We start from the raw sequence: 115,343 nt of genomic DNA on the forward strand, positions 1-115,343 counted from the left end.
CAGACATGGCGCATGTCGCCCGGCGCGTTGCGCTGCATGAACACCGATGGCGTGATCAGCGCGCCCTCCATACTCAGCGGGACCGGCGCGTAGTCGTAGACCAGCGACTGGAAACCGAACGCACAGACGTCGCGAAACACCCGATCCAGGCAGGCATTGAGCGTATGCAGCGCCTGCAAATCTCGGCCCAGGCTGGCCAGCGTGTCGAACATGGTGGGTCCTTCGATGACAGCAGGTGCCGCTGGACGACATCCAGCATGGAAAACCTAGCACTTTTACCAATGGATGGGCTTGTCGGCCACATTATCGTCACAATGCCGGTCAGCTAGCTGCAACGCAGCATTCACGGACAAGCGCCCAACCGCGCATGTCGTGCGACCCGGCATTCCTTTCAGCGGATACCTGCATGACCGACACACCACGCCGCGACGACGCGGCCACGCTGGAACGCTTTGGCTACACCCAGGAGCTCAAGCGACAGCTCACGCTCAAGGATCTGCTGATCTACGGGCTGGTGTTCATGGTGCCGACCGCGCCGTTTTCCATCTTCGGTGGCGTATTCGATATCAGCGCGGGAATGGTGCCGCTGACCTATCTGGTCGGCTTCGTGGCGATGCTGTTCACCGCCTTGAGCTACCAGCAGATGTCGCAGGCGTTTCCGGTGGCCGGTTCGGTGTATGCGTACGTGGGGCGCGGATTGAGCAGCGGCATGGGGTTTCTCGCCGGCTGGGCGATCCTGCTCGACTATCTGTTGGTGCCCACCCTGCTGTACGTGGTGGGCGCCAATGCGATGCACAACGTGTTGCCGGCAGTGCCGCAGCCGGCGTGGATCGCGTTCTTCGTGGTGCTCAATACCGTGGTCAATCTGCGCGGCATCGAAACCACTGCGCGGGCCAATCGTTTTTTTCTGTATGCGCAGTTGCTGGTGCTGGCGGTATTCGTGGTGCTGGCGAGCCTGGCGATCCAGCGCGGCGTCAACGGTGCGCGCTGGAACCTGCGTCCGTTCTACAACCCGCAAGCATTTTCGCCGCAACTGATCTTCAGTGCGTTGTCGGTGGCGGTGGTGTCGTTTCTGGGCTTCGATGCGATCTCCACGCTGTCGGAAGAAACCCGTGGCGGCAACCGTGTGGTCGGACGCGCCACCTTGATGGCGCTGCTGATGGTGGCCGGCCTGTTCGTGCTGCAAACCTGGCTGGCCGCATTGCTGCAGCCGAACCTGCAGCGCTACCCCAGCGCACAGGCCTCCAACGATGCGTTCTTCGAGATCGGCCGGCTCATTGCCGGGCCGTGGCTGCAGATCGTCATCGCGCTCACGGTGGCGATCAGCGCCGCGATTGCCAATTCGCTGGTTGCGCAGGCGGCCACCTCGCGCTTGTTGTTCGCCATGGCGCGCGACCGTCAGTTGCCGGGGTTCTTGCGCTACATCCATCCGCGTACCGGCGTGCCGCAGCGCGCCATCCTGCTGGTTGCGGGTTTGAGCATGGTATTGGGCGAAGTGTTCGTCGGCCAGATCGCGTTGCTGTCCTCGTTGTGCAACGTCGGCGCGCTCACCGCTTTCATCCTGTTGCACGTTGCGGTGCTGTGGCACTTCCGTGGGCGAGGCCGTAGCCTGCCATTGCATGTTGCGACGCCGTTGATCGGCATCGTGATCCTGGCCTACGTGTTGATCAATGCCGACCGGCACGCGCAATTGGGCGGCACCGCGTGGATGGCGGTGGGGTTAATGGTGTTGGCGTTCCTGAAAGTCAGCGGCCGCTCCACCGAGTTCCGCGCCAGCGACGCGTTGGAATAGCGGCAGCTGCCGGTGTCGCTGTGTAGCACTGCGCTGCTATGCAGTGATCGTCGGCAATGGACCTTGAGTATCAGGCCGTGCAGCGCGCACGGTGTGCAAGCGTTATCAGGCGTTCGCCGGGACTACGCCATCGCACGCTTTCCATGATCGTTTGCGCGGCCGCGCGCATGCGTCTGCCCGCGATTTCCCCCGCGCTGCCGCACTACGCTGGACGCTTGCGCATGCGCCGTTTACCCAACCATCCCGATGACGCCTTCCATACGCGTCGGGTCGCACCGTGCGTGCGTGACAAATCCAGATTTATGCTTCCGAACGCGATCATCTTTTTCTTGACTGCCGACCTCTGAACGAGATTTTCAGCACATATTCAGCTTTAAACATTCGCTAGTCTCGTTCGGCGCCACTGATGGCGCCCGCACGCTGCGGCCCCCGCCGCAGCCTGTCGTTCCCTGACGAGTAAGGACTACCCATGAATCGCAAGAATGCGTTGTACCTGGCGCTGTTTTCCGCCCTTTCCGGCTCCGCACTGGCAGCCCCGCCGACCGAGATGGACGCAGCGCCGGTGAGCACTGCGCCGCAAGCGGCCAAACTTGGCGCGGCAACATTGCAATCGGCAAGTCTGCGTGGCGGGATCCTGCCCACGCGCGTGGTGCAACTCACTGCGCCCACCAGCACCGAGATCGGTCGCGTGCGTGAGCGCCGCATTGCACAGGTCAAACATGGGCAGCCCTTGCAGATCGGTTTTTCGCGCGCGGTCGCCAAACCTTTGGTGAATCTGGGCACGCTAGATTGGCAGATGGCCAATGATGGCTCGCGCGTTGCGACCTTGAAGGTCAGCTCTGCACAGGCGGCCTCCTTGCGTGCCTCGTTAACTTTGCGTGGTGCCGGCGCGACGCCGGGCGATCCGTCCAAGGTGACGCTACGCTTTGCCGGCGACGACGGCCGCGTGTTCGAGCAATCCGGTGCAAGCTTCGCTACCGGCGGCAACGACATCGGTTGGTCGCCGACCGTGAGCGGCGAGAATCTGTTGGTCGAACTCTCGCTGCCGGCTGGCCAGTATCCGGAGAACTTCAGCCTGAGCATTCCGCAGCTGTCGCATCTGGACATCAGCCCCACCGCCAGCGCGCGCGACATGATGACCATTGCCATTGGCGAAAGCGATTCCTGCCAGAACGATATCGTCTGCCGCGCCAATCCCACCGCCGGCTTCACCAGTGCGGCAAAAGCGGTGGCACGCATGGTGTTCACCACCAGCCAGGGCTCGTTCCTTTGCACCGGCACCTTGCTCAACAACACCAACTCGCCCAAGCGCAATCTGTTCTGGACCGCCGCGCACTGCATCAGCACGCAGACCGTCGCCAACTCGCTGCAGACCTACTGGTTCTACGATGCGGCCAGCTGCAACGGCAACACTGCAAGTTCGCAGGCAACCACGCTGAGCGGTGGTGCGTTCCTGCGCCACGCCAATACCACGCGTGACACCGCATTGCTGGAACTGAAGACCGCACCGCCAAGCGGCGCGTTCTACGCGGCATGGAACAGCGCGGCGATCGGCGCCACCGGTACCGCGATTGTCGGCATCCATCACCCGTCCGGCGACGTCAAGAAGTACTCGCTGGGCAGCGTGAATGGGCTGAGCACCTCCATCGACGGCAAGAGCCCGCTGTACCGCGTGGTCTGGAACGATGGCGTGACCGAAGGCGGCTCGTCCGGCTCGGGCCTGTTCACCGTCGCCAGCGGTGGCGCGTATCAGCTGCGCGGCGGCCTGTATGGCGGCTACTCGTTCTGCAGCGCGCAGACCGATCCGGACTACTACTCGCGCTTCTCGGACGTGTATTCCAGCATCTCCACCTACTTCGGCCCGTAAGCGGTTGCTGCACGTGGCAGGCGGTGTCTCGTCTGCCACGTGCAGCTGCACTTGGCGGACGTACAGCACTTCATCTGCATCGGCTTGATGATGCAGACTTGGCAGCTCGTCCTTCACCTGGATCTGCATGCCCGTTCAACGCAATCGCCCTCTCATCGCCGCACTTGCACTGGCGACCTTGTCGCTGCAGGTCGCCGCCGGCGCAGCCGGCAAGCCCGCCAATCGCGACGAGGTCAAGGCATACGCGCTGCAGCTATGCCTGGACAACAACTATGCGCGCAGCGGCAAATACACCTCCGATCAGCTGCGCGATCGCTCGTATCTGCTGACGACCTATGCGCTGGACAATGCCAAGGCCGGCGCCACCGACCGCCTGCATCGCTATGTCGCCGAGCAGACGGCGGACTTTTATCGTGCCGAAGTGCCGATGAAGGACGAAGCGCGGCGAGGCCCGTTCAACAGGATCTTTGCGCAATGCATGGGCTTCTATCGTTCGCCTGCACTGAGCGAGTTCATTGCGCAAGAACTTTGACTTGGAGCGGCCAACAAACCTACTTGACGCAAATCTACTGCAGGCCAGCTGATCTGCTGCAGGGCTGCAGGGCCCTTGCCCGCCCACCGTCGCAGGACACGCTGCAAGTACGTCCCTGTAAGCTGTTACGCGGCATCCATGCCGCGTAAGGTCCCGCGACGGTGGGCGGGCAAGGACCAGTCGAGGTGATCGGTGCGCATGGCTTTCAATAAAACAGCCGGCAAGCTGTCTGGCGTGGTGTCCTCGTCACTTGCGGGACCGTGTGGCGACATGGATGCCGGCACCGAGCCCCCCAGAGACGGGTTTACGGCGTGTCCCGCGAGCGGTGAGGGCATCGTGCCCTCGACCCACGCAGCGTTTGATCTGGACCTCTGACTGCATCCACCATGATGCGGCCGACAAAACCACTGCACTCACTGACAGGCAAGCGCTTGCCAGGTTTTGTTAGCTGCTCTTATAGTGCGTCGTCGCACGCCTGAGGGGCTCGCGCTAGCCTGATACAGCGCCAGCACGCGTACTCAATACTTCGACAGGAGCCGCAATGCCCGCACCTTCTACACGCCGTTCCCGTCGCGAGGTGCTGCGCATCGCGCTGGCTGCGGGCACGCTGAGCATGGCAAGCCAGCTTGGCGCTGCACTACGCGGCGAGCAGAAGGATGCAGATTCGTCATCGGATTCACTCTCGCCAGCACCCTTCCCGGCCAACGGCAGCGTGCTGGTCCTGCTCGGCACCAAGGGCGGCCCGACGCCGTCCCCGCTGCGCGCGGCAGCCGCCAATGCGTTGGTCATCGACGGGCAGCCCTACCTGATCGATTGCGGCAATGGGGTTGCGCAGCAACTGGCCAAAGCCGGCATCCGCCTGCCTACGCTGCGCGACATCTTCCTGACCCATCACCACTCCGATCACAACGCCGACCTGCTCAACGTGGTGTGGCTGGCGTGGGCAAGCGGGCTGCAGACGCCGGTGCACCTGTACGGCCCACCCGGTATCGCAAGGATGGTGGATGCGTTTGTCGAGATGAATGCCATCGACATCGATGCGCGCATTCGTGAGGAAGGCCGCCCGCCGTTCAAGCAGCTGATTCAAGTGCACGAGTTCGACCAGCCCGGCACGGTGCTGCAGAACGAGCAGGTCACCGTCACCGCCACGCTGGTGGATCACTACACGCTCAAACCTGCATTTGCGTACCGCTTCGCCGCGCGCGACCGCACGGTGGTGTTCTCCGGCGATACGCGCTACCTGCCCGCGTTGGCCGAGTTCGCTAAAGACACCGACATCCTGGTGCACGAGGTGATGTACTTGCCCGCGCTGGAAAAGATGCTCAAGACCAACGACAACGCGCCGACCTTGCTCGACCATCTGCTCAAGAGCCATTCCACCAGCGAGGAAACGGGCAAGATCGCTTCAGCGGCCGGCGCAAAAATGCTCGTGCTCAATCACTTCGTACCCGGCGGCGACCCGACGATCACCGATGCGATGTGGAGCGAGGGCGCGCGCAAGCACTATGCCGGGCCGATCGTGGTCAGCAAGGATTTGATGCGGTTGTAGCGGACCAGATGGGCACTACGCCACCACCGGGCTGCGCAGGCCCCACGCGCTTGCGTCAGCTTTGCAGTACGCATCGATAAACGCCTGCTGCGATGGCATCTGTTGCACCGCGCGTTGGATCGGCTGCGCGATGCCGTCCAGCAGGCGATGCAGATCGCGATCGGACACTGCGCGCGCCAGCGGGTGATGCTGTGCAGGAATGATGCCCTGCCCCATCAGCACATGGGTCCAGGAGTCGACGCGAAACAATTCATCGGCGCCTTGCCAGGCATGCGCACGTTCGCGCCAGGCGCGTAGGCGCAAGGCGAGCGACTCGGGCAGTTCCATCTCACGGCATTGGCGCCATAGCGGTTCGTCGCGCTGGGTGGCGTGGTAATGCAGGATGATGAAGTCGCGCACGTGTTCCATTTCGGCGCGGCTGATGTCGTTGAACAGTTGCACCTGCGAGGGTGCGATGCCGTCTGCGGGGAACAAGCTGATCAGGCGCACCACTGCGGCGATGGTGAGATGGATGCTGGTGGATTCCAGCGGTTCGATAAAGCCGCTGGCCAGGCCCAGCGACACCACGTTCTTGTTCCAGGCCTTGCGCCGGCGGCCGGTGCGGAACGGCACCAGCCAGGGATCCTTGAGCGCAGGCGCAGCCGCGTCGCGCAGCAGCTTGGCGTGGGCTTCGTCATTGGAGAGATGGCGACTTGAAAACACCAGGCCGTTGCCGACACGATGCTGCAGCGGGATATGCCAGCGCCAGCCGGCCTCGTGCGCGATGGCGCGGGTGTATGGCACCGGCGGACCGACGGCTTCTGTCTGCACTGCCACCGCGCGGTCGCACGGCAACCAGTGGCTCCAGTCTTCGTAGCCGGTGTGCAACGCCTGCTCGATCAGCAGGCCGCGAAAGCCGCTGCAATCGATAAACAGATCGCCATCGATGACCTGCCCGTCTTCCAGCACCAGCGTGGCGACGTCTCCACTGTCCGGTTGCAGGGTCACTTGCTGGATCTTGCCTTCGATGCGCTTGGCGCCAAACGCTTCGCTGCGTGCGCGCAGAAACTTGGCATACAACGCCGCGTCGAGATGGTAGGCGTAATTGACCGCAGGCTCGCGCAACAGTGCGAAGCGATCCACGCGCGAGGCCACGGTTTCCAGACAGTAGTCGCCGAACGTGCCAGGCATGCCACGCCGCTGACTTTCCAGCCAGAGGTGATGAAACGCGCACACCAGCGTGCTTTGCCCGGTGATGCCGAACGGATGGAGATAGCGCTCGCCCTGACGACGCCAATGCTCGAAGGAGATGGACAATTTGAAGGTGCCGGCCACTGCGCGCAGAAACTCCTGCTCGTCGATCTGCAGGAAGCGATGAAAGGTGCGGATCGGCGGCACCGTGGACTCGCCCACGCCCACGGTGCCGATCTGCTCGGACTCGACCAGGGTGATCTCGAGCAGCTCGCGGAACTGGTGCGACAGCGCGCAGGCAGCGATCCAGCCGGCAGTGCCGCCACCGACGATAACGACCTTGCGAATCGGGGCCTGGGTCACTGCGCACTCCTGTGGGATGCATGTAGGGCGATATGGACCATCAGCGATTGAGCTTGCCGATCAGCATGGCGCGCAGTTGTCGCGCGAGGATCGGGTCGATCGGGCCCAACGCATGTCGCGCCTGCTGGGGTAGATGTTCACCAGCACGCTCTGCGGGACCGAAGACGTAGTAATCGAACAATGCGCGCCAGGCGTCTTTTTCGGACGCCGGCCGGTCGCGAATCGCCCATAGCGCGTGATACAGCGCAGGCATCGGCGCCGGCAACTGCGCGGGTGCGCTGCTCCACCAGTAGTTGACCAGCACATTGAACGGCTGCAGCGATTGCACGTGATGCCACCACATGCTGGGAATGAACAACGCATCGCCCGGTTCCAGTACGGTGGTGCGCGCATGCGCCAGCGCAGCGGCAAATCGCGGATATCGCTGCAGATCCGGGTTGGCGATATCCACCATGCTCACTACCTGCCCACCCGGCGTGGGATCCAGCGGACCGGGGTACAGGTTGGCCACCTGCTCTGGCGGAAACAGCGTGAACCGACGTTGCCCCACTGCGCAGCACGCCAGGTTGTTGGGCGCGTCGTAATGACACGAGGCAATGACGCGATTGCCGATCCAGATGCTCGGCTGCACGGCGATGCCGCTGGCGGCGAAATCCAGATCGTTGCTTGCACGCAGGCCGGGCAGGTGGTTGTCGACCGGCAACGACGCCAGATAATACGTAGGCGGCTGTGGGTCATCGCGATGCGCGGCGATAGCCTCCAGCAAGGTGCTCAGCGTGCCACGCTGCACGTCGAAATTCAGCGCACTGCAGTCGTTGGTGTAAAACGGCCGGCTGGCGATTTCCGGGCCGCCATGGGAATACTGCAAGGCATGTCCGCTGTCGTGCGCGCGCAGCAGCGTCATCGCCTCGTGGGGGCTGCGCAGCCCGGCCTGCACCAACGACCAGTCGCGTGCGATGCCACGCACTACCACTGGTTCGGCGGCGGCGCAGAGCGCAGTAAGCGGCAAGGCGTCAGGCCGGCAGTCTGTACGCTCTGCGATGGGCGCGATTGCGGCAATTGAAGACATGATGGAGGCGCTCACAGCCATGCGCTCAGGCATACGCTTCAGCAGCGGGCGCGGCCTGCGCGTGTTGCAGGCGACGTTGTTTCTCTGCCATCAGCCGACGCACGTTATGTAGCGATGCCAGCATCAAGAATGCGCCTTCCAGATAACCGGTCTGATGCAGTTGGTGCAGCGCTTGCGCATCGAGCGCGGCAAGGCGCTCGCGGTCGATGGCGAACAGACCTTGCAGATGGGTGGCGTGGTTGGCATCCAGCGTCACGTCCAGCTGCACCGGTTGGATCAGACCCAGCGCATCGAAGGTGGCCGCCATCGCCTGGCCCGCATCCACGCCGTCGCGAATGCCACGCAGCACACTGATGATGTGCTCCAGATACGGGCTATGACCGCCCTGCGGCAGAAACACCGTCTCGCCTTCGTCGCGGCTGACGCGCGGGTGCTCCAGGTCGATATGGATCACCGGCTCCTGCACCAGGGCGCCGTCGATGCGCTGCTCCTGGAAACCGATCAGAAACGGCCCCTTGGCGACGATGCCCGGCAGGTAACCGGCAGTCCAGCGCCCGTCCTGCAGAAACAGATTCTCGTCCTGTGCAAAGCCCAGCAGCGCCACCGCCTGGTAGGCGCCGGTGACAGGATCCTTGCGAAAAAACAGCGGGTATTCGCGTTGCAGCTCGGCGAATTCGGTGACGAAGGCCGGCACCAGGCCGAGCGCATCGCCGAACTCGGCGCCAAAGCGCAGGATGACGCGGATGTCGTGATGCGCCACGTTGTTGAGCACTGCGTATCGCGTCATCTGAAGCTCCAGCAGTGATCCGCGATGGACGACCGCATTACGGGGGTATGAGTCGATCATGCGGCACCATGCCGTGCCTGCTGGAGTCGAGCATTGCCAAAAAGCAGGAAGCCGGCAAGCGGCACAGCAGCATTGGTGGCAGGCCCGCACAACCAGCGTCGCGGCGATGCCCCAGCCACCATCGTGCTGGCGGCAGTTTGCGTGTCGGCGATCGCAGCGGATGCGTCCGGGCATCCAGCCTGGCAGTGCGGTCGCGGCCGCCAGCCGGATCGGTGGCTGCGCAGACATCACGACTTAACTCATCTGCGCGGAGCGGCCAACCAACTCTTATGCGCTGCCGTCGGAGCGCACGAACCGTGCGCTCTGAGCAGCATGCGCGCGGTGATTTCCACCCCGCCGCACACCGCACAACGCGCACCTGAGATGCGCGCAGCGGCTTGTCAGTCGCTCTCAAAACGCATAACGCACACCCAACGTATAACGCGGTTGCTGGTCGATCAGGCGGATCATCTGCTTGTCAGAACGCCCATGCCAACGCACGTCTTCGCCAGTCAGGTTGATCGCCTCAAAGCCCACCGACAGCTGCTTGCTGAAGCTGTAACTCAGGCTCAGGTCCCATTGCTGGTAGGCCTCGACGTAGTAAGGATTGCGGTTGGCGCCATCCTGGTTTGCCGCGATCAGATACTCGTCGCGCCAGTTCCAGGCCAGACGTGCGCTCCAGCCGTACTTTTCGTACATCAGCATGACGTTGGCGGTGTCGCTCAAACCGAGCAGTGCGAACTGGTCGCGATCGATCACGGTGTTGTCGAAGCCTACATCGCCTTCGACGATGGTGTAGTTGGCGTAGATACCGAAGCCAGTGGTGTCGAAGAAGTACTGCCCGCCCAGTTCCCAACCATGGATGTTGGCCTTGTTCTGGTTGACCGGCCGCGACACATCGAACTGATACAGCGGATCGGAGGCATTGCCAACGATGTCGTAGGCATTCTCCAGGGCCAGACTCTGCGCGGAACTGCCGTTATAGGCGGCCAATCCACCGGTGGCCGCGGCGTTGCGCAACAACGCCATCGCCGCGAACAGCGAGGTGTCGTTGGCCGAACAGGCAGCGGCAACGTCATTGCCCGAAGCGCCCACTTGCGCGGCGCAGGCACCGCTTTGCAGGAAGGCCAGCGCCGATTGCGCGTCCGGCCCCGAGGTGGGATCCCGCAACCCGTACAGCGATTCGCGCGACACCGTATTGCCGATGAAGTTGCTGACGCGCTTGTTCCAGAACGTGGCCGATAGATAGCTGGCGTCGGCGAAATACCATTCCAGCGCCAGATCGAGGTTGTCCGATTCCAGCGGATCCAGCGTGGGACTCTGCGAACTGCCGGAGGCGCGGGTGGAGGGGTTGATCAGGATCGAACCGCTCGGTGTATTGGGCGTCGGCCCGGCGATCAGATTGTTGTAAGGCGCACGCGCAATGGTCTGGCCGAACGAGGCGCGTCCTTTCAGCTGGTCGGTGATGTCGATGCTGAAATCGAGATTGGGCAGGATGTAGTTGTAGCTGGTCTTTTCGCTGAAGGGCTGCAGGTCGGTGGAACGCAACAACTGGAAGTCGTTGTTGGCCTGCCAGAGCAAGGCGGTGGGCGTGGCCACCTGCGAGGTGGATTCCACATCGGTACGCTCATAGCGCAAGCCCAGCCGCGTATTGGTGGTCATGCCGGAGATATCGCCCTTCAATTCCAGCTGTACGTAAGCGGCGCGGGTCTTCTCTTCGACCTGATTGTCGGCGCTGTAGTTCGGGTTGTAGCGCGTCGTGGCGCCGTACTGGCTGCCACCCCACAGGGCCAGCTGATCGGCATCACCGCGCCATGCGTTGGGCGCCGCACCGTTGGCGTTGAAGTCCTTGAACATGCCGGTGATGCTCACCGGGCGCAGCAACGCCTGCATGCCCGGCTCGTTGCCGGCATTGGCCACGCCCCAATCGCCGAGTGTGGAATAGTTGTCGCTGGTGAGCCGGTTCATGGTGGTGTTGGCGCTGCTCACGCCGAACTGAAAGCGGCCGTCGTCGAAGTCGAAGGTGCCATCCATGCGCCCTTCCTTGATCTCGGTCACCTGCGATTGATAGTAGATGCGCAGCACCTGCGAGCCGAGCTCGGCCGGGGTGAAGTCCGGATTGACCACACCGTTGGTGCCGGCCAACGAATCGGCAGCGGTGGGATACCAGGTGCGCGCACCGATCGGCAGCCCGTTATTGAAGCGCAGCTCCTGCCCCCATTGACCGCCGCAGGACGGGCCGTTGACGCAGTTGTTGGTGCCGGCGAAGCTGAAATAGGTGGCACTGCCGCCGGTGATCGGATCGTTGGGCAGGCTCTTGGTTTTCGAGTTGTGCGCATCGAACGACAACTGGAAGCGGTCGCTTACCTGCCAATCCGCATTGAAGCCCAGCGAGCCGAGCGTGTACTTCTGCTCGTTGCGCTGCTGCTCCATGCCGAAGTCCTTGGCACCGTTGGGGACATCGCGCAGATAGATCGGCGTTGCCACCGCCTGGCCGGTATCGAAGGTCAGATCGGTGAAGCTGTTGGCGCGCTGCAACCAGATGCCCTGCTCGCCTCGTTCTTCGCGGATTTCATTGGAGGAATAGGTGTAATCCAGGGTCAAGGTCAGGCTGTCGCTGGGTGCGAACTGCACCACCGCCTGGCCGTTGGTGCGCTCGCGGTGGAAGTCGGCGAATGCGTAACGCAGGTCGTTGGGCATGCCGTACAGCTGGCCGATCGCCGGCGCGTTGGTCACCACCGCGCCCGGGCGCAAGGCTGGATCGGTACCGGTCCAGGGCTGGATGTTCCAGGTGTTTTCGGTGGCCTGCACCGAGCCGCCATGACGCTTCTGGTAGCTGCCGCTCAAGCCGATGCCGAAGGTCTTGTCGGGATTGGTGTAGCTGAAAATGCCCGACACTTCCGGGGTGAGCGAATCGCCGAACGGCTGCGAACGGTCGGACACCATCTTGGCGCCGGCATTGGCCACCACACCGGAATGATTGAACGGCTTGTCGGTCTGGATGTTGATGGTGGCGCCGATCCCGCCGCTGGGCGCGGTGGCGCGGCTGGTCTTGTAGACCTCGATCCCGGTGATGGCCTCGGAGGCGAGCTGGGCGAAGTTGAAGGCGCGCGTGCCCACGTCCACGCCGCCGATCGGCGTCTGTCCTGGCGCGCCGAAGGCGTCGGCACCGGGAATCAGCCGGCCGTTGAGCGTGACCGTATTGAACTGCGGGCCGAAGCCGCGGGCGGTGACCTGCGCGCCTTCGCCGTCGCGGCGTTCGATCGAGATGCCGGTGATGCGTTGCAGCGACTCGGCAAGATTGGTATCGGGAAATTTGCCGATGTCTTCGGCGCTGATCGCATCCACCACGCCGGCAGCGTCGCGCTTGATGCCCATCGATTGATCCAGGCTGCTGCGAATGCCGGTCACGTTGACGGCGTCGAGCGTGGTGGCGGTTTGCGCGCTGGATTGCGGCGGCGGCACTGGCGGCGCGGGAACGTCCTGCGCGAAGGCCGGATTGATGACCAACAGGCCACCGACGAAGGTGAACATGGCCTTGGACTTGAAATTGCTCAACGTACGACGCATCGATCTATCCTCGGGTCTGGAGTCCAACACCCACGGCCGTCGTCGCGGAATGCGACGCGGCGATTGTCTGGCCACGCGCCTTGCACGGCACGCGACATACCTTCCGTTGCAGAACGTCATCTGATCCCCCGCATCGAACCAACGGCGGATCCCCCTGATGCCAACCGTGCACGCGCCACGTCCATGACGGACGCTGCCTGCAACGATCTGTACAGCACGTGCGACTGCCTTCCCTACCCTGGAATCTGTGGTTGACGCAGGCTTGTGCGCCACCTTGTTGAACGACTGCGATCGCTACATCAAGCGTGATAGCGCTACCACGCGGCGCAGACTAGTCACGCGTGTCGGTGCTTGTCACCCTGCGTTGCAACAAACACGCGGTGACACATCCAGGCACTCAACAACACGCGCGCTTGAGCCCGCACGGCATACGCAGACCTGCCGTGGCTGTAAGCGTTATCAGCAGCCACTGCAGTGATTGCGCTTTGGTATTGGCGCTTCAGGCCAGGGCGATGATTGCCACAACGCCGCTTTCAAAAGTTGCGCAAAGTGTCACTGCGATCGCACTACGCAAGTGCGGCACAACGGCACTGTTGACGCTGCAAGGCAACACCATCGCGAACCATGCGAGCACATCCGCTACAGCAACGCGCAGCGTAGATGGCCATGCAAGCAGATACAAAAAACGGCGCAATCGCTGAAATCGATTGCGCCGTTTTTGGCATGCCTCCGTCGTGTCTGCGTCCCGCGCATCCGCGCCATTGCAGCGCGGACGATTGCATCGGCGCCGCTAGCCGATCACATCCACCTGGTTGTCGCCACGCTGTGCATCGGGCAGCGCGTGATCCGGATCCAGTCGCACGTGCAGCACCTTCTGCGTGGTCGGCAGCGTCAGCTTGGGCGCGGTGTTCTGCAGCCAGGTTTCCACCGGCACGCGGCGGTCCAGGTGGCTGCCGTCGGCCAGATCCACGCGCACCGTCACCGGCATCACCAGTTTCTGACTGCTGCGCAGCGTCAGTTGCACGCCCCTGGCAGGATCGTGATCCACGTAATGCGCCTCGCTGATGCCCATATCCAGCTGCCAGTTGTTGAGATACCAGCCGCGCCACCACCAGGCCAGATCTTCGCCGCTCTCGCTTTCCATCAGCCGGAAGAAATCCGACGGCGTGGGATGTTTGTAGGCCCAGGTGGCGATCTACTTGCGAAAGGCCGGATCGAAGCGGTCCGGCCCCAGGATCTGCTCGCGCAACAGCACCAACCCCAACGCGCCCTTGAAGTAGGTCAAGGAATGGCGGTAGGTCTCGCTGGTGGAATCGGCGTTGTCCATCAGCGTCGGCGCGCTGGTGTCGGCCAGCAACGGCAGGATTTCGTCGACCGGGTTGCCCCCCTTGGGCGCATATTCCGAATCGCGCTTGGGCGCGTATTCGCCCTTGTTGAAGGCATCCGATGCGTACACGTCGATAAAGGTATTGAAGCCTTCATCCATGAACGCATGCCGCCGCTCATTGGAGCCGACGATCATCGGGAACCAGGTGTGGCCGATCTCGTGCGCGGTGATCCAGAACAACTCCTTGCCGCTGTCTTCGAAACCATCGAAAACGATGCCCGGATACTCCATGCCCGCGCCATAACCGCCCAGATTGAGCGCGGCCGGCCACGGATACGGGTACCACTGCGAGAAATGTTCGATCGCGCCTTTGACGTATTCGGTGGAGCGGTTCCACTTGTCCGCGCCCACGCCTTCCAGCGGATACACCGACATTGCCAGCGACTGCTTGCCACCCGGCAGCTTGATGCGCGCGGCATCCCAGACGAACGCAGGCGATGCAGCAAACGCCACGTCACGGGTGTTGTCCATATGGAAGCGCCAGGTCTGCGTGCCCTTGCCCGTCGGCTTGGCCGCACGTGCAGTCACTTCGGCAGGCGTGCGGATCAGCACCGTGCGATCGCTGCCGCGTGCCTGTTCCAGGCGTTGCTGCTCGGTGCGGCTGAGCACCTCGGCCGGATTGGTCAGCGCGCCGGAGCCGGCGACCAGAAAGCCCTCCGGCACGGTCACCGCGTAATCGAAGTCGCCGTATTCCAGATAGAACTCCGAGCCCAGATACGGCTGCGTGTCCCAGCCGCGCAGGTCGTCGTACACCGCCATGCGCGGATACCACTGCGCAATCTCGTAGATCTCGCCCTGCTTGCGGGCACTGAACGCGGTGCGCCCGCCCCAGGTACCGGGAATCGTGTAGCGGTAGCGGATATGCACGGTCAGCGCCTTGCCCTGCCCGGCCAGCGGCTGCGGCAGGTCCACGCGCAGGCGGGTGTCGTCGACGACGAAGTGGGCCGGCTGGCGGCGCCCGCCATCGTCGATCTCGATGCTGGCGATCTGCATGCCGTCGGTGAACTGGGTACGGCGCGATGGCCGGCTGGCGGCAGCGCGCGCATCGGCGCGGTAGATGTTCTGGTCCAGCTGCAGCCACAGCACGTCCAGCGTGTCGGGGCTGCGGTTGGTGTAGCGGATCGCCGCCTCGCCGGTGAGCGTGTGGGTCGCCGGGTCGATGCTGGCCTTCAGGTCGTAATCCGCACGGTTCTGCCAGAACAGCGGGCCGGGCACGCCACTGCCGCTGCGGTAGGCGTTGGGTGCATCGGGCAGTTGCAGTGGCGCGAACAAGGCCAGCGGATCGAAATGGCTGGCCGGAGCGGGTGCTGCGGTTGCGGAACTGGCTGGTGCGGGAGCGGCAAGTGCGGGCGCAACGCACGCCAGTGACAGTGCAACGGTAAGCGATCGGCGCACGGTGGGGGTCATGCGAAGTCCTGCGGCGTGGGGGACTCCCATCCTACGGCGCGCCTCGCCGCGCGCGGGAATGCCATTGGTCCCGGATGGCGGTACACGATTCGGCGGCAGCAGCGCTCCGTTCGACGATCTGCGCGACGGCATGCCGGTGATGCTGAGAGCGGCTACCAAAACTGACCCACGCCTGACTACTGCAGAGCGGCTGGTCTGTTGATTGGCTGCGGGGCCCTTGCCCGCCCACCATCGCGGGACACGCCGCAAGTACGTCCCTGTAGGCTCTTACGCGGCATCCATGCCGCGTAAGGTCCCGCGACGGTGGGCAGGCAAGGACCAGTCGGGATGGTCGGTGTGCATGTTTTCAACAAAGCAGCCGACTCACTCTCTGGTGCGGTGTCCTCGCCGCTTGCGGGACCGTGTGGCGGCATGGATGCCGCCACCAAGCCTCCATGGACGGATTTACGGCGTGTCCCGCGAGCGGCGAGGGCGCCGCGCCCTCGATCCACTCAGCGTTTGACCTGGACTTCTGACGGCATCCACCAAGACGCGGCCGACAAAACCAGACTCACCGCCAGGCCCGCTCGCTACGTTTTGTTAGCCGCTCTTATTCCGCAATCAAGCTGCCCAGTCGCAAAGCCCCCTCACCGTCGTGGCCCAGGCTGTCGCCCGGATTGCTCAACCGGCAGCGGCGCAGCGACAGACACCCGCAGCCGATGCAGTCGGTGAGCTGGTCGCGCAGCGCCTGTAGTTCGCTAATGCGCGCATCCAGTTGTCCGCGCCAGCGCGCCGACATGCGCGCCCACTCCGCACGTGTGGGGGTGCGCTGCTCCGGCAACACCGAGAACGCCTCCAGCACCTGCTGCAAGGGCACGCCAAGCCGCTGCGCCACGCGGATCACCGCAATCCGCCGCAACACATCGCGCGCATAACGGCGTTGGTTGCCTGCGGTGCGCAGGCTGCGGATCAAGCCCTTGCGCTCGTAGAAATGCAATGCCGACACCGCCACGCCACTGCGCTTGGCCACTTCGCCCACGGACAACTCACGCTGCATTGCTTTGACCTCAACCTCGGTTGAGGCAGGATGCTGCGCGGCCATGACCGGTGCAAGCACCGATGTCATGGCTGTGCTCACGTTCGTTCCTGGATCTTCGATGCCCACCGACATGCCCGCCGCAATCACCACGCCCGCCACGCCACTCGGCGCCACGCAACCCACTTCCATTCTCGCCGCGCCGTATCGCGCCGCAACGCTGGGCATGGTCGCGCTGGTATCGCTCAATGCCTTCGAGTCGCTGGCGGTTGCCGCCGCCATGCCGACCGTGGCGCGCGAATTGAACGGGCTGCCGCTGTACGCGCTGGCCTTCGGCGGCACCTTGGCGACCAGCGTGGTCGGCATGACTGCCGCCGGGCGCTGGAGCGACCGGCGCGGCCCGGGCGGAGCGCTGGGTGCGGGACTGCTGTGCTTTGTGATCGGGCTGTTGATCGCCGGGTTGGCGCCAAGCATGCCGCTACTGATCGCAGGGCGCTTGCTGCAAGGCCTGGGCGCCGGCGCGTATTCGGTGGCGCTGTACGTCATCGTCGGGCGGCTGTATCCGGAAGCGTTGCGGCCGCGCGTGTTTGCCGCGTTTTCGGCCGGCTGGGTGGTGCCGTCGTTGATCGGGCCGGGCATCAGCGGGCTGATCGTGCAGCATGTGGGATGGCGCTGGGTATTTCTGTCGGTGCCGCTGCTGGCGATTCCGGCCGGGCTGATGTTGTGGCCGGCCATCCGCGGGCGCGCGTGGTCGGGCGAACCGTCCGCCGACTCCAACGCCGCGCTCGGCTGGGCGATCGGTGCAGCATTGGGCGTGCTCGGCGTGTATCTGGGCGGGCAGCTGCACGGCGTGCTGGCGTTGCTGGCGATGACGCCAGCGCTATTGCTCACACTGTTCTGCGCCTGGCACCTGTTGCCGGGCGGCACGCTGCGGCTTGCACGTGGCCTGCCCAGCGTGATCGCGCTGCGCGGCATTGCGGCGGCGGCCTTCTTCGGGTTCGAGGCATTCCTGCCGTTGCTGCTGTCGCGCGAACGCGGCCTCTCGCCGCTGCTGGCCGGCGTGGCGCTCAGCGTGGGTGCATTGGGGTGGTTCAGCGGCTCGTGGTATCAGGGCCATAGCCGCGCCGGTTGGTCGCGCCCACGCCTGCTCAAGACCGGTGCGCTATTGATGTCGCTGGGCATCGTGATCAGCGCGGGCGCGGTGTGGCCGCTCATTCCGGTGCCAGTGGCGATCACCGGCTGGGCGCTGGCAGGCCTGGGCATGGGCCTGCTGTATCCGAGTCTGTCGGTGTTGACGTTGTCGTTGTCGCCACCGGCGCAACAAGGCGCGCACAGTTCGGCGCTACAGTTGAGCGAAGCGATTGCGGTGGCCGGCATGCTGGCGCTGGCCGGCGCGTTGTTCGCCGCGCTGCTGGATTCAGCGACGTTGGCCGCATACCTGAGCGTGTTCGCATTGGCGTGGCTGCTGGCGGTGGCGAGCTTTTTCGTGGCGCGGCGGGTGTGATGGCTGTGCAGCCGGCTTTGCCGATCCTGTCGGGATCGTTCAAATCTCGACTGGAAAACCATCGCCGCGAGCGGTTGGTCATTTTTTCGCCACCCATCTTGACAGCGTTGCAGGCCGCGGCCTGAGCTGACTTGTCCACAGCCTTGTGCAACTTCCATCCACAGGGGGTGTGGAAAACCTGCACTGCTCGGCTTGCAGTAAAGGGCTTGCGCGCAACCAAGGCGTGTGCAAGGCGATGAAGAGCGTTGTCTGCGCTGTGCGGGGCGGGACCATTGCGCAGAGCGCAGCCACGTAACCGGCGAACCTCACCAACGGCCACAGCGGCGGCAATCGCAACACGCAACACCGCCACCTTGCGGTGGCGATGCGCACTCACTACTGCATCAATCCACGATCACGTGCGGCACGAAGCGCGAGGTGTCGCGGGTGATCGGGCCATCGTCGTCGCGCATGCCCAGCCCGGCGGGGCGATCGGCCACGACCCAACTGCCCACCAGCGCATGCCGCCCATCGAACACCGGTAACGGATGGTGCGCCTGCAGGATCGCCGGCCCATCCACATACGGCCCGTCGGTCTGTGCGGCGTCGCCCTGTGCGGTGACCAGAGAGATGTTGGCGCCCTCGCGCGAGAGCAGCGGCTTGCGCACCCAGCCTGCCGTCGGCGCTTCGCCGGCTTGCGCAAAGCGTGCAGGCAGCAGATTGGGATGGCCTTGATGGCGCTCCCACAGCAGCGGCAGGATGCCCTTGTTGCTCAGCACCGATTTCCATGCCGGCTCGATCAGGCGCACACGGTTGGCAATCAATGCCGGGCCGAAGCGCTCTTCCATCATGAATTCCAGCGGGTAGAGCTTGAACAGCGTCTGGATCACCCGGTCCTGCTCATCGGTGAACCAGCCATCGGCGCTCAGGCCGATATCTTCGATGGCCACTTCCTCGGTGCTGATGCCCACCTGGTGCGCGCAATCGCGCAGATACCGCACCGTGGCGCGATCCTCCAGCGAATCGCGCACCGCTGAAAAATGCATCTGCGGCCCGATCGCACCTTCCACCGCCAGCGCGCCCAGGGTTTCGCACAGCAGGTCCTGGATCAGGTTGTACTGGTCGGTGCCCTTGGGCAACGCACCGGCAGCGATCTGCTGTTCCAGCCACAGCCACTGAAAATACGCCGATTCGTACAGCGAGGTGGGCGTGTCGTAATTGAGTTCGTACAGCTTGGCCGGGCCGTCGCCGGCATAGGCCAGATCCATGCGGCCATACAGATGCGGGTCGCGGTCTTTCCACGAGTTGGCGATCCAGTCCCAGTAGAACGGCGGGATCGCCAGTTGCGTCATCAGCTGTTCCGAGCCCACCACCTCGTCCACCAGCTGCATCGCCATGTCGTGCAGTTCCTGCGTGGGCGCTTCGATGTCGTTCTCGATCTGGCGCAGCGAGAACGCGTAATACGCGCTTTCGTCCCAATAGCGCTCGCCGTCGATGGTGTGGAAATGGAAGCCGAGCGATTCGGCCTGCTCGCGCCAGTCCGGGCGCTCGGCGATTGCGATCCGTTGCATGTCAGCCGCCGTATCCGGAGCTGCGCCCGCCACTGCCGAACGAACTGCGCGCCGCCGCACTGGAGCCGAAACCCGAGCGCGAGACGGTGATCGCACGCGAAGGCATGTCGATGGCGCCATTGCGCCCGCGCACGGTGCCGACGCGGTTGCTGGCCAGATCGCCATTGGGCTTGTAGTACCCGCCGCTGCGGTAATCGCGGTACAGCGGAATCGAGCCGCCATAGCGATAGCCGCCACCGCCGGTCATGTTGCCCAACGCATAGCCCAGCAGGAACCCGCCCATCGGCGGGATCCAGCTCTGCTGGCCCTGCGCCGTCTGTACCGCCGTACAGCTGCCGAACTGCTCGTCGCACTCGTAGCGCGTATTGAAGCGCGGCGCGGCCTGCTGGTGCTTGGTCACCACCTCGTCGTAGGCCTTGAGGCACTGCTGGATGTCGGTCTGTTCCTGCTTGATCTGGTAGCAGTCGGAGGCCGACTGCAGCACCACACCTGTCTCTGGTTCGGAACCACAACCGGTGACGAGGGCGGCCGGCAGTGCGGCCATCAAGGTGAGTTTGAGATTGCGTGATCGCTTCATGCCTGCGCTCCGTTACGGCGTGATCGCCGCGGCATTGATCAGCCCGACCGCGATCGACACGCCAGCCGAGAAGATGCCGGCGGCGGTGACGTTGTCGGTGATCTGCCGCGAGATGCGCCCGGCGACCAGGTTGGCCAGCAGATACGCCACGATCTGGATGCCGCAGGCGACTGCGCCCCAGATCAGCGCATCGACCAGGCTCACCGAATGGGTGATGGCCGAATGCAGCGGCAATGCCACGCCGATCAGGTTGCCGGCCAGGGCGGTGGCCGCCGCCACGTTCCCCTGACGCAGCAGGGTGAAGTCCTTATGCGGGGTGACCAGGGTCACCAGCACCACCGCGACGATCAGCACGCCCAGACCGGTGCCGAAGTAGGAAAGAAAGGCGAGAAAACTCTGCAGGTTGATCGGGTTCATGACAGGACCAAGGTAAGTGGAAGACGGGCGCGCACGCTCAGGTGATATCCAGATCGGCGACGGTGACATCGATGCCGACCGCATAGGTGACGCAGAACTCGTTGGGGCCGGAATCCTCGCCGGTGACCAGCAGGAATTCCTCGCGCTGCAGCTCCGGCACATCGCGGCTGTAGAGCATGGCGTAGTGGGTCAGATCGCCATCGCGGCGCGGCGGCTGATAGCGGTACAGCACTTCGTCGTAGGCGATCGGCGGAATCCGCGCCGCATCGTCGGTGGACTGGGTGGCGCGCTGCCAGCGCTTGCCGGCGTACTCGATCTGCGCCGCACCCAGATGCGGATGCTGCATCACGAACTCCTGAAACGCCTGCTTGCTGGGCGGATTGACCGTCTCGCAATACACGAACGCCTTCATCGCTTCCAGATCGCCGCCCACCGTAGTGACCTGCAGGAACGCATCGTCGTCCAGATAGAAACGGTGCAGGGAATAGCCATCGCCCAGATTGACGTGGCCGTAGCACGGAATGCCTTGATGCCCGCCCGGCAACTCGGCGGTCATCGCCTCCGGTGCCATGCGATACAACGTGGTGTCGATCTCCACCTGGCCACCCACACGCAGCCCCAGCGGCAGTGCGTGACCGATGGCGCCAGTGCCGGAGCCGGGCAACGGCGGCGGTTGTGGTTGACCGAACAACTTGCTGAAAAAACTCATCGTCCTGCACCTTGTGGCGATGGGGAATGGGGAACGGCGGCGGCGCGCAGGGCCTGCCATGCGATGGCATGCACGGGCACGCGCTGCTCGGCCAGGTAATACAGCATGGCACCGGCCGGCACGGCGGTGTGTGCTGGCGGGTTCAAGCGCAGCGCGCCATCGGGCGCGCGCAGGCCCAGCAACAAGGCGCCGCGCTGGCTGAAATCGGCCGCCACGACGCGGTAATCCAGCGTTGGCACATCGCCCGGAACCAGCAGGCCGAACTGGGTCGGGCCATCGTCCACCGACAGCAGCTCGGCGGTGATCGCGGCGCTACCCGGGTCCTGTGCGGCACGCGCCAGGATCTCGGCGGTCATCGGCCGCGTGCATTCGATCGCCGGATAGTGGCAGTTGACCAGCCGCGCCGCACTGCCCGAATCGAAGTGCGCCACGATGTGCGCACGCGGCGCATGCGCCATCAACGCGAACACCGCCGCCAGGGTCTGGTCGTCGGACGGCGGGTTGACGATCACCCGCGCCGCGCCCGCAATGCCCGCGCGCAGATACACGTCCGTGTGCGTATACGACTCGGCGGCGATGAAGCGCATGTGGTCGGGTATCGGGTTCTCGGCCACGCCCTCGGCGATCAGCACCACGCCTTCGTCATCGGTGGCGGTGTCGGAGAGCAACAGCTCCAGCAAGCGCGTGGAGGCGGCGCCCTGCCAGCCGATCAGGATGGTGTGCCCGCGCAGATCGGCGTAAGCCATCTTGCCCATGTAGTGGCGCCTCCAGAAAGTGATGAGCACGCCGCTGGTCTTGGCCAGCACCGTGGCAAACAGCGCCACCGCACCCGGCATCAACACGAACGCGGCGATATAGCGCCCGGCCACCGAGCCCGGCGACAGGTCGCCATAGCCGATGGTGGTGGCGGTGGTCATGTAGTAATACGGAAACGCGTCAAGGCCAACGAGCTTGTGCTCGCCAGCCATCATCAACAACGCCCAACTCACGCCCATATGGGCCAGCAGGGCCAGCGCCACCATGCCCCAGCTGACGCGGCGCACGTGGCGCCGCAGTACCCGGATCAAGCGTCCGACGATGATCATGGCGCGTCCTGTGCCGTGGGGTGGATCAGCTGTCGCTGCGCGGAACCTGCTGCACGTCGCGCACCTGGCCGATCAGCGGCGCGCTGCCGCTGGCGCTGTCGTGGCCGAGCTGGGCCGGCTTCTTGAAGCGTGCCAGCACGGCGGCAGCGTTGGATTCACCTTCCATCAGGCCGGCTGCGGCCAGACGCCGGTTCAGATCGCCATCGCCGCTGGACGATTCGAGTTCTTCGGCCGATTCGATCCGTGCGGAGGTTTCGGCCTGACGCGCCTTGATCCGCTCCAGCGATTCCAGTGCCGAGCCCATCTTGCTGCTGGCGCCGGAATGGCGCGCGGCAATCGCCGCCTGCGCCTTCTGCACCGCGTCGGTGGCCTTGACCGTGTCGATCTGCTGGCGCATGCCGCGCAGCTGGTTCTCGGTCTTCTGGATGGTGGCCTTGAGCGTCACCACCGACTGGTCCAGCGAGGTCTTGGAGGCCTTGTCGCCGGCGTCCTCGCTTTCCAGCGCAGCCAGTTTGGTCGCCACATCGTGGGCCAGCGATTCGTCGCCCTTGGCCAGCGCACCTTCGATATAGCGCGTGTACTCGGCCATCTTGCCGGCGCGCGCGTCGATCTTCTGCTGGGCGAGCTTGCTTTGCGCCATCAGCTTGGTCAGCTCTTCGCGCGAGCGCGTGAGCTGGGCGCCGGCATCGCGCATTTCCTGGTCCAGGATGCGCAGCGCATTGGCGTCGACCGCCTTCTGGCCGGTTTCGTGTGCAGTGCCACGCAGCAGCGTGATCAGCTTTGAAAAGATACTCATGACAACACGCCTTTAGGAAAAGTACGGCTTGAGAGATTCGGCGGCATCCAGCGTATTGGCCGCCAGGGTCTGGATTTCCTCGTCGATCTGGTCGAGCGTGGACGACGCCGACAGCTCGCCGAAGACCACATAGCTATCCTTGCCGTCGACCTGCACCAGCCCCAGGTTGGATAACGGATTGAGCGGATTGAGCCGCAGGCAGGCGTCGTTGAACGCCGCGCGATCGCTGACCTGGTCGGCGTTGGCCAGCAGCGTGGAAACGAACACCTGCGAGCCGGAGGCAGCGACCTGGATCTGCATGTCGCCGTGGTCGGCCAGGGTGAGGTTGATGGCCGGCTCCAGCCCATCGATCAGTTCGACCTCGATCGGCTGGTCGCGGTAGCGCTCGGCCAGCAGGCCGTGCAATTCGACAGTGGTGTACTGCGTCATACGATGTCCTGTCCTTTGGTCATGCAGCGGTGGTGATGCAGCTGCGCTCATGCAGCAACAGTCGTGCAATGGCCGGACATACTACAGACTGTTTGCGACCGGCAGAAAGGGCCGGAAGTCAGCCGATCAGGCCAACGGCGGGCGGCCCCCCCCCCCCCCGTTCAGTTGGCTCGCAGCCACACGCCGTCTGGACGGGCTGCAGGTCGGCGATGCTGTGGTCGGCATGCGGCCCACGGCCAGGCGCAAGGCCTGCGCAGCTGCGCCAGCCAAGGTACGCACACGCCAGCGGGCCGGCGCGCTTACGGATACAGCATCCGCTTGCTCCAGCGGCTGGCCGCATCGGCCTCGTAGCGCCAGCGCTCGTGCAGGCGGAACCTGGCGCCGTACCAGAACTCGAACGCCTGCGGCACCACCCGGAACCCGCCCCAGCCATCCGGGCGCGGCACCGCGCGGCCCTCGAAGGTGGCCTCGACCTTGGCGATGGCCGCGTCGAACTCCTCGCGCGAGCCCAGCGTCTGCGACTGCAGCGAGGCCCAGGCGCCGATCTGGCTCATGCGCGGACGCGAGGCGAAATAGGCATCGGATTCGTCGGCGCCGACCAGTTGCACGCCCCCTTCGATGCGCACCTGGACGCCGGCCTCGCGCAGGCTGCGCCACAGAAACAGCAAGGCGGCCTGCGGATGGGTCTGCAGGTCGCGGCCCTTGGCGCTGTCCAGATGGGTGTAGAACACGAACCCGCGCGGATCGAAGGCCTTGAGCAACACGGTCCGCGCGCTCGGCCGGCCGTCCACGTTGGCGGTGGCCACGGTCATCGCGCTGGCTTCGAGTTCGGCGCTGGCGTGCGCCTCGGCGTACAGCGCGGTGAAGGTGGCAAGGGCTTCTGCGTACAGATCGGTCATGACGGTGCGTGGGCAGCAAGATTGGCGCCTATTGTGGGCGCATCGCGTGTGCTTCGCCTATGTGCGCGCTGTTGCAGCCGTCGATTTCCACGCGGTGGCGGCAGGTGCCGATGCCGATGCGTGCAGTCGACTGTCATCCCGCAGGATGGTTTCAAACCGCGACGATCGGCCCGGCGCAAGGGCGTGAATGCTACGATCCCTGCGCATGAACCCCGCTCCCAATCTCGTGATGGTCGGCCCGATGGGCGCCGGAAAAAGCTGCATCGGCCGTCGCCTGGCCGAGCGCTTCGGGCTGGACTTTGTCGATGTGGATCAGGCCATCGTCGAGCAGGCGGGCAAGAGCATTCCGGCCATTTTCGAACAGCACGGCGAAGCGCGGTTTCGGCAGCACGAAGTCGAGACCTTGCAGGCGCTGCTGCAGCAGGACAACAAATTGATTTCCACCGGCGGCGGCGCGGTGCTGGATCCGCTCAACCGCCAGCGCATCCGCGAGCGCGGCTTTGTGGTCTATCTACACGTGAGCGTGCCGGCGCAGTTGACGCGGCTGGCGCGCGATCGCAATCGCCCGCTGTTGCAGCGCGCCGACCGCGAGCAGGTGCTGCACGCGATGGCCGCGCAGCGCACCCCGCTGTACCAGGAGGTCGCCGACCTCAGCCTGGAAACCGACCATTTTTCCCCCGCCGAGGCCACCGCGCAGCTGGTGCTGCGCCTGGCCGCGCAATGGCGCATGTCGAGTACCCCTGCATGACACTTCCCCGTTCCTCGCGCAACGTCGATGTCGACGGCGCGCAGCCCTACACCATCACCATTGCACCCGGCCTGCTGGCCGACGGCGCGCGTCTGGCCAGCCATGTACGCGGCCGCCACGCGCTGCTGCTCAGCGACGCGCAGGTGGCCCCGCATTACGCAGCCGGAGTACGCACCGCACTGTTGCAGGCGCGCCCGGACCTGCAGCTCGGCGAGCTGGTGATCGCGGCCGGCGAAGCTTCCAAGACGCTGGATAACTTCGGCGCTGCGATCGCCGCGCTGGCCGAGTTGGGCGCCACCCGCGACGCCTGCGTGTTCGCACTCGGCGGCGGCGTGGTCGGCGACCTGGCAGGCTTCGCAGCGGCCTGCTGGATGCGTGGAGTGGATTGCGTGCAACTGCCCACCAGCCTGCTGGCGATGGTGGATTCCTCGGTCGGCGGCAAGACTGCGGTGGATATCCCGCAGGGCAAGAATCTGGTCGGCGCGTTTCATCCGCCACGCGCGGTGATTGCCGACACCGACACCCTGCGCACCCTGCCCCCGCGCGAGCTGCGCGCCGGTCTGGCCGAAGTGATCAAGTACGGCGCCATCCGCGACCCGTTGTTCTTCCAGTGGCTGCATGCCGAGCGCCGCGCGCTGCTGGACAGCGACGCCGCCGCGCTGGCCCAGGCCATCGCACGCAGCTGCGAGCACAAGGCCGAGATCGTGGCGCGCGATCCGCTGGAAAAAGGCGAGCGCGCCCTGCTCAACCTGGGCCACACCTTCGGTCACGCGATCGAGACCGAACAAGGCTACGGCGCGCCCGGCAACGACAACCTCAACCATGGCGAAGCCGTGGCGGTGGGCATGGTGCTGGCCGCACGGCTCTCGGCCGCGCTGGGCATGAGCGCTGCGCAGGACACCGAGGCGCTGCGCGCCCTACTGCACGACTTCGACCTGCCCACCGAGATCCCGGCCGGTCTGTCGCCGGAAGCGCTGCTGGGGCGCATGCGGCTGGACAAGAAGAACATCGCCGGCCGCCTGCGCCTGGTGCTGTGGCGCGGCATCGGCAAGGCCGAGGTGGTGCCCGATGTGGACGAGGCCGCGGTGCTGGAGATTCTGGCGGGCTGAGGCCTGCCAGCCAGCCGAACACGGATCGCTGGACCGCACAGGTAGGAGCGCCCCCGGGCGCGATGGGCTTTCCCGATCAATCCCCATCGCGCCCAGGTGCGCTCCTACGCAACGCCTGCTGCCGAACATCGTTCACGCAGGAGCGCGCCGGCCTCCGGGCATCTAAACCACCGATTGCCAACCACTGCCGATGGATCTTCGCAACCGGAGCAACCCGGCGCGCCCATCGCCCCCAGCCTTCAGCACCGCCCGGCTACAATCGGCGCCATGCGTATCCACTTGCAACACGATCCCGGCGGCAATGCGCCGCTCCGCTACGTCCAGCTGACCCTGCAACCGGATCTGTTCGGCGGTTGGGAACTGCTGCGCGAGAGCGGCGAGATCGGTGGACGCTCGCAGTTGCGACGCGACCAATACCTGCTGCAGGACGAAGCGGACCGGGCCTTCGACAAGGCGCGCGACACCCACCTCAAACGCGGCTTCCAACTCATCACCGGCGGCGCCGACGCGCCGCTTTGAGGACATCTCTCCCCATGCTCAAGAACGATCGCCTGCTGCGCGCCCTCAACCGCCAGCCCGTGGACCGCACCCCCGTTTGGCTGATGCGCCAGGCCGGCCGCTACCTGCCGGAATACCGCGCCACCCGCGCGCGTGCCGGCAGTTTCCTGGGCATGGCCAAGAACCCCGAGATCGCCTGCGAAGTGACGCTGCAACCGCTGCAACGCTTTCCGCTGGACGCGGCGATCCTGTTCTCCGACATCCTGACCATCCCCGATGCGATGGGCCTGGAGCTGTATTTCGTCGAAGGCGAAGGCCCCAAGTTCCGCCACCCGGTGCGCGATGCCGCCGCGATCCATCGGCTGGGCGTGCCGGACATGGAAACCGAGCTGCGTTACGTGATGGATGCGGTGCGCCTGATCCGCCGTGAGCTCGATGGCGCGGTGCCGCTGATCGGTTTCTCCGGCAGCCCGTGGACGCTGGCCTGCTACATGATCGAAGGCGGCGGCAGCAAGGAATACGCGCGCATCAAGGCCATGGCCTTCAACGCGCCAGAGGTGCTGCATCACCTGCTCGGCACCGTCACCGATGCCGTGATCGCCTACCTGTCCGCGCAACGCGCGGCCGGTGCGCAGGCGCTGCAGGTGTTCGACACCTGGGGCGGCGTGCTGTCGCCGGCGATGTACCGCGAATTCTCGCTGCCCTACCTCACCCGCATCGCGCGCGAGCTGGAACGCGGCGACGGCGCCGAGCGCACGCCGTTGGTGTTGTTCGGCAAGGGCAACGGCGCCTACGTGAGCGAGCTTGCCGCCAGCGGCGCCGAAGCGGTGGGCGTGGATTGGACCATCGCGCTGGCCGACGCCGCACAGCGCGCCGGTGGCCGCGTTGCCCTGCAGGGCAACCTGGACCCGGCCACCCTGTACGGCTCGCCCGAGGCGATCCGCGCCGAGGTCGGCAAGACCCTGAACAGCTACGCACAAGGCAACGGCGGCTCGCGCGAAGGCCACGTCTTCAACCTCGGCCACGGCATGTCACCGGACATGAATCCGGATCATGTCGGGGCGCTGGTGGAAGCGGTGCAGACGCTGAGCAAGCGGTAATGCCAAGGCACGGGTCGACAGCGCACCTGTGCTGTCGACCGTCGCTCAACGCGCGCACCCGGGTAGCGCGCGCTGAGCTTGATGACGGGTGGTGGCTGCATCGGCAATAGGTCGGCAGCACCGCCGGTACGTATCTGATGCTGCCAGGCCGCCCCAGGCATGGGGCACAGTGATGAAGGCATTCTTCGGCGAGAGCAAGCCCAGCCTCCATGCCCTTATCAGCATCGCGCTTGCATCCGCTCCAACGCGGCCTTCCTGCATCGTTCCGTGAGCGTTATGCCGCCACACCAATGATGTGTGGCAGTGCGCACGTCCATTGCCGACGTCAATCCCGCCTGATGCGCACCGAGCTCAACAGCAACGCTGCCAATCATCGGAGCGCGTGGACTGGGGTTTCGTGGGGCACCGATAGCGCGGCGGCTGGCCATTAACTAGCTGCAAAAAAATCGCCAAGCGGACGCGAGCTTTCCCGGCTTGCGTCAATAGCATCCTGTGCTCGTCTGTTCTGCATGGCCTTTCTGTAATCCGCTTTGCGATTCCCCGCGACATTCCCCGCACGCCGTTTCAAAACGCCTCTTTACATCGCATACCGCTCTAAAGCGGATCGGGCTTCACGTCGATAAGTCCGGCATTGCCGTCGTTTAAACCAATTTTTCCAAACAAAGGAGATTTACTGTTTCTCCACGGTGATGCGGTGCCACTGCAACACATCTCCGGACAGGCAGGCCGCCTGCCGAACCTCGACATCGTCACGTTTGTTCAAGCGCTTCACTCATTCGAGCAACAGGGAGAAAAGCATGGCATTTCCAACCGCCGTCAACGACCAGATCACCGACTCCGTCACACAAGCCAATACCAAGGTGCTGGGCGATGCCCCGGCCATCGCCATGGGCAATCTGTACCAGGCCACCGCACAGGCGCTGGCCAATGCCGCCCATAACGCGACCAACGCACAACAGCAGAGTTATGTCACTGCGCAGTCTTCAACCACGATGGGGGTCGCCACCCTGTACTCCATCGATACCGCCACCACCGGGGTAGCGACCAAGCAGATTCTGAGCACTGGCGTGAAGGGCCTGGGCTAAGTCAATCGTGATTTCTGGCACACAAGGAGCAAGCAATGGCATTTCCGACCGCAGTCAATAATCAAATCACCGATTCCGTTACCCAAGTAAATACGAAGGTTCTGGGCGACGCACCGGCGATCGCGATGGGCAATCTATATCAGGCAACTGCGCAAGCGTTGGCAAATGCTGCCCACAACGCAACCAACGCGCAGCAGCAGAGCTATGTCACTGCGCAATCGGCCACCACGATGGGCGTGGCGACGCTGTACTCCATCGACACCGCCACCACCGGCGTCGTCACCAAACAGATCCTGGGCGTCTGACGGCCCGGCTAACGCCAAGGACATTCGCCAATGGCATTTCCCACCGCCGTCAACGACCAGATCACCGACTCGGTCACCCAGGCCAACCTGCAGGTACTGGGAAGCTCCCCTGCAGCAGCCATGGGCAATCTGTACCAGGCCACCGCGCAGGCGCTGGCGAACGCGGCCCACAACGCAACACTCGCGCAACAACAGATGTATGTCACCGCACAGGCAGCAACCACCATGGGCGTTTCGCTGCTGTACTCGCTCGATACCGGCGCCACGGGTGCCGCCACCAAGAAGATTCTCGGCTAACCGCTAACGCCGCAGGCTCTTCGTTCTTTCCCTACCTCAAGGAGTTTTCACCATGGCCTTTCCGACTGCCGTCAACAGCCAGATCACCGATTCCGTTTCTCAGGTCAACACCAAGGTCCTCGGCGATGCGCCGGCGATTGCAATGGGCAATCTGTTCGTTGCCACCAGCCAGGCGCTGTCCAACGCCGCGCATAACGCCACCAACAACCAGCAGCAGTCCTACGTGACGATGCAGGCATCGACGACGCAGGGCGTGTCCACCCTGTATTCGATCGACACCGCGTCCGATGGCGTCGCCACCCGGGAAATCCTGAGCGCCGGGCTCCGGTAATCGGCAGCCAGGCGCCGCTGCCACAGCGCGGGCGGCGCCTGGTTCGATACGCGATGCCCTTGTTACTACCACGCATCTTGCTGGTCGAATCGAGAAAGGACGCCTCATGCTGCAACTACGCCATATTCCCACGTCCAACACCCTGGACGTCGTAGTGAGACTGATCAGGGGCCGCACCATTGTGGCGACGTTCGCACCTCACCAAAAGGCGGTGATCAACGTCGAGTTCGACGGCATCCTGCCTGTGATTCCCGGAGCGCAGCCGTTGGTCTATCGCCAGAAGCTGGACCGCGTGATCGACGTGCCGCACGGCAATTTTGCATTCCTCGAACGCGTGCCCGATGGCGTGGCCTTGCAGTACGCGTGCAAACACGCGCCACAAAACACCGTCATGTTCTCGGCGTCGGCTGGCGTTGAACAGCGCAGGCCCTCGTTGGCCTAGAACGCCGACGCCAGTGCCCCGTCATGGAGCCAAGCGCGCAGGCTGCAAGCGTCGTCAGCCTGATCGGCACTGCCGCTACAGGTGCGGCGATGGCCATCGGGCAAGCGCCGGCCTTCGCGATGGGGGCGACCTACCTGGCGCTGTCGGATTCCATCGCGCTGGCAATGGAAAACGCCGTCGCCAACCAGCAGCGCGGACAGGTGCTCGCCGATGCAGCTCTCACTCAAATCCTTGCCTTAATCATCCAGAAGGGAGCGACTTCGTCATGATCGACGACAGTAGCGTGAACAGCCAGGTCGTCGATGCGGTGAGCAGCATCGTGACGCTGACCACCGGTCAGGCACCCGCACAGGCGCTCGGCATGCTCGATGCCGTGATGCTGGAGACGCTGGGCATGGCGATGCACAACGCCGTCAATCGGCAGCAAGGCGCCGGCATGATCAATGCAGCAGCGATCACCGCCGCCTGCGCCAAGATGATCTCCGCACCGTTCCCGGTTCCGCCGCCACCACCGCCTGCACCACCCGGACCACCACCGACGGTCGCGCCGTTGCCCGGCCCGCCCCCCGTACCGCCCCCGCCTGCAGCACTCATCGCCGCTGCAGCGGCGGAAGCCAAGGTGGCCGTCGACGTGCTGAAGACGCAAGCACAAGGCGCCTCGGCAGATGCCGCGACCGCCACCGCCGACCTCATGGAAGTGCATGCGCTGAGCGTCCCGCCGCCCCTGCCCGCCGCTCCCCCCGCCTCCGGCGCCGGTCCCAATGATGCTGCCACTCCTGATGCTCCTGCTGCTGCACCCGCAGTTCCACCCGCAGCCGCAGCTGCTGGCGCACCCCCTTCTGCACCTGCACCTGCTGCTCCTGCTGCACCTGCATCTGCACCTGTGCCTGCACCTGCACCTGCATCTACAACGCCGCCTCCGCCATAAACCGTCTGCATAGAGGCGCGTTTCACCACCAGGCCTCATTGCCAGGCCGCCGATCAATCCACGGGAGCCGAGATGGAACCGAGCAAGGTCAATGCCCAGGTCATCGATGTGATCAACCAGACACAGATGGCCACCATGAGCCCGCAGGTCGTGCTGACCAGCGGGGCCGGAAAGGCCTATCAATCGGTGGCGCAGTCGACCGCCATCGCGGTGCAGGACGCCACCGACGCGCTACGCAATGTCTCCACGATCGCCACCACGGCCGTCGGCGTGGCGATGGCGCAGTACCTGGCCACCGGCGACGCGAAGTACGTCACCGCGCTCACCCAGGCGCAGGCGCTGATGCAGGGCGCCACCGACGACTTTGCCAGGATCGGTTCGGCGGCCGGCCTGGTACTGAAGAATTTTCCCGCCGGTTGAATCCACAAGGAGTCATGCAATGTCCGTTTCAATCGCAGGCCGCCTGATCTCGATGCCGACGATGCTCTCGACGCTGGGCAGGCAGTGCCTCGCCTTCATCGATGGAGGCACGCAATGGCTGGCATGGGCGATCCAGTCGCCCGGTGTTCGCTATGACTTTCCCGACGAGAGCAGCTTGCTCGACGAGGTGCAGCAAGGCCTGCATGGCTCGCGCCTGGCCTTGTTGCCACAGTTGGAGCTGAAGGTCAGCCCGGTCAAGCTGATGACCTTGAGCCCGACCGACCTGGGCACGCTGGCGCAGGCAGAAGCAGGCGACACCGGCTCGGTGGTCAAGGCGCAGCTGCAGCGGATCTTCCGCGACAACGCCCTGCACACCGCAAGCGACCTGGCCGCAGGCCGCAGCCTGCTGACACAGTTGAACGTCGCTGGCGCCGGCGTGTTCCAGTCGCTGGACCTGGAAGAAAGCCTGGCGCTACGCCAACTGGCCGCCGAAGCGCCGCCGGCCGACGTCACGCCAGCACTGCAGCAGGAGGCAGCAGCATTCGCTGTCGAGCAGGCGCGGACGCCGCTGGAATTCTGCGATTACTACCGCTTCTATCTGGCCTGCAGCGCCACCATCACAGCTGCTGACGAGCGCGCGCATGCGGCAGCATCGGCGCTGCAGACGCTGTTGCCGCAGCTGTTCACCACCCTGGATTGCCCACAGGTCCAGGGGCTGCCTTCGCCCAACGAGGTTGAACGCAGCGTTGCCGAATGGCTGGCACGCGGTCGCCAGATCGGCTTCGCGCGGCTATCGCTGGCGGCCCAGCAGATCGTCCAGCACACCCGCTACCGAGGCGACGGCGACGACCAGGCGGCAGGCGCAGGCGACGCGATCCGCCTCTACCTGCAGTCGGCGCAGGCATTCCTGGCGGCCAACCGGCCCAGCCGTGGGGTGCTGGGCCAGGACGGCAGCAGCTGCATGTTCTCCATGCACAACGACTCCCTGGCTGCGCTGCTGCAGGTCAACAACGGCGTCATCTCACTACGCGATTTCGGTGCGGCACCCGCGCCCAACAGCGCGACGCCCGCTGCGGAGACGGAGGCCTCGGAGTGAACGCATCGAGCTCGCTTCCCGCGGCCACCGAACAGGCCCCGCCTGCGATCAGCGCCGCCGACGCGGCCCGCGACGCAGTGCATGCAGGACGCGGGGCCGCCCTGGCGGCCGCACGCCAGACCATGACGCAAGCCGAACACGCACTGGGCGAAATGCTGCGCACGCTCGCAGCGCAGCGCCCGCCCGATACCGCACCACTCATCGCGCCGATCCAGCTATCGCGCACCGATGCCGTTGCCCCACTCCATCCCGCTTCCACTTCAGGAGACACCAGCATGTCCGACGATACCCAGCCCACGCCTCCGAACCAGACACCAGCCACCACTGCGCAATCGCCAGGATCGTCGCAGGTCGAAGCCGCGCTGAAAGCGGCGCAAGCCCAGATCGATCAAGCGATGGCGGCCAGCAATATGGCAGTGCAGGCCGCCATGCAGGCCGCAACCGCGGCGACTGCCGCAGCCGGCAACGGCCAGGCTGCCGATAGCGCAAACCAGGCACTGCAGCAGGCCGACCAAGCCGCTGCCGCTGCGGTGGCGGCCGCGCAGCAGCAGACCGAGCAGGCAATGGCGGCCACGTCGCCGACGAATCCGAACGCCGATGACGGAACAGCCAGCTGACGGATCGATGCGCTTCGGCGTTGCGGTGATGCCGGTTCTTGCGGTGAACCATCCGGTTCTCTAGGGAACCGGCCACCCGATTCCTTGCCGCAACGTCGATCAGCAGTGCAGCCCATTCGCTCCGACCCATTCTCGACCCGGCCCAGCCAACGCCCGATCCGAAGGAATTCCGACATGACGTTCTACACAGGCTTCGACACCGATCAATTCCCCGGACTCCCCGCCCTCGACTGGCTCAAGAACGAGACCGGCCTGGCATGGTGCGGCTACTACCTGGCACCGGCGCCAAGCCATGCCAATACGGGCTGGATGGGCCAGCGCGACGCGTTGACCGCGCAGGGCTGGGGCCTGGTGCCGGTCTACTTGGGTCAGCAGACGATCGGCCCGGGTTCGCACGACGTCACCGCCCGACAGGGCAGCATCGACGGCGCACAGGCCGCAGCGCTGGCGCGCGCCGAAGGCTTCCCTGACGGCACGGTGGTCTATCTCGACTGGGAAGATGGCGGCAGCCCGCCCCAGGCCGCCATCGACTACATCCGCATGTGGATCGCCGCCTTGGTGGGGCATGGCTACTCGCCAGGCCTCTATTGCTCGCATGCGCGCGCAGTGGAATTGCTGTCGCGGATCGGCCCCGGACCATCCCCGCGCGTCTGGGCCTGGCGCGTCTCGACGGCAGGGCGCCATCTCTACGCCGGCGACATCCAGCACATCCAGCCCGCCGATCCGGCCGGCTGCGGCTATTCCCAGGCCATGCTCTGGCAATACGAACAGGATGCGGTGCTGTCGCTCCCCGGCACGCCGTGCGATGGGCTGGAATTTGACTTAAGTTATTCGATCCATGCCGATCCAGGCGCGCGCTAGCTCTGCGGCCCCACAGCTTCGAGAAGGGAAGCTTCAAATGCACGGACGAGCATCAATACGAATCGGATAGAAGAGTTCGATTTTTCCGGGCGCATTAAAAAATCCAAGCGGCAAGCGCTGCGACTGTCGCGCACTAGCAGTGCATTATCGACGACGGACACCAGCATTTAATCGCTTCAGAGCCACACATTATTCCGCAACTGCTTCGATCCGTCCTAAATAGGACGCGAAAAACGTGGACTCAATCCACCGCATAAATAAGGCACAGGGCATTGGCTACCAGAGCCCGTTTTAGCTTTAGTCGGCACGCCTACTTATGCCTCGCCATGCAAGCATAGAACACATCATTCAAAAAATTAACTGAGAGGTATATGTATGAAATTTCTGGTGGGAATATTCTCCCCATATAAAAAGTGGTACATGAATAATAACAATCATGATCGCATCACAATGCTGAATAATTTTTGCCAAAAAATAGATGAAGTAGTACGCAAAATAAATCAACCAAACATTGACCAGCAAGAATGCCATTCCATGATAATCCTCCCTGAGTATTACTTCAGCAGGAATATGAAGAGCGCGCTAGTCGCCAAAGCCATGGATGAGGATACCAAGAATAAATTATTTAAAGGCCTAATAGAAACAAGTAAACTACATTCGAAAACCTTACTTATCCCAGGAACGATCGCGTTCCGAAAATCGCTTAAAACAAAACCAAATCGCTTTGAAAAGTTATTTTCACACCTTAATAACGATAAAATTAACGAGCCATTCGATCAAGATTATTATGGCAAGAAAGATGCACACAACCCCGGATCCATTGAGCAGCTTGTGCAGCTAGTTTATTCACGAATATTTTTTGGAGAAAAATATGTTTTAGAAAATTTCCACATTTATCAAAATAAAACTTACGCCATGCTAAATGGCGAAACTAAATTTAAATACGCGAAAAAAGCAGGTTTTTTTGAAACTCAGGGCGCTACTAGCGAAATTCAATTTCACGCGCCAGACACACAACGCAGCGGCTTTGCAGAAATCCTCGGAAAGAAATTCTGCTTCGAAATCTGTTACGATCATTCTGAGGGAATTGCAAGGAAAGAAAAAGAAAAAAATGACCCCTTCAGTCTCCCCCCCCCACTTTCATATAGTACTTTCAGATGCAGTCGAATTCAACGAGGGCAACGCCGTGGTCAGGCCAAACGGATACTTTATACATGCATCAACAAACCGCGAGGAAAGCGGAGTAAAAAAACTAGAAAATAACATATGGTCCAAGATTCCGCCACTCAACAACAACCCCGATGAAGAGTTACTATTTTATTTAGTTGACGACGCCCCCCGGCAACCTTGAGTGGCTGCCGCGCCTATATTCCAAAGGGTCATGATATCGACGTTGGATATTGGGCACAGAGGCATCATGTCACCAATTGCGTTACTGACCCAACCCTCGCTGTATTAGCCTCGCTACTGTTCGGTCTGAGTACTTGCATGCAGCGGCGTTGGCAAGTAGTTCTTGTTGAGGCATTTATCGGGAAGCCTGCTTTTTAACTATTTGATGTAAGCATTTTGATATGGCTTGCCAGGCTGGATCAGGTTTAACTGCACACCACAAACATGCGCAGAAGCTTTTTTTCCTTGCCTTAGAAAATCTTGCGATTATATACATACAAGTTCCGCAGCAGCTAAAGTTATTTTTTACCGCTTGTGGCCAGCTGTGGTCTTAAAAATTTGCACGTCGCAGACGAATCCGCCCTCATCGCTTTGGCGCCACTTTGGGCGCAAGTTTGTAACTGCGTCGAAAACTCAAGGCGTAACGAGGCCGCCCATCCTGCCTCGCATGCATTGAAGGATATACACCATGACTACCACCGTGAAGGAAGTACCTAGCTTCAACACCATCGCGACTGGCAACAACATACAAGTCCATGCAGGTAACCCCACCCAGTATCTCGTAGCGCACATCGCGCCCTATCCCAATGACAATCTGATCGTTGGCAACACCTATAACATCTCAGACCCAAATCATGCGGCCGGGATTGTCGTAGAACTGGTAGCCCCGCCGGGCGGTGGCATGCAAACTGCCACCTTCCAGCGGCAAACTTGAAAGTTGTGCATGGACACTCGTCTTAGCGAGGGGCGTGAGCTTATCGGATTTATCTCAGTAGAGCTTCGTGCCGGGCCATCCGCGAGGGGCCCAGCACGAAGCGCCCAAGAACACCGCTACTCGGGGTTAGTCGATCCCACCGCCTCTCTCGGCGCTCCGGAACTCACGCGGGCTCACCCCCACCAGCCGCCGGAAGCTCTTCTCGAAATGGCTCAGGTCGCCGAAGCCCACCTTCAGCGCCACCTCTGTGATGCGCAATTTCCGTTGCTGATGCAAAAGCTCCTTAGCCTTTTCGATACGCAGCTGCTGCAGCATCGGTTTGAACGGGGTACCGAGTTCGTCGCGGAACAGGAAGCCCAGATGCGACTGGCTGACGTGCGCCTGCCGGGCCAGATCGCCCAGGGTCAGCGGCTCGGCATAGTGTTCGCCCAGATGCACCAATGCGCGCCGCAGTGCGTCGTGCAGGGTGGCGAGACGTTGGCCGGGGCGATGCGGAAGGCCGTCGATCCAGTCGACGGGCGTTTCCGTCGTGGTGGGCTCGGCGGGAAGATCTGCCTGTCGCGATGTCGTTGAGCGCCCATCGCCCTGCCCTCCGTGCCCCCGGCTTTCTACCAGACGCGGCGCGTGGCGCTGGATGTCGGCAATGCCGATCGGCCTGCCGGCAGTCATGACCGCCAGGCGCAGCATCACCCGTTCCAGCTCCTGGAGGTTTTCGGGCCATGGGTAATGCGTCAGCGTTTCCATCAGCACGTCGGTCACCAGATGACCATAATCCAGGCCATGCCGGTACAGCACGCGCTCGACATGAAACCCCATGTCTGCCCGCCGCTTGCGCAAAGGGGCAAGTTCAATCGACAGGACATCCAGCTGCGACAACAACGCGCGTGAGAAGCGCCCCGCCCGTACGCGGCGCGACAGATCAGCGGTCGTGGAGGCGATCACCCGCGGCCAGGCCTCGCCGCCCGACCCAGCCCACGGTGTGTATTGACCCCGAAGATGCCCAGCAAGCTGACGCTGCAGGGCGTCTTCGAGCTCGTCGACGCCCTGCAGGAACAGCGTCCCTCCCGCCGCGCGCGCGAACCATGTTGCCGGCGTGTCGTCGGGAGCGGCGCAGTCGACCGCAACGAACGCCCCCTCTCGCCAGGGCGCAGCTGCATGCAGCAAAACCGCCACCTCCTCCTTCTCGGTCCCGAACTCGCCGCGCACGATGACTGGCAAGCGACTGTCTGCGGCCTGCTCGATGAACGCATCGATCATCCAGACGTCTTCGCAGACCCCCGTCATCATCAGTGATCGAGCGAGCCGATCTTCCGCCAAGGTCCGCGCTGCATCGCGCTTGATCAGATAGGCACAACACTTTGCGATCTGCTGACACAGCATCATCGCTTGCGTGGTCATGCCGCCGTGGACCAGGGTCACGTGCAGCGTGCCGAGCACTTGCCTGGCATGCTGGACGGGAAAGCGACGCTTCATCGTTGCCTGGTCGTTCGCCTGATCCGAAGCAGGCAGATCGCTTTCCTCCGCTCCGAAAAACTCGCATGTCGCGCCATTCAATATCTCGCTCTGTGCCAATTCCGCAACAATCTTGCCGAGCATTGCCGCCAAGCGATCGCCTGGGAGATAGGCGCGCTGCAATAGATTAAAGACCTGCTTTTCCATGAAATGTCCGACCTGATCACTGGCGCGCTCAGAAGGCGGCCATACCCAAGTCGCGCCATCCCTGACCAGACCGTCGGCAAAGCTCCAAGAAATGATTTCCGCTCTTTAGGTTCAACGCTCCCCTCGCCTCCCGCTCGCTCGATCCATCGCAATGCAGGGAAACCCTTGCTTGCCTTGGCTGAACTCGTTTGAGGCGTAAGAGATTCACCAGCGAATCAACCGCTTGTCGCAAGCCATATCGGGCATTAGCACGCTGCCACTGCCCTGTCCCGACGATTCGTGACATGTGGCTGGCCTGACATTCAATTGGGTGAGGTTCGTCTCATTCGTTGCCGATGCAGCGATACATCGCTGCGGCGGACTCAAGCAACGGCGTACCGCATGCCGTTGCGACTTCCTGCACAGTGGCGCGGGGATAATGCGTCGTCCTCCCTACGACGATGCTCATGTCTCAGCCCGTTCCCGTCTTACGTGACTACGACAGCATCAAGCCGTTGCTGTGGCTGGTGTCGCTGGCGATCTTCATGCAGATGCTGGATGCCACCATCGTCAACACCGCGTTGCCGTCGATGGCAGCGAGCCTGCATGAAAGCCCGCTGCAGATGCAGTCGGTGGTCTTCAGTTATGCGTTGGCGGTGGCGATGTTCATCCCCGCATCGGGCTGGATTGCGGATCGCTTCGGCACCCGGCGCACCTTCCTGGCTGCGATCATCGTGTTCACGCTGGGCTCGTTGTTGTGCGCGGCCGCGCAGCAGTTGCCGCAGCTGGTTGCTGCACGCGTGGTGCAAGGCATCGGCGGGGCGATGTTGCTGCCGGTGGGACGCCTGGCAGTGCTCAAGACGGTGGCGCGCACCGACTTCCTGCGTGCGATGAGCTTCATCGCGATTCCGGCACTGATCGGTCCGCTGATCGGCCCCACCTTGGGCGGATATCTGGTCGAAGTCGCCTCCTGGCACTGGGTGTTCTTGATCAATCTGCCGATCGGCGCGATCGGGTTTATCGCTGCACTGAAGATCATGCCGGATCACTATGGCGATGCGCGCAAACGCTTCGATCTGATCGGCTATCTGATGCTGGCGTTCGGCATGGTGGCGCTGTCGTTGGCCTTGGACGGCATCTCCGAACTCGGCCTGCGCCACGCCTTCGTGATGCTGCTGGCGATCGGCGGGCTGGCCGCGTTGGCCGGTTACTGGCTGCATGCGGCCAGCGCGCCGGCGGCGTTGTTTCCGCTGGCCCTGTTCAAGGTGGCCAGCTTTCGCATCGGTATTTTGGGCAATCTGTTTGCGCGCGTGGGCAGCGGCTCGATGCCGTTCCTGATTCCGCTGTTATTGCAGGTGGGCCTGGGCATGAGCCCGATGCATGCCGGGCTGATGATGGTGCCGGTGGCGCTGGCCGGCATGGCCGCCAAACGCGCCGCAGTCAAGTTGGTCGGCCGCTTCGGTTACCGCCGCATCCTGATGCTCAACACCGTGCTGGTGGGACTGGCGATGGCCAGCTTCGCCTTGATCGATGTCGGTCAACCGCTCTGGCTGCGCTTGCTGCAGCTGGCATGCTTTGGCGCGGTGAACTCGCTGCAATTTACCGTCATGAATACCGTCACCCTGCGTGACCTGGACCACGGGCAGGCAAGCCCCGGCAACAGTTTGCTGTCGATGGTGATGATGTTGGCCACCGGCTTCGGCGCGGCAGCAGCGGGCAGTCTGCTGGCCGCGTTCAACACGCATCTGGGCGACAGCCACGGCGCCACGGCGGCGCTGCACGCCACCTTCCTGTGCGTCGGCGGTATCACCTTGTCGTCGACATTGATCTTCTGGCAGCTGGCCGAGACGCGGCCGCACCCCAAACATGTGGAAGAAGTTGCCGAGTAGCCATGCGTGTGCGGCAGCAACCGGCGCAGTGCGCGTGCGGATGGCCGCGCACGATTTCAACCGCAGCACACAGCCCAACGAGTGGCTGACAAAACGCTGCGAGCAGTCGCCAGATGTGAGTGCGGATGGTGCGGAGGGACTGGTGTGTAGAAGCGTACATGCCGATTCCGAGTGCCGGCCGTGCCGGCCTGGCAACTGCGCAGTAGTTAATAGTCGCTTTAAATCTCCTCGCGCGGGCGCTTGCTTCGCAACGCCTCGGCAATGGTGTCGGCAAGCATGTCGCCAGTGAGTGGCTTGCGCAGGAAACTGTCGAATCCGGCTTGCTCCGCAGTAGGCTCGGCGGCTTCGTCAGAGCGCGCGGTGACTGCAATCAGCGGCATGTCGTAGCCGAACACGCGCAGCTGCCGCGCCAGCGCGAAGCCATCCAGGCCCGGCAGATCCAGATCCAGCAGGGCAAGGTCGAAAGTGTTGTCGGCCGCCTCGGTCAGTGCGGCCAGCCCGTGCGGTGCGTGCACCACCGAGTGGCCTTGCGAACGCAGCAGGCCAACGATGACCTCGGCGATGGTCGGGTCGTCTTCCACCAGCAGAATGCGCTGCGGGGCGACAGCGCCACCGGCACGCGCCACCTCGCCGCCGAGCGTGGCGTTGGAGGCGACCCAGCGCAGCGGTAGATCGACCACGAAGCGCGTGCCGGCGCCGAGGCGACTGATCACTTCGATATGCCCCCCCATCGCCATTGCCAGTTCCTGGCAGATCGCCAGACCCAGGCCGCTGCCACCGTAGCGCGAGGCGGTCCTGGCACCGTCGCCTTGTTCGAAACGCTGGAACAGACGTGCTTTTTGCTCGGCATTGATGCCCGGCCCGGTATCGGCCACCTCGAAACGCAGGCCTTGATACGAGCCCAGCGTGGTCAGCTTGAGCCCGACCACGCCGCGCTCGGTGAACTTGATCGCGTTACTGAGCAGATTGAGCAGAATCTGGCGGATACGGGTGACATCGCCGCTGGCGGTGATGTCGCCGAGCAGGCCCACTTCCAGGCTGAAACGCAGACCACGCTCCTGCGCCAGTGGCGCCATCAGACCTTCCACCTCGGCCACCAGTTGGCGTACCGAGAACGGCTGCAGATCCAGCTCAAGACGCCCGGATTCGATCCGCGCCAGGTCCAGCGCATCGTTGACCAGCCGCAGCAGGTGCGCACCGGCGCGACGGATCGATTCGGTATAGCTGCGCTGTCTGTTGTCCAGCGAGGTCTTGAGCAACAGCTCGCTCATGCCCAGCACACCGGTCATCGGCGTGCGTACTTCGTGGCCGAGGGTGGCCAGGAAACGTGTCTTGGCGAGCGAGGCCTGCTCGGCAATTTCCTGCTTGTGCACCGCCAGCTGCAATGCGTTCAAGCGACGCAGGCGACGGCGATACAACAGCACCGCCGCGGCGATGACGCATAGTGCGAGCAGCCCCAAAAAGACCAGTCCCCAGGGCGCCAGCCACCACGGCGGCAGCACCTGAAAGCGTAGTGTCTGGCTCGCCGACCAGATGCCCTCGGCGGTGCGCCCTTGAATTTCCAGCGTGTAGTGGCCCGGCGACAAACGCGAAAACTGCCGCTCGCCACTGGGCCCGACGTCGATCCAGTCAGGGTCGTAGCCGCTGAGGCGGAAGCGGTAACTATTGGACTCGGAATCAGCCAGGCTGAGCAGGCGCGCAACGATGTGAAGATCGCGATCGGCGTCCTGCATTGTGAGCGGCTCCTGTCCGGTGATATCCAGCCCACGCTCCCCGCGCCGCAAGCCCACTCGCTCGATAATCAATGGCGGCCTGCGTGTGCTGGGACGCATCGTGGCCGGATCGAACACCACGACGCCATCAGGCGCCGCGCCAACGATCTGCCCGCTGCCCGCCTGCACCAGGGTGTTGATTAGCAACTGCTGATTGGGGAGCCCATCGTGCACCCCATACACACGCACCAATCTGCTGCCAGGATCGATCCGGATCAGGCCGCGCTGACTGGACACCCAGGCCACTCCCCTGGCATCGACCACCATTCCATTGGGCGCCACCATCGGAAACTCCTGGTCTTTTCCGACGGTATCCAGGTGCTTGAGCTGCTTTCCATCCCACAGATATCGGCGTATCTCGCCCGCCAACCCGGTCCAGACCACGCCGCCCTCGCCAAGCCGGAAAAGATGGGTCGGCACGGACGGCGCACCGTCGACGGGGATAAATCGGTCGGCAGCGGGGTCCCAGCGCCGTAGACCGGCGTTATTGCTCAGCCAGATCTGACCGTTGGGACCAAGGCGTATGTCCAGAATGGTCAATGCTTCCAGTCCATGACTGCCATTGACGATGGTACGAAGCAACTGTCCATCTTCGTTCCGGATTTGAAGACCGTGCTCCAGCACAGTCACCCACAGTCGGCCCTGCGCGTCCTCTGCCATCCAACTCGGTCGGTCCGCGGCACCGTCGGGATCGGGTTCCACATCTTCCCGCAGTTGCCAGCGTTTGACTTGCCGTGTGTGCGGGTCATACCGGACCAGTTTTCCTTCTACGCCGATCCAGACGAAGCCGCGCCTGCTTTCGAGCATGGAGTCCGGCTGACGGGCTTTGTCGATTTGAGCCAGATGCGTCTGCAGTCGGCCTGTCGCCGGATCGAGATATTCCAGCACATGCCGTGAGCCAGCCAGCCAGACACCGCCTGCAGCCGAAGGCGTTGTCGCCAGCACGGACGGGTTGGTCAGCGACTGTGGATCCCCGCTGTGATGCGCCAGTACCGCAAAGGTGTCCCAATGCGGAGGCAGATGCCACAGGCCGCCTTCGAGCGCCGCAAACCACAGCCCGCCTTCCCGATCTCCGTAAGCCGTAATCCAGTTTCGCCTGACCAGACCGTGTGCCGCCAAGCTGTAGACCGGCACGCTGCTGATGTCGGTTCCTACGGAAGACAGGCCTAGGCCACTGTCGGTGTCCAGCCAGTAGCGCCCGCTACGATCATGCAACAAGACACCCATGACATGCCGCTTGCTCGCGTTGTTTTGCCATGGCTGTGGGCTCGCCTGGCCGTCGGCGTCCACACGAAACGCATCGCCGCCGACATCCGATACCCATAGCGTGTGGCCGCCGCGCTCCATGTACAACCGATTGACGGTCTGTGTGGCTCCAGGAAGCGGCACTCGCTGAAAATGCGTGCCGTCCCAGCGAGCGAGCCCGCCATGGGTGCCGATCCATAATGTTCCGTCGGGCGCGACCTCGAACCCGATCACGCTGTCGGACGGCAGGCTGGCGGGGTCGCCAGGCACGTTGACAAATCGCTGCATGCTGCCATCGGGACGCCGCCGATACAGCCCATGGGCAGCAGTACCAAGCCAGATATCGCCGTTCGGGGTGTGGGCAAGCGCCCACACCGTGATTTCGCGAAGCTCCGGGAACTGCGCATTCTCCAGGCGCTTGAACGCGCGCGTTTTGGCGTCCAGAAAGCCGGCACCGCTGTTCTCGAAACCCATCCACACCCGATTGTCGCCATCGACGCAAATGGTCCAGATCGCGTTGCTGGTCAGCCCTTCTTCCATCCGCCAGATGCGGTAGTTGCGTCCATCGAATCTGGCCAATCCGTCATCGCTGGCGATCCACAGATAACCCTGCTCGTCTTCGGCGAGTTCATTGACGGTGTCCGAGGGCAGGCCGTCGGCGACCGTGACCTGACTGGGTACCGGCGTGAGCAGCGCGCGCGTGGTCGCAAGTGCAGGTTGCACTGTAACGCACAGAAGCAGCGCCACCGCAGCAATCAGCCAATAGGAAAAACACAGAAAAAGGCGCACTGGACACGTTTCACGACAAGTCGCCGCATAGTGCGGGCCAAGCGCGGTGCGGGCAAGCCCGGGCCCGCTTGTACCGCTACTGCCGCTCATCTTTCCCATGCCTACGACGCGTAGGGCAGCGTCAAAGACCAATCCGCTGTCTGCCGCAGTGGTCACGAACACAGCGCAGAGGCCTGCATCCAGCCGAAACGACCCGGACGCCCCGGAAGATCGCCGGCACGACGCATCGCTGTTCAAGCTGCCCGTTACCCGACGAAGGCGCCGCACGACGCCCGAACACCACTTGTCTCCACTGACTGGGCATCCGCTCTATCCGTCCCCGCGCGGACGCACGCTTCGCAACGCCTCGGCAATGGTGTCGGCCAGCATGTCGCCAGTGAGCGGCTTGCGCAGGAAGCTGTCGAATCCGGCTTGCTCCGCAGTAGGCTCGGCTGCTTCGTCAGAGCGCGCGGTGACTGCAACCAGCGGCATGTCGTAGCCGAACACGCGCAGCTGCCGCGCCAGCGCGAAGCCATCCAGGCCAGGCAGATCCAGATCGAGCAACGCCAGGTCGAAAGTGTTGTCGGCCGTCTCGGTCAGTGCGGCCAGCCCGTGTGGCGCATGCACCACCGAGTGGCCTTGCGAACGCAGCAGGCCAACGATGACTTCGGCGATGGTCGGGTCGTCTTCCACCAGCAGGATGCGCTGCGGATCGATTGCAGCACGAGCACGCTCCACTTCACTGCTGAGCGTGGCATTCGAGGCGACCCAGTGCAGCGGTAGATCGACGACAAAGCGCGTGCCGGCGCCGAGGCGACTGATCACTTCGACATGCCCCCCCATCGCGAGCGCCAGTTCCTGGCAGATCGCCAGGCCCAGGCCGCTGCCGCCATAGCGCGAGGTGGTCCTGGCGCCGTCGCCTTGTTCGAAACGCTGGAACAGACGTGCTTTTTGCTCGGCATTGATGCCCGGCCCGGTATCGGCCACCTCGAAACGCAGGCCTTGATACGAGCCCAGCGTGGTCAGCTTGAGCCCGACCACGCCGCGCTCGGTGAACTTGATCGCGTTGCTGAGCAGATTGAGCAGAATCTGCCGGATACGGGTGACATCGCCACTGGCGGTGATGTCGCCGAGCAGGCCCACTTCCAGGCTGAAACGCAGGCCGCGTTCCTGCGCCAGCGGTGCCATCAAGCCTTCCACTTCTGCCACGAGTTGGCGTACCGAGAACGGCTGCAGATCCAGCTCAAGACGCCCGGATTCGATCCGCGCCAGGTCCAGCGCATCGTTGACCAGCCGCAGCAGGTGCGCACCGGCGCGACGGATCGATTCGGTATAGCTGCGCTGTCTGTTGTCCAGCGAGGTCTTGAGCAACAGCTCGCTCATGCCCAGCACACCGGTCATCGGCGTACGCACTTCGTGGCCGAGCGTGGCCAGGAAACGTGTCTTGGCGAGCGAGGCCTGCTCGGCAATTTCCTGCTTGTGCATCGCCAGCTGCAATGCGTTCAAGCGACGCAGACGACGCCGATACAACAACACCGCCGCGGCAATGACGCATAACGCGAGCAGGCCCAAAAAGACCAGCCCCCATGGGGCCAGCCACCAGGGAGGCAACACCTGGAAACGTAGCGTCTGGCTGGCCGACCAGATGCCCTCGGCGGTGCGCCCTTGCACTTCCAGCGTGTAATGCCCCGAGGGCAAGCGCGAAAACAGCCGCTCGCCGCTCGGCCCGACGTCGATCCAGTCCGGGTCGTAGCCGCTCAAACGGAAGCGGTAGCTGTTGGATTCGGAGTCGGCGAAACTGAGCAGCCGCGCAACGATGTGCAGATCGCGATCGCCGTCTTCGACCACCAGCGGCTCGACATGGCTGAGGTCCAGCCCCCGTTCGCCGCGACGCAGGCCTACCCGTTCGATCACCAGCGGCACACGGCGATCATTGGGCTTGAGCTCAGCCGGGTCGAAGATCACCAGCCCGTCCGGCGTTGCTCCGACGATCAAGCCCTTGGCCGACTGCACCAACGAGCGCGGCACAAACTGCGGATTGGGTAAGCCGTCATGCACGCCATACACACGCACGCCACGGCTCGCCGGATCCACCCGAATCAGCCCGCGCATGCTGGACAACCACGCCACGCCATCGCGATCAATCACCAAACCGTTCGGCGCCAGCGCCGGAAACTCATGCTCGCTACCGACGGTGTCCAGGTGCTGCAGCGCCCCATTCTTCAACAGATAGCGGTGCAGTTTACCCAGCCCGGCAAGCCAGGCGACTTGATTATCGCTAAAGCGGAGAGTGAAAATTTGTTCGTTGGGTGCGCCCGAAATCGGTTCGAAGCGCGCGTTGCTAGCATTCCACTGGAGCAAACCGCGATTGGTCGCAAGCCAGAGGTTTCCTTCCGGGCCGGTCTGCAGTTCGTGCACGACCTGATCGCGATCCAGTCCGTGACTGCCACGCAGCACGGTCCGGATGACATGCCCGTCCTCGTCGCGCTCCTGCAACCCCACTGCGGTATTGATCCATATGTGTCCATCGCCGGTCTGCTGCAAAATGTCCGGCAAGGCATCTAACGCAGCATCTTTACTCTCGGAATGCGCCGTACCTGCGCCGGCTTTCCAGATCAGCAGTTGGCCGTTTGCCGGATCGAAACGCGCCAGTTCGGCGTATTGACCAACCCAGACCCTGCCCTTGCGATCCTCCAGTACGCTGCTGGCCCAGCTCTGCGTGCCGAAGCTCGCCAGCACCCGCTCGATCTTGCCGACGCCCGGATCGACACGCTCGAGCACGCCGGATGTGCCCACCAGCCACATCCGGCCATCCCGTGACCTGGCCGCAGCTTGCGTTGCGAGATTTCCGCCCTGGCCTCCATCGTCCATGCGGTTGAACACCACTGCAAAACGGCGCCAGTTCGACGGCAGATGCCAGAGCCCGCCATTGGGGCTGGCAAACCAGACTCCGCCCTCACGGTCCTGATAGGCCGACTCCCAATTGGGACGGATGCGGCCATGCGCCGAGAGGCTATACAAGGGCACATTGCGCACATCCTTGTCGATCACGTGCCCTAGCCCGGCCAATGTATCGAGCCAGTAACTGCCGTCTTGATCCCGTAGCAACACGCCCAGGACCGAATATTGCGCTGGCGTCGTCCAGGAATGCGGACTCAAGCTGCCATTGGGGTCACGCCGGAACAGCTTGTCGTCGCTGGTGCCGATCCAGACACTGCCATCCTGATCTGCAGTGAGCCGGGTGATGATTTGCTCAGTCCCGTCCGGAAAGGCCTGTCGTTCGAAGTCCTTGCCGGTCCAGTGCGCGGCGCCATCGGCCGTACCAACCCACAAGATGCCGTGCGTGTCCACCTCGAGTTGGTAGATGGCGTCATTGGGCACGCTGCGCGGATCGTCGGCCCGATGCACGAAATGATCCAGTGACCCATCCGGCCGCAGTCGATACAGCCCGTTTATTTCGGTACCGAACCAGATGCTGCCGTCTTCGGTAGATTGGATATTCCAGATTGCCGCGCCGCGCAGTTCCGGATAGCGCGCGCCGTCGTAGAAGGTAAAGGCGCTACGCGAGGCATCCAGCATGGCCAGACCGGCCATGCCGGTACCGATCCAGACGCGGTTGCGCTTGTCGACGTGGACAGCCCAGACCTGGTTATCGCGCAGCCCCTCTTCGATACGCCAGATGCGGTAATTGCGGCCATCGTAGCGGGCCAGCCCATCGCTGCTGGCCAACCACAGATAGCCGTTTTCGTCCTCGTCAAACCCATACACCACGTTGGATGGCAGCCCATCGGCCACCGTCAACTGGCGCAGCTGCGGCAACACCGGCACACCGCCCAGCACCAACGTCGGCCAGCCGCATATCAGAGCCAGGCACAGCAGCAGTCTGCAGCGCGCAATCAGATTGGTCGCAAGCATGCGACGGAAGGGAGAGCGTGGTTGCAGCATGCGTTCTTGTTTTTCCTTTGAACGCATAGTGCGGACCGGGCGCGATGCTGGCAACACGCGAAGCTGGGATCCTGGCGTCTATGTCATTGGACAGGCGTCGTGTTCGAGCTTTTACTCTGAAGCGCAGCGGCGGGATTAGTCTAAGACAGTTACCACTGGCCAGCTATCTCAACCGCTCAAGTGCATCGGCTGCGTATCAGCACGTACCCGCGCCGCCGCGATCGCCTCGACCAACATGTCGGCGGTGACCGGCTTGCGCAGGAATCCATCGAAACCTGCTGCTTGCGCCTGGCGCTCCGCATCGCCGTCGGCACGCGCGGTGACCGCGAGCAGTGGGAACCCATGCCCGAGCCGGCGCAGTTGCGATGCCAGCGCAAATCCATCCAGGCCGGGGAGATCCAGATCCAGCAGCGCGATGTCGAAACCGCCATCGACCGCCTCCGACAGCGCCGCCAACCCTTGCGCGGCATGGACCACGCGATGGCCGCGGCCCATCAGCAGTCCGGAGATCACCTCGGCCACGGTCGGCTCGTCTTCCACCAGCAAGATGCGCAACGACTCACCGGCAACCGCGCGCAGCTCGCCAGAAGCGATGCGCACGCCGGAGCGGTCGATCGGCAACGGTAGGTCCACGCTGAACTGGGTGCCGACGCCGAGCCTGCTGCGCACGCGGATCGTGCCCTTCATCGCCACGGTGAGCTCCTGGCAGATCGCCAGCCCCAGCCCGCTGCCGCCGTAGCGAGCGCTGGTGCGCGCTCCATCGGCTTGTTCGAATCGCTGAAACAAGCGCTTCTGCTGCTCCGGGCCGATGCCCGGCTCCCTGGCGGGACTGCACTGTACCTGCTTCGCTGCGGCCGCCCCTAGTCGGCAACCGGGTCTTCCTGTGCATCGCTGGCGTCAGCAAGCGCGCGCGCCAGTGCCTGCGCGAGCAAGTCGCCGGTGACCGGCTTGCGCAAGAATCCATTGCACCCGGCCGCCATCGCCTGCGGTTCTGCATCGGCGTCGGCGCGTGCGGTCACCGCAACGATCGGAAAACGCACGCCGCGCGCGCGCAATTGCGCCACCAGTGCCGCGCCGTCGATGCCGGGCAGGTCCAGATCGCACAGGCCGGCATCGAAGCTGCGCGTGCTCACCTCGGCCAGTGCCGCAAGACCATGCAACACATGCGTGACCTGATGCCCGCGCGTCTGCAGCAGGCCGACAATCACCTGCGCCACGGTGGGGTCGTCTTCGACCAGCAGCAGCTGCAGCGGCGCCTGATCGTGAAGCGGCGTTGTGCGTGCCGCATTCGGCGTCACTGCGGGTAACGCAGCCACCCAGCGCAGCGGCAGCTCGACCACGAAACACGCGCCCTGCCCCAATTCGCTGCTGACCGTCACTTCACCGCCCATGGCCGCTGCCAATTCGCGGCAGATCGCCAGCCCCAGGCCACTGCCGCCATGCCGCGCAAGCGTGAGCGCGCCTTCGGCCTGCTCGAAACGCTGGAACAAGCGCCCGCGCTGTTCTGCACTCATGCCGGGGCCGGTATCGCGCACCTCCATCCGGATGCCTTGCTTGTGGCCTTGCGGCAGCACTGAGACACGCAAACTCACACTGCCGCGCTCAGTGAACTTGACCGCGTTGAACAACAGATTGAGCAGGATCTGCTGCACCCGGCTGGCATCGCCGTGCAGTGCCGGCGGCAACGCATCCTCCAGCTCGCACTCGAAGACCAACTGCTTCTGCTCGGCAGTCGGGCGCACCAGCTCGGCCACTTGCCTGATCAGCTGGCGCAAATCGAAATCGCGGTAATCCAGTGGCAGCTTGCCGGCCTCGATCCGCGCCAGATCCAACGCATCGTTGACCAGCCGCAGCAGATGCTTGCCCGCCGACTGGATCGCGCTGGCATAGCCCTGCTGACGTCCATCCAACGGTGTCTGCAGCAGCAACTCGCTCATCCCCAGCACACCGGTCATCGGCGTACGCACCTCGTGCCCCAGGGTCGCAAGAAACCGCGTCTTGGCCTGCGACGCCTGCTCGGCAAGTTCGCGTTTGTGCTGCGCAAGTTGCCATTGCGCACGCATGCGCACACGCCGGCGGTAGGCGGCGGCAAGCAATGCGCTCAGCAGCAATCCAAGCAGGCAGATCAGCGCGATGCCGACGTCGCTGCGCCACCAAGGTGGATTGACCGAGAACTGCAGGGTGCGCACCTGCGAGCGATTACCCAAGGGGTCTATACCCTGCAGCGCGAGCTCGTAGTTGCCGGCAGGCAAACTGGCAAATTCGCGGATCCCCGCGTTGCCCGAGGTCTGCCACTCCGTATCGAAGCCTTTCAAGAAACTGCGATAACGATTGGAAAGCGGATCGCTATACGACAGCAGACGACTGACGATCTGCAACTACCGGTCCCCGGGACCCAGCTGAAACGGGCGATCCATCGGCAACGCGATGCGTGCACCATTACGCAGCACGCTGAGATGTTCCAACTGCAATGCGGGCACAAACGGCGCGATATCGGGCATTGCGGTATCCAGCAACACGGTGGAGCCATCGCTGGTCGCCCCGATCAAGGTGTCGCCCGCCATCAGCAGGCAATGCTGGACGAATTCCTGACTGGTCAACCCATCGCGCGTGCCGATATTGCGCAGCCGTGCCGGCGTCACCGAGGGATCGATCCGCCAGAGCCCACGCAAGCTGGAAATCCAGACACTGCCATGCGGGTCGATCTGCATTGCAGAGGCGTCGAATCCGGCCAGCCCGTCGGCTTCGCCCACGTGGCGTACACGCGTCCAGCCTGTTGCGGTTTTTTTCCATTGTTCCGCACCGGTGGCGCGGTATACCCACACCGTCTCCGGCGATTGGCTGGCAAACGCCTGGATCGGGGTTCCTTCGAGACCTGCAACCGGCACAAAGCGGCTAGAGGTGTCGTCCCAGGCAAACATGCCGCCCTCGCCCGCAGCCCAGACACGCCCGTCGGGGCCTTGTTCAAGCTGCTGTACAGCGATGTCGCTGAGGCCATGCAGGTCTTGCTGAGTGATGCGCTGCAAGACGCGGCCGCTACGTAAATCGCGCTGCTGCACCATGTCGATGAATGCCATCCACACCGTGTCGCCCTGCTCGATGATCCAGTCCGGCGCCGACAGCGCGGATGCCGGTTCGGGACCATCGGACGGCCAGTGGATGAACTCACCAGTGCGCAGATCCATCCGCGAGAGACCAAAGCTTAAATTGCCCAGCCAGACACGCTGCAGACGATCCTCCAGCGCCGACACCAGCTCCATGCCCTTGAGATGCGGCGACTGCAATCCTGTCTGAAACGTGTCGCCCGTGCTCGGATCAACGCGCAACAAGCGACCGTCTGTATCCACCTGCCACAAACCCCCAGACCGTGTGGCGGGTGCCAGATTGCAATAAATGGCATCGCCGGTCGGCGCGGCGGGCTTGAGCACGGCACTGCGCTTCCAATCCGCCGGCAAATACCCCAGGCCAGTGCCATGCATCGGAACCCAAAGCCCCCCATCGGCCGCTCCCAGCAGGCCGACCACATTACGGCGCGACAACGGACCCTCCCCGCTGAAGGCAGGGACCGGTGGACGCTCCCCACGCGTCCGCCATAGACCGCGTCCGCTCCCTAGCCAGAACTCGCCGTCCTGAGCAGCCACCGCGCCCCAGAACTCGTTGCCACTACCGAACATCGTTCCCCAGGGAAGCGGCTGCCATTGATCGTTGGCCCCCATGACATGCAACCCAGACTCGCTGCCCAGCCACAGACGGTCGCCGGTCCATTGCAGACCGAAAATGGCCGACTGCCGGTTCGGCTCGTCCGGGACATATTCGCGACGCAGATGTTTCCCGTCGTAATAAGCCAGGCCATTACTGGTTGCGATCCACAGCCGCTGCCGGTTGTCCGCCGCAAGATTCATGACCATGGCCTGGTCAAGATCGCCATCGACCGCGCCCAGGTCCACCGACGACATCGTCCCACCAGCATCGATGCGGACCAGCGCGCCGGACGTGGTCCCGGCCCAGATATCGCCGTCGAACGCAGCGATGCTGTAGATCTCGCCGTCCTTCAGCAAAGGATGGTCCGCAGTGCGATAGTGGCGAAAGTGGCGTCGCCCGGCATCCATGACGCTCAGCGTCTTGCCGCAGCCGATCCATATCCTGTCCAGCGCATCGATATGCAGCGCCTGGACCGCATTGCAGGGCAACGACGCAGGGTCGTTCGGATCGTGTCTCCAGGTCCTGAATCCCGCGCCGTCGTAACGCACCAGGCCATCCAGGGTGCCAAGCCACAGATAACCGGCACGATCCTGGTGGATCGCAACCACCATGGTCGATGGAAGTCCATCGCTGGGCCCTACAATGCGGAAACGGGGAATCTCGGGAATCTTCGCCGCACATGGCAAAGCGCCAAGCAGCAAGACAAGCACAACGATGAGCGCACGCATGTGGGCATCCTTTCCACGTCCAGCCCGCATGCTCGCAACGGATCGTTGCGAGCGCAAGCCAAGCGGAGCGCAGCGGGAATGCCTAGAATCCGCCCATGACAATCCTCGCCCGCCTGTTGCTGCTTTCCTCCCTGGTCGTGACCAGCCTTGCCGCAACCGCTGCGCCGGTGCGTTACGCGCTGGATCCGGTGCACACGCGGGTACTGTTCGCAGTCGAACATGCCGGGTTTTCCAAGGCGTTGGGCACCGTTTCCGGAAGTAGCGGCACGCTGGTGTTCGACCCGGACGACTGGGCCTCCGCACGGCTGGATGTCAGCGTGCCGCTGCACCGCGCCGACCTGGGCGATGCCAAGTGGAACGAGGCCACGCTGGCGCGCAACCTGCTCGACGCCGAGCGGTTTCCCGACGCGCATTTCGTCTCCACGCAGGTGGTCGCAAGCGGCGAAAACCACGCCAAGGTCACTGGAAATCTGACCCTGCACGGCGTCACCCGCCCGGTCACCCTGGATGTCACCCTCAACGCGCTCAAACGTCATCCGCTGCCGCCGTTCCGGCGCACCGCCGGTTTCTCGGCCACCGCCACGCTGAGCCGTGCCGAGTTCGGAATCGATGCGTGGAAGTCGATGATCGGTGACTCGGTGGAACTGCGCATCGAAGCCGAAGCCGTGCGCGAGGGCCGCGCCGAAGACGACGCACCGCAACCGCAGAACACACCCGCCGCCCCTGACGCTGCCACCAGCCCGGAATCGTGAGCATGAGCCTGAAGAACATCGAACGTTGGGGCGGTGTCAGCCAGACCCTGCATTGGCTGATCGCTCTGCTGATTCTGGCGTTGGGCGTGGTTGGCCTGATCATGGGCGACCTGCCCAAGACCCCGAAATATTTCTGGGTCTACACCGCGCACAAGTCGGTGGGTCTGACCGTGCTGGCACTGGTGATCGTGCGGCTGGGCTGGCGCATCTATGCAGGCGCGCCGCCGCCGGTAAGCGGTACCCCGCGCTGGCAGGAACGTATCGCCGGGCTCACCCACTGGCTGCTGTACGCCATGATCTTCGCCATGCCGTTGTCGGGCTGGCTGTACGACTCCACCAGCGGCCTGCGCCCGTTCCGTTGGTTCGGCTTGTTTGCCGTCCCCAAGCTCAGCCCGCCGGACGAACAACTGCGCGCGATTGCGCATTTCATTCACGAGTGGGGCTTCTGGTTGTTGATTGCGGTGGTGCTGGCGCATGCCGGCGCTGCGCTCTACCACCACCTGTTCCAGCGTGACGCCACCCTGGTGCGGATGTTGCCGCGCGGTTGGCTCTCTTCCAAAACCTAAAGGATTCCCCATGTCGTCCAGGTTGTTCGCCTCTCCCCTGCTGGTCGCCGCCTCACTGGTGGCCACGTTCGCTGCCGCCCCGGTCCTCGCCGCCGATTATGTGCAGGCGCCCGGCTCATCCCTGGTGTTTGCCAGCAAGTACGACGGCGAAGTCTTCACCGGCAAGTTCCCCGGGTTCGACACCACGCTGAGTTTCGATCCGGCCAATCTCGCCGGTGCCAAGCTCGACGTGCGCATCCCGCTGGCAGGCGCAGTCAGCGGCAATGGCGACCGTGATTCGACCCTGCAGGGGCCGGACTTCTTCAACGTGGCCAAGTTCGCCACAGCACGCTACCGCGCCGACAAGTTCCGCGCACTCGGCGGCAACCAGTACGCCGCCGACGGCACGCTGGAATTGCGCGGCATCAGCAAGCCGGTCACGCTGACCTTCACCTGGACACCCGGCGCGCAGCCGGTGCTGGCCGGCAAGGCGGTGGTGAAGCGCCTGGACTTCGGCGTGGGCGGCGGCGACTGGGCCGACACCAAGACCATCCCCAACGAAACCGCGATCAGCACCAAAGTCGTGTTCAAGGCGAAGTAACGCCACCGGCCGCAACCGGACGCGGCCACTAAACGGCGGACTACCTCGTCGGGTCCGCCGTTTTTTTTGTGCCTGGCGATTGAATGACACCGCACGACAGCTAGACTCGGCACTCGCCCAAAGGACGCCGACGATGCGCACACACGGAACGTTGACCCGCTGGAATACCGATCGCGGCTTCGGCTTCATTACCCCTGCTCAGCCGGGCGATGACTTGTTCGTGCATATTTCCGCGTTTCCCAGAAGCCCGGATGCGCCGCGTATAGGCGAGCTGATTTCCTTCGAGATCGAACCAGGCAAGGATGGGCGACAGCAAGCGGTGCGCGTGATGCGCGCCGGAGCGCGTGCACCCGAGCGCAGCCCACACCGGCAGCATGCAGCGGAGCGATCGACATCGGCTCATAGGCCCGTCGGGCTTGGCAAAGTCATGTTGCTCTTGCTTGTGGCAGGCGCTGGCGGCTATGCGTATGTCAATCGGGACACGCTGATGCCGGAGCCTGCGCCCACTGAAACTTCGTCAGCGGCACCGGCACCGGCACGAACACCGGTAGGCAGGACGCTGCCAGACCGCGCCTTGGCTCAGAGCTCGCCTGCGGTAACGGCACCTGCGTCGGCAGGCAGAACGTCCGCTACGCCCGCTTCCACACCGCACTACAGCTGTGGCGGACGCACGCACTGCTCGCAGATGACCTCCTGCGACGATGCCACTTACGTGTTGCAGCATTGCCCAAATACCGAAATGGACGGCGACCACGATGGCGTGCCCTGCGAGCAGCAATGGTGCCGTTGAATCAAAGCGGCCGCCCCCTTGAACGGGCGGCCGACAAGAATATTTTGTCAGCCGCATCTTTTAGATGCAGTCAAACGCCCAGGTCAAACGCTGAGTCGGTCGAGCGCGCGGTGCCCTCACCGCTCGCGGGACACGCCGTAAACCCATCCCTGGGGGCTCGGTGGCGGCATCCATGCCGCCACACGGTCCCGCAAACGGTGAGGACACCGCACCAGACAGTTATAGGTTGCTTTGTTCAAAAGCATGCACACCGATCAACTCGACTGGCCCTTGCCCGCCCACCGTCGCGGGACCTTACGCGGCATGGATGCCGCGTAAGAGCCTACACGGACGTACTTGCGGCGTGTCCCGCGATGGTGGGCGGGCAAGGGCCCTGCAGCAAACCCGCAGATGAGCAGCTCTGCAGCTCTGCAATAGACCAACGTGAAGTCGTTTTAGTAGTCGCTCCAAGTGCACAATCTGGCGCGTATCGGGTGCGCACGCGCCGCATCAGCGCGTGCCGGCATTCAACCACTCGCGCAAACGATGGCTGTCAAACGGCCACCCCAACTCGCGCCCAACCGCATCGCGCAATACCGGCACACGCTCACCATAAGCGGACTCAAGCGCCGCATCGCCATCGATGAACACGCTACTGAACTCGCCCGCGCGCGACTGCGCCAGCACTTCCACGGCCTGATCGCACAGGTGGCACTCATCGCGCTGGTACAGGATCAGGCCCATTGGGAGGTCTCATGCTGCGCTGCAGCCGTGCCGCAATCGCCGAAAGACTAGAATAGCCGCCTTTACGCTCACCTCTCCGGCAAGCATGGCTGTCAGCACGTTCGACCTGTTCAAGATCGGCATCGGTCCGAGTTCCTCCCATACCGTGGGGCCGATGCGCGCCGCCGAACGCTTCGTGCACCGCTGGCTGCTCGACGCCGGACGCCTGCAGGACGTGGTGCGCATCCGCGCCGAGGTCTTCGGCTCGCTTGCGTTGACCGGTCGCGGCCATGGCACCGACAAGGCCGTGCTGCTCGGTCTGGAAGGCAACCGCCCCAACCTGATCGACCCGGACATCATCCCCGCTACGCTCGAGCGCATCCGCGCCAGCAAGCGCATCAATTTGATGGCCCAGCACACCATTGCCTTCGATGAAAAACGCGATCTGCCGATGAACAAACGGCAGAAGCTCCCGTACCACACCAATGGCATGCGTTTCACCGCCTACGACGCCAATGACGCCGTGATCGCCACTCGCGATTACTACTCGGTCGGTGGTGGTTTTGTGGTCAACCAGGACGATGCCGCCGACGATCGCATCGTCGCCGACGAGACGCCACTGCCCTACCCGTTCCTCAGTGGCGACGAACTGCTGGCGCAATGCGCACGCAGCGGCCTGAGCATCGCCGCGTTGATGTTCGAAAACGAAAAGAGCTGGCGCAGCGAAGACGAAATTCGCGCCGGCCTGCGCGAACTGTGGGCGGCGATGCAGTCGTGCGTGGAACGCGGCATCCGCCAGGAAGGCACGCTACCGGGTGGCCTGCACGTCTCGCGGCGCGCACCGGCGTTGTACCGCGAACTATCTTCCAAACCGGAAGCGGCGATGCGCGATCCGTTGACCACGCTGGACTGGGTCAATCTGTACGCGCTCGCGGTCAACGAAGAAAACGCTGCTGGCGGCCGCGTCGTTACCGCACCCACCAACGGTGCGGCCGGCATCATTCCCTCGGTGCTGCATTACTTCGATCGCTTCTGCCCCGGCGCATCCGAGCAACGCATCTTCGACTTCCTGCTCACCGCTGCGGCCATCGGCATTCTCTACAAGGAAAACGCATCGATTTCCGGCGCCGAAGTCGGTTGCCAGGGCGAAGTGGGCGTGGCGTGTTCGATGGCCGCTGGCGGCCTGGTCGCAGCGCTGGGCGGCAACCCGGGGCAGATCGAAAACGCTGCGGAAATCGGCATGGAACACAATCTTGGCCTCACCTGCGACCCGATCGGCGGCCTGGTGCAGATCCCGTGCATCGAGCGCAACGCCATGGGCGCGGTGAAGGCCATCAACGCCAGCCGCATGGCCATGCGCGGCGACGGCAAGCACAAGGTCTCGCTGGACAAGGTCATCAAGACCATGCGCGACACCGGCCGCGACATGCAGGACAAGTACAAGGAAACCAGCCGCGGCGGCCTGGCGGTGAACGTCATCGAATGCTGAGCGGTAGCGGGTCCTGCTCGGCTGCATTGGCAGGCAACTGCGCGCGATCGTGAAGGAGCGCCTGAGTGCGATGAGGCGTTAGCCGCAATGCCTCATCGTCTGCGATAAGAGATTTGCAGCCACCCCGCGCGCCTGGTGCATCGCACCGGAAATCAGACGCAGCGAACTGATCCGACACAGCTGGCGTTCCCGCACGCGGGTTGCCACATTGAACGCAATCACCACATGCACGTGTGTACCGTCGAAGGCTGAATTCCGACGGAGATCGCGATGCGACAGCTTGTTTGCACTCTCGCCCTGGCCCTGGCCTGCAGCCCATTGATGGCGCAGGAAACCAGCTATGGCCCGCGCCTGGAAGGCTTCGACTACCCGTATCCGGTCAAAACCTTCGCGTTCACTTCGCAACAGCAGCCGCTTGAAATGGCGTACCTGGATGTCGCACCCACCGGCAAGCCCAACGGACGCACCGCCGTGCTGCTGCATGGCAAGAATTTCTGCGCTGCCACCTGGGAGCAGACCATCGCCGCGTTGAGCAAGTCCGGCTACCGCGTCATCGCGCCGGACCAGGTGGGTTTTTGCAAATCCAGCAAGCCGGCGGCCTATCAATTTTCCTTCGCACAACTGGCCGACAACACGCAGGCGCTACTGAAAAAATTGGGTATCGACCGTGCCGTGGTGGTCGGTCATTCGATGGGCGGCATGCTCGCCATCCGCTATGCGCTGATGTATCCGCTGGCCACCGAGCATCTGGCATTGGTCGACCCGATCGGCCTGGAAGACTGGAAGGCCGAAGGCATTCCGTGGCGTAGCGTCGATGCCTGGTACGACAACGAACTGAAGATCAGTTTCGAGCGGATCAAGAAATATCAGATGGAGGTCTACTACGCCGGCCAATGGAAGCCGGAGTTCGAACGCTGGGCGCGCATGCAGGCCGGCATGTCGCTGGGCAACGGCAAGCAGGCCGTCGCCTGGAACCAGGCACTGACCTACGACATGGTGTTCAACCAACCGGTGGTCTACGAACTGCCCAAGCTCGCCGTGCCGACCACACTATTCATCGGCCTCAAGGACCGCACCGCGATCGGCAAGGACACCGCGCCGCCGGAGGTCAAGGCACGCGTCGGCGATTACACCAGGCTGGGGAAACGTGCGGCCGAGACGATTCCGAATGCGAAGCTGATCGAGTTCGCCGATCTCGGACATTCGCCGCAGGTGCAGGACCCGAAGCGCTTCAATGCTGCGTTATTGAAGGCGATTGCGCAGTAAGCGGACGACGCGCAGCACTGCGATTGCCACGGCGAGCGCTGATCTGAAAAACCGCAGCTCGGCGATAGCGGAGCTGCGGTTGGATACATGTTGACGCTTATGTAGCGCTGCATCTCTCAGTACAGGATTGCTGCGCGGTCGGGATGCTGGAACCTGATCAAGCCAGCGGCCTGTCCTCTTCAGAGTTCTTCAAACAGCAACGATTACCTGTCACCCAGCCACAATCCGCAACACATCATCCAGCAACGCGGCCGCAGTCACTTCGGCACCCGCGCCCGGTCCCTGGATCAACAACGGCTGTTCGCGATAGCGATCGCTACTGATCGCAACGCGGTTATCGGTGCCGGCACCACCGGCCAGCGGATGATCCAGCGCCAACTCGCGCAGGCCGACGCTGGCACCATGCGCATCCACGCGACCGACAAAACGCAGGCAACGCCCTGCGGCACGCGCTTGCTGCCAACGCGCGCCCACGACCTCGTCCAGCGCGCCCAGCTGTGCATCCAAGGCGTCAAGCGGCACCCGCGCAATACTTGCGGGCACAAGCGATTCCACATGCACCTGCTCGGCCTCCAGCTGCCAACCTGCGGCGCGCGCCAGGATCAGCAACTTGCGCCGCACATCCTCGCCGGACAGATCGATACGCGGATCCGGCTCGGTGTAACCGGCCGCCATCGCCTCGCGCACGCACTCGGAAAACGCGCCGCTGCCGTCATAGCGATCAAACAGCCACGCCAGCGATCCGGACAACACGCCTTCGATCGAATGGATATGGTCGCCGCCCGCCACCAGCGCGCGCACGCTGCTGAGCACGGGCAGCCCAGCCCCCACCGTTGCGCTATCGCCATAGTGCGCACCGCTGGCGTGACGCGCCGCGTGCAACGCCTGCGCCCGCGACAACGCGGTGCCCTGGCCCAACTTGTTGGCGGTGACCACGTGCACACCACGCAACAGCCATTCCACATGCCAATCGGCCACCACGTCGCTGGCAGTGGCGTCCACCAGCACATCGCCGGCACGCAGCGCAGCGGTCTCGGCCCACGGCTGCAACACGGCCTGGCCGCGCGGCGCTGCATTGGCCTGCTGCAATGCCTGCTCCGCACTGGTGCCGCAGTCGTGGGCAATGCGCGAATTGGCCAGCCAATCGAAGCGCGGCAGGCGCAATTGACGTTCCTGCAGCGCGGTATAGCGCGTCACGAACGCGCGCCCCACAGTGCCGGTGCCCAGCAAGGCCAGACGTGGCGTCGGTGTCACCGCAGCCGCCGAAGCGCGACGCGAAGCAGGTAGCACAATGCTCACGCGTCGACCTGTTTGCGGCTTGCGGTGGTCAGCGTCGCTTCGGCACGTGCCAGGCCGGCGCGCAGATCGATCAACAGATCCTCAGCCGATTCGATCCCGATCGACAACCGCAGCAGCCCGTCGGAAATCCCGGCCGCAGCGCGGGCTTCGGCGGTCATCGCCGCATGCGTCATCGAGGCCGGATGCGCGATCAGGCTTTCCACACCGCCCAACGACTCGGCCAGGGTGAAGTACCGCAAGCCATCGACAAACGCGCGCACTGCAGCTTCGCCACCCTCCAGCTCGAAGCTCATCATCGCGCCGAAGCCCTTCTGCTGACGCGCGGCCAGCGCGTGCCCCGGATGCGACGCCAGGCCTGGGAAATACACTTGATTGACCGCCGCATGCCCGTCCAGCAACGCAGCGATCGCGTCGGCGTTTTCCTGATGCACGCGCAGGCGCGCATCCAGCGTGCGCAAACCGCGCAGGGTGAGGAAGGCATCGAACGGCGAACCGGTCAGGCCCAACGCATTGGCCCACCACACCAGCTGCTCGTGCAGCTCCGCGTCGCGCGCAACGACCGCACCACCCACCACATCGCTATGGCCGTTGATGTATTTGGTGGTGGAATGCAGCACCAGATCGGCACCGAATTCCAGCGGCTTCTGCAGTGCCGGCGACAGGAAGGTATTGTCCACCACCGTCAACGCGCCAACCTTCTTCGCCGCTTCGATGACGAAGCGCAGGTCGGTGATGCGCAGCAGCGGATTGGACGGGGTTTCGATCAGCACCAGCTTGGGCGAATGCGCCAGTGCATCGGCCAGCGAGCGCGGGTCGGTGAGGTCGGCGGTGATCAGCGCGAAGTGGCCTTTCTTGGCCAGCGCGTTGAACAGGCGCCAGCTGCCGCCGTAGGCATCGTGCGGCACCACCAGCGTATCGCCCGGTTGCAGCAGCGCGTTGAGCACCAGATTGATCGCGCCCATGCCGGTGGAGGTGATCACCCCGCCGGCGCCGCCTTCCAGTTCGGCCAGCGCTTCGCCGAGCAGATCGCGGGTGGGATTGCCGCTGCGCGTGTAGTCGTACTGGCGCTTGTTGCCAAAACCATCGAAGGAGAAGTTCGACGACAGCACGATCGGCGGTGTTACCGCGCCATAGGCAGTGTCGCGATCGATACCGGCGCGGACAGCGGCAGTGGCAGCGGTACAGGGGGCGTCGGTGGGGTCACGAAAGCTCATGCGGTTTCTCCGGTGATGCGAAGGGCAGTGGTGAGGATCGCGTCGATGCGATCGATTTCTTTCAGAAAGGCGTCATGGCCATACGGCGAGCGCAGCACGCGCAGACTGCCGCGCGGCCCCAAGCCTTCGACCAGCGTGACCAGGTCGGCCAGCGGCACCAGACGGTCGCCCTCTACTGCAACGACAACGGTGGGCACGCGCACTTGCGCGGGGTCGATGCGATGCAGGTCGATGGATTCGGACAACCTCAAATAGGCATTCACCGGCGTGCGCGCCACGTATTGCGCGCCCGCAGCATCCAGATAGTCTTCGGCTGCCACACGCACGCGGCCGTTGATCACTTCCGGAGGCGCGTCGAAGCGCTCGCTGAATTCTTCCGGCGTGCGGTAGCTGAGCATGGCGAACTGCCGTGCCAGCGCCAGCCCATGATTTTCTGCGCACTGCAGCTGGCCTAGCGCCACCGCGCGGCGCTGCAGTGCGCGCCAGGCAGCGGCATACGGATGCGCGCGATGCGCACCGCTCACTGCCACCAACGTGCCAACACGGGCGGCATGGCGGGTGGCGAATTGCAGGCCGACCAGGGCGCCATACGAGTAGCCGACAAAGCCATGCAAACGCGCGATGCCCAGCGCATCCAGCAGCGCGGCGATCGCATCGGCCTGGTCGGCGGTATCGATCGGCGCATCCAGCGTGCCGTCGGCGCCGAGAAAGTCGAATGCCAACAGCCGGCGCGATGCCGGATCCAACGCGCGGCCCGTACCAACCAGGCCATCCACCCAGCCCTTTTCGGGAAACAGACCGCTGGCGGCCAGGTGGCGATGTGCAGAGATCCCGCCGGCCACGAACACCACCGGCGCATTGGCCGCGCCAACCAGCTCATAGCGCAGCCGCAGCTCGCGCATGCCGGCATGCCGCATCGGCAGCGCGATGACAAGATCGCCGCGCACGGCAATCAAACCGTCATCGGTGGCGGCGGGCGTATAGGCGTAGTCGGTAGTAGAGGGCGATGCTGTATTCACGAGGCTCATGGCGATATCCGGGGTGGATCGGCCATCGAGCTTCGCGGGAGCTCGCGTTCGACGTGCACAAGGCACAAATCGAACCATCTTTCGGCGGACACGCGGGTCCCCGCAGGATTTGGCACCAAACGCGGGCGCTTGCGCGCTCCGCTGGCTGCCCCGGCATCAAAGGGCCTGTCCCTCCGCCGGTCTCGATGGTGAGGCTACGATGCCACCGCCTTTTTGCGATGTCAATCTCTTCATGCGGATGGAAAGATATATTTTCATCCGATACCACTGCAGCGTGTGATGCGCCGCATACTGACGCCTCTCCCGTCCGAGCCGATCGCGTGCCCCACCACGTGTCTCGCACTGCCCTGCGCGTCCTTGCATCGGTCTTGATGACCCTGCTGCTGGCTTGCGCTGCACCTGCCAGCGCCCAGCAGCGCTGGCACTGGCCCGGTGCTGCGGCGGCAACCCCGTCTGGAACTTCGGCAACCCCGCCTGTACCTGACGCCGGCGACACAGGCCCCTTGCTCCAGCTCGAATGGCAAGCGCCGGCCTATCTGACCTGGGTCGGCAACCCGCTGGCCGGACCTGTGCAGGTGCGACTGAGCGCACCGCCCAGCGAGGACTACCGCGCCGTGCCGCAGTTACCGTTGACGGTAGAACTGGCTGCGCACGAACGCCGCCTGCTCGCCCGGCTGTATCCGGCCAGCAACCAGCGCGCCCTGGGCGGGCTTGGACTCAAGCTCGACGTCGTGCCCGGCGACCCACAGGCGCGCCCGCAGCCCGTGCGCTACCAACTCCCGTTCCGCGATGTGCCGGTGCAGGTGGACCAGGGCTTCGGTGGGCACTTCAGCCACACCGATGCGCCCAACTGGTATGCGGTGGACTTCGCGCTGCCGCACGGCACTCCGGTGCTGGCAGCGCGCGATGGCGTGGTCATGCAGGTGCAGCGCGACAGCAGCGAAGACGGCCCGCATGGCCCGGCTGCCGGTGGCGGCAACCTGGTGCGGGTGCTGCATGCCGACGGCAGCATGGCGGTGTACGCGCACCTGGCACCCGATGGCGTGGCAGTGCGCGCCGGCCAGGTCGTGGCTGCCGGCGAGCGGCTGGGCAGCTCGGGCAATACCGGTTTCAGCACCGCCCCGCACCTGCATTTCGCGCTTCAGCGCAATGCCGGGATGCAGCTGATCTCGCTGCCGTTCCGAATGATGGGCCCGCAAGGCGAGCTGAAGTTTCCATCGCCGGCGCCCTGACCCGCAGGCGCCAGGATGGTGCGTCGCCATGGCCGACTGGCTCGACCCGGTCATGAAAGGCGTGCCGGAGCGAAGCGGCTATAATTACCGGCTTCCTCAGTTTCCGCAGGCGTCCGACCGGGCGCGCCCAGCCCATGTCCGACGTCTCCAACGAAGCCGCGCGCCGCCGCACCTTTGCCATCATTTCCCACCCCGATGCGGGCAAGACCACGCTGACCGAAAAGCTGCTGCTGTTCGGCGGTGCGATCCAGATGGCCGGCTCGGTCAAGGGCCGCAAGGCCGCCCGCCATGCCACCTCGGACTGGATGGCGCTGGAAAAGGAGCGCGGCATCTCGGTGACCTCCTCGGTGATGCAGTTCCCGTACGAGGGCAAGGTGATCAACCTGCTCGACACCCCCGGCCACGCCGACTTCGGCGAGGACACCTATCGGGTGCTGACTGCGGTGGACTCGGCGCTGATGGTCATCGACGTGGCCAAGGGCGTGGAAGAACGCACCATCAAATTGATGGAAGTCTGCCGGCTGCGCGACACCCCCATCATGACCTTCATCAACAAGCTCGATCGCGAGGGCAAGAACCCGATCGATCTGCTCGATGAAGTGGAAACCGTGCTCGGCATCCAGTGCGCGCCGGTCACCTGGCCGATCGGCATGGGCCAGCGCCTGAAGGGCGTGGTGCACCTGATCACCGGCGAGGTGCACCTGTACGAACAGGGCCGCAACTTCACCCGCCAGGATTCGACCATCTTCCCGTCGGTGGATGCGCCCGGCCTGGTCGAGAAGATCGGCACGCAGATGCTGGCCGAGCTGCGCGACGAACTGGACCTGGTGCAAGGCGCCAGTAATCCTTTCGACCTGCAGGCGTATCGCGCCGGCAAGCAGACCCCGGTGTTCTTCGGTTCGGGCGTCAACAACTTCGGCGTGCAACCGCTGCTGGACTTCTTCATCGAGCATGCACCGCCACCGCAGGCGCGCGACACCACCGGCCGCCGGGTCGAGGCGACCGAGGCCAAGCTCAGCGGCTTCGTTTTCAAGATCCAGGCCAACATGGACCCGCAGCATCGCGACCGCGTGGCCTTCATGCGCGTGTGCTCGGGCAAGTTCACTGCCGGCATGAAGACCCTGCACGTGCGCAGCGGCAAGGACGTCAAGTTGGCCAACGCGCTGACCTTCATGGCCTCCGATCGCGAGATCGCTGCCGAAGCCTGGCCGGGCGATGTCATCGGTATCCATAACCACGGCACCATCTCCATCGGCGACACCTTCACTGAGGGCGAATCGCTGTCGTTCACCGGCATTCCCAACTTCGCACCGGAACTGTTCCGCCGCGCGCGCCTGCGCGACCCGCTCAAGCTCAAGCAGCTGCAAAAGGGCCTGGCGCAGCTGTCCGAAGAAGGCGCCACGCAGTTCTTCCGCCCGTTGATGAGCAACGATCTGATTCTTGGTGCGGTGGGCGTGCTGCAGTTCGACGTGGTGGCCTACCGGCTCAAGGACGAGTACGGCGTGGATGCGATCTTCGAACCGGTGGGCGTCACCACCGCGCGCTGGGTGCATTGCGACAACCCGAAAAAGCTGGAAGAGTTCCGCGAGAAAAATGCCGGCAATCTGGGCATCGATGCGGCCGGCCAGCTGGTCTATCTGGCACCGACCCGGGTGAATCTGCAGCTGGCCCAGGAACGCGCGCCGGACGTGCGCTTTTCCGCAACGCGCGAACATGCGCATGCCAAGGCGATCGATTGACCGCTGCTTGAACCGACGCATGAAAATGCAACTGCTGGCGATGCGAATTGCTCGCAGTTACGGTACATTTTTGGCATGAACGCAGACGCCTCCCCCTCGACCGACCTGCGCGACGAGATAGCCAGTGCCGTGACCCACGGCCTGGGCGCAATTGCCGCATTGGCCGGCGGTTCGGTGCTGATCACGCTGGCCGCCATTTATGGCGACGGCTGGCAGCTGGCCACCTCCATCGTCTTCAGCGCCACCCTGGTGCTGCTCTACGTCGCCTCTACCTTGTTCCATGCCATCCCGCATCCGGGTGCCAAAGCACGGTTGCAGATACTGGATCACTGCGCGATCTATCTATTGATCGCCGGCACCTATACGCCGTTTACGCTGATCAATCTGCGCGACTCCTGGGGTTGGGGATTGTTCGCCGCCATCTGGACGATTGCCGCCGCCGGGGTGATCTTCAAACTGTTTTTCACCGGACGCTTTCGCCTGCTGTCCACGGTGCTGTATCTGGCGATGGGCTGGCTGATCCTGGTCGCGATCCAGCCCCTGTTACGCTCGGTCGATACCTGGTCGCTGTGCTGGCTACTGGCCGGCGGGCTCTTCTATACCTTGGGTACGTATTTCTATCAGCGCGACACCCAACGCTATTTCCATGCGATCTGGCATCTGTTCGTGCTTGCCGGCAGCGCTTGCCACTTTGTCGCGGTGATCGCGCAAGTGGTGTGATCTGTGCAGGTGCTGTGATAGACGATCGATCGCGCGTTCGCGCGCCGTGCACGAGGCATCGCCAACCATGGCCCGCGTGAACACTGTGACCAACACCTCTGCTACGCCCCCTCCCCGCACATCGCGTCGTCGACGCTGGTTGATCGGGTTCGGCATCGCCGCCGTCCTTGTGGTGATCTTCGTGTTGCTGTTCGAGTGGAACTGGCTACGTGGCCCGGTCGAGCGCGTGGTCAGTGCCAAGACCGGTCGCGAATTTCATCTAGGCTATCTGGATGTGAAACTGGGCCGCACCACCACCGTGCGTGGTAACCGGCTGAGCCTTGCCAATGCGCAGTGGTCCAAGCGCGGCCCGATGGCCGAACTGAATTCGGCCGAGATCGATGTCGAGTTATGGCCATTGCTGCGCGGCAATGTGCGCTTGCCGGAAATTCGTCTGGATCATCCGAAGGTACTGCTGGAAGCGGGCGACGACACGCACCCGGGCAACTGGGTGTTCGATCAGGACGATGGCGACGGCACGCTGCCACGGCTTGGGCGCCTGCTGGTCCACAACGGGCGGCTGCAATATATCGATGCCGCCAACCGCTCGGATGTGGATGTGGCGATCAACAGTCTCGCACCGCCCAGCAGCGATCAGCGTGCAGCACCGATCGGCATCGACGGCAAAGGCCGCTGGAAGGGCTACCCCTTCACGCTCAAGGGCGACACCGCTTCGCCGCTGGAGCTGAGCCAGAGCGAGCATCCCTTCCGCATCGATCTGCGCGGCAGCGCCGGCGCCACCCGGACGCACGTACGCGGCACGCTGACGAATCCCTTCCAGTTCCAGGTCTTCGATCTGCAGATGGCGCTCAGCGGTCAGGACATGCAGGATCTATATCCGTTGACCGGCGTCGCCATGCCGTCGACGCCGCCGTACAAACTCGACGGACATCTGCGCCGCAACGGCGAGATCTGGCGCTACGAAAAGTTCACCGGCACCGCTGGCGACAGCGATCTTGCCGGCACTGCCGAAGTGGATCTACGTAACAAGCGTCCGTTCCTGCGCGCGGATCTGGCCTCGAAACGCCTGGATTTCGACGATCTGGCCGGCTTCATCGGCGCGCCACCGAAGACCGGTACGAATGAATCGGCAAATGCCGAACAGAAAAAACAGGCTGCACAACTTGCCGCCAGTGCGCGTGTGTTGCCCAGCACGCCCTACGACTTGTCCAAACTGCGCGCGATGGATGCGCAGGTGCGTTGGCGCGCACAGCGCATCAACGCACCATCGTGGCCGCTGGACGACATGGATGCCTCGCTGACGTTGAAGGACGGCCTGTTGCAATTGGACCCACTCAACTTCGGCGTTGCCGGCGGCGATATCCGCTCCACCATCCGCATGGATGCGCGCAACGAAGTGATCACCACGCAACTCAAGGCAGGCCTTCGCGGTATTCGGCTGGATCAGCTATTCCCCGACACCGCGCTCGCAAAACAAGCCTCGGGCGCCATCGGTGGCGAGTTCGATCTGCGTGGTCGCGGCAACTCGATCGCCGCGATGCTCGGCACCGCCGATGGCACGATCGGCGTTGGCATGGGCCGGGGTCATGTGGGCAACCTGATCATGGAGCTGGCCGGCCTGGACATTGCCGAGTCGCTCAAATATCTGTTCACCAAGGATCGTCAGATTCCGGTGCGCTGCATCTTCGGCGACTTCGGTGTGCAAGAAGGCCTGATGCAATCGCGCGCCCTGGCCTTCGATAGCACCGACACCATCATCATTGGCGAAGGCAGCATCAGCCTCAAAGACGAAACGCTGGATCTGCTGCTTCGTCCGCGTCCGAAGGACCGCAGCATCCTGAGCCTGCGCTCGCCGCTGCGCATCGGCGGCACCTTCAAAGACCCCAGCTTCCGGCCGGACTTCAAAGCATTGGGACTGCGCGGAGCGCTTGCCGTCGGCCTGGGCATGATCGCCCCGCCCGCAGCATTGCTCGCAACCTTCGAACCGGGCCCCGGCAAGGACAGTGACTGCGGCGGCAAGTTCGCAAAGTAGCCCAACTGCGCGACTTGAAGTGGCCAACAAAACAGCTCGAGCGCTGTATGCAGTGCGGCAGAATCTTCGCCGCACTCGCCTTCGCTGACGAGTGAAGTGTCGGAAATAGCGGTGACCTCGGTCGAATCGAACTGAGCTGAGCAGATAGCACCGTCATCGGACGCCCACGCAGCGGGCATTACTCGACCACGCACACCGACCATCTCCACTGGCCCTTGCCCGCCCACCGTCGCGGGACCTTACGCGGCATGGATGCCGCGTAAGAGCCTACACGGACGTACTTGCGGCGTGTCCCGCGACGGTGGGCGGGCAAGGGCCCTGCAGCCAAGTCGCAGATCATCCGCTCTAGAACCGAGCCATCCGCACCGTTCAATCCCCTAGCAAGCCGGACGAGAGCTGCAGCGCAGTTTAAATGCTCCCAAACCCAGCGGATCGCGGGCGCGACACTCTCACTGCTTGCCGGACACGCGGTACATCCATCCATGCAGCTCCATGACGGCATCCATGCCGCTACAAGGTCCCGCAAGCGCTGAGAACATCGCCCTTTGCAGCGTGGTCGTGTACTGATGGCAACCACAAAGCCGGCCGCGCCAACCTAGCGGTGAGCGCAGTAATTTTTGTAGCCACCCTGAGCTGGCAAGGCTTCAGCCAGCGCGGCGTTAGCTGGCGATATAACGCTGCAACTGATCGATATCGCGCTGCTGGTTCTCGATCACCGCCTTGACCAGATCGCCGATGGAAATCACCCCGTGCACGCGGCCGTTTTCGACCACCGGCAGATGCCGGAAGCGTCCATCGGTCATCAATTGCATGCAACGGTCTACCGTGTCCGATGGCGATACTGTCACCACTTCGGTGCTCATGATCTCGGCAACGCTGGTGGTCGATGAGGCCCGATCGCGCAATACCACTTTGCGCGCGTAATCGCGCTCGGAAACGATGCCAGTCAGGCGCGGCCCGTCCATCACCAACACCGCACCGATGCCCTTCTCGGCCATCAAGCGGATCGCCTCGATCACTGCGGCGTCGGCCGCAACCGCAAACACCTCAACCTGTTTGGTCCCCAACAGCTGTCGTACGGTCTGCATGGCCCGCTCCGCGCTTGGTCTGGTGATCGCAGACTACTCCCACCGCGCCGCAGTGGGTATCGACCAGATACAGCGGGCGCTGCTTGGCCTCGTCATACAACCGGCCCAGGTATTCACCGATCAAGCCCAACGCAATCAGCTGGATCCCGCCCAGAAACAGGATCACCGACATCATGGTCGGCCAACCCGCCACCGGGTCGCCCAGCAAGGCCGCCTTGATCACCACCCAGCCACCGAACAGGAACGCCACCAGTGCGGTCAGCAAACCGAGATAGGTAGCCGCGCGCAACGGCACCGTGGAAAAACTGGTGATGCCATCCAGCGCGAAATTCCACAATCGCCACACGGTGAACTTGCTGCGCCCCGACAGCCGCGGCGCACGCCGATACGGCAATGCCACCTGGCGAAAGCCAACCCAGCCAAACAGCCCTTTCATGAAACGGTGGCGCTCGCGCAGCTGCTGCAAGGCCTGCACCACACGCGGCGACAACAACCGGAAATCCCCGGTATCGGCGGGAATCGGCGTGCGCGACAATTGCCGGATCACCCGATAGAACGCATGCGCCGCACCGCGCTTCAACCAGCTCTCGCCCTCGCGGCAAATCCGCGTGCCGAAGATGTTGTCGTAACCGGCACGCCATAGCGCAACGAATTCCGGAATCAACTCGGGCGGGTCTTGCCCATCGGCATCCAGCAACACCACCGCGCCCGGCAGCACATGGTCCAACCCTGCGGAGATAGCCACTTCCTTGCCAAAATTACGCGACAGCCGCACCGCGCTCACCTGTGCATCGGTCTCGACAAGTACCTGCAACACATTCCAGGTGCCATCGCTGCTGCCATCGTCGACATACAACACGTGCGTCTGCAATCCGCTCAAGCCCGCCAGCACCGCGCACAACCGCGGGTGCAACAGCGGAATGCTGGCCTCTTCGTTATAGGCCGCAATCACCACCGTGAGGCGCTCTGCTGCAACCGGCAATTGCGCTGAATCGAACGCGCTCACGCTCATGGCGCCTGCAGATACGCGGGGCCGCCCAACTGGCGCGCCTGTCGCTGAATCCATGCGGTGCGCCGCTGCACAAAGGCCCCGGGGCGGCGTGCGTCATAGCGCCGTGGCGAAGGCAGCACCGCCGCCAGGCGCGCCGATTCGCCTGGCGACAGCCCCGCTGCATCCTTGCCCCAGAACTGCCGGGCAGCGGCTTGTGCGCCATACACCCCATCGCCAAATTCGGCCACGTTGAGATACACCTCCAGAATGCGCTGCTTTGGCCACAACAACTCGATCAGCACGGTGTACCAGGCCTCCAACCCTTTGCGCACCCAACTGCGGCCTTGCCACAGGAAGACATTCTTGGCGACCTGCTGGCTGATCGTGCTCGCCCCACGCACGCGCCCACCGCGCGCATTGTGATCGCGCGCCTTCTCGATGGCCTGCAGATCGAAACCGTGATGCACCGGAAACTGCTGATCCTCCGCAGCCACCACCGAAATCGGCAGGCTGACAGCAATCTTGTCGTAGTCGCGCCATTGCTGATGCAGCGAAAAATTCCAGTCGCCTTCGCCCCAGGCTTCCAGATAGCGGCCCACCATCATGCTGCTGATCGGCGGATCGACCACCCGCAGCACCAGCACCTGCACCACGCTCGCGGCGGCGAACAACAACGGTGCCGCCAACACCCAGCGCAGCCAGCGCCGAGCGCGCTGCGGTGGCGCTACCTGCTTGCCATCCAATGCATCCGTCCCCATTGTTTGCTACGACCTATTCATCCCGATGCCTGCCGCATTATCCGGCAACCGGCGTCCCTTACGTCCGATGTTCCCATGACCGATCACGATCAGCTTTCCCGTTTCCTGCTGCCTGCCGCCGGCGTGCGCGGCGTCCACGTGCGCCTGACCCAGGCCTGGCACGACATCCAGGGCGCAGTCGACTACCCGCCCGCCGCACGCCAGTTGCTCGGCGAAGCCGCAGTGGCTGCGGCATTGTTCACCGGCCATACCAAGGTCGACGGGCGCCTGTCGGTGCAATTGCGCGGCAACGAGACGTTGCGCACCTTGTTTGCCGAATGCACCGCCGCCGGCACCTTGCGCGGCATCGTGCAACTGGCCGATGGCGCCGATGCGCCGGCTGACCTGCGCGAACTTGGCGAAGCCGCCCTGCTCGCGATCACCATCGAAAACCCCGGTCTGGACCCGCGCGAACCGCAGCGCTACCAGAGCCTGGTCGGTATGCAGGCCCCGGATCTGGCCGAAGCCTTCGAAACCTATTTTCACCAGTCCGAACAGTTGCCGACCCGCCTGTTGCTGGCCGCAGGCCCGGACCAGGCGGCCGGCCTGTTGCTGCAGAAACTGCCCGGCGACGAGGGCGACAACGACGGCTGGACCCGCATCGGCGCGTTGTTCGACACCCTGGGTGCCCCGGAACTGCTGTCGGTGGCTGGCGAAGACCTGTTGCACCGTCTGTTCCACGAAGAAGAGCCGCAGTTGCTCGGCGATAAGCCGCTCAGTTTCGGCTGCTCCTGCTCGCGCGAGCGGGTCGCTTCGATGCTGCAGTCCCTGGGCGAAGAAGAAGCCCGCGCAGCGGCGGAGGCCACTGGCGAAGTCGAGGTGCGCTGCGAGTTCTGCGGGCGTGAGTATCACTTTCCGTTGACCGCCCTCGACGTACTTTTCAGCGCAGCGCAAGCCTCGCTGGAAGCGCCGGAAAGGTTGCAGTAGAAAGGTTTGACGGGTGCGTTCTGGGGAACGCACCCACTTGTTAAATAATCATAAACACCCTAGCATTCTCGTCGCCCGCTCTCGGGAACTTAACAACTCCTCCTGGGTCTGAACTCTGGTATGCGACACCTCCTGCGCCTTCCGCTCGCTTTGCTGGTTGCCCTTGCGGCAGCCACGGGTGTGCACGCGCAGTCGGCCGCCTCCCAGCAGCTGCGCGAGAGCACCATCCTGCCGGTGTGGAACAAGGGCAGCGGCAAGGTGGAAGCGTTTCTGTATCTGGAGCCCACCGGCGAGCAAAAGGCCGGCGCACGCTGGCACTTCGGACGCAATTCGCTGGATGCGGCCTTCGGCCTGACTTCGGGCGATTCGCTGGGCCTGATCTGCAACAGCAGCCGCGGCACCAACATCAACGGTCTGGCCAGCCATTGCCTGCTTGCCGGCATCGGCGACGAAGAAGACGACAGCGCTGCCGCATCGCGCCGGGTCTCGGCCACGCTGGGCTTCAACCGTGCTGGCGCCCGCGCTGGCGTCACCGCCGGCACCGGCCGCGACACCTTGCCCGCCTGGTTGATCGGCGCCGGCAAGGCACCGTTGACCCGCGTCGAACAGAACGACCTGACCGTGTTCGGCCAGAAAAACATCGGCCGCGAAGGCTTCGTCTCGATCGGCGGCACCTATGCCCGCGCGCGACTGGTGCCCTTGGCAGACGTCTCCCCGGCCATCGCAGACCAGTGGGACACCAAGACCCTCAGCGTCGGCGGCGGCTACGGCGCCTTCAGTGCCAACGTCATCGGCCGCGTGGTCGATGTCCCTGGCCAGCCGGAAAAATGGGAAGGCTTGGGCCTCGGTCTGACCTGGCGCACCCCCTGGAGCGGACAGTTGACAGTCGGCGCTGAAAATGTCATCTCCCGCGGCAAAAATCCCTTCGCTCCGAACAACGAAAGCAATAACGACGGCACGATTCCGTATGTTCGGTACGAACAAGACCTGTAAGCCACTGATTCAAAAGAGCTCCACCAGAGCGCCACCGGTTCGTCGCCGGTGGCGTCTTTCGTTCTGGATGTTGCCGCGCATATCTGTTTCACGCCTTTCTTCTTTTTCGTTAACGGGACTTTAATTCTTCGCGCAACGCATATACCATCGGTTCACCCTGACGTTTTGGATCCGCTTCTTTCGGAACCCCCGACAGGCAAACAACCCTTGGCAGTACCCAAGATCACTTGGAGAGAGAGCTAATGAATTGCAAGTCCAACAAGCTGCGCGATGCAGTTGTCCTCGCGCTTGTCGTGGGCGTGGCCGGTACCGGTACCGCCGTCGCGCAGGAAGCCGGCACCACCAACCTCGACAAGATCGAAGTGACCGGTTCGCGCATCAAGAGCGCAGACGTTGAAACCTCGCAGCCGGTTCTGACGTTGACTCGCCAGGACATCGATAAGCAGGGCGTCACCTCCGTTGCAGATGTGCTGCAGCGTGTCGCGGCCAACGGCGCAGCCCTGAATCGCACCTTCAACAACGGCGGCGACGGCAGTTCCGGCATTGCGCTGCGCAACCTGGGCAGCGCGCGTACGCTGGTATTAGTGAACGGCCGCCGCTGGACCACCGGCCTGGACGGCAGCGTCGACCTCAACACCATTCCGACCGCAATGGTTGAGCGCATTGACATCCTAAAGGATGGCGCTTCCACGATTTACGGTTCTGACGCCATCGCCGGCGTAGTGAACATCATCACCCGCAAGAATTTCGACGGCGCCGAAGCCGGCGTCAACGTTGGCCAGTACAGCGATGGCGACGGTCAGCGACAGGCTTATGACTTCACCATCGGCACGACCACCGATCGCTCGACCTTAATGGTTGGTGCTTCCTACGTGAAGGAAGATTCGGTGATGGCTGGCGATCGCGAGATCTCCGCCGGCGGCCCGCCGTTCTTCAGTGGCCAGAGCGGCACCGGCTTTCCGGGTTCGTATGTTCGCAACGGTTCGCGGCGCATCCTCATCAACGGCGTCGAAACGCCGTACGTTGCCAATGTGCACGGCTATAACACCGCGCCGGACAACTACCTGCTGACCCCGCAGGAGCGCACCTCGCTGTTCACCCAGGGTAGCTTTAACTTCACCGACAACGTGACGTTCCGCACCGAGGCTATGTACAACGAGCGCAAGTCCGAGCAATTGCTGGCCGCAATGCCGGTCACGGGCTTGACCCTGAGCGCAGATAGCCTCTACAACCCATTCGATCAGAACCTGACCAGCGTCAACCGTCGCTTCATCGAGACCGGTGGCCGTTCGTTCAATCAGAACGTCAAGAACTGGCATTTCTATGGTGGCCTGGAAGGCTTCTTCGAGTTCGCTGATCGCAGCTTCGACTGGGACGTGGGCTATCGCTATGACAAGTCCGACGAAAATGTCCTGACCTACGGCCTGTTCAACCTCGCCAATCTCAACAGCGCCTATGGTCCGTCGGAACTGCGCGGTGGCGTGCCGGTGTGCGTCTCCGCTCCAGGCGGCGATGTGATCCCCGGTTGCGTGCCGGTCAATCCGCTGGGACCACGTGGTTCAATCACTCAGGATGCGCTGGATTACACCAGCTTCACGGCACACGATTCGTCGTCCGTTGAATCCAAGGGCTACACTGCAAACATCAGCGGCGATATCGTCGACCTGCCGGCAGGCCCGCTGGCCTTCGCTGCTGGCTACGAATACCGTAAGGAAAGTGGCCAGTTCGATCCGGATGCCTTCATCGCAGCCGGCCTGAGCACGGGCAACGGCGCACGCCCGACGGCCGGCTCCTACAGCCTGGACGAGTTCTACCTCGAACTGTCGGTTCCGGTTCTGGCCGATCTGCCGGGCGCACAGTTGCTGGACTTCAGCCTAGCGACCCGCTACTCGGACTACAGCAACTTCGGCGATACCGTGAACAACAAGTTCGGCTTCCGCTGGAAGCCGATCCAGGACTTGATGATCCGCGGTAACTACAGCGAAGGCTTCCGTGCCCCGAGCATCAACAATCTGTTCGCAGGCAATTCCGATTCGTTCGAGACCTACGCCGATCCGTGCTCGAGCCAGTCCGGCCAGCTGAGCAACCCGGTGGTGGCGCAGAACTGTGCAGCGGCAGGCGTGCCTGTGAACTTCGTGCAGCCTGGTGCAGGCAATGGTGCCAAGCAGACCCTTGAGCCGTTCACCTGGACCTCCAACGATCAGCTGCAGCCTGAGACTTCGACCAGCCGCACGCTGGGCTTTGTGTTCAGTCCGAGCTTCGCGCAAGGCCTGAATGTGAGCCTGGATTGGTGGCAGATCGAGATCGAAAACGCGATCACACGTCCGGAATCCCAGTTCATCTTGGACAAGTGCTACGGCGGCAGCGCGGGTGAGCAGGCTGAGTACTGCGCGCTTGTCACACGCGATCCGAACTATGCCGATGGCGCTTACACCGTCACCAACATCAACATGCCACTGTTGAATTTGTCGTCGTATAAGGTGGAAGGCTGGGATCTGGCCATCAATTACCGCCTGCCGGAAACGGCATTCGGCCAGTTCACCATCAGCTGGGATTCGACCTATTTGTCGAGCTGGGAAACCAAGGCAACTGCCGATTCCGAACTCGAACAGTTCCAGGGTCGTTACCTGAACCAGGATCCTTACTGGCGCATCCGTTCCAACCTGTATGTCGACTGGTCGTTGGGTGACTTCGGCATCAACTGGGGCCTGCGTTACAAGTCCGGTGTAGCAGAGTCCTGCCCCTTGTCAGCGGCATTGGCGCAGGCTTACTGCTCCGATCCTGATCGTGTCACGGCCGATGGTGCTGACCCGCGCAACCACATTGGCGCGACGACGTATCACGACATCCAGTTCCGTTACAGCACGCCTTGGAATGCGACCGTATCGCTCGGCTTGAACAACGCGTTCGATAAGGGTCCACCGGTTTCGTACAGCACGTCGGCCAACAGGTTCGACCCGCAGTACGACGTGCCGGGCCGCTACATGTACATGCAGTACCGTCAGCGCTTCTGATCGAAACAGCTGATAAAACCAGCTGCGTAAAGCAACTACGGCCCCAATCGGGGCCGTAGTCATGTCTGGGTTTCAAGAAGCGAGCAACTCGCTATCTACTGTTTAGCTCACACAGGAATCAACGTCTGAATCACATGCTCGACATAGGCTTCGAAGTCTTCGCGGGCCTGCTTGGGCTGCTGTAGTTGCAGCGACAGTTGCAGGAAACCGACGTAGGCGGCATAGGCCAGGCGGGCGCGGTGTTGGGCGTCGGTGCGGGTGAGGCCGGCCTGGCGGAACGAGGCGATCAGGTAGTCGAGGCGGCGTTGCGAGACGCGGTCGATGACCGGGCGGACCGCCGGGTGGTCGAGTGCCTTGAGCAGTTCGCTGTAGATGACATGCGGTTTGACTTCGTGCGCGACCAGTTGGAACAGTGCGCGTAAGCGTGCGCTCGGATCCGGGACGTCTTCCAGGCTGCCGAACACTTCTTTTTGTTCGAAGATTTCCCAGCGTTCGAGAGCTGCCTGCAGCAGCGCGTCGCGCGAGGGAAAGTGCCAGTAGAAGCTGCCCTTGGTGACGCCGAGCCGGCGCGCCAGTGGTTCTACGGCGACTGCACCGACACCTTGTTCGGCGATCAGGTCCAGCGCGGCCTGTGCCCAATCGTCTGCGCTGAGGCGCTGACCGCGACCGGGACTGGCGCGGGGCGTGGTGGAGCTGGAATCGGTGGTGTCGTTCATTGTGACGATTTAACCATACGCTCGGGTCGATTGCAGTATGCGGCAGAAAATGCAGGCACAACTGCCGGGATTCAACGGATTAACCGTCCATACCAGTGAGTATTGACAGTGAGCACGCCACATCCATACCATTAGGTATGGTCACTTCTCCTTCTAGCCTCGCCCGTATCCCGTCTGTCGCCAACATCCGTATTGGTGAGACGTTGCTTGCGGTATCGGCGCAGGGCACGGAGCACGCACCGACCGTGCTGTTGGCACATGGATTCGGCCAGACACGACACGCATGGGAAGGCACGGCCACTGCATTGGCCGAAGCCGGCTACCGGGCGCTGTCTTACGACGCGCGCGGGCATGGCGATTCCAGCGTCAACGATGCTGAGGTGCCCTACTCGGCCACGCAATTCACCGACGATTTGATCGTGCTCGCCGGTGAGCAATCCGAGCCGCCGGTGCTGGTCGCCGCCTCGATGGGCGGGCTGTTTGGTCTGCTGGCAGAGGCGCGCTGGCCGGGTTTGTTTCGGGCGATCGTGCTGGTCGACATCACGCCGCGCTGGGAGACGCGGGGCGTGGAGCGCATCCTGCGTTTCATGACTGCGCATCCCGGCGGATTCGCATCGCTGGATGCGGCGGCAGACGCGATTGCCGCATATTTGCCGCATCGTCCGCGCAAGACCGCAGACCAGTTGCAGGCATTGTTGCGGCAGCGTGCCGACGGGCGTTGGCACTGGCATTGGGACCCGCGCCTGGTCGACGAACTGACGGGGCAGGATCCGCATATACAGCAACAGGCATTGCTGGAGGCCGCGTCACAGGTGCGGTGCCCGATGCTGCTGATCAGTGGCGGGCGCAGCGATCTGGTTACCCCGGACACCATCAGCGAATTCCTGTCGATCGCGCCGCATGCGCAGCACGTGCAGTTGCCCGATGCCACGCACATGCTGGCCGGCGACGACAACACGACGTTTACCGCCACCGTGTTGCATTATCTGGATGCACTGCCCTCGGTTGGCACCATCGCAGCGTCCAACATTACCGAGCATGTCACTGGAGCAAGACCATGAGCATCGTTGCACCGTTCCTCCTCGTCATCCTGGCGGCGGGCATCGCTGCCTACCACCGCATGCGCCTTGCCACGTGGGTCGCGCTGAGCGCCTGCGTGCTGGTGGCCTGCTGGTTGCTGGGTGCCAACCTCACCGCCACCATCGTCGCTGCCGTACTGGTGGTGCTGGTGTCGGCGCCTGTGTTGCTGCCGTTCCTGCGCAAGCCGCTGCTGACCACGCCGCTGATGGGCTTCTTCCGCAAGGTGCTGCCGCCGCTGTCGCAGACCGAGCGCATCGCGCTGGAAACCGGCTCGGTGGGCTTCGAAGGCGAGCTGTTCACCGGCGACCCGGATTGGCAGAAGCTGCTCAACTACCCCAAGCCGCAGCTGACCGCCGAAGAGCAGGCGTTCCTGGATGGCCCGGTCGAAGAGTTGTGCAAGATGGTCAACGACTGGGAGATCACCCATGTCCACGCCGATCTGCCGCCGGAGCTGTGGGAGTACATTAAGAAGCAGAAGTTCTTCGGCATGATCATTCCGAAGCAGTACGGCGGCCTGGGTTTCAGCGCGCTGGCGCACCACAAGGTGATCCAGAAGCTGTCCTCGATCTCCAGCGTGGTCAGCTCCACCGTCGGTGTGCCCAATTCGCTCGGGCCGGGCGAGTTGCTGCTGCATTACGGTACGCCGGAACAGAAGGACTATTACCTGCCGCGTCTGGCCATCGGCGCCGAAGTGCCGTGCTTCGGTCTGACCGGCCCGTTCGCCGGCTCCGATGCGACCTCGATCCCGGACTACGGCATCGTCTGCAAGGGCGAGTGGAATGGCGCCAACGTGCTCGGCGTCAAGCTCACCTTCGACAAGCGTTACATCACCCTGGCACCGGTGGCGTCGCTGATCGGCCTGGCGTTCCGCATGTACGACCCGGAAGGCTTGATCGGCGACAACAAGGACATCGGCATCACCCTGGCGCTGTTGCCGCGCGAAACGCCGGGAGTGGAAATCGGTCGCCGGCATTTCCCCTTGAATTCGACCTTCCAGAACGGCCCGATCCGTGGCAACGAGGTGTTCATTCCGCTCAGCCAGTTGATCGGTGGCGTGGACATGGTCGGCAAGGGCTGGAACATGCTCAACGAATGTCTGGCGGTGGGCCGTTCGATCACCCTGCCCTCCACCGCCAGCGGCGGTGGCAAGTACGCGGCGGTGGTGACCGGTGCGTATGCGCGCATCCGCAAGCAGTTCGGTCTGTCGATCGGCCGCTTCGAGGGCGTGGAAGAAGCGCTCGCACGGATCGGCGGCAAGGCCTATGCGATCAGTGCGCTGTCGCAGGCCACCGCGGCGGCGGTGGATCGTGGCGATGTGCCGTCGGTGCCGTCGGCAATCGCCAAGTACCACTGCACCACCATGGGCCGCGAAGTGGTCAGCGACATGATGGATGTGATCGGCGGCAAGGGCATCATCCTGGGGCCGCGCAACTTCGCCGGCCGCGCCTGGCAAGCCGCGCCAATCGGCGTGACCGTGGAAGGCGCCAACATCATGACCCGCAGCCTGCTGATCTTCGGCCAGGGCGCAATCCTGTGCCACCCGTGGGTGATGAAGGAAATGAAGGCGGCGCAGGATCCGGATACGCGCCGTGGTCTGGAAGACTTCGATCAGAGCCTGTTTGGTCACATCCGCTTTGGTATCTCCAACGCGGTGCGTTCGTTCTGGTTCGGCCTGACCGGCGCACGTATCGGCGCTGCGCCGGGCGATGCGTATACGCGTCGTTTCTTCCGCAAGCTGGATCGCTATTCCGCCAACCTGGCGCTGATGGCCGACGTGTCGATGCTGATGCTGGGCGGCAAGCTCAAGTTCAAGGAATCGCTGTCCGGTCGCTTGGGCGATGTGCTGAGCCACATCTACCTGACCAGCGCAATGCTCAAGCGCTATCACGACGAAGGCGCACCGGCAGCCGATCAGCCGCTGCTGGCCTGGGCCTTCCACGACAGCGTGCACAAGATCGAAACCGCGCTGTCGGCCGCGCTGCGCAACTTCCCGATCCGTCCGGTGGGTTGGCTGATGTGGGTGCTGATCTTCCCGCTGGGTCGTCGTGCCGAAGCGCCGGGCGACCGTCTGGGGCACCGCGTGGCATCGATTTTGATGACGCCGAACGAGGCACGCGACCGTCTGGGCCAGGGCGTGTTCCTGACCCCATGTGCCAACAATCCCGGCGGCCGTATCGCCAGCTATCTGGCCAAGGCCGTGCTGGCCGAGCCGGTGGAGCGCAAGTTCCTCAAGGCGCTCAAGACCAAGGGCATCGAGGCACTGGATTTCCCCGCGCAGCTGGACGAGGCCGTGGCCGAGGGCGTGATCACCATCGACGAGCGCAAGCAGCTGGAAGAGTTGCGCGCGATCATGATGGATACCATCACCGTCGACGACTTCGATCCGCATGAGTTGCGTGCGGCCAGCTACTACGACAAGCCGCAGGCACAGCAGCCGCGCGAAGCGGCGTAAGGCGCAGGCCAAGGTGACAACCAGACAGCGGCGGGCTTCGGCCCGCCGTTGTCGTTTATGGAGATTGGCTACTGTGGAGACCGACCATCTCGCGGCTGCGTTGCCTGCCGCCAGCGTTTTCGACCAGTTCGCGACAACTGCAATTCCAGCGAGCTTTTTGGTAGGAGCGGGCTTGCCCGCGATGAAGCTCCACCGGTAACACCTCATCGCGGGCAGGCCCGCTCCTACAGACAGCGAGCAAGCCGCCTCAGCGCGGCAACCACAGCAACGCCAGGGCAATCAACGCGGGCAAGGCCTGCACGAAAAAAATGCGGCGGTTGACGCTGTAGGCGCCGTAGCAACCTGCCACGACAACACAGCCCAGAAAGAAGCTCAGCACATCCTCGCGTGTCTGCAGCGCGCCCCAGAACAGGCCCGCCGCCAGGAAACCGTTGTACAGGCCTTGATTGGCGGCCAGCACGCGCGTGGCCTGCGCCTTCTCGAGGGTATTGCGGAAGGTCTTCAGGCCCAGCGGCCGCGTCCACAGCACCATTTCCAGTACCAGGATGTAGACGTGCAGCAGAGCGACGCACAGGCCGGCGACGATGGCGAACAGGGACATGGCAGATCTGCGTGATGGATGTGGCGGCCAGCATAGCGGCGATTGCGGCCCTGCTGTTCAGAGCAGGCGATGGAACCCAGCGCGCCGGCGAGAGATGGGAGATGTGCAGGACCTGCAGGCACGATCGGAGCATCGCGATTGCGGACATCGGCGGCGTGTCCTGCGATGGTTGTTGGGCGGGCACAGGTGCTGCAGCCAAGTTGCAGATCAAGCGCTCTACACCTGATCTACCTGCTCGCCACACTCGCCCAAAGGCAAACGCGGCTAGTTCAAACAGCGGCATCGCTAATGCATGTCATGCCCTGCTTGCCTGTGCAGACCGACCATCTCGACCGGTCCTTGCCCGCCCACCGTCGCGGGACCTTACGCGGCATGGATGCCGCGTAAGAGCCTACATGGACGTACTTGCGGCGTGTCCCGCAAGGGTGGGCGGGCAGGGCCCTGCAGCAAACAAAGCCTCCAGGGCGCGGCGAGGACACCGCACCGGTTGCCGGCTGTTTTGTTGAACACCATGCACACCGACTAGCGCGACCGGTCCTTGCCCGCCCACCGTCGCGGGACCTTACGCGGCATGGATGCCGCGTAAGAGCCTACACGGACGTACTTGCGGCGTGTCCCGCGAGGGTGGGCGGGCAAGGGCCCTGCAGCCAGGCAGCAGATCAGCCGCTCCAGCCCTGAGATCATCCGCTCTGCAAAAGAGCTACCAATACTGTCCAACTACTGGAAGGCAACAGAGATTTCGCTGCCTTGAAGTGGCCGACAAAACGTCGCGAGTAATGCGCAGGCAGATATGCACGGCGCTCTCAGAACCAGCTGTATCAGTGGTACACGCCGTACCCAGCAACAGTCGCGTCCGCCTGATGGCGGCAAGTAGTTTTGCCAGCCATTCTTAGTCGGACACCTGCGTTGCGGTCTGCGCATCTCGCTCGGCAGGCAGCTTGCGCGCCTCGCGCAGCAGACCGAATGCGCCCAATGTCATGCCCGAGGCCACCAGCAGACCGACGCCGAACACTGCGCTGGAGCCGAATGCCGACACCAGCTTGTGCACCCACACGAAGGTGAGGTCGCCACCGCGGTAGATCACGGTGTCGATGGCCGCGCCGGCCTTGTAACGCCATTCCCGGTCGACGCGCGTGTACAAGGTCTCGCGCGCCGGCTTGGCCAGTGCGAACTCGCTGGAGCGGGTGATCACCTGCACGATCGCGATCATCATCGGCAACGGCGAAGCCGTCAGCACGGCATAGCCCAGCGTGATCGCCACGCCCGGAATCAACAGCGCCGGTGCGATACCGAAACGCGACAACAGCGCGCGCGTCACCAGCAGCTGCAACACCAGCGTGAGCGCGTTGATCGCCAGATCGATGCTCGCGTAATACGCGGTGGCTGCCGCTGCGTCGGTGTATAGACGCCGTACCAGCGCTGCCTGCTCGTTGTAGAGCAAGGTGCCGACGCCCACACCGAACAACACCATGAAGGCCAACCAGCGCAGCAACGGCTCGCGCACGATCAACTTGAGCCCGCCGAGCACATCGCCGCCCATCGGTACTTCGCCGGAGCTCAGCTGTCGCTCCTGCTCGCGCGCAACCGCCCACAAGCGCAGACGCAGCACGCAGACCACGCACACCGTCAGAAACCCGGCCGACACCAACATCAGATGCGCGATGCCGATACGCTCGACCAGGGTGCGGGTGAGGATCGGCCCGAGAAACGCACCCAGCGTGCCGGCCGCACCGATGTAACCGTAGTAGCTGCGCGCTTCAGCATTGCTGAAGACGTCGGCCATGAAGCTCCAGAACACCGCCACCGCAAACAGGTTGAACACGGTCACCCACAAAAAGAACGCCATGCCGCGCCCGGGCACCCCGCTATCGAACAACACGTAGAACAGCAGCAGGGTCGCGATGAAGAAGCCATACACAACCGGCAGGAACACCCGGCGCGGATAGCGGCTGACCAGTGCGCCGTAGACCGGCTGCAGCAGCACCATGATCAGGAAGGTGCAGGTAAACAGCACCTGCAGGGTAAAGTCCTTGAGCGGCATGCCATGCGCGGCGAAAAAGGCGATCATGCCGGTGGGAAAGATCGCTTCCACATCCGCCGAGGCGCTCATCGCCTCGCGCACCGGGCGCAGCACGTAATACCCGCTGAGCAGGCAGAAGAAATACAGAAAACTCCACGCCAGCGGCGGCGAGCTGCGCAACGCGCCGCTCAAACGGCCAGCCGCAGACTGCGACGAAGAAAATCGGCTGGTCATGGTGAACAAATCGCCTGCACAAACGGGCCCGACAGCGAGGACATGGCAGCGGCGGCACCCGCGAAGGAAGCGCGCAAGTTAGCCGATGCGGCGCAGCATCACCAGCGCCGCGGTGCAGAACACAACGGACTGATCGTGCATCCAGACGGCACGCCGCTTGCAGCCACATCTGCATAGGTGCCGAGGCGCACTCGAAGCGCTCCGCGCCGCCCGATTTCTGAACCTAAAATCATCAATAGGATCAATATGATGCCCATTCATCTTCTGGCAGTTTGTGCTATTGCGAAGCGCGGCGCTAGAATCGCCGGAGGCAGTGGAACAGGCGGGACAACCATGACTGAAATGCGCAGGCCCCGACGGTTTCGTCCGTTGGCCATCGGGCTGCTCGGGGCGTTATTGCCCCTGGCCCTCTCTTCCACCGCGCAGACGCCCGCGCCAGCTGCCTTTGCGCTGCAGCCGGCCACCGCCGCACAGTCGCCCACCGCTCCGCTGCAATATCGCGCCTCGCTTCCGGCCAGCCGTGTGCTGGCACCGGCGGCCGGCTTCGATGTGGCCGCGTTCGAATCGATGGCCAATCAGTTGACCTACGGCAACCGCGTGCCCGGCATTGCGATGGCGATCGTGCAGGGCGGCAAGGTGCTCAGCGCGCGCGGCTATGGCGTCACCGACGTCAATCATCCGCAGCCGGTCGATGGCCACACCGTGTTCCGTCTTGCTTCGCTGTCCAAGGCGTTCGCAAGCACCATGGCCGGCCTGCTGGTCAACGACGGCGTGCTGCGTTGGGACAGCAAGGTGGTCGATTACGTGCCCGGCTTCCAGCTCAGCGATAACGTCGCCACCCATCAGCTCACCGTCGCCGAGGTGCTCAGCCACCGCGTTGGCCTGACCCGCAACGCCTACGACCGCGATATCGAATCCAACGTCGACTACTACTCGCTCAGCCACAAGCTCGCCGCTGCGCCCTTGCGCTGCGCGCCGGGCGATTGCTATGCGTATCAGAACGTGGCCTTCAGCCTGGTCGGCGATGTGGTGTTCGCCGCTTCCGGCAGCTTCTATGAGCAGTCGGTGGAGCGCCGCATCTTCAAACCGTTGGGCATGAACGATGCGAGCATGGGCCTGGCCGGCATCCAGGCCAGCCCGCATGCGGCACGCCCGCATGTGCGCAGCCGCGGCGGTTGGGTGGCACTGACGCCCAAGCCGACCTACTACCGCCTGGCGCCCGCTGCCGGCGTCAACGCCAGCGCCAGCGACATGGCGCAGTGGTTGCTCGCACACACCGGTCACCGCACCGACGTGCTGCCTGCGCCGCTGCTGGCGACGCTGCACGCGCCGTTGATCTCCACACCGGGCGAGATGCGCTCGGGTTGGCGCCACGAGCGTGTGGACGCTGCCAGCTACGCGCTGGGCTGGCGCGTGTTCGATTACGCCGGCCATCAAGTCATCTTCCATGCCGGCGCGGTGCAGGGGTATCGCGGCCTGGTCGCGCTGCTGCCCGAGCGCGACCTTGGCATCGCCATCATGTGGAACGGCGAGAGCGGCCTGCCGTCGGGCATGCTGCCGACGATTCTGGATCGCGCACTCGGCCTGCCGGCCAAGCGTTGGCTGGACATCGACGTGGATGGCGACTTCGGCAGCGAGAACATGCTGGCCGAGCGCCCCGCCCCTGCCGGCAAGGGCGCCTCGTCCGGCAAGTCGGTGGCATCGCCGCGCTGAGTTGGCGTTTGCAGCGATTCAAGACAGAGGCGGCTTCGGTCGCCTTTGTTGTTTTTGGCGTTCGCGATTATTGAGAGCGACCCAATAAAAAAGCTCCCTCCCCGCTGGGCGTCGGGGAGAGAGCTCGATGTTTACGGCGATCGGGTGTTGCAGATCAGATCAGCGGCGCCGGAGTTGCGGGCAGCGCGACCGGAGCGGCCTTCTTCTTGCGAACGGCCGGCTTCTTCTTGGCGACCTTCTTTACGGCAGTCTTCTTGGTGGCGGACTTCTTGGTCGCCTTCTTCGGAGCTGCTGCTTTCTTGGCGGTCTTCTTGACTGCTTTCTTGGCGGCCGTCTTCTTGGTCGCCTTCTTGGCAGTCTTCTTCACTGCCTTCTTCGCGGTCTTCTTCACTGCCTTCTTGGCGGCAGTCTTCTTGGTTGCCTTCTTGGCAGTCTTCTTCACTGCTTTCTTGGCGGTTGCCTTCTTGGCAGTCTTCTTGACGGCCTTCTTGGCAGCAGCCTTCTTCACTGCCTTCTTAGCGGTTGCCTTCTTGGCGACCTTCTTGACTGCCTTCTTGGCGGCAGTCTTCTTCACTGCCTTCTTGGCGGTGGGTTTCTTTTTTGCAGCTTTTTTAGTGGCCATGTAATTGGCTCCTCGTCAGTGAACTATGGAGGTGAAACGCCCAGTTGAACCAAACCCCGCGACGGCATGCCGTCGTCGGGAACCATCCGCAGGTGATGCGCGACGGGACGGATACAGAAACACCCGCATCGAACGGCGACACGGGTGCTTGATCGGAACGACTGCTGCTTTTTTGGAGAGAAGCGGACCCGACTCCACCGTGGATAGCGCTTCGGTGGACATCTGGAACAAGCGTGTCGGCTTGATGTCGATTCTGCTCACTCTCTTTCGCAGCAACGTCTGCTGGGCGAAACCTAATCACGCTTTTTTTTACTGTCAACACTCTTTTGCAATTTTTTTTCAGCCCGCCATCGCAATGCGGCGCGTCGAGGTGATCCAGACAGGCCTTGCACTGGCATGCGCGTGCGAGCGACGCGCGCATTCGTTCAATAGGGTTTTCAGAAAACCACTTCTTTTGTGCTGTTTTTTTGAAGCGGTCAAAAATGCAGCGACTGGATCGGCATGACGGACCCTTCGCAAGGTGCAAGGCAGTGATGTCTCGCTTCGCCTGTCCGCCAGCTGAAAATTTTTTATCCAACGACTGCTCTTGGGGCGTCGCATCAGCGTAAATGCGCAAACTTATTGCGCCCTTCGATCGCCTTGCATGCGTCTGCATGGACGACGCGACGCATGCATGCATGCCTTGCATCGCGTCCAACGATCGACCATCGACGCATGCGAGCGCCAGTTTTTTCACCACGCACACGCCGTGTCCTCACGATTGGCTCACGCCAGAAATCCGACGCGCCTGCATGCGGACATCCTTCGACGCTGTGGTGGTGATGCGTGCCTGGCGCGTGCGGTGTTTTTCGATCGGCCGCCGAGCACGGCGATGGAGACCGCCACCTGGCATGCAGGCATCGTTCGAGGACTCGGCAACGCGGCAGTTCGCTGGCCACTGCAATCGATACCGGCGCGCCGGCGCCAGCGTGGCGTGCAAAAAAAATGGCCGCTCCAGGAGCGGCCATCCGAGGTTGCGATGTGCCAGACGCGATCAGTTCGCGTCTTCTTCCAGAAGCTCGGCATAGTCATCCGGCGACAGCAGGTCGTTGAGCTCTTCCTTGTCGTCGAGTTCGACCACGAAGATCCAGCCATCGCCGTAAGCGTCTTCGTTGATGGTTTCCGGCTTGTCGCTGAGTGCGCTATTGACCTCGACGACGGTGCCGCTGACCGGGCTGTAGACGTCGGAGGCGGCCTTGACCGACTCCACCACTGCCGCGCCATTGCCGGCCTGCACGGTGTCGCCGACGCCCGGCAGTTCGACGTAGACCAGGTCACCCAGCAAGCCCTGCGCGTGGTCGGAGATACCGACGGTCACACGGCCGCTGTTTTCGACGCGGGCCCACTCGTGGGATTTGAGGAACTTGAGGTCGCCAGGGATCTCGCTCATGTGTGCTCCGGGGAAACTGGGGTTAGGGACAGGTGGCTAGTTTAGACCGCGCGACAAGACAGGTGCACGCGCGTGCAGGACTGCTTGCTTGCTACCGATGTTGCGCACTGCCGACCGTCTGCACGCCCGGCAGCGTTTGACTCATTGCCCAAGCACGCCGGGCTGTACCTGGCCATCGCGCACGAACGGAAACTTCACCGCGCGCAACGGCACCTGCTTGCCGCGGATGTCCACGCGCAGGTCGTCGATGCTGCCGGCCGGCACGCGCGCGAACGCGATCGCCTTGCCGAGCGTGGGCGAGAAGGTGCCGGACAGGATCTCGCCTTCGCCGCTGGCGGTGAACACGCTCTGGCCGTGCCGCAGCACGCCCTTCTCATCCATCACCACACCGATGAGTTGACGCGGCGCGCCCTGCGCCTTTTGCGCTTCGAGCACTGCGCGACCGATGAAGTCGCGGCCTTCGTCCAGGGTAATCGTCCATGCCAATGCAGCTTCGTAAGGAGTGACCGCGTCGTCCATGTCTTGCCCGTAGAGATTCATGCCTGCCTCCAGACGCAAGGTATCGCGCGCGCCCAGACCGGCCGGCTTGACGCCTTGCGCGAGCAGCGCGTTCCAGAACGCAACCGCCGCGTCCTGCGGCAACACGATTTCGAAACCGTCTTCGCCGGTGTAGCCGGTGCGTGCGAGGAACAGTGCGATGCCATCGCGCGAACGCGTCTGCAGGGCGGCGAAACGGCCGAGCTTGCTGGCTGCAGCGCTGTCTGCAGGATCCACCAGCTCGATGACCTTGGCGCGTGCGTTGGGCCCTTGCACGGCGATCATCGCAAAGTCGCTGCGCTCTTCCACGCGCACATCGAAGCGCGCGGCCTGCTCGCCGATCCACTGCAGATCCTTTTCGCGGGTGGCGGCGTTGACCACCAGGCGGAAGAACTCTTCGCTCATGAAATAGACGATCAGGTCGTCGATCACCCCGCCCTGCGGGTTGAGCATGCAGGTGTACAGCGCCTTGCCAGAGACCTTGAGCTTGTCTACCGAGTTGGCCAGCAGGTAGCGCAGAAATTCGCGCACGCGCGCGCCGTGCAGATCGACCACGGTCATGTGGCTGACGTCGAACATACCGGCGTCGCGACGCACCTGATGGTGCTCGTCCAGCTGCGAGCCGTAATGGATCGGCATGTCCCAACCGCCGAAGTCGACCATCTTGGCGCCGAGCGCACGATGGGTGTCGTTGAGGATGGTCTTCTGGGTCATGCGCGCCGGTCCAAGGGAAAGAGGACCATTATCGCCGCCCGGCCGCGCTTGCGGGAACGGCGTGTTCGCCGCGCCGCAGCAATTTACGCGGCCATTCCTGCGGGCTGCCATCGAGTCCCTGCATCCGCACGTTGCGATGATCGGCGCCGTCGCCAGCGTGGCGCTGCATCAGCCGCACTACCTCGCCATGCGCGCGATCAGACGCTGCGCGGCGAAAACATGATGATGGCCATGCCAAGCAGGCAACAGGCGGCGCCCAATAGATCCCAACGCGTCGGCGTCACCCGGTCCACCCACCACAACCACAACAAGGCGCTGGCGATGTAGACGCCGCCATAGGCCGCATACACGCGCCCGCTGGCCTCGGGATGCAGGCTCAACAACCACACGAAGATGGCAAGGCTCAACGCGGTCGGCAGCAACAACCAGATGCTGCCGTCTTTGCGCAGCCATAGATAAGGTAGATAGCAACCGACCAGTTCGGCGACCGCGGTGGCTGCGAACAGCAACAGCGTGGTCGCTGCGGAATTCATGCGCGGTCTGGCTTGTCGAAATCTTGCTTGTTCAAATCTCGCTGGTTGCGGTCTGCCTGATGCGGGTCGGAGGCATCGAGACCTTGCTCGCCGACCACTGACTGATAGGTGGCAGGTTTGCCAGCGACCAGCTGGCCGAAAGCAGCCGGTTCCTCGCCTCGCTCGCCGCGCTTGACCTGTTGCCACAGCGCTTCCTGTTGGTCCAGGGACAGTGCTGCCAGGTTGGTGTCTACGGTCTGCGCCAGCGCTTCCATGGCGCGAAAGCGGCGCTCGAATTTGAGATTGGCGTGGCGCAGTGCGGCGCCCACATCGACCTTGGCGTGCCGGGCCAGGTTGGCGCAGACAAACAACACATCGCCAAGCTCGTCTTCCAGCCGTGCCTGGTTGTCGGCGACCGGGCCGCGTGCGAACTCCACGCGCAACTCTTGGATTTCTTCCTGCAGTTTTTCCAGCATCGGTGCAGGGTTGGGCCAATCGAAGCCGACCCGCGCCGCGCGCGACTGCAACTTGGTGGAGCGTTGCCACTCCGGCAGGCCGCGTGCGATACCGGCAAGTGCGGAGTCGTCCTGATGGCCGGCTGCACGCCGTTCTTCGCGCTTGATCTGCTCCCAGTTGGCGCTCACGGCCTGCGCGCCGTCGAGCTGTTGATTGGCGAAGACATGCGGGTGGCGACGCACCAGCTTGTCGCTGAGTGTGGCGACCACGTCGGCAAAGTCAAATGCGCCCTGCTCTGCTGCCATCTGTGCATGGAAGACCACCTGCAGCAGCAGGTCGCCCAACTCGTCGCGCAGGCCCGTCAGGTCGTTGCGATCGATGGCGTCGGCGACTTCGTAGGCTTCTTCGATCGTGTAGGGCGCAATGCTGGCGAAGGTCTGCTCCACATTCCAGGGACAGCCGTGCTGGCGATCGCGCAGACGCGCCATCAACTGCAGCAGACGCTGGATGTCGCCGGTGGGCGGGGTCTGAGGCATAGCGACGCTCATACCAGCCAACTGCGCCACGGCAGATTCGGATCGCCCAGCGCGATGAAATCACCGTTGAGCAAGGTGTCGCGGCGGTTGTAGCGGAACGGCTTGCCGGAGCCGCCCGCCAGCAATACGCCGCCGGCGGCATGCAGCACACACTGGCCGGCAGCGGTGTCCCACTCGGACGTGGGGCCGAAGCGTGGATAGACGTCGAGATCGCCTTCGGCGATGCGGCAGAACTTCAACGACGAGCCCTGCGCCACCACATCGATCTCGCCCATGCGCTCCAGTGCGGCCGCGGTGCGCGTGTCGCGGTGCGAGCGGCTGGCGGCCACCCGCAATGGAGTAGCGGCGGGCGTGCGCGTCTGCAGCATTTCGTCGCGGAGGCCATCGCGGCGGTAGGCATTCTCGCCACGCGCCGCGTACCAGACCCGGCCATCGACCGGCGCCTGCACCACGCCGAGCACGGGCGCGCCCATGTGGATCAGCGCGATGTTGACGCTGAACTCGCCGTTGCGCTTGACGAACTCGCGGGTGCCGTCGAGCGGGTCGACCAACCAGTAACTGGTCCAGTACTGGCGTTCTTCCCAGGCGATGTGCGCGGATTCTTCCGACAGCACCGGCACGTCGGGCGTGACCCGGTGCAGCGCATCGACGATGACGCGATTGGCGGCCAGGTCGGCCTGGGTCAGCGGGCTGGCGTCGTCCTTGATCTGCACCGCGAAGTCTTGCGCGTAGACCTGCATGATCGCCTCACCCGCCTCGCGGGCGATGGCGATCACGGTTTCGCGCAGTTCCATCGGAATGCGGATCATGGATTGCGCTCCAGCCACTCGCGCGCAATGAACAGGGCAGCCAGCGAACGGCCTTCGGAGAAATCGTCGCGCAGCATCAAGTCGTCCAGACGGGCAATCGGCCAGGGAATCACTTCCATCTCTTCGGGCTCGTCGCCAACCAGCCGTTCGGGGTAGAGATCGCGCGCCAGCACCAACCAGGATTGGTGACTCATATAAGTAGGAGCGAGCGTCATCGCGCGCAACACCTGCACCTGGCGCGCGCCGTAACCGGCTTCTTCCTTGAGTTCGCGGTCGGCCGCCTGCTCCGGCGTCTCGCCGGCATCGATGCGGCCCTTGACCAGACCCAGTTCGTAGCGATGCACACCGGCGGCGTACTCGCGCACCAGCAGCACGGTCTGCGCATCCAGCATCGGCACCACCACCACCGCGCCGTGGCCCTGGCTGAGTTGGCGTTCGTACAAGCGGCGCTCGCCGTTGGAAAATTCCAGATCCAGTTGCTGGCGACGGAACGGCCCGTCACCGAGATCGGTGATCTTGTGGATGGTCGGCAGACGCGGGCTCATGCGTGACACGCAGCGGCTGAGGCGACCGATAGAATAGGCGGATGCATCGACATGTTCATGAGCCCGAAATCCTAGCAGACCCGGCAGCCTCTCAAGCTGCCGAACATTGGCGGCAACGCGATCTTGAGGTGCTGTGGCACCCCTGCACGCAGATGCGCGAGCACCCGCACACACTTCCACTCGTGCCGATCGCACGTGGCGACGGGGCGTGGCTGGTCGGCTACGACGGCCGCCACTATCTGGACGCGGTCAGCAGTTGGTGGACCAACCTGTTCGGCCACACCGAAGCGCGCATCGGCGCGGCCATCGCGCGCCAGGCCGGCGAGCTGGAGCAGGTGATGCTGGCCGGCTTCACGCATGCGCCGGCGGTGCAACTGGCCGAGCACCTGTTGGCGATTGCGCCACGTCAGGCCGGCCGCGCGCCGCTATCTAAAGTGTTCTATGCCGACAATGGGTCGGCCGGCGTGGAAGTGGCGTTGAAGATGGCCTTCCATTATTTCCACAACCGCGGCGAGCATCGCCGCACCCGCTTCGTGGCCCTGGAAAACGGCTACCACGGCGAGACCATCGGCGCGCTGTCGGTCGGCGACATTCCGCTGTACCGGCGCGTGTATGCGCCGCTGCTGCTGGAATCGATCTTTGCGCCTTCGCCGGATGCGTATCTGGCCGAGCCCGGGCAGAGCGCAGAAGACTATGCGCTGCAGGCCGCCGATGCGTTGCAGGCGTTGTTCGAACGATCGCCCGGCGAGATCTGCGCACTGATCCTGGAGCCGCGCGTGCAATGCGCAGGCGGCATGCGCATGTATCACCCGGCTTACCTGCGGCGTGCGCGCGAACTGTGCGACGCGCATGGCGCGTTCTTGATCGCCGACGAGATCGCCACCGGCTTCGGCCGCACCGGCACCTTGTTCGCCTGCGAGCAGGCCGGTGTCATGCCCGACCTGCTGTGTCTGTCAAAGGGATTGACCGGTGGCTTTCTGCCGTTGTCGGCGGTGCTGGCCACGCAGCAGTTGTACGACGCGTTTCTCGATGATTCGCGCGAACGTGCGTTTCTGCATTCGCATAGCTACACCGGCAATCCGCTGGCCTGTGCGGCGGCACTGGCCACGTTGCAGATTTTTGCAGACGACGATGTGATTGCGCGCAACCAGCACACGGCCGCGCGCATGCGCGCACTGGCCGCGCAGATCGGCGAACACCCCGCCGTGGCGGACGTGCGCCAGGCCGGCATGATCGTGGCGTTCGAGCTTACCCAGGGAGGCGACAAACGCACGCCGTTCCCGGCAGCGGCGCGGGTGGGCCTGAAGGCCTATCGCGCGGCCCTCGACAAGGGCGTGGTGCTGCGGCCGCTCGGCGATGTGCTGTACTGGATGCCGCCGTACTGCGTGGACGAGGCACAACTTGCGCTACTGGCTGCCACCACCCGCCATGCCATCGAGGAGGCCGTTGCATGCGCCTGACCCGCTCGCATGTCGCGCTGCCACTGCACTGCGATCAAGAGGTGACGCTGCCCGAAGAGTCAGCCAATCACCTGCTGCGTGTGCTGCGGCTGCGCGAGGGCGATGCCTGCATTCTGTTCAACGGCGATGGCAGCGACTACCACGCACGCATCACGCTGGCCGGCAAGCGCGAGGCACGCGCACGGGTGGAACGTGCGCAGCCGCTGTGCAACGAATCGCCGTTGTCGATCACCTTGATCCAGGGGATCGCACGCGGCGAGAAGATGGATCTGATCCTGCAGAAGGCGACCGAGCTGGGGGTTGCGGCGATCGTGCCGGTCAACGCCGAGCGTACCGAGGTCAAGCTGGATCCGGCGCGGATGGAAAAACGCGTGACGCATTGGCGCAGCGTGGTGATCTCGGCCTGCGAGCAATCCGGGCGTGCACGCGTGCCCACGGTGGCTACGCCACTGGGCCTGCTGGACGCGGCGCAGACCAGCGAGCCGCATGCGTTACGGCTGACCCTGGACCCGCATGGCGAGCATCGCCTGGCCACGCTGCCGGTCGCCGCGCAACAGGCTGTGATCGTCGCGATCGGGCCGGAAGGCGGCTGGTCGCCGCGCGACCGCGCAATCCTCGGCGAGGCCGGTTTCAGCGGGTTGCAATTGGGTCCACGCATTCTGCGCACCGAAACCGCAGGGCTTGCGGCGATTGCGGCGCTGCAGTCGCGGTTTGGGGATCTATAGGGCGGCGATGCTGCGGGTCATCTGACGCTCGCTCTACATCGTAGGAGCGCCCTTGGGCGCGATGAAGCGTTATCGACAATGCCCATCGCGCCCAAGGGCGCTCCTACGGGACTGCGGAATTGGTCGGCTCGGTGCAGACAGATTGCTGCACCGAGCGATGCGCGATGCTCAGCGCCCGTGCTGCAAAAACCAGCTGGCGGCGCCGATCACACCGAGCTGGCCGTGTTCGACGATGCTGACCGGCACCTGCTCCAGCGCCGGACGCAAAGCGCCCTTGTCGAGCAGGCGCGCGACGAAGTCGCTTTCCGCGATGAAGGTGGCGATCTGCGGCAGGAAGCCGCCAGCCAGATACACACCGCTGCGCACGCCGTACAGCAGGATCATGTCGCCGACCACGCTCCCCATGAAACCGCAGAACGCCTGCAAGGCATCGCGTGCCAACGCGTCGTTACCGGCCAATGCGGCGGCGGTGACATCGGACGGGCCGGCGTGTACGGCCGGCTCGCCGCGCAGTGCGGCCAGCGCGGTATAGAGATTCAACAAGCCCGGGCCGGAAAGCAGATGTTCGGTGGCCACGTGCGTGCGCGTGCGGCGCAGTTGCTGCAGTAACGCCACTTCCAGATCGCTGGCTGCAGCCAGTGCGGCGTGGCCGGCTTCGGTCGGCAATACCACCGCGTTGGCGCCGTTGGGAATCCACAACGCTGCGCCCAACCCGGTGCCTGGGCCCAGGATCAGCGCCGGACCCGCTGCACCTTGCGGAGGGCCAGACAACTGCAGGACCTGATTGCCGACCATGTAATTGGCTGCATAGGCGACCGCTTCGAAATCGTTGACCAGATGCAAGGCCTGCATGCCGAGCTGGCTGCGGATCTGCTCCGGTGCCAGCACCCACGGAAGATTGGCGGTGATCACGCTGCCGTCTTCCAGCGCGTAACCGGCGCTGGCGATGACGCCGCGCTTCACCGGCGCGCAGCCCAGCTCCGCAAAGAATGCCGACATGATCTCGGCTAGTCCCGGGTAATCGGCGCAGCGGTACTTGCGGTAGTCCAGCACGGTGACCGGCTTGCGTGGATCGATGCTTTCGCACACCAGCGCCAGGCGCACATGCGTCCCGCCTACATCTGCGGCAACGAAGGTTTCGGTGCGCGGAAAAGACACCGCGTCCATTGGGCTGCTTGCGCTCACGCGTTCTCCTGATAAATGGCAGCGGGCCGGTGTCATGCCCCGTTGGCCGACGAACGGTAACGGGTAGACAACGTTGTCAGCAATCGCCCTGTAACGCAACCGTCGCGATCACGATTTATGCAGAGCGCTGTTGATTTCATCATCCACCAAAAATCCGCATCTGTGACAGCGATTTCCGCACAAATCAGCGGCGAGACGCATTGCATTGCGAATTCACCATAGAAACAGCGAATCGCGACGCGCACGGTCTCACGCCGTGCCGCGCACCTGCATCGGCGCAAACGGAACCCTGTCGCAAATTTGCTGCATTGCAGCGCAATCGCAGGCGCTTCAGAGATCTGTGACGATGTGTTGACAACGCTGTCAACGCTACGCGAGACTCGATCCAAATCAGGGTTCTGGCAGGAGGGGCCATGGACTGTTCGGGACTGAACCTCGGGCCATTCCCTCGCCTGCCGATTCCGGATTCGTGAGTGGTGCGTCACCCGACGTTCGACTCGCTGAAGTCGCATTCGCCACACCGCTTCACCACACGGGGGACACCTCCTCTACCACGCGAATCGCCTGGACCCGCTTCTCACGACGCGTGCCAGCGCAATCACCGCGATCGGTCAGGGCGTGTTGTTTTGCCGGCCACGCCGAGCGCGTTGCGCCCCACTACGGGTCAGGCGCGCTCAAAGCACTAACCAATGAGGTTTAGCCATGCACAGCCGCACCACGACGTTAGCACTCTGTATCACCGCCGCTCTGTACTGCTCCGGCTCTGCCATGGCTGCCGGACAAGAACAGCAGGCCACTCCCAGTGCGCCCTCGGCCACCACCGAGCTGGACACCATCACCGTCACCGGCTACCGCGCGTCGCTGGAGAAGAGCCAGTCGGTCAAGCGCTCGGCCAACTCGATCGTCGATGCGATCAGCGCCGAAGACATCGGCAAGTTCCCGGACATCAACGCTGCCGAATCGCTGTCGCACCTGCCGGGCATCAGCGTCGACCGCCAGTTCGGCGAAGGCGAAAAGGTCAGCATCAACGGGACCGACCCGGCCTTGAACCGCGTGCTGCTCAACGGCCAGACCATCGCCTCGGGCGATTGGGGCGGCAACCCGACCGACACCAGCGGCCGTACCTTCAACTACACCCTGCTGTCGCCGGAAATCATCGGCCTGATGGAGGTCTACAAGACCCCCGAGGCACGCATCGACGAAGGCTCGATCGGCGGTACCGTGATCGTGCACACCCGCAAGCCGCTGGACCTGCCCAAGAACACCATCCGCGGCTCGATCGGCTACAACTACAACGACCGTTCGGAAGAAGGCAATCCGCGCGGCTCGGCGCTGTGGAGCTGGAAGAACGACGACGAGACCTTCGGCGCGTTGATCTCCGCCACGCACGACAAGCAGGACCTGGCGCGCGCCGGTATCGAGTACTTCGGCTACACCACCGGCCAGGGCATTCCGCCAACTGCCACCATTACCGGCGACGGCAGCGATGTGGCCACCGCACGCGTGCCGGCCGGCATCAGCAGCGCGTTCTTCCAGCAGACCCGCGAACGCAGCGGCCTGCAGGGCGCATTGCAGTGGAAGCCGAACGAGCAGAACGAATTCAACCTGACCGGCCTGTACATCAAGGGCAAGTACAACAACTTCAGCCAGGCGCGTTACGTGTGCCCGGCGTGTAATGACGACCGCCAGAAGATCACCAGCGCCAATGTGGAAAATGGTGTGGTGACCTCGGCCACGGTCAGCGATGGCGCAGCCGGTCAGCCGTACGCGCAGCTGGATGCCAACTACCGCGAGAGCACCGTCACCACCAAGAGCCTGAACCTGCGTCACGACTGGTCCGGCGAGAAGTGGGTGTTCACCAGCCAGATCGGCAGCACGCAGGCCACCGGCGGCAAGAATCCCGAATACCTGATGAAGTTCCTGATGCAGGACGGCGGCTACAACTATGCCTTCGATGGTCAGAACACCGCGGTGAACTACGACAACGGCGGCGCCTCGAACTGGGTGTTGCCGGGCAATCCGGCAGGCCTGGCTCCCGGCCAGCAGGGCAATATCCCCGGCACCAACACCGGCATCATGCAGGCCGGCGGTATCGCGTACCAGAAGAGCAAGGACGAGGAAAAGTACTTCCAGTGGGATGCCTCGCGCGACCTGGAACTGGGCCCGTTCACCAAGCTGCAGTTCGGCTACAAGTACATCAACCACAACAACGGCGTGGACGCACGCGGCAACCGCATCAACTCCACCGACGCGGTGTCGCTGACGCAGTTCAATCCGGGTAGCACACCGAGCAGCCTGTACGACGGCCTGGGCGCCAGCGGCGACCTGACCACCTGGCCGACCGCCAGCCTGAACTCGGTGCGCAATTATCTGTTGTCGCAACCGCAAGGCCCGTACCGCACCGATTTCGGCGCCTCGTTCCAGGTCAAGGAAATCACCCAGAACGTCTACACGCAGTTGAACTTCGAATCCGGCCAGTGGCGCGGTAACGTGGGTGTGCGCCTGGTCGACACCACCGACAAGTCCGAGTTCTGGCAGAGCAACGATGGCGGCACCAACTTCGACCGTGTGGCCGAGACCAACGACTATCGCAAGGCACTGCCGAGCTTCAACATCGCCTACGACATCACCGACGACACCGTGCTGCGCTTCTCGGCAGCCAAGGTCATCGCGCGTCCGCGCTACGCCGATCTGGCCGGCACCTTCACCATCAACAGCGGTACCGGCGATCTGACTGCCAATGGCGGCAACCCGGATCTGAAGCCGTACGAATCCACCAACTACGATCTTGCGGCCGAGTGGTATTTCGCCCCGTCCAGCATGTTGTCCGGTGAAGTGTTCTATCGCGACATCAGCTCCTACATCGTCAGCACCACCACCAGCCAGCAGCTGAATCCGGCACCGCCGGCCATTGCCGGCCTGTATCAGGTCACCACGCCGGTCAACGTGTCGGACGCCAAGGTCACCGGCGTGTCGGTCAATTACCAGCAGACCTTCGGTCTGGGTTTTGGCCTGCAGGCCAACTACACCTTTGCCGAATCCGATTCCAGCTCCGGCTTGAACCTGCCGTACCTGTCGCGCGATACCTACAACGTGATCCCGTACTGGGAACACGGCGACTGGACGGTGCGCGTGAACTACAGCTACCGCTCGAAGTACTTCACCCAGATCGGTCGCCTGCAGTCGCGTGACTTTGCAGATGCCTATAAGCAGCTGGATTTGAACGCCTCGTATCAGATCACCGATTACATGGGCATCACCTTCGGTGCGACCAACCTGCTCGATTCCACCTATCGGGTCTTCAGCAACACCCGCGATACCCCCACGGCGTTCTACAAGAACGGCCGCGGTTATCAGGCCCAGTTGAACTTCAAGTTCTGATGTAGCACCGGCGCGCCACCGACCCTCCACGGTGGCGCGCTTTTTTTGAGCTGTGCGTTGCATGCAGCGCACAGCTCGATGTTGTACCAAGGAGTGGTACTGGCCACGCCCCTTCGCGGTTGAGGGAGCATGGCCAGGCCCGCTTTCGCCATCCACGTGCCGGCTGCACTGCAACCGACATGTCTCGCTTGAAGGAGTGCAGTTCCCATGACGACCGATAGCCGCCCCGCGGCTCCATCCCGCCGCCACGCCGGAGCTGCACCCAGAACGCGAATGCTCGCGCTCGGTCTGCTGCTTGCGTTGCCTGCTGCCACGCTCAGCGCGCAATCGCCCACCGCGCCAACCGCCACCACGCTCAGCCCCGAACAGATCGACCAGCAGTGGCTCAGCGCCACCGCCAAGTACGCACCCGAGCGCGAGCGGTTGGTGCGCGAAGCCGAAGCCGGCGCGCGCAAGGGCCCGTTCCGTCCCGACTGGGCCGCACTCAAGGCCTACCAGTCGCCGGCGTGGTACGACAACGCCAAGTTCGGCATCTTCATCCACTGGGGCGTGTTCTCGGTGCCGGCGTTCGGCAGCGAGTGGTATTCGCGCAACATGTATCTGCAAGGCTCCAAGGAATTCGCGCACCACGTGGCGACTTACGGGCCGCAGGCGAGTTCCGGCTACAAGGACCTGATTCCCAAATTCACCGCGCCCAAGTTCGACCCGAATGGCTGGGCCAAACTGTTCCGCGAGTCCGGCGCGCGTTATGTGGTGCCGGTGGCCGAACACCATGACGGCTTCGCGCTGTACGACTCCAAGCTCTCCGACTGGACCGCGGTGAAGATGGGGCCCAAGCGCGATCTGCTGGGCGAGTTGTCCAAATCGATCCGCGCGCAGGGATTGCACTTCGGGTTGTCCTCGCACCGCGCCGAACACAACTGGTTCTTCGACGGCGGGCGTAAATTCGATTCGGACGTCAATGATCCGCGCTATGCGGCGCTGTATGGCCCGGCGCAAGTGCGCCTGCCGGGCAAGGACGATGCCGATGTGGCCAACGATTGGACGCCGGTGTCGCAGGCCTGGCTGGACGATTGGTTGGCACGCACCACCGAGTTGATCGATACCTATCAGCCGGACCTGATCTATTTCGATTGGTGGATCGCCCACCCCACCTTCCGCAGCAGCCTGCCGACCATGCTGGCGTATTACTACAACCAGGGCGCAGCGCGTACCGAGGCCGATCGCGGCGTGGTGGTGAACTACAAGCTCGGCGCATTCCCCGAAGGCGCCGGCACGCTGGATATCGAGCGCGGCCAGCTCACCGGCATCCATCCCACCCATTGGCAGACCGATACATCGGTAAGCAATGCCTCGTGGGGTTACATCGAAAACGACACCTACAAGTCGCCGACCTTCATCATCCACATGCTGGCCGACGTGGTGGCCAAGAACGGCAACCTGATGCTCAACATCGGCCCGCGTGCCGATGGCTCGATCCCCGAGACCGAGCGCGGCATCCTGCTGGCCATCGGCAAGTGGCTCAAGACCAACGGCGGCGCGATCTACGACAGCAAGCCGTGGCGCGTGTATGGCGAAGGCCCCACCGAAGTGGTGGGCGGCACCTTCCAGGACGTCAAAACCAAGCCGTACACGGCCGAAGATTTCCGCTTCACCACCCGCGACGGCGCGCTGTATGCGATCGAACTCGGCTGGCCGGCCGGCGGCAAGGCGGTGATCCGCTCGCTCACACCCGCCGATGGCGTGCGCGGCGTGACACTGCTGGCCAATGGCAAGAAGGTGCCGTTCGAGCAGCAAGCCGACGGCCTGCATCTGAGCCTACCTGCCAAGCCGGTGGGCGAACACGCCTACGTACTGCGCATCGATCTTTCTTCCTCCACTCCCTGACGGATGCTGTTTTCATGAGCAAGCGATTGACCTGGATACTGCTCGCGCTGGCGTTAGCCTGCGCGCCTGCCTTGGCCAAAAACCCCACGGCGTTGTTCTATCTGATGAACACGCAGAAATCGACCAACTCGTTCATCGCCAACGTCGACAAGATCGATGTGGTGGTGCCGACCTGGTACGGCGTGGATCAGAACGGCCTGGTCAACGGTACCCCCAACACCTACCTGTACGACATCGCCAAGCAGAACAAGCTGCGGGTGATGCCGATCCTGTCGATGACCACCGGCCGCGACGGTTTCCACAAGCTGATGCACGACGAAGCGGCCAAGAAGCGCATGATCGAGTCGCTGCTGATCCACGGCAAGCAGCACAAGTACTACGGCTTTCAGTTCGATTTCGAGAACATCGCCTGGACCGATCGCGACGCCTACACGCTGATGGTCAAGCAGACCGCCGATGCGCTGCACAAGGCCGGTTTCAAGATGTCGGTGGCGGTGGTGCCGAATGCGCCGGGCCATGCCGAAGGCGGCCAGTTCTCCAAGTGGATGTGGGAATACTGGCGCGGTGCGTACGACCTGAAGGCACTGGGCCAGGCCGCGGATCTGGTCAGCATCATGACCTACGACCAGCACACCCGCTGGACCACGCCCGGCCCGGTGGATGGCATGGTGTGGATGAAGAAGCATCTGGATTACGCCATCACCCAGGTGCCGAAGGACAAGCTCTCGCTCGGCATCGCCACCTACGGCTACCGCTGGTACACCGGCAACCCGGTGAAGGAAGACGGCACCGAAGCGTCGAACATCGCGGCAACCTATATCGATGCCGACGAATCGTTCCCGCTGGCGATCGAACAGAACGCCACCGTGCAATGGGATCCGGTCGAGCAGGAATCGTGGTTCTACTTCTACCGCGACGACATGCGCGAGTGGGTGTTCCGCCCGGATGCGCGCAGCTTCAAGGCGCGCTACGACATGGTGAAGCAGTACGGTCTGGAAGGTTTCAGCTGCTGGGTGCTGGGCGCGGAAGACCCGAAGGTGTGGGACGAGTTGCCGAGCGCGCAGCGCTAAGAGCAACCAACAAACCTACTGCGCTCACTGCCAGGCGGGCGCGGTTCGGTGCTTGAATCGGGAACAGACACACGATTCCTGCATCGCCCGCGCCCGCGTTGCAGCTGCTGGCGAGAGTGCATTCGCCTCTCCCAACGCAGCACGCCCCCTGCGCGCACCCGAACGAAGCGTGCGCCAGTCCCTGCGTCATCCGGCATGGCTTTGCTACTGTGCGTGGCTGCCGTGTTCTCGCCGCCACATCGGGATGTGATTGCATGAAGTCGAACTCCGCACCTGGCTTGCGCTTGTCGTTATCGCGCCTGCTGTCGCTGCGCAAGCCATCATCGAGCATGGGGTCGTTGCGCATGCAGTCGTCGCGCCTGCTTGCACTGGCGTTCGCTGCGATGGTGCTAGCTGGTTGCGGCCAACGCGATGTAGCGAGCACGCCGGCTGCGGCCAGTCCCGGCAGCGCCTCGACACTGCCTGCGACCAATGCACCGCTGCCCCTGATTCCCGCCCCGGCCGAAGCCAGGCGCGGCAGTGGCAGCTTTCGCGTCGGCACCGGCACGGTGATCTCGATTCCCACCGGCAACGCCGAAGTACGCCGCAGCGCCGAGACGCTGGCCAGCCTGCTGCAACGCACCCGCGGCCTGACCCTGGAAGTGCGCACCGAAACCGACGCCTCGCCGCACAGCATCCGCCTGGAGCGCACACCGCAGGCACCGCTGGCGCACAAGGAAGGCTATAGCCTGGACGTGGATGCCAAGGGCATCCGCATTGCCGCACGCGATGGTGCCGGCTTGTTCTATGGCGCGATCAGCGCCTGGCAACTGATGACACCGGACGCGCGCAAGGGGGAGGTCGAGGTGCCGTCGGTGGCGATCCGCGACTGGCCGCGTTTCAGTTGGCGTGGTCAGCATCTGGATGTGGCCCGCCATTTCCATGACGTGGCCACGGTCAAGCATGTGCTGGATGCGATGGCCGCGCACAAGCTCAATGTGCTGCATTGGCATCTCACCGACGACCAAGGCTGGCGCATCGAAATCAAGCGCTATCCCAAGCTCACCGAGGTCGGCGCATGGCGCACCCCGCCCGGTGCCGGCCGGCACGGCACACCCGAGCGTTACGGCGGTTTCTATACGCAGGAACAGATCAGCGAGATCGTTGCCTATGCGGCGCGTCTGCACATCACCGTGCTCCCCGAGCTGGACATGCCCGGGCATGCGCAGGCCGCGGTGGCGGCGTATCCGGAAGAGGTGGGCGTGCCCGGCCAGCGCACGCAGGTCGGTGTGAACTGGGGCGTCAACCCGTATCTGTTCAACACCAGCGAACGCAGCCTGAGCTTCATCACCAATGTGCTGGATGAAGTGCTGACATTGTTCCCGTCGGCGTATATCCACATCGGTGGCGATGAGGCGGTCAAGGACCAATGGGAAGCCTCGCCTGCGGTGCGCGCGCAGATGCGCAAGCTCGGGGTCAAGGATGCGCACGCGATGCAGGGCTGGTTCAACGCACAGCTGGCGCAATACCTCACCCAGCACGGCCGGCGCATGATCGGCTGGGATGAAGTTCTGGAAGGCGGCGTGCCGGCCAGTGCATCGGTGATGTCGTGGCGCGGCATCGAAGGTGCCGTGACGGCGGCAAAGCAAGGTCACGATGTAGTGCTTGCACCAGGCGACTGGCTGTATCTGGACAATCTGCAGACCACGCGCAGCGACGAGCCCAACGGCCGCCTGACGATCCTGCCGCTGTCGAAGGTCTACGCGTTCGACCCGGTACCAAAAGAACTCAGCGCCGAGCAGGCCACGCATGTACTCGGTGCGCAGGGCGCGTTGTGGTCCGAATACATTCCATCGAAGTGGCATATCGATCACGCGCTGTTCCCGCGCCTGTCTGCCGTTGCGGAAGTGACGTGGTCGCCGGTGGCTGCGCGCAACTGGAAGGGCTTTCTGACGCGCCTGCCGGCGCAATTGCAGCGCTACAAGGCGCTGGGCATCGACTATAGCGACGGTGCATTCGCTGCCGATATCGCACTGGAATCCGGCCCCAATCCCGTGCTGGCCGGTGGCCCGGCCAAGGTGGCGCTCCGCACCCAGACTGGCGCAGGTACGCTGCACTACACCACCGACGGCAGCGATCCCTCGCCGGCATCGCCGCGCTATGAGGCGCCGTTTACGATTCAGCTGCCGACCACGGTCAAGGCCACTGCATTCGAATCCGATGGCACAGCGCTGGCCGCCACGCGCAGCCGCACGTTCGATCGTGCCGGGTTGTTGCGCGTGGATACGCAAGGCCTGCGCGACTGCGTCGAAACGGGGGCGCTCGGCCTGCGCTTGCCGCTGCTACCGGAGATGACCGCTGCCGATACGCCGGTCTACAACGTCGATCTGTTCCATGCCTGCCGCCTCTATCCGCAGGCGCGCCTGGACGGCATCGGTGCGATCAGGGTCGAGGCCGCACGTCTGCCGAACAACTTCGGTCTGGCCCACGAGCAATCCAAGGTCGTGCAGTACCCGGCCAAATCGCGCGGCGGCGAGCTGGAAGTGCGACAAGGCTGCGAGGGCGAACTGCTGGCCAGCGTGCGTCTGCCCCAGGGCGACAGCGTGGGCGAGCAGCTCACCCTGGAAACCCCATTGCCTGCACGCACCGGCGTCCATGATCTGTGTCTGCGTTTCACCGCACCGATTCGCGGCCCGTTGTATGCCATCGGCGCCGTCGAGTTGATTGAAACCACCGCGCAGGCGCCCCCCGCCGCCACGCGCTGATCCATCCAAGGAGAGTCACCCATGCCCCTGTCCCGTCATCGTTTCGTCCCCACCCCCGCCCGTCTCGGGCTTGCCCTGGCCTTCGCCATCTCGCAGGCCTGGGCCGCGCCGCCCACGGCAACGACCCTGGACACAGGCTGGCAGGTGCGGCTGGTGCCGGGTCAGGAACAGGCCAAGACCTATCCGAAAGCGGCGGCTTGGTTGCCGGCGCAGGTGCCGGGCGCGGTGCAGACCGATCTGATCGCCGCCAAGATCGTGCCGGACCCGTTTTACCGCGACAACGAAGGCAAGATCCAGTGGGCGGGCCTGAGCGATTGGCAGTACCAGACCCACTTCAACGTCGATGCGGCCACGCTCAAACGCGAGCATGTCGAACTGGTGTTCGACGGCCTGGATACCTTTGCCGAGGTCACCCTCAACGGCAAGCCGCTGCTCAGCGCCGACAACATGTTCCGGCAGTGGCGCGTGGACGCCAAATCCCTGCTCAAGCGCGGCGACAACCTGCTCGAGGTCAAGCTGTTCTCGCCGATCAAGAAGATCCAGCCGTGGTTGGCCAAGCAGCCGTACGCGCTGCCGGGTGCCTACGATTCGGCATTCGGCGACGAGCCCGAGTCGCGGCACAGCTCCACCTACGTGCGCAAGGCGCCGTACAACTTCGGTTGGGATTGGGGCCCGCGCATGGTCAACGCCGGCATCTGGAAGGATGTGCGTGTGGAAGCCTGGGATGCGCTGCGCGTGGATGGGCTGCATATCGCCCAGCAACGTGTGGATGCCGAGAGTGCGCAGTTGCAGGCGCAGCTGGAACTGCAGGCCGGCCGCAGCGGCCCGGTGCAGGTGACGCTGGATGTGCTTGGGCCGGATGGGAAGAGTGCCGGCCAGTTCACCCAGCAGGCGGTGGTCGACCCGGGCCGGAACCGCATTGATCTACCGGTGCGCATCGCCCAGCCCAAGCGCTGGTTTCCGGCCGGCTACGGTGCGCAGGACCGCTACACCTTCGTGGCCAGCGTGCGTGATGCCGATGGCGACAGCCAGCAGATCAAGCGCATCACCGGCCTGCGCTCGGTGGAGCTGCGCCGCGAAAAGGACAAGTTCGGCAAGAGCATGGAAATCGTGATCAACGGCATCCCGATCTTCGCCAAGGGCGCCAACCTGATTCCGCTGGATGCGTTCCCCGCGCGCGTGAGCCCCGAGCGCATGCGCAGCACCCTGCAGGATGCGCGCGATGCCAACATGAACATGCTGCGCATGTGGGGCGGCGGGCATTACCAGGACGACCATTTCTACGAGGTGGCCGATGAACTCGGCATCATGATCTGGCAGGACTTCATGTTCGGTGGCGCGGTGCCGCCGTACGACGTGGAGTTTCGCGAGAACACCCGGCAGGAGGCGATCGAACAGGTCAAGCGGCTGCGCGATCACCCCAGTATTGTTCTCTGGTGCGGCAACAACGAAGTGCAGACCGGCTGGGAAAACTGGGGCGACCGGGTCAAGTTCAAGCAGTCGGTGGATCCGGAAGAACGCACGCGCATCGAGCGCGGCATGACCACCTTGTTCGGCACCGTGTTCCGCGAAGTGGTGGCCACCTACGACAGCGACGTGCCGTACTGGTCCACCTCGCCGGGCACCAACTTCGACGGCGCCGCCGACCAGGCCACCGATGGCGACATGCACTACTGGAAGGTGTGGGGCGGCCCCGCGCTGCCGGTCACCGAATATCTCAATGTCACCCCGCGCTTCATGTCCGAATACGGCCTGCAGTCGTTCCCGGACATGCGCACCGTGCGTGCGTTTGCCGAACCCGGCGACATGGATCCGGAATCGCCGGTGATGCGCGTGCATCAGAAGTTCGACAAGGGCAACGGCAATAAGCGCTTGATGCTGTACATCCGCCGCGAATTCGGCGAGCCCAAGGACTTCGAAAGCTTCGTCTACCTGAGCCAGCTGATGCAGGCCGAGGGCATCAACCTGGCCGCCTCGCATCTGCGCGCCTCGCGTCCGCAATCGATGGGCTCGCTGTACTGGCAGCTCAACGATGTGTGGCCGGGTGCGTCGTGGTCCAGCGTGGATTACTACGGCCGCTGGAAGGCGCTGCACTACCACGCACGCAGGTTCTACGCGCCGGAGCTGATCGCTGCGCTGCGTAACGACAAGGGCCAGACCGAAGTGTCACTGGTGTCCGACCGCACCACCCCGCTGGCGGCCCGCTGGCGCATGCGCGTCATGAGCATGGATGGCAAGGTGCTGAGCAAGCGCGAAGAGAAAACCACCGTCAAACCGCTCAGCAGCCTGCAGGTAGGCGACTTCAGCGACAAGCAATTGCTGGGCAGCGCCGATCCGAAGCGCAGCTACGCAGTGTTCGAGTTGTTCGATGGCGAGAAACTGCTGTCGCGCGAAGTGGTGTTCTTCGCAGCGGCCAAGCAGTTGGCCTTGCCTGCCGCGAAGATCGACAGCCAGTGGCGCGCCGATGGCGATGGCTACGCGCTGACGCTGTCCAGCGACACGCTGGCGCGCGAGGTATGGCTGTCGTTCGGCGATGTGGATGCCACGCTGTCGGACAACGCCTTCGACCTGTTGCGGGGCGAGCCGTTGACCGTGCACGTGACCAGCAAGGCTGCGCTGGCGCAGTTGCAGTCCGCGCTGCAGGTGCGCGATCTGGCCAGCACGCTGGCTGGTGCACCGCCGGAGCCTGCCGAGACGAAGTAAGCCGCCGGAAAAAGCGTCGGCTGAGTGTCATTAAGCGCTGCCCGCAGTGTCACTACGGGCAACCCAAGAACAACGCGTGGCGGCCAGTGCCGTTGCGCAGGAGTGAGCAGATGTCGTTGTCCGTGTTTCCATGCCGCCTGGCCGTTGCGCTGAGTCTGGGTCTGGGCCTGCCGCTGATTGGCGCGCCGGCATTCGCCGCAAAATCGACCAATGAAGCGCCGGAACAGCGCGCCGCCGCGTTGGTGGCGCAGATGAGCCGTGAGGAAAAAGTCGCGCAGGCGATGAACGATGCGCCGGCGATTCCGCGCCTGGGCATCCCCGCCTACGAATGGTGGAGCGAGGGCCTGCATGGCATCGCGCGTAATGGCTACGCCACGGTGTTTCCGCAGTCGATCGGTCTGGCCGCCAGCTGGAATACCGCATTGATGCAGCAGGTGGGCACGGTGGTCTCCACCGAGGCGCGCGCCAAGTTCAATCAGGCCGGTGGCCCGGGCAAGGACCACAAGCGTTACGCGGGCCTGACCATCTGGTCGCCCAACATCAATATCTTCCGCGACCCGCGTTGGGGCCGTGGCATGGAGACCTACGGCGAGGACCCCTTCCTCACCGGGCAGTTGGCAGTGGGCTTCATTCGGGGGCTGCAGGGCGACGATCTGGATCATCCGCGCACCATCGCCACGCCCAAGCACATCGCCGTGCACAGCGGGCCGGAACCGGGCCGGCACGGCTTCGATGTGGACGTGTCGCCGCGCGATGTGGAAGCGACCTATACGCCCGCGTTCCGCGCTGCATTGATCGACGGCCAGGCCGGCTCGGTGATGTGCGCGTACAACTCCCTGCATGGCACCCCGGCCTGCGCAGCCGACTGGTTGCTCAACGGCCGGGTGCGTGGCGACTGGGGCTTCAAGGGCTTCGTGGTGTCCGACTGCGATGCGGTGGACGACATGACACAGTTCCATTACTTCCGCCCCGACAACGCCGGCTCCTCCGCCGCATCGCTCAAAGCGGGGCACGATCTCAATTGCGGGCATGCCTATCGCGAACTCGGCACCGCGATCGAACGCGGCGAAGTGGACGAAGCCTTGCTTGACCAATCACTGGTGCGCCTGTTCGCCGCGCGCTATCGCCTGGGCGAACTGGAAGCGCCGCGCAAGGATCCGTATGCAAAGCTCGGCGCCAAGGACATCGACAACGCTGCCAACCGTGCGCTGGCGCTGAAAGCCGCCGCCGAATCGATCGTGTTGCTCAAGAACAACGCCAACACCCTGCCGTTGAAAGCCGGCACGCGGCTGGCAGTGATCGGCCCGAATGCCGACGCACTGGCCGCGTTGGAAGCCAACTATCAAGGCACTTCGTCCACGCCGGTGACGCCGCTGCTGGGTTTGCGCCAGCGCTTCGGTGCGCAGAAGGTGAGTTACGCGCAAGGTGCGCCTCTGGCGGCGGGCGTGCCCGGCATGATTCCGGAAACCGCGCTGCGCAGCGATGGCAAGCCGGGATTGCGTGGCGAGTATTTCGACAATGTGGACATGGAAGGTGCGGCGCGCGTAGTGCGACAGGACCGCGCCATCAGCTTCAACTGGGATCAGGTCAGCCCGGCCAAGGGCGTGCCGGCCGATCGTTATGCGGTGCGCTGGAGCGGCGAGTTGCTGCCGCCGAGCGCGGGCGATTACACGCTGGCGGTACGGGTGGCGCGCTGTTTCGACTGCGCCGGCCACGATCCGGTGCGCCTGTACATCGACGACAAGCTGGTGGTCGCCGGCAACGCCGAAGACAAGCACGTGCCGGCAGGTATGCATAACGCCGATGGCCGCAGCGTGGAAACCGTGCTGCATTTCGAAGACACCCGCCCGCGCAAGATCCGGCTGGAAATGGAACACCGCGGCCAGGACCAGGGCGTGCGCCTGGAGTGGCTGGCACCGGCGGCGGCGCAACTGGCCGAGGCCGAGCAAGCCGTGGCGCAGGCCGATGCGGTGGTGGCCTTCGTTGGCCTGTCGCCGGATGTGGAAGGCGAAGAACTGCGTATCGATGTGCCCGGCTTCGACGGCGGCGACCGCAACGACATCGCCCTGCCCGCCCCGCAGCAAGCGCTGCTCGAGCGCGCCAAGGCCTCCGGCAAGCCGCTGGTGGTGGTGCTGATGAGCGGCAGCGCGGTGGCCTTGAACTGGGCCAAGACGCATGCCGACGCGATCGTGGCGGCGTGGTACCCGGGGCAGTCCGGCGGCACCGCGATCGCGCGCATGCTGGCCGGCGACGACAACCCCGGCGGGCGCCTGCCGGTGACCTTCTATCGCTCCACCAAGGACCTGCCGCCCTACGTCAGCTACGACATGAAGGGCCGCACCTATCGCTACTTCAAGGGCGAGCCGCTGTTTCCGTTCGGCTACGGCTTGAGCTACACCAGCTTTGCCTACGACGCGCCGCAGTTGTCCACCGCCACGCTGCAAGCCGGCAGCACCTTGCAGGTGACCACCACCGTGCGCAACACCGGCACACGCGCCGGCGATGAAGTGGCGCAGGTGTATCTGCAGTATCCGGATCGTCCGCAATCCCCATTGCGCAGCTTGGTCGGCTTTCAACGTGTGCATCTGAAACCAGGCGAACAGCGCACGCTCACCTTCACCCTGGATGCGCGCGCCCTGAGCGACGTGGATCGCACCGGACAGCGTGCAGTGGAAGCCGGCGATTACACGCTGTTTGTCGGTGGGGGCCAGCCGGGGACCGGCGCGATTGGTGAAGCGGCGGCGTTTTCGATTTCGGGGCGTTCGCCGTTGCCGAAGTAAAGAGTTCGACCGCAGGACATCAACAGGCGTCGGCTGTCATGGCCGGCGCCTGTTGCGTTATGCATCTGTGTTGCAGTGCATCGCAAGATGCGGCCATCGCGCCTGCGCAACATCCAATTGGTGAGCTATCCGCAGGCAATACGACGATCTCCGCACACACTTCACACCTGCTTGACAGACGCGGAAACGAGGTCTATCACTGACCGCAGTCGGCAACACGCGCCATCGGCGATGCGCTCGACTCACCTTGATGGCAACAGCGTTTCCACGCAGCACCTGCACTGGGAGATGGTTGGATGCAGCATCGTCGTACCGACCAGCGCCTGCGTGTTGCCGCTCTTGCAGTGCATCGCACTCACGCATGCTGCGCTGCTGTCACGCTGGTGCAGCCGTCATGACCAAGCACTACAAATTGAGCGCGATGCGCTCGCGCTCCAAGTGCATCGCCGGGTACTCCCCTCCTCGCCACTGACGCCTGCATAGCTGTAACAGCTGGCAGACGCTCCGGCGCCAATCCCGTTCGGTCTTTCGCACACGCTTCCATTGCGTGCCGTGCGTTGCCGTGCGCGCACACCGCCGTGCAGACCGTCTGCCCTAGAGCAAGGCATCGCAAGGGCGTTGCCATCGGCAACGTTGCCCAGCATCTGGCGAGGTGGCACGTGGAAAAGCGTGAGCGTACGAACGGCAAGCAATGGATCGTGGCAATCCTGACCGTGACCGGCATGGCCTCGGCCGCAGCCGCAGTGGCCGGCACCGTGGAGGGAGACCTGACAGAAAGCAGCAGCGGCAAACCCGCAGCCAATGCGAAGGTGCGCATCGCCGGCACCGCCTACAGCGCGGTCGCCGATGCGCGCGGGCACTTCGTCATCCGCGATGTGCCTGCCGGGCAGTACGCACTGAATCTGGACTACCCCGGCTTCAGCGCAGCAGAAACCAGCGTGCAGGTCGGCGAGACCGGCACTGCATCGGTGGCCATTGCGCTGGAGGAGGTCAAGCAACTGAAGGCTGTCAGCGTGGTGAGCAACCGCTACGACGCCAGCGACCTGAAGATCAACGCCGCCAACACGGTGGACGTGCTGTCGGCCAACGATCTGCAACGCACCGCCGTGCACAACGTGGCCGAAGCGCTCGGCCTGATCGCCGGCATCAACATCACCAGCACCGGCTCGGGCTACTTCGGCGGCATCGACGGTGCAGCGCGTGGCGAAGGCATGTTCGCCTCGGTGCGCGGGCTGCCGTCCGAATACAACGTCAACATGATCGACGGCGTCACCGTGGCGCAAGGCATGCCGTACAGCCGCAGCGTGCAGCTCAGCCTGTTGCCGCCGAGCGGCCTGCAGACCATCGTCGCCAACAAGACCTCCACTGCCGACATGGACGGCGATGCGATCGGCGGCACGCTGGATTTCCGCACGCCCACTGCCTACGACTACAAGGACACCAGCAGCGGCAGCATCACCGGCAGCGGCCGGGTGGAAAGCCGTGCGCGCGATTACGGCGGCGACGGCCTGGGCGGCGGCTTCGGCGGCGAGTTTCAGCACAAGTTCGGCGACGCACAGCAGTTCGGCGTGTATGCCAGCGCGTATTACGACTACCGCACCACCACCAACAGCGAAGTGGCCGCCGCCACCAGCGCGCTCAACGACGGCTCGTGGGAATACTTGAACACCGATGCCGATGGCCGCAACTCCGCCGGTTTCGATCCGCAGCACAACCTCACCAGTACCGGCATGAATGTGGGCATCGCTGCCGGCTGGGAGCGCCGCTACGGCGGCAATGCCTCGTTCGACTGGCATGTGGACGACAGCCTGTCGCTGTACGCGCGCATGACCTACGCCTATGCCAAGACCGAGCAAGGCACCACCTTCGTACAGTTGCTGCCGCAGGATGTGAGCTACGTGCCGACCGGCACGCCGGGCGTGTTTACTCCAAACATCGGCCGCATCGCCTCGCGCTTCTGGTACGAGACCAACCCGGAAATCGCCGACCTGGCCACCTTCCAGATCGGTGCGAAAAAGACCGCAGGCGGTTGGACCTTCATGCCCAACCTGTTCTACAGCTTCGGCAACAACGACCGCCCCGACCATGTCGAAATCGACGGGCGCGAAGACAAGTTCACCCAGGACAACTACGCCTATTCCGGCAACACGTTCATGCGCTATGGCGGCGGTGCGTTCCCGTATCCGCAGCTCACGCCCGCACTGCTGGCGCAGGTCAACAACATCCCCGCGTTGTTTGCCAGCAGCTATGGCGAGCAGACCAAGATCTACTCCGGCCAGAAGAAAGGCGGCGCGCGTTTCGACACCCGCTACGACTTCGAAGATGGCGCGCTGCGGTCAGTGCAGTTCGGGGTGAAGTACAGCAAGAGCCGCCGCCGCTACACCAATCGCGACTGGTATACCGGTGGCGTGGACGGCACCACCACGCTGGGCGATCTGGGTATCTTCACCGGTACCTATGCCTCGATCTTTCCCGGCAAATACAGCTGGAATACGCCGCGTGTGAGCGAAGCGGCGGTGGCCGGGGTGATCGCCCAGCACCTTACCGACGATGACCTGGACACCTGCGGCAGTGCGTTCTACATCAACAACTACAACTGCAACACCATGCGCGGCACCGAGGCGGTCAGCGCCGCCTATGCCACTGCCACCTTCACCATGGGCAACCTGGATATCGTGCCCGGCGTGCGCTTCGAGCACACTGCCATCGACAACACCTTTTGGGTGAGTCCGGTGGATGCGGACGGCAACGAGATCGTGGGCTACTTCGATCACAACAGCACTTCCTACAACGAACCGCTTCCCAGCGTGTTCCTGACCTGGCGGCCGGACCTGCGCACCGCATATCGCGCATCGTTGTGGACCAGCTACACGCGCCCGGCGTTCGTGCAACTGGGCGGCGGCAGCCAGATCGACATCTCCAACGGCGTTACCACCATCACCCAGGGCAACCCCGATCTCAAGCCGATCGAATCGACCAACCTGGATCTGTCCGGCGAATGGTCCACCGAACGCGGCGGGTTCTTTTCGCTGGCCGGGTTCTACAAGCAACTGCGCAACTACATCTACGACGCCGGCTCGGCCCAGGCCAATGGCAACACCAGCGGCAGCGGCACGGTGCTGTACCACATGCCCACCAATGGCGGCGATGGCAAGATCTACGGGGTGGAACTCAGCGCGCGGCAGAAGTTTCAGGATCTGCCCGCACCGTTCGACGGCCTGGGCGTCAGTGCCAACGCCACCCGCCAGCATGCGCGTGCCGACCTGGGGCTGGATGGCTTCGACAACGAGCACATGCAGTCGGCGCCGTCGGCGATGGCCAACCTGGAGTTGTTCTACGAGCACAACGGGTTCTCGTTGAACCTGAGCTACCACTTCAGCAGCTCGTACCTGCTGGGCTACGACTTCCTGCATGAAGGCGCACCGTGGAACGACCTGTGGGCGCGCCCGACCCGGCGCGTGGATCTGCACACCGGCTACCGCTTCGACAACGGCGTGAGCATGGATCTGTCGATCTCCAACCTGACCAAGGAATACAGCTACTGGGCGCATGTGGGCCGCGACAACCTGGCGATCTCCGACATCGTCGATGCCGGTAGCACCGCGTTGTTCACGGTCAAGTACGCGTTCTAGCGGCGCGCTGCAGTGTGTGGCGCCGCTCACTGCGCGGCGCTGCGCAGTGCAGCAGTTCCTTCTACTCACCTGGAGAAGCGATGAAACGCAGAAGCCTGTGTACGTTCGGCCTGCTCGCACCATTCGGCCTGGCGGCCGCGCCGGCGGTGCTGTCGTCGCTGCATGCGCCGCTGCCGGATGGCCGGCCGCATGCGTTCGGATTCGAGCGTGGCCAGTTCGTGCTGGATCAGCAGCCATGGCAACTCCGTAGCGGCGAAATGCATCCGCTGCGCATTGCCCGTGCGGATTGGCTGCAGCGCATCCGCATGGCCAAGGCGATGGGCTTGAACACCATCGCGCTGTATCTGATGTGGAATGCCTACGAACGCGAGCCGGGGCAGTTCGATTTCGACACCGGCGAACGCGATTTCGTTGCCTTCATCCGGCTGTGCCAGCAGGAAGGGCTGTGGGTGTATCTGCGACCTGGCCCGTACGTGTGCGCCGAGTGGACGCTGGGCGGGCTGCCACCGTATCTGTTGCGCGAGCCGGGCATGCGCCTGCGCGATGCCAGCGATGCGCGCTACATGGCAGCAGTAAAGCGCTACATCGCCGCAGTGGCACCACGCATCGCACCGCTGATGGCAAGTGCCGGCGGACCGGTGCTGATGCTGCAGATCGAGAACGAATACAGCATGCAGGGCAGCGATGTGGGCTATCTGCAGGCGCTGGCTGTGCTGTGGCGTACGCACGGTATCGATGGTCCGTTCTCATTGGCCGAAGGCATAAAGGATCTGCGCCGGCGCAAGGCCTATCTGCCCGGCGCCGCGCTGGGACTGGATGGCGCCGATCCGGCTGAACTGCAGGAAGCAAAACAGATCGCAGGCGATGCACCGGTGTGGGTAGCCGAAGGCTATCCCGGTTGGCTGACGCACTGGGGCGAAGACGCGTTCGCCCGGCGCGATTACGCGCCGATGCTGCAGCAGCTGATGGCGGCCGGGTACTCGTTCAATCTGTACGTAGTGCACGGCGGCAGCAATTTCGGTTTGAGCGCCGGTGCCAATGCCGAAGACGACGGCTCGCAGTTCCAGCCTGCTTTAACCAGCTACGACTACAGTGCACCGATCGACGAAGGCGGCCGCGCCACGCCTGCGTACATGGCGCTGCGCCGGATCATCGCCCAGCACAGCGGCACTGCGCTGCCAGCGATCCCGGACGCGCCACCCCGCGCGCGCTTTGCATCGGTCCTTGCACGCCCGGTCGCCGCGCTTTGGGACAACCTGAGCACCGGGCCTGTCCACACAGAGCGGCCAACCGACAACCAGACCCTGCTCAAGCAGAACCTGGGGCTGGTGGTCTACCGGCGCCGTATCGCGGCCGGCACGCAGCTGGATCTCGGGCAGGTGCACGACTACGCCGTGGTGCAACTCGACGGTGAAGAGGTCGGACATGTCTCGCGCATGCAGCACGCGCGCCTCAACAGCGCGCCGCAGCTGGCGCTACCCAAGGCCACTTCCGATGAACGCACATTGGACGTCTTAGTCGACAGCTTCGGCCATATCAATTTCGGCCCCGCCCTGGGCGATGCGAAAGGCTTGCTCGGCCCGGTACAACTGGATGGCAAGGAAATGCGCGATTGGCAGGTCCATGGCTTGCCGCTGGATGGCGACAACGCGCCTGCACTACGTGCGCTGCAAGGCCCACCTATACGGCCCGGCCTGTTCTTCGCAGCCGACATCGCGCTGGAAACCGTCGGCGACATCTACATCGACATGGGCCAATGGCGCAAAGGCTATCTGTGGATCAACGGACGCCTGCTCGGGCGTTACTGGGAGATCGGCCCGCAGCAGTGTCTGTTCTGCCCGGGCGCGTGGTTGACGCAGGGCAACAACACAGTGCTGGTGCTGGATCTGCATCAGCTGCAACCCACCGCGATTCACTGCGCAGACGGGCTGACATCGACACGCATTGCGACCAACTCAGCGGCAGTCGCGCACGCAGAGCACCACACATGCTGACCGCACCCACCGTGTTGCCGGCGACCCCACAGGCCTCGGCACCGCCGCGCACGCTCGGTTTCTGGAGTGCGCTGTCGGCCAACCTGCTCAACATGATCGGCATCGGGCCGTTCATCACCATCCCGTTGGCGTTGTCGGCACTGGCCGGGCCGGCGGTGTTGGCCGGTTGGGTCGCGGGCGCACTGTTGTGTCTATGCGACGGATTGGTGTGGGCCGAACTGGGCGCGGCGATTCCGCGCTCGGGCGGGCCGTACCACTATCTGCGCGAGGCCTACGGCCGCGAACGTTGGGGGCGCTTGTTCGGCTTTCTGTATCTGTGGCAGACCCTGCTGACCGCACCGTTGTCGGTGGGTTCTGCCGCGGTCGGCTGCGTGCAATACCTGGCGTTCCTGATGCCGGGGCTGGGCCATGCCCAGCTCACCGCGATCGCGATGGCGCTGTGCGCGTTCAATACCTTGCTGCTCTATCGCAAGGTGCGCTCGGTGCAGCTGCTGTCGCTGCTGGTCAGTGCGGTGGTGATCGGCGCTTGCGTGTGGATCATTCTCAGCGGCGTGCTGCATTTCGACTTCGGCATTGCATCGGCGTTCTTGCACGCGCGCCCCGCGTCGCCGCATGGATTCTGGCTGGGCTTCGGTGCAGTGGCCTTGATCGCGGTCTACGACTACGGCGGCTACAACAACGTGTGCATGCTCGGTGGCGAAATCCGCAAGCCGCGCCGCACGATTCCGCGCGCAGTGCTGATCTCGATCCTGATCGTGGCGCTGCTCTACCTGGGCCTCAACATCACCTTGCTCGGCGTGCTGCCGTGGCAGCAGGCGGCGCAATCCAAGGCGGTGATGGCCGACTTCATGCAGGCCATCTACGGGCCCATCGGCAGCACCGTGGCGGTGGCGCTGATCGTCGTCGCCAGTTGGGGCTCGGCGCTGGTGGTGCAGTTGGGTTATTCGCGGGTGCCGTATGCAGCCGCGGCGGCCGGGCAGTTCTTCGGCGTGTTTGCACGGCTGCATCCGCGCGGCGGGTTTCCCACCGTGTCGCTGCTGTTCGTCGGTGCGACCTCGGCGCTGGCCTGCCTGCTGTCGCTGAACGATCTGATCGCCACCTTGATGATCATCCAGATCCTGTTCCAGTTCCTGGCGCAATGCCTGGCGGTGGTGCTGTTGCGCCGCAGGCGAAGTCGGCGGGCATTCGCGATGCCGCTGTATCCGTGGCCGCTGTTGATCAGCGTGTTCGGCTGGCTGTATCTGCTGGCGACCAGCCCGGGACGGCGCCTGCTCGCCGCCGTGGCGGCGCTGTGCGCGGGCAGCGCCTTGTATCTGATCCAGGCACGGAGGCAGCGCGCATGGCCGTTTCAGCTGCAATGACCACCCCGCGACTCGTGGTGGTCGGCGAGGTCTATCTGGACCACATCTTCAGCGGCTTCGACCGCTGGCCGGCGCCGGGCGAAGA

The 115,343-nt window shown here is 63.8% G+C and carries 87 protein-coding genes, 1 other RNA gene, 4 pseudogenes and 1 riboswitch (2 of these 93 only partly in view); of the genes and pseudogenes, 52 read left to right on the forward strand and 40 right to left on the reverse strand.

Annotation, left to right across the window (positions count from 1 at the left end; all coding sequences use genetic code 11):
• A protein-coding gene (locus tag NYR97_RS01240) for a LuxR family transcriptional regulator (RefSeq protein ID WP_316696211.1) crosses the window boundary here: on the reverse strand, positions 1-212 show its start. 553 nt of this gene lie to the left of the window's left edge; only the first 212 of its 765 coding nucleotides appear in the window; its start codon is at positions 210-212; its stop codon lies beyond the left edge, outside the window.
• A 194-nt stretch (positions 213-406) separates the two neighbouring features.
• Between NYR97_RS01240 and NYR97_RS01245 the strand changes: the two genes are divergently transcribed.
• The 4 genes from NYR97_RS01245 (at position 407) to NYR97_RS01260 (ending at position 5,740) form a co-directional block, all read left to right on the forward strand.
• Entirely contained in the window at positions 407-1,792 is a 1,386-nt protein-coding gene (locus tag NYR97_RS01245) for an APC family permease (RefSeq protein WP_316696213.1), read from the forward strand.
• A gap of 469 nt (positions 1,793-2,261) precedes the next feature.
• Positions 2,262-3,659: a trypsin-like serine peptidase gene (locus NYR97_RS01250; RefSeq protein ID WP_316696215.1), complete on the forward strand. Its 1,398-nt coding sequence runs from the start codon at positions 2,262-2,264 to the stop codon at positions 3,657-3,659.
• Between the two features lie 127 nt (positions 3,660-3,786).
• A complete protein-coding gene (locus NYR97_RS01255; protein WP_316696217.1) occupies positions 3,787-4,191 on the forward strand; it encodes a hypothetical protein in 405 nt (134 codons plus the stop codon).
• Between the two features lie 541 nt (positions 4,192-4,732).
• Positions 4,733-5,740 carry an MBL fold metallo-hydrolase gene (locus tag NYR97_RS01260; protein WP_316696219.1) on the forward strand — a complete coding sequence of 336 codons (1,008 nt, stop codon included), beginning with the start codon at positions 4,733-4,735 and terminating at the stop codon, positions 5,738-5,740.
• Between the two features lie 15 nt (positions 5,741-5,755).
• Here NYR97_RS01260 and NYR97_RS01265 read toward each other — a convergent pair whose 3' ends face one another.
• The 6 genes and pseudogenes from NYR97_RS01265 to soxR form a co-directional block, all read right to left on the reverse strand.
• Complete coding sequence (locus NYR97_RS01265; protein ID WP_316696221.1) at positions 5,756-7,273, reverse strand: tryptophan halogenase family protein; 1,518 nt, start codon at positions 7,271-7,273, stop codon at positions 5,756-5,758.
• Positions 7,274-7,313: 40 nt separating this feature from the next.
• Entirely contained in the window at positions 7,314-8,342 is a 1,029-nt protein-coding gene (locus NYR97_RS01270; RefSeq protein ID WP_316696222.1) for a cupin-like domain-containing protein, read from the reverse strand.
• A gap of 25 nt (positions 8,343-8,367) precedes the next feature.
• Positions 8,368-9,129 (reverse strand): SapC family protein, encoded by a 762-nt coding sequence (locus NYR97_RS01275; protein WP_316696223.1) that lies wholly within the window; start codon positions 9,127-9,129, stop codon positions 8,368-8,370.
• Between the two features lie 450 nt (positions 9,130-9,579).
• Positions 9,580-12,738 (reverse strand): TonB-dependent receptor, encoded by a 3,159-nt coding sequence (locus NYR97_RS01280; RefSeq protein WP_316696225.1) that lies wholly within the window; start codon positions 12,736-12,738, stop codon positions 9,580-9,582.
• 790 nt (positions 12,739-13,528) lie between these two features.
• A pseudogene (locus tag NYR97_RS01285) lies at positions 13,529-15,532 on the reverse strand (M1 family metallopeptidase).
• A gap of 589 nt (positions 15,533-16,121) precedes the next feature.
• Entirely contained in the window at positions 16,122-16,568 is a 447-nt protein-coding gene (gene soxR, locus NYR97_RS01290; protein WP_316698479.1) for a redox-sensitive transcriptional activator SoxR, read from the reverse strand.
• 112 nt (positions 16,569-16,680) lie between these two features.
• Between soxR and NYR97_RS01295 the strand changes: the two genes are divergently transcribed.
• The gene (locus NYR97_RS01295) at positions 16,681-18,051 is read left to right on the forward strand and encodes an MFS transporter (RefSeq protein ID WP_316698482.1); all 1,371 of its coding nucleotides are present in this window, start codon (positions 16,681-16,683) and stop codon (positions 18,049-18,051) included.
• 383 nt (positions 18,052-18,434) lie between these two features.
• On the opposite strand, the gene NYR97_RS01300 is transcribed toward NYR97_RS01295, so the two are convergent.
• The 8 genes and pseudogenes from NYR97_RS01300 to pdxH form a co-directional block, all read right to left on the reverse strand.
• On the reverse strand, positions 18,435-19,601 hold the full coding sequence (locus tag NYR97_RS01300; protein ID WP_316696226.1) for a glutathionylspermidine synthase family protein: 1,167 nt from the start codon (positions 19,599-19,601) through the stop codon (positions 18,435-18,437).
• Position 19,602: 1 nt separating this feature from the next.
• Positions 19,603-20,178 carry a DUF1190 domain-containing protein gene (locus tag NYR97_RS01305; RefSeq protein WP_316696227.1) on the reverse strand — a complete coding sequence of 192 codons (576 nt, stop codon included), beginning with the start codon at positions 20,176-20,178 and terminating at the stop codon, positions 19,603-19,605.
• A gap of 12 nt (positions 20,179-20,190) precedes the next feature.
• Positions 20,191-20,595 carry a DUF350 domain-containing protein gene (locus NYR97_RS01310; protein ID WP_047126964.1) on the reverse strand — a complete coding sequence of 135 codons (405 nt, stop codon included), beginning with the start codon at positions 20,593-20,595 and terminating at the stop codon, positions 20,191-20,193.
• 37 nt (positions 20,596-20,632) lie between these two features.
• Positions 20,633-21,304, reverse strand: a complete 672-nt coding sequence (locus NYR97_RS01315; RefSeq protein ID WP_316696229.1) for a YjfK family protein — start codon at positions 21,302-21,304, stop codon at positions 20,633-20,635.
• Positions 21,301-22,389: a potassium channel family protein gene (locus tag NYR97_RS01320; protein WP_316696231.1), complete on the reverse strand. Its 1,089-nt coding sequence runs from the start codon at positions 22,387-22,389 to the stop codon at positions 21,301-21,303. The genes NYR97_RS01315 and NYR97_RS01320 overlap by 4 nt, the downstream gene beginning before the upstream one ends.
• A gap of 25 nt (positions 22,390-22,414) precedes the next feature.
• Positions 22,415-23,185, reverse strand: coding sequence for a PspA/IM30 family protein (locus NYR97_RS01325; RefSeq protein WP_316696233.1), 771 nt, complete (start codon positions 23,183-23,185; stop codon positions 22,415-22,417).
• 12 nt (positions 23,186-23,197) lie between these two features.
• A complete protein-coding gene (locus NYR97_RS01330; protein WP_006449074.1) occupies positions 23,198-23,614 on the reverse strand; it encodes a YjfI family protein in 417 nt (138 codons plus the stop codon).
• A 299-nt stretch (positions 23,615-23,913) separates the two neighbouring features.
• Positions 23,914-24,537, reverse strand: a pseudogene (gene pdxH / locus NYR97_RS01335) (pyridoxamine 5'-phosphate oxidase); the annotation flags it as partial.
• Between the two features lie 181 nt (positions 24,538-24,718).
• Between pdxH and NYR97_RS01340 the strand changes: the two are divergent.
• The 17 genes from NYR97_RS01340 (at position 24,719) to NYR97_RS01420 (ending at position 36,454) form a co-directional block, all read left to right on the forward strand.
• The gene (locus tag NYR97_RS01340; RefSeq protein ID WP_316696236.1) at positions 24,719-25,261 is read left to right on the forward strand and encodes a shikimate kinase; all 543 of its coding nucleotides are present in this window, start codon (positions 24,719-24,721) and stop codon (positions 25,259-25,261) included.
• Positions 25,258-26,370: a 3-dehydroquinate synthase gene (gene aroB, locus NYR97_RS01345; protein ID WP_316696237.1), complete on the forward strand. Its 1,113-nt coding sequence runs from the start codon at positions 25,258-25,260 to the stop codon at positions 26,368-26,370. Before NYR97_RS01340 ends, aroB begins: the two co-directional genes overlap by 4 nt.
• A 267-nt stretch (positions 26,371-26,637) precedes the next feature.
• Positions 26,638-26,889, forward strand: coding sequence for a WGR domain-containing protein (locus NYR97_RS01350; RefSeq protein ID WP_104533988.1), 252 nt, complete (start codon positions 26,638-26,640; stop codon positions 26,887-26,889).
• A gap of 14 nt (positions 26,890-26,903) precedes the next feature.
• The gene (gene hemE / locus NYR97_RS01355; protein WP_316696240.1) at positions 26,904-27,968 is read left to right on the forward strand and encodes a uroporphyrinogen decarboxylase; all 1,065 of its coding nucleotides are present in this window, start codon (positions 26,904-26,906) and stop codon (positions 27,966-27,968) included.
• Positions 27,969-28,765: 797 nt separating this feature from the next.
• The gene (locus NYR97_RS01360) at positions 28,766-29,053 is read left to right on the forward strand and encodes a RebB family R body protein (RefSeq protein ID WP_115040621.1); all 288 of its coding nucleotides are present in this window, start codon (positions 28,766-28,768) and stop codon (positions 29,051-29,053) included.
• A 35-nt stretch (positions 29,054-29,088) separates the two neighbouring features.
• Complete coding sequence (locus tag NYR97_RS01365; protein WP_022973269.1) at positions 29,089-29,358, forward strand: RebB family R body protein; 270 nt, start codon at positions 29,089-29,091, stop codon at positions 29,356-29,358.
• Between the two features lie 30 nt (positions 29,359-29,388).
• Entirely contained in the window at positions 29,389-29,655 is a 267-nt protein-coding gene (locus tag NYR97_RS01370; RefSeq protein WP_101361696.1) for a RebB family R body protein, read from the forward strand.
• A 52-nt stretch (positions 29,656-29,707) separates the two neighbouring features.
• Positions 29,708-29,986 carry a RebB family R body protein gene (locus NYR97_RS01375; RefSeq protein ID WP_022973268.1) on the forward strand — a complete coding sequence of 93 codons (279 nt, stop codon included), beginning with the start codon at positions 29,708-29,710 and terminating at the stop codon, positions 29,984-29,986.
• 106 nt (positions 29,987-30,092) lie between these two features.
• Positions 30,093-30,428: a hypothetical protein gene (locus NYR97_RS01380; protein ID WP_316696245.1), complete on the forward strand. Its 336-nt coding sequence runs from the start codon at positions 30,093-30,095 to the stop codon at positions 30,426-30,428.
• 23 nt (positions 30,429-30,451) lie between these two features.
• Positions 30,452-30,697, forward strand: a complete 246-nt coding sequence (locus tag NYR97_RS01385; protein WP_316696247.1) for a RebB family R body protein — start codon at positions 30,452-30,454, stop codon at positions 30,695-30,697.
• On the forward strand, positions 30,694-31,356 hold the full coding sequence (locus NYR97_RS01390; RefSeq protein ID WP_316696250.1) for a RebB family R body protein: 663 nt from the start codon (positions 30,694-30,696) through the stop codon (positions 31,354-31,356). Before NYR97_RS01385 ends, NYR97_RS01390 begins: the two co-directional genes overlap by 4 nt.
• Positions 31,357-31,428: 72 nt before the next feature.
• Positions 31,429-31,776, forward strand: a complete 348-nt coding sequence (locus NYR97_RS01395; protein WP_047695780.1) for a hypothetical protein — start codon at positions 31,429-31,431, stop codon at positions 31,774-31,776.
• A 19-nt stretch (positions 31,777-31,795) separates the two neighbouring features.
• Positions 31,796-32,872, forward strand: a complete 1,077-nt coding sequence (locus tag NYR97_RS01400) for a hypothetical protein (protein WP_316696254.1) — start codon at positions 31,796-31,798, stop codon at positions 32,870-32,872.
• A complete protein-coding gene (locus NYR97_RS01405; protein ID WP_316696255.1) occupies positions 32,869-33,489 on the forward strand; it encodes a hypothetical protein in 621 nt (206 codons plus the stop codon). The genes NYR97_RS01400 and NYR97_RS01405 overlap by 4 nt, the downstream gene beginning before the upstream one ends.
• 174 nt (positions 33,490-33,663) lie before the next feature.
• The gene (locus NYR97_RS01410; RefSeq protein ID WP_316696256.1) at positions 33,664-34,350 is read left to right on the forward strand and encodes a glycoside hydrolase domain-containing protein; all 687 of its coding nucleotides are present in this window, start codon (positions 33,664-33,666) and stop codon (positions 34,348-34,350) included.
• A 420-nt stretch (positions 34,351-34,770) separates the two neighbouring features.
• Positions 34,771-35,613 (forward strand): hypothetical protein, encoded by an 843-nt coding sequence (locus tag NYR97_RS01415; RefSeq protein ID WP_316696259.1) that lies wholly within the window; start codon positions 34,771-34,773, stop codon positions 35,611-35,613.
• A gap of 595 nt (positions 35,614-36,208) precedes the next feature.
• On the forward strand, positions 36,209-36,454 hold the full coding sequence (locus NYR97_RS01420) for a hypothetical protein (RefSeq protein ID WP_316696261.1): 246 nt from the start codon (positions 36,209-36,211) through the stop codon (positions 36,452-36,454).
• 126 nt (positions 36,455-36,580) lie between these two features.
• Here NYR97_RS01420 and NYR97_RS01425 read toward each other — a convergent pair whose 3' ends face one another.
• The gene (locus tag NYR97_RS01425) at positions 36,581-38,113 is read right to left on the reverse strand and encodes a helix-turn-helix domain-containing protein (protein WP_316696262.1); all 1,533 of its coding nucleotides are present in this window, start codon (positions 38,111-38,113) and stop codon (positions 36,581-36,583) included.
• Between the two features lie 446 nt (positions 38,114-38,559).
• Between NYR97_RS01425 and mdtD the strand changes: the two genes are divergently transcribed.
• A complete protein-coding gene (mdtD, locus tag NYR97_RS01430) occupies positions 38,560-39,981 on the forward strand; it encodes a multidrug transporter subunit MdtD (protein WP_316696264.1) in 1,422 nt (473 codons plus the stop codon).
• Between the two features lie 83 nt (positions 39,982-40,064).
• Here mdtD and NYR97_RS01435 read toward each other — a convergent pair.
• From NYR97_RS01435 to NYR97_RS01455, 5 genes and pseudogenes are all read right to left on the reverse strand, one after another.
• Positions 40,065-40,141: non-coding RNA, sX9 sRNA (locus tag NYR97_RS01435), on the reverse strand.
• A 58-nt stretch (positions 40,142-40,199) separates the two neighbouring features.
• Complete coding sequence (locus NYR97_RS01440) at positions 40,200-43,877, reverse strand: hybrid sensor histidine kinase/response regulator (RefSeq protein ID WP_316696265.1); 3,678 nt, start codon at positions 43,875-43,877, stop codon at positions 40,200-40,202.
• 219 nt (positions 43,878-44,096) lie between these two features.
• On the reverse strand, positions 44,097-47,681 hold the full coding sequence (locus NYR97_RS01445) for a hybrid sensor histidine kinase/response regulator (RefSeq protein ID WP_316697946.1): 3,585 nt from the start codon (positions 47,679-47,681) through the stop codon (positions 44,097-44,099).
• A 198-nt stretch (positions 47,682-47,879) separates the two neighbouring features.
• Positions 47,880-48,527: pseudogene (locus NYR97_RS01450) on the reverse strand (response regulator); the annotation flags it as partial.
• 44 nt (positions 48,528-48,571) lie between these two features.
• Positions 48,572-52,141 (reverse strand): annotated as a pseudogene (locus NYR97_RS01455) (sensor histidine kinase).
• A gap of 95 nt (positions 52,142-52,236) precedes the next feature.
• Here NYR97_RS01455 and NYR97_RS01460 point away from each other — a divergent pair.
• The 4 genes from NYR97_RS01460 (at position 52,237) to NYR97_RS01475 (ending at position 54,829) form a co-directional block, all read left to right on the forward strand.
• Positions 52,237-52,893, forward strand: a complete 657-nt coding sequence (locus tag NYR97_RS01460) for a YceI family protein (protein ID WP_205394140.1) — start codon at positions 52,237-52,239, stop codon at positions 52,891-52,893.
• Positions 52,894-52,895: 2 nt separating this feature from the next.
• Positions 52,896-53,459, forward strand: a complete 564-nt coding sequence (locus NYR97_RS01465) for a cytochrome b (RefSeq protein WP_115040636.1) — start codon at positions 52,896-52,898, stop codon at positions 53,457-53,459.
• 10 nt (positions 53,460-53,469) lie between these two features.
• On the forward strand, positions 53,470-54,039 hold the full coding sequence (locus NYR97_RS01470; protein WP_023904684.1) for a YceI family protein: 570 nt from the start codon (positions 53,470-53,472) through the stop codon (positions 54,037-54,039).
• A gap of 133 nt (positions 54,040-54,172) precedes the next feature.
• Complete coding sequence (locus NYR97_RS01475; protein ID WP_316697947.1) at positions 54,173-54,829, forward strand: cold shock domain-containing protein; 657 nt, start codon at positions 54,173-54,175, stop codon at positions 54,827-54,829.
• A gap of 489 nt (positions 54,830-55,318) precedes the next feature.
• Here NYR97_RS01475 and NYR97_RS01480 read toward each other — a convergent pair whose 3' ends face one another.
• Complete coding sequence (locus NYR97_RS01480) at positions 55,319-55,552, reverse strand: glutaredoxin family protein (RefSeq protein ID WP_316696267.1); 234 nt, start codon at positions 55,550-55,552, stop codon at positions 55,319-55,321.
• Positions 55,553-55,637: 85 nt separating this feature from the next.
• On the opposite strand from NYR97_RS01480, the gene NYR97_RS01485 reads away from it, so the two are divergent.
• The gene (locus NYR97_RS01485) at positions 55,638-57,020 is read left to right on the forward strand and encodes an L-serine ammonia-lyase (RefSeq protein ID WP_316696269.1); all 1,383 of its coding nucleotides are present in this window, start codon (positions 55,638-55,640) and stop codon (positions 57,018-57,020) included.
• Between the two features lie 270 nt (positions 57,021-57,290).
• Positions 57,291-58,286 (forward strand): alpha/beta fold hydrolase, encoded by a 996-nt coding sequence (locus NYR97_RS01490; protein ID WP_205394136.1) that lies wholly within the window; start codon positions 57,291-57,293, stop codon positions 58,284-58,286.
• A gap of 210 nt (positions 58,287-58,496) precedes the next feature.
• On the opposite strand, the gene NYR97_RS01495 is transcribed toward NYR97_RS01490, so the two are convergent.
• Genes NYR97_RS01495 through metX form a run of 3 tightly spaced genes read right to left on the reverse strand, consistent with a single transcriptional unit; the run spans position 58,497 to position 61,827 of the window.
• Positions 58,497-59,585, reverse strand: coding sequence for a homoserine dehydrogenase family protein (locus NYR97_RS01495; RefSeq protein ID WP_316696272.1), 1,089 nt, complete (start codon positions 59,583-59,585; stop codon positions 58,497-58,499).
• Positions 59,582-60,799 carry an O-succinylhomoserine (thiol)-lyase gene (locus NYR97_RS01500; protein ID WP_316696274.1) on the reverse strand — a complete coding sequence of 406 codons (1,218 nt, stop codon included), beginning with the start codon at positions 60,797-60,799 and terminating at the stop codon, positions 59,582-59,584. Before NYR97_RS01500 ends, NYR97_RS01495 begins: the two co-directional genes overlap by 4 nt.
• Positions 60,796-61,827 (reverse strand): homoserine O-succinyltransferase MetX, encoded by a 1,032-nt coding sequence (gene metX / locus NYR97_RS01505; RefSeq protein WP_205394134.1) that lies wholly within the window; start codon positions 61,825-61,827, stop codon positions 60,796-60,798. Before metX ends, NYR97_RS01500 begins: the two co-directional genes overlap by 4 nt.
• A gap of 71 nt (positions 61,828-61,898) precedes the next feature.
• A riboswitch (SAM riboswitch) is annotated at positions 61,899-62,019 on the reverse strand.
• A 128-nt stretch (positions 62,020-62,147) separates the two neighbouring features.
• Between metX and NYR97_RS01510 the strand changes: the two genes are divergently transcribed.
• From NYR97_RS01510 to NYR97_RS01525, 4 genes are all read left to right on the forward strand, one after another.
• Complete coding sequence (locus tag NYR97_RS01510) at positions 62,148-63,059, forward strand: M23 family metallopeptidase (RefSeq protein WP_316696277.1); 912 nt, start codon at positions 62,148-62,150, stop codon at positions 63,057-63,059.
• A gap of 134 nt (positions 63,060-63,193) precedes the next feature.
• A complete protein-coding gene (locus NYR97_RS01515; protein ID WP_074057972.1) occupies positions 63,194-64,798 on the forward strand; it encodes a peptide chain release factor 3 in 1,605 nt (534 codons plus the stop codon).
• Positions 64,799-64,873: 75 nt separating this feature from the next.
• Complete coding sequence (gene trhA, locus NYR97_RS01520) at positions 64,874-65,518, forward strand: PAQR family membrane homeostasis protein TrhA (RefSeq protein ID WP_023904694.1); 645 nt, start codon at positions 64,874-64,876, stop codon at positions 65,516-65,518.
• A gap of 67 nt (positions 65,519-65,585) precedes the next feature.
• Positions 65,586-67,550, forward strand: coding sequence for an AsmA family protein (locus tag NYR97_RS01525; protein WP_425613022.1), 1,965 nt, complete (start codon positions 65,586-65,588; stop codon positions 67,548-67,550).
• Positions 67,551-68,209: 659 nt separating this feature from the next.
• Here the strand turns inward: NYR97_RS01525 and NYR97_RS01530 are convergent.
• The 3 genes from NYR97_RS01530 to mtgA are packed head-to-tail and all read right to left on the reverse strand — an operon-like array spanning position 68,210 to position 70,387.
• The gene (locus NYR97_RS01530; RefSeq protein WP_205394130.1) at positions 68,210-68,638 is read right to left on the reverse strand and encodes a CBS domain-containing protein; all 429 of its coding nucleotides are present in this window, start codon (positions 68,636-68,638) and stop codon (positions 68,210-68,212) included.
• Positions 68,598-69,650: a glycosyltransferase family 2 protein gene (locus NYR97_RS01535; protein WP_425613023.1), complete on the reverse strand. Its 1,053-nt coding sequence runs from the start codon at positions 69,648-69,650 to the stop codon at positions 68,598-68,600. The genes NYR97_RS01530 and NYR97_RS01535 overlap by 41 nt, the downstream gene beginning before the upstream one ends.
• Complete coding sequence (mtgA, locus tag NYR97_RS01540; protein ID WP_316696282.1) at positions 69,647-70,387, reverse strand: monofunctional biosynthetic peptidoglycan transglycosylase; 741 nt, start codon at positions 70,385-70,387, stop codon at positions 69,647-69,649. Before mtgA ends, NYR97_RS01535 begins: the two co-directional genes overlap by 4 nt.
• 75 nt (positions 70,388-70,462) lie before the next feature.
• Between mtgA and hslO the strand changes: the two genes are divergently transcribed.
• The 3 genes from hslO (at position 70,463) to NYR97_RS01555 (ending at position 75,360) form a co-directional block, all read left to right on the forward strand.
• Entirely contained in the window at positions 70,463-71,353 is an 891-nt protein-coding gene (gene hslO, locus NYR97_RS01545; protein WP_205394127.1) for an Hsp33 family molecular chaperone HslO, read from the forward strand.
• Between the two features lie 153 nt (positions 71,354-71,506).
• Positions 71,507-72,346: an XOO1806 family protein gene (locus NYR97_RS01550; RefSeq protein ID WP_043889850.1), complete on the forward strand. Its 840-nt coding sequence runs from the start codon at positions 71,507-71,509 to the stop codon at positions 72,344-72,346.
• Positions 72,347-72,588: 242 nt separating this feature from the next.
• Positions 72,589-75,360 carry a TonB-dependent receptor gene (locus NYR97_RS01555; protein WP_316696284.1) on the forward strand — a complete coding sequence of 924 codons (2,772 nt, stop codon included), beginning with the start codon at positions 72,589-72,591 and terminating at the stop codon, positions 75,358-75,360.
• 107 nt (positions 75,361-75,467) lie between these two features.
• Here the strand turns inward: NYR97_RS01555 and NYR97_RS01560 are convergent, their stop codons facing one another.
• Complete coding sequence (locus tag NYR97_RS01560; protein WP_316696286.1) at positions 75,468-76,076, reverse strand: TetR/AcrR family transcriptional regulator; 609 nt, start codon at positions 76,074-76,076, stop codon at positions 75,468-75,470.
• Positions 76,077-76,213: 137 nt separating this feature from the next.
• Here NYR97_RS01560 and NYR97_RS01565 point away from each other — a divergent pair, with 137 nt between their 5' ends.
• Together NYR97_RS01565 and NYR97_RS01570 are read left to right on the forward strand one after the other, a co-directional pair.
• Complete coding sequence (locus NYR97_RS01565) at positions 76,214-77,137, forward strand: alpha/beta fold hydrolase (RefSeq protein ID WP_316696288.1); 924 nt, start codon at positions 76,214-76,216, stop codon at positions 77,135-77,137.
• The gene (locus NYR97_RS01570; RefSeq protein ID WP_316696289.1) at positions 77,134-79,608 is read left to right on the forward strand and encodes an acyl-CoA dehydrogenase; all 2,475 of its coding nucleotides are present in this window, start codon (positions 77,134-77,136) and stop codon (positions 79,606-79,608) included. The genes NYR97_RS01565 and NYR97_RS01570 overlap by 4 nt, the downstream gene beginning before the upstream one ends.
• 247 nt (positions 79,609-79,855) lie before the next feature.
• Here the strand turns inward: NYR97_RS01570 and NYR97_RS01575 are convergent, their stop codons facing one another.
• Together NYR97_RS01575 and NYR97_RS01580 are read right to left on the reverse strand one after the other, a co-directional pair.
• Positions 79,856-80,209 (reverse strand): DUF1304 domain-containing protein, encoded by a 354-nt coding sequence (locus NYR97_RS01575; RefSeq protein WP_205394122.1) that lies wholly within the window; start codon positions 80,207-80,209, stop codon positions 79,856-79,858.
• 889 nt (positions 80,210-81,098) lie between these two features.
• The gene (locus NYR97_RS01580) at positions 81,099-82,463 is read right to left on the reverse strand and encodes an NTP/NDP exchange transporter (RefSeq protein ID WP_205394121.1); all 1,365 of its coding nucleotides are present in this window, start codon (positions 82,461-82,463) and stop codon (positions 81,099-81,101) included.
• A gap of 333 nt (positions 82,464-82,796) precedes the next feature.
• On the opposite strand from NYR97_RS01580, the gene NYR97_RS01585 reads away from it, so the two are divergent.
• Positions 82,797-84,176 carry a serine hydrolase domain-containing protein gene (locus NYR97_RS01585; RefSeq protein ID WP_486684778.1) on the forward strand — a complete coding sequence of 460 codons (1,380 nt, stop codon included), beginning with the start codon at positions 82,797-82,799 and terminating at the stop codon, positions 84,174-84,176.
• A gap of 154 nt (positions 84,177-84,330) precedes the next feature.
• Here the strand turns inward: NYR97_RS01585 and NYR97_RS01590 are convergent, their stop codons facing one another.
• The 4 genes from NYR97_RS01590 to gcvT form a co-directional block, all read right to left on the reverse strand.
• Positions 84,331-84,798, reverse strand: coding sequence for a hypothetical protein (locus NYR97_RS01590; protein WP_023904733.1), 468 nt, complete (start codon positions 84,796-84,798; stop codon positions 84,331-84,333).
• Positions 84,788-85,537: a hypothetical protein gene (locus tag NYR97_RS01595; RefSeq protein WP_316696292.1), complete on the reverse strand. Its 750-nt coding sequence runs from the start codon at positions 85,535-85,537 to the stop codon at positions 84,788-84,790. The genes NYR97_RS01590 and NYR97_RS01595 overlap by 11 nt, the downstream gene beginning before the upstream one ends.
• A gap of 294 nt (positions 85,538-85,831) precedes the next feature.
• Positions 85,832-86,227: a glycine cleavage system protein GcvH gene (gene gcvH / locus NYR97_RS01600; RefSeq protein WP_316696294.1), complete on the reverse strand. Its 396-nt coding sequence runs from the start codon at positions 86,225-86,227 to the stop codon at positions 85,832-85,834.
• 141 nt (positions 86,228-86,368) lie between these two features.
• A complete protein-coding gene (gcvT, locus tag NYR97_RS01605) occupies positions 86,369-87,478 on the reverse strand; it encodes a glycine cleavage system aminomethyltransferase GcvT (RefSeq protein ID WP_316696295.1) in 1,110 nt (369 codons plus the stop codon).
• A gap of 61 nt (positions 87,479-87,539) precedes the next feature.
• On the opposite strand from gcvT, the gene NYR97_RS01610 reads away from it, so the two are divergent.
• Positions 87,540-87,701 (forward strand): hypothetical protein, encoded by a 162-nt coding sequence (locus NYR97_RS01610; protein WP_316696297.1) that lies wholly within the window; start codon positions 87,540-87,542, stop codon positions 87,699-87,701.
• Here the strand turns inward: NYR97_RS01610 and NYR97_RS01615 are convergent.
• From NYR97_RS01615 to nudE, 4 genes are read right to left on the reverse strand one after another with little or no spacing between them, the layout of a single operon-like run.
• On the reverse strand, positions 87,676-88,011 hold the full coding sequence (locus tag NYR97_RS01615) for a YnfA family protein (protein ID WP_316696299.1): 336 nt from the start codon (positions 88,009-88,011) through the stop codon (positions 87,676-87,678). The two genes, NYR97_RS01610 and NYR97_RS01615, sit on opposite strands and share 26 nt — an antisense overlap.
• Positions 88,008-88,982, reverse strand: a complete 975-nt coding sequence (mazG, locus tag NYR97_RS01620) for a nucleoside triphosphate pyrophosphohydrolase (RefSeq protein ID WP_316696301.1) — start codon at positions 88,980-88,982, stop codon at positions 88,008-88,010. Before mazG ends, NYR97_RS01615 begins: the two co-directional genes overlap by 4 nt.
• An 8-nt stretch (positions 88,983-88,990) precedes the next feature.
• Positions 88,991-89,791, reverse strand: a complete 801-nt coding sequence (gene cysQ, locus NYR97_RS01625; protein ID WP_316696303.1) for a 3'(2'),5'-bisphosphate nucleotidase CysQ — start codon at positions 89,789-89,791, stop codon at positions 88,991-88,993.
• The gene (nudE, locus tag NYR97_RS01630) at positions 89,788-90,336 is read right to left on the reverse strand and encodes an ADP compounds hydrolase NudE (protein ID WP_043889357.1); all 549 of its coding nucleotides are present in this window, start codon (positions 90,334-90,336) and stop codon (positions 89,788-89,790) included. The genes cysQ and nudE overlap by 4 nt, the downstream gene beginning before the upstream one ends.
• Before the next feature lie 41 nt (positions 90,337-90,377).
• On the opposite strand from nudE, the gene bioA reads away from it, so the two are divergent.
• Together bioA and NYR97_RS01640 are read left to right on the forward strand one after the other, a co-directional pair.
• Complete coding sequence (gene bioA, locus NYR97_RS01635; protein ID WP_316696305.1) at positions 90,378-91,796, forward strand: adenosylmethionine--8-amino-7-oxononanoate transaminase; 1,419 nt, start codon at positions 90,378-90,380, stop codon at positions 91,794-91,796.
• Positions 91,787-92,521 carry a 16S rRNA (uracil(1498)-N(3))-methyltransferase gene (locus tag NYR97_RS01640; protein ID WP_316696306.1) on the forward strand — a complete coding sequence of 245 codons (735 nt, stop codon included), beginning with the start codon at positions 91,787-91,789 and terminating at the stop codon, positions 92,519-92,521. The genes bioA and NYR97_RS01640 overlap by 10 nt, the downstream gene beginning before the upstream one ends.
• Positions 92,522-92,689: 168 nt before the next feature.
• On the opposite strand, the gene NYR97_RS01645 is transcribed toward NYR97_RS01640, so the two are convergent.
• Positions 92,690-93,688: a glucokinase family protein gene (locus tag NYR97_RS01645; protein ID WP_316696307.1), complete on the reverse strand. Its 999-nt coding sequence runs from the start codon at positions 93,686-93,688 to the stop codon at positions 92,690-92,692.
• 720 nt (positions 93,689-94,408) lie between these two features.
• On the opposite strand from NYR97_RS01645, the gene NYR97_RS01650 reads away from it, so the two are divergent.
• From NYR97_RS01650 to NYR97_RS01695, 10 genes are all read left to right on the forward strand, one after another.
• Complete coding sequence (locus NYR97_RS01650) at positions 94,409-97,087, forward strand: TonB-dependent receptor (RefSeq protein ID WP_316696309.1); 2,679 nt, start codon at positions 94,409-94,411, stop codon at positions 97,085-97,087.
• 207 nt (positions 97,088-97,294) lie between these two features.
• Positions 97,295-98,974: an alpha-L-fucosidase gene (locus tag NYR97_RS01655; protein ID WP_205394111.1), complete on the forward strand. Its 1,680-nt coding sequence runs from the start codon at positions 97,295-97,297 to the stop codon at positions 98,972-98,974.
• 14 nt (positions 98,975-98,988) lie between these two features.
• Complete coding sequence (locus NYR97_RS01660; RefSeq protein WP_316696312.1) at positions 98,989-100,044, forward strand: glycosyl hydrolase family 18 protein; 1,056 nt, start codon at positions 98,989-98,991, stop codon at positions 100,042-100,044.
• A 254-nt stretch (positions 100,045-100,298) separates the two neighbouring features.
• Complete coding sequence (locus NYR97_RS01665) at positions 100,299-102,788, forward strand: family 20 glycosylhydrolase (RefSeq protein WP_425613024.1); 2,490 nt, start codon at positions 100,299-100,301, stop codon at positions 102,786-102,788.
• 21 nt (positions 102,789-102,809) lie between these two features.
• Positions 102,810-105,491 (forward strand): beta-mannosidase, encoded by a 2,682-nt coding sequence (locus NYR97_RS01670; protein WP_316696314.1) that lies wholly within the window; start codon positions 102,810-102,812, stop codon positions 105,489-105,491.
• Positions 105,492-105,601: 110 nt separating this feature from the next.
• Complete coding sequence (locus tag NYR97_RS01675) at positions 105,602-108,271, forward strand: glycoside hydrolase family 3 C-terminal domain-containing protein (RefSeq protein ID WP_316696315.1); 2,670 nt, start codon at positions 105,602-105,604, stop codon at positions 108,269-108,271.
• A 722-nt stretch (positions 108,272-108,993) separates the two neighbouring features.
• Positions 108,994-111,903 (forward strand): TonB-dependent receptor, encoded by a 2,910-nt coding sequence (locus NYR97_RS01680; protein WP_425613057.1) that lies wholly within the window; start codon positions 108,994-108,996, stop codon positions 111,901-111,903.
• Between the two features lie 80 nt (positions 111,904-111,983).
• A complete protein-coding gene (locus NYR97_RS01685; protein WP_316696317.1) occupies positions 111,984-113,897 on the forward strand; it encodes a beta-galactosidase in 1,914 nt (637 codons plus the stop codon).
• Complete coding sequence (locus NYR97_RS01690) at positions 113,891-115,258, forward strand: APC family permease (protein ID WP_316696319.1); 1,368 nt, start codon at positions 113,891-113,893, stop codon at positions 115,256-115,258. The genes NYR97_RS01685 and NYR97_RS01690 overlap by 7 nt, the downstream gene beginning before the upstream one ends.
• A protein-coding gene (locus NYR97_RS01695) for a carbohydrate kinase family protein (RefSeq protein ID WP_425613025.1) crosses the window boundary here: on the forward strand, positions 115,237-115,343 show its 5' end (the start). Its footprint extends 829 nt past the window's final position; 107 of the gene's 936 nt are visible here — the first part of the coding sequence; its start codon is at positions 115,237-115,239; its stop codon lies beyond the right edge, outside the window. The genes NYR97_RS01690 and NYR97_RS01695 overlap by 22 nt, the downstream gene beginning before the upstream one ends.

Origin of the sequence: Xanthomonas hydrangeae, assembly GCF_032697525.1 — a bacterium.
GTDB classification, from domain to species: Bacteria; Pseudomonadota; Gammaproteobacteria; order Xanthomonadales; family Xanthomonadaceae; genus Xanthomonas; species Xanthomonas hydrangeae.

What these genes read in the sequence shown, in the direction of transcription:
- NYR97_RS01245 (WP_316696213.1), top strand. Translation starts at nt 407, where the DNA reads ATGACCGACACACCACGCCGCGACGACGCGGCCACGCTGGAACGCTTT.
- NYR97_RS01250 (WP_316696215.1), top strand. Translation starts at nt 2,262, where the DNA reads ATGAATCGCAAGAATGCGTTGTACCTGGCGCTGTTTTCCGCCCTTTCC.
- NYR97_RS01255 (WP_316696217.1), top strand. Translation starts at nt 3,787, where the DNA reads ATGCCCGTTCAACGCAATCGCCCTCTCATCGCCGCACTTGCACTGGCG.
- NYR97_RS01260 (WP_316696219.1), top strand. Translation starts at nt 4,733, where the DNA reads ATGCCCGCACCTTCTACACGCCGTTCCCGTCGCGAGGTGCTGCGCATC.
- NYR97_RS01270 (WP_316696222.1), bottom strand. Translation starts at nt 8,342, where the DNA reads ATGTCTTCAATTGCCGCAATCGCGCCCATCGCAGAGCGTACAGACTGC.
- NYR97_RS01275 (WP_316696223.1), bottom strand. Translation starts at nt 9,129, where the DNA reads ATGACGCGATACGCAGTGCTCAACAACGTGGCGCATCACGACATCCGC.
- NYR97_RS01280 (WP_316696225.1), bottom strand. Translation starts at nt 12,738, where the DNA reads ATGCGTCGTACGTTGAGCAATTTCAAGTCCAAGGCCATGTTCACCTTC.
- soxR (WP_316698479.1), bottom strand. Translation starts at nt 16,568, where the DNA reads ATGCAGCGTGAGTTGTCCGTGGGCGAAGTGGCCAAGCGCAGTGGCGTG.
- NYR97_RS01295 (WP_316698482.1), top strand. Translation starts at nt 16,681, where the DNA reads ATGCCCGCCGCAATCACCACGCCCGCCACGCCACTCGGCGCCACGCAA.
- NYR97_RS01300 (WP_316696226.1), bottom strand. Translation starts at nt 19,601, where the DNA reads ATGCAACGGATCGCAATCGCCGAGCGCCCGGACTGGCGCGAGCAGGCC.
- NYR97_RS01305 (WP_316696227.1), bottom strand. Translation starts at nt 20,178, where the DNA reads ATGAAGCGATCACGCAATCTCAAACTCACCTTGATGGCCGCACTGCCG.
- NYR97_RS01310 (WP_047126964.1), bottom strand. Translation starts at nt 20,595, where the DNA reads ATGAACCCGATCAACCTGCAGAGTTTTCTCGCCTTTCTTTCCTACTTC.
- NYR97_RS01315 (WP_316696229.1), bottom strand. Translation starts at nt 21,304, where the DNA reads ATGAGTTTTTTCAGCAAGTTGTTCGGTCAACCACAACCGCCGCCGTTG.
- NYR97_RS01320 (WP_316696231.1), bottom strand. Translation starts at nt 22,389, where the DNA reads ATGATCATCGTCGGACGCTTGATCCGGGTACTGCGGCGCCACGTGCGC.
- NYR97_RS01325 (WP_316696233.1), bottom strand. Translation starts at nt 23,185, where the DNA reads ATGAGTATCTTTTCAAAGCTGATCACGCTGCTGCGTGGCACTGCACAC.
- NYR97_RS01330 (WP_006449074.1), bottom strand. Translation starts at nt 23,614, where the DNA reads ATGACGCAGTACACCACTGTCGAATTGCACGGCCTGCTGGCCGAGCGC.
- NYR97_RS01340 (WP_316696236.1), top strand. Translation starts at nt 24,719, where the DNA reads ATGAACCCCGCTCCCAATCTCGTGATGGTCGGCCCGATGGGCGCCGGA.
- aroB (WP_316696237.1), top strand. Translation starts at nt 25,258, where the DNA reads ATGACACTTCCCCGTTCCTCGCGCAACGTCGATGTCGACGGCGCGCAG.
- NYR97_RS01350 (WP_104533988.1), top strand. Translation starts at nt 26,638, where the DNA reads ATGCGTATCCACTTGCAACACGATCCCGGCGGCAATGCGCCGCTCCGC.
- hemE (WP_316696240.1), top strand. Translation starts at nt 26,904, where the DNA reads ATGCTCAAGAACGATCGCCTGCTGCGCGCCCTCAACCGCCAGCCCGTG.
- NYR97_RS01360 (WP_115040621.1), top strand. Translation starts at nt 28,766, where the DNA reads ATGGCATTTCCAACCGCCGTCAACGACCAGATCACCGACTCCGTCACA.
- NYR97_RS01365 (WP_022973269.1), top strand. Translation starts at nt 29,089, where the DNA reads ATGGCATTTCCGACCGCAGTCAATAATCAAATCACCGATTCCGTTACC.
- NYR97_RS01370 (WP_101361696.1), top strand. Translation starts at nt 29,389, where the DNA reads ATGGCATTTCCCACCGCCGTCAACGACCAGATCACCGACTCGGTCACC.
- NYR97_RS01375 (WP_022973268.1), top strand. Translation starts at nt 29,708, where the DNA reads ATGGCCTTTCCGACTGCCGTCAACAGCCAGATCACCGATTCCGTTTCT.
- NYR97_RS01380 (WP_316696245.1), top strand. Translation starts at nt 30,093, where the DNA reads ATGCTGCAACTACGCCATATTCCCACGTCCAACACCCTGGACGTCGTA.
- NYR97_RS01385 (WP_316696247.1), top strand. Translation starts at nt 30,452, where the DNA reads ATGGAGCCAAGCGCGCAGGCTGCAAGCGTCGTCAGCCTGATCGGCACT.
- NYR97_RS01390 (WP_316696250.1), top strand. Translation starts at nt 30,694, where the DNA reads ATGATCGACGACAGTAGCGTGAACAGCCAGGTCGTCGATGCGGTGAGC.
- NYR97_RS01395 (WP_047695780.1), top strand. Translation starts at nt 31,429, where the DNA reads ATGGAACCGAGCAAGGTCAATGCCCAGGTCATCGATGTGATCAACCAG.
- NYR97_RS01400 (WP_316696254.1), top strand. Translation starts at nt 31,796, where the DNA reads ATGTCCGTTTCAATCGCAGGCCGCCTGATCTCGATGCCGACGATGCTC.
- NYR97_RS01410 (WP_316696256.1), top strand. Translation starts at nt 33,664, where the DNA reads ATGACGTTCTACACAGGCTTCGACACCGATCAATTCCCCGGACTCCCC.
- NYR97_RS01415 (WP_316696259.1), top strand. Translation starts at nt 34,771, where the DNA reads ATGAATAATAACAATCATGATCGCATCACAATGCTGAATAATTTTTGC.
- NYR97_RS01420 (WP_316696261.1), top strand. Translation starts at nt 36,209, where the DNA reads ATGACTACCACCGTGAAGGAAGTACCTAGCTTCAACACCATCGCGACT.
- NYR97_RS01425 (WP_316696262.1), bottom strand. Translation starts at nt 38,113, where the DNA reads ATGGAAAAGCAGGTCTTTAATCTATTGCAGCGCGCCTATCTCCCAGGC.
- mdtD (WP_316696264.1), top strand. Translation starts at nt 38,560, where the DNA reads ATGTCTCAGCCCGTTCCCGTCTTACGTGACTACGACAGCATCAAGCCG.
- NYR97_RS01440 (WP_316696265.1), bottom strand. Translation starts at nt 43,877, where the DNA reads ATGAGCGGCAGTAGCGGTACAAGCGGGCCCGGGCTTGCCCGCACCGCG.
- NYR97_RS01445 (WP_316697946.1), bottom strand. Translation starts at nt 47,681, where the DNA reads ATGCTTGCGACCAATCTGATTGCGCGCTGCAGACTGCTGCTGTGCCTG.
- NYR97_RS01460 (WP_205394140.1), top strand. Translation starts at nt 52,237, where the DNA reads ATGACAATCCTCGCCCGCCTGTTGCTGCTTTCCTCCCTGGTCGTGACC.
- NYR97_RS01465 (WP_115040636.1), top strand. Translation starts at nt 52,896, where the DNA reads ATGAGCCTGAAGAACATCGAACGTTGGGGCGGTGTCAGCCAGACCCTG.
- NYR97_RS01470 (WP_023904684.1), top strand. Translation starts at nt 53,470, where the DNA reads ATGTCGTCCAGGTTGTTCGCCTCTCCCCTGCTGGTCGCCGCCTCACTG.
- NYR97_RS01475 (WP_316697947.1), top strand. Translation starts at nt 54,173, where the DNA reads ATGCGCACACACGGAACGTTGACCCGCTGGAATACCGATCGCGGCTTC.
- NYR97_RS01480 (WP_316696267.1), bottom strand. Translation starts at nt 55,552, where the DNA reads ATGGGCCTGATCCTGTACCAGCGCGATGAGTGCCACCTGTGCGATCAG.
- NYR97_RS01485 (WP_316696269.1), top strand. Translation starts at nt 55,638, where the DNA reads ATGGCTGTCAGCACGTTCGACCTGTTCAAGATCGGCATCGGTCCGAGT.
- NYR97_RS01490 (WP_205394136.1), top strand. Translation starts at nt 57,291, where the DNA reads ATGCGACAGCTTGTTTGCACTCTCGCCCTGGCCCTGGCCTGCAGCCCA.
- NYR97_RS01500 (WP_316696274.1), bottom strand. Translation starts at nt 60,799, where the DNA reads ATGAGCTTTCGTGACCCCACCGACGCCCCCTGTACCGCTGCCACTGCC.
- metX (WP_205394134.1), bottom strand. Translation starts at nt 61,827, where the DNA reads ATGAGCCTCGTGAATACAGCATCGCCCTCTACTACCGACTACGCCTAT.
- NYR97_RS01515 (WP_074057972.1), top strand. Translation starts at nt 63,194, where the DNA reads ATGTCCGACGTCTCCAACGAAGCCGCGCGCCGCCGCACCTTTGCCATC.
- trhA (WP_023904694.1), top strand. Translation starts at nt 64,874, where the DNA reads ATGAACGCAGACGCCTCCCCCTCGACCGACCTGCGCGACGAGATAGCC.
- NYR97_RS01525 (WP_425613022.1), top strand. Translation starts at nt 65,586, where the DNA reads ATGGCCCGCGTGAACACTGTGACCAACACCTCTGCTACGCCCCCTCCC.
- NYR97_RS01530 (WP_205394130.1), bottom strand. Translation starts at nt 68,638, where the DNA reads ATGCAGACCGTACGACAGCTGTTGGGGACCAAACAGGTTGAGGTGTTT.
- NYR97_RS01535 (WP_425613023.1), bottom strand. Translation starts at nt 69,650, where the DNA reads ATGAGCGTGAGCGCGTTCGATTCAGCGCAATTGCCGGTTGCAGCAGAG.
- mtgA (WP_316696282.1), bottom strand. Translation starts at nt 70,387, where the DNA reads ATGGGGACGGATGCATTGGATGGCAAGCAGGTAGCGCCACCGCAGCGC.
- hslO (WP_205394127.1), top strand. Translation starts at nt 70,463, where the DNA reads ATGACCGATCACGATCAGCTTTCCCGTTTCCTGCTGCCTGCCGCCGGC.
- NYR97_RS01555 (WP_316696284.1), top strand. Translation starts at nt 72,589, where the DNA reads ATGAATTGCAAGTCCAACAAGCTGCGCGATGCAGTTGTCCTCGCGCTT.
- NYR97_RS01560 (WP_316696286.1), bottom strand. Translation starts at nt 76,076, where the DNA reads ATGAACGACACCACCGATTCCAGCTCCACCACGCCCCGCGCCAGTCCC.
- NYR97_RS01565 (WP_316696288.1), top strand. Translation starts at nt 76,214, where the DNA reads ATGGTCACTTCTCCTTCTAGCCTCGCCCGTATCCCGTCTGTCGCCAAC.
- NYR97_RS01570 (WP_316696289.1), top strand. Translation starts at nt 77,134, where the DNA reads ATGAGCATCGTTGCACCGTTCCTCCTCGTCATCCTGGCGGCGGGCATC.
- NYR97_RS01575 (WP_205394122.1), bottom strand. Translation starts at nt 80,209, where the DNA reads ATGTCCCTGTTCGCCATCGTCGCCGGCCTGTGCGTCGCTCTGCTGCAC.
- NYR97_RS01580 (WP_205394121.1), bottom strand. Translation starts at nt 82,463, where the DNA reads ATGACCAGCCGATTTTCTTCGTCGCAGTCTGCGGCTGGCCGTTTGAGC.
- NYR97_RS01585 (WP_486684778.1), top strand. Translation starts at nt 82,797, where the DNA reads ATGACTGAAATGCGCAGGCCCCGACGGTTTCGTCCGTTGGCCATCGGG.
- NYR97_RS01590 (WP_023904733.1), bottom strand. Translation starts at nt 84,798, where the DNA reads ATGGCCACTAAAAAAGCTGCAAAAAAGAAACCCACCGCCAAGAAGGCA.
- gcvH (WP_316696294.1), bottom strand. Translation starts at nt 86,227, where the DNA reads ATGAGCGAGATCCCTGGCGACCTCAAGTTCCTCAAATCCCACGAGTGG.
- gcvT (WP_316696295.1), bottom strand. Translation starts at nt 87,478, where the DNA reads ATGACCCAGAAGACCATCCTCAACGACACCCATCGTGCGCTCGGCGCC.
- NYR97_RS01615 (WP_316696299.1), bottom strand. Translation starts at nt 88,011, where the DNA reads ATGAATTCCGCAGCGACCACGCTGTTGCTGTTCGCAGCCACCGCGGTC.
- mazG (WP_316696301.1), bottom strand. Translation starts at nt 88,982, where the DNA reads ATGCCTCAGACCCCGCCCACCGGCGACATCCAGCGTCTGCTGCAGTTG.
- cysQ (WP_316696303.1), bottom strand. Translation starts at nt 89,791, where the DNA reads ATGATCCGCATTCCGATGGAACTGCGCGAAACCGTGATCGCCATCGCC.
- nudE (WP_043889357.1), bottom strand. Translation starts at nt 90,336, where the DNA reads ATGAGCCCGCGTCTGCCGACCATCCACAAGATCACCGATCTCGGTGAC.
- bioA (WP_316696305.1), top strand. Translation starts at nt 90,378, where the DNA reads ATGCATCGACATGTTCATGAGCCCGAAATCCTAGCAGACCCGGCAGCC.
- NYR97_RS01640 (WP_316696306.1), top strand. Translation starts at nt 91,787, where the DNA reads ATGCGCCTGACCCGCTCGCATGTCGCGCTGCCACTGCACTGCGATCAA.
- NYR97_RS01645 (WP_316696307.1), bottom strand. Translation starts at nt 93,688, where the DNA reads ATGGACGCGGTGTCTTTTCCGCGCACCGAAACCTTCGTTGCCGCAGAT.
- NYR97_RS01650 (WP_316696309.1), top strand. Translation starts at nt 94,409, where the DNA reads ATGCACAGCCGCACCACGACGTTAGCACTCTGTATCACCGCCGCTCTG.
- NYR97_RS01655 (WP_205394111.1), top strand. Translation starts at nt 97,295, where the DNA reads ATGACGACCGATAGCCGCCCCGCGGCTCCATCCCGCCGCCACGCCGGA.
- NYR97_RS01660 (WP_316696312.1), top strand. Translation starts at nt 98,989, where the DNA reads ATGAGCAAGCGATTGACCTGGATACTGCTCGCGCTGGCGTTAGCCTGC.
- NYR97_RS01665 (WP_425613024.1), top strand. Translation starts at nt 100,299, where the DNA reads ATGAAGTCGAACTCCGCACCTGGCTTGCGCTTGTCGTTATCGCGCCTG.
- NYR97_RS01670 (WP_316696314.1), top strand. Translation starts at nt 102,810, where the DNA reads ATGCCCCTGTCCCGTCATCGTTTCGTCCCCACCCCCGCCCGTCTCGGG.
- NYR97_RS01675 (WP_316696315.1), top strand. Translation starts at nt 105,602, where the DNA reads ATGTCGTTGTCCGTGTTTCCATGCCGCCTGGCCGTTGCGCTGAGTCTG.
- NYR97_RS01680 (WP_425613057.1), top strand. Translation starts at nt 108,994, where the DNA reads ATGGCCTCGGCCGCAGCCGCAGTGGCCGGCACCGTGGAGGGAGACCTG.
- NYR97_RS01685 (WP_316696317.1), top strand. Translation starts at nt 111,984, where the DNA reads ATGAAACGCAGAAGCCTGTGTACGTTCGGCCTGCTCGCACCATTCGGC.
- NYR97_RS01690 (WP_316696319.1), top strand. Translation starts at nt 113,891, where the DNA reads ATGCTGACCGCACCCACCGTGTTGCCGGCGACCCCACAGGCCTCGGCA.